This window comes from Lysinibacillus sp. NPDC097195, assembly GCF_044762075.1.
Lineage (GTDB): Bacteria > Bacillota > Bacilli > Bacillales_A > Planococcaceae > Lysinibacillus.
This window is the reverse complement of sequence record NZ_JBIWDP010000001.1, coordinates 1,440,669-1,556,011: the sequence shown is the minus strand read 5'-3', so window position 1 is coordinate 1,556,011 and position 115,343 is coordinate 1,440,669. Positions and strand designations below refer to the sequence as shown.

The 115,343-nt window shown below is 36.7% G+C and carries 119 protein-coding genes and 1 pseudogene (2 of these 120 cut by a window edge); 82 read left to right on the top strand and 38 right to left on the bottom strand.

Annotated elements, in window-relative coordinates; genetic code table 11:
• Positions 1–101: the 3' portion of a Dps family protein gene (locus tag ACIQXI_RS08050; protein ID WP_402923287.1), read on the top strand. It extends 349 nt beyond the left edge of the window; only the last 101 of its 450 coding nucleotides appear in the window; its start codon lies beyond the left edge, outside the window; it ends in the stop codon at positions 99–101.
• A gap of 198 nt (positions 102–299) precedes the next feature.
• A complete protein-coding gene (locus ACIQXI_RS08045) occupies positions 300–815 on the top strand; it encodes a YflT domain-containing protein (RefSeq protein ID WP_402923285.1) in 516 nt (171 codons plus the stop codon).
• Between the two features lie 93 nt (positions 816–908).
• On the opposite strand, the gene ACIQXI_RS08040 is transcribed toward ACIQXI_RS08045, so the two are convergent.
• Positions 909–1,808: a DMT family transporter gene (locus ACIQXI_RS08040; RefSeq protein ID WP_402923283.1), complete on the bottom strand. Its 900-nt coding sequence runs from the start codon at positions 1,806–1,808 to the stop codon at positions 909–911.
• A gap of 131 nt (positions 1,809–1,939) precedes the next feature.
• Here ACIQXI_RS08040 and ACIQXI_RS08035 point away from each other — a divergent pair, with 131 nt between their 5' ends.
• From ACIQXI_RS08035 to ACIQXI_RS08025, 3 genes are all read left to right on the top strand, one after another.
• Positions 1,940–2,815 (top strand): LysR family transcriptional regulator, encoded by an 876-nt coding sequence (locus ACIQXI_RS08035; protein WP_402923281.1) that lies wholly within the window; start codon positions 1,940–1,942, stop codon positions 2,813–2,815.
• 75 nt (positions 2,816–2,890) lie between these two features.
• Complete coding sequence (locus tag ACIQXI_RS08030; RefSeq protein WP_402923279.1) at positions 2,891–3,565, top strand: phosphopantothenoylcysteine decarboxylase domain-containing protein; 675 nt, start codon at positions 2,891–2,893, stop codon at positions 3,563–3,565.
• Between the two features lie 410 nt (positions 3,566–3,975).
• Positions 3,976–4,131 (top strand): YezD family protein, encoded by a 156-nt coding sequence (locus ACIQXI_RS08025; protein WP_080653350.1) that lies wholly within the window; start codon positions 3,976–3,978, stop codon positions 4,129–4,131.
• Between the two features lie 61 nt (positions 4,132–4,192).
• Here the strand turns inward: ACIQXI_RS08025 and ACIQXI_RS08020 are convergent, their stop codons facing one another.
• Together ACIQXI_RS08020 and ACIQXI_RS08015 are read right to left on the bottom strand one after the other, a co-directional pair.
• The gene (locus tag ACIQXI_RS08020) at positions 4,193–4,609 is read right to left on the bottom strand and encodes a YhfM domain-containing protein (RefSeq protein WP_402923277.1); all 417 of its coding nucleotides are present in this window, start codon (positions 4,607–4,609) and stop codon (positions 4,193–4,195) included.
• Between the two features lie 92 nt (positions 4,610–4,701).
• The gene (locus ACIQXI_RS08015; RefSeq protein WP_402923275.1) at positions 4,702–5,190 is read right to left on the bottom strand and encodes a flavin reductase family protein; all 489 of its coding nucleotides are present in this window, start codon (positions 5,188–5,190) and stop codon (positions 4,702–4,704) included.
• A gap of 307 nt (positions 5,191–5,497) precedes the next feature.
• On the opposite strand from ACIQXI_RS08015, the gene ACIQXI_RS08010 reads away from it, so the two are divergent.
• Positions 5,498–6,034 carry a hypothetical protein gene (locus tag ACIQXI_RS08010; RefSeq protein ID WP_402923273.1) on the top strand — a complete coding sequence of 179 codons (537 nt, stop codon included), beginning with the start codon at positions 5,498–5,500 and terminating at the stop codon, positions 6,032–6,034.
• 174 nt (positions 6,035–6,208) lie between these two features.
• Here the strand turns inward: ACIQXI_RS08010 and ACIQXI_RS08005 are convergent, their stop codons facing one another.
• Complete coding sequence (locus ACIQXI_RS08005) at positions 6,209–7,366, bottom strand: ABC transporter ATP-binding protein (RefSeq protein WP_402923272.1); 1,158 nt, start codon at positions 7,364–7,366, stop codon at positions 6,209–6,211.
• A gap of 111 nt (positions 7,367–7,477) precedes the next feature.
• Positions 7,478–8,377, bottom strand: a complete 900-nt coding sequence (locus ACIQXI_RS08000; protein WP_402923271.1) for a PucR family transcriptional regulator — start codon at positions 8,375–8,377, stop codon at positions 7,478–7,480.
• A 322-nt stretch (positions 8,378–8,699) separates the two neighbouring features.
• On the opposite strand from ACIQXI_RS08000, the gene ACIQXI_RS07995 reads away from it, so the two are divergent.
• From ACIQXI_RS07995 to ACIQXI_RS07955, 9 genes are all read left to right on the top strand, one after another.
• On the top strand, positions 8,700–9,620 hold the full coding sequence (locus tag ACIQXI_RS07995; RefSeq protein ID WP_402923269.1) for a dihydrodipicolinate synthase family protein: 921 nt from the start codon (positions 8,700–8,702) through the stop codon (positions 9,618–9,620).
• Between the two features lie 135 nt (positions 9,621–9,755).
• Positions 9,756–11,156 (top strand): ABC transporter substrate-binding protein, encoded by a 1,401-nt coding sequence (locus ACIQXI_RS07990; protein ID WP_402923267.1) that lies wholly within the window; start codon positions 9,756–9,758, stop codon positions 11,154–11,156.
• Positions 11,157–11,234: 78 nt separating this feature from the next.
• Entirely contained in the window at positions 11,235–12,107 is an 873-nt protein-coding gene (locus ACIQXI_RS07985) for a carbohydrate ABC transporter permease (protein ID WP_402923265.1), read from the top strand.
• Positions 12,108–12,118: 11 nt separating this feature from the next.
• The gene (locus ACIQXI_RS07980; protein ID WP_402923264.1) at positions 12,119–12,958 is read left to right on the top strand and encodes a carbohydrate ABC transporter permease; all 840 of its coding nucleotides are present in this window, start codon (positions 12,119–12,121) and stop codon (positions 12,956–12,958) included.
• Positions 12,959–12,985: 27 nt separating this feature from the next.
• Complete coding sequence (locus ACIQXI_RS07975) at positions 12,986–13,675, top strand: N-acetylmannosamine-6-phosphate 2-epimerase (protein ID WP_402923262.1); 690 nt, start codon at positions 12,986–12,988, stop codon at positions 13,673–13,675.
• A 40-nt stretch (positions 13,676–13,715) separates the two neighbouring features.
• On the top strand, positions 13,716–14,609 hold the full coding sequence (locus ACIQXI_RS07970; protein WP_402923261.1) for an ROK family protein: 894 nt from the start codon (positions 13,716–13,718) through the stop codon (positions 14,607–14,609).
• Between the two features lie 16 nt (positions 14,610–14,625).
• Positions 14,626–15,477, top strand: coding sequence for a MurR/RpiR family transcriptional regulator (locus ACIQXI_RS07965; RefSeq protein ID WP_402923259.1), 852 nt, complete (start codon positions 14,626–14,628; stop codon positions 15,475–15,477).
• Between the two features lie 41 nt (positions 15,478–15,518).
• A complete protein-coding gene (gene nagA, locus ACIQXI_RS07960; RefSeq protein ID WP_402923257.1) occupies positions 15,519–16,700 on the top strand; it encodes an N-acetylglucosamine-6-phosphate deacetylase in 1,182 nt (393 codons plus the stop codon).
• 359 nt (positions 16,701–17,059) lie between these two features.
• Positions 17,060–18,205, top strand: a complete 1,146-nt coding sequence (locus tag ACIQXI_RS07955) for a cyclically-permuted mutarotase family protein (RefSeq protein ID WP_402923256.1) — start codon at positions 17,060–17,062, stop codon at positions 18,203–18,205.
• A 185-nt stretch (positions 18,206–18,390) separates the two neighbouring features.
• Here the strand turns inward: ACIQXI_RS07955 and ACIQXI_RS07950 are convergent, their stop codons facing one another.
• On the bottom strand, positions 18,391–20,289 hold the full coding sequence (locus tag ACIQXI_RS07950) for an alkaline phosphatase family protein (RefSeq protein ID WP_402923254.1): 1,899 nt from the start codon (positions 20,287–20,289) through the stop codon (positions 18,391–18,393).
• Positions 20,290–20,593: 304 nt separating this feature from the next.
• Between ACIQXI_RS07950 and ACIQXI_RS07945 the strand changes: the two genes are divergently transcribed.
• A complete protein-coding gene (locus ACIQXI_RS07945) occupies positions 20,594–21,379 on the top strand; it encodes a VOC family protein (RefSeq protein WP_402923253.1) in 786 nt (261 codons plus the stop codon).
• A gap of 43 nt (positions 21,380–21,422) precedes the next feature.
• Here the strand turns inward: ACIQXI_RS07945 and ACIQXI_RS07940 are convergent, their stop codons facing one another.
• On the bottom strand, positions 21,423–21,623 hold the full coding sequence (locus ACIQXI_RS07940; RefSeq protein WP_004269397.1) for a cold-shock protein: 201 nt from the start codon (positions 21,621–21,623) through the stop codon (positions 21,423–21,425).
• A 211-nt stretch (positions 21,624–21,834) separates the two neighbouring features.
• Between ACIQXI_RS07940 and ACIQXI_RS07935 the strand changes: the two genes are divergently transcribed.
• Complete coding sequence (locus tag ACIQXI_RS07935; protein ID WP_402923251.1) at positions 21,835–23,514, top strand: formate--tetrahydrofolate ligase; 1,680 nt, start codon at positions 21,835–21,837, stop codon at positions 23,512–23,514.
• A gap of 152 nt (positions 23,515–23,666) precedes the next feature.
• On the opposite strand, the gene ACIQXI_RS07930 is transcribed toward ACIQXI_RS07935, so the two are convergent.
• Positions 23,667–24,572 carry a multicopper oxidase family protein gene (locus ACIQXI_RS07930; protein ID WP_402923249.1) on the bottom strand — a complete coding sequence of 302 codons (906 nt, stop codon included), beginning with the start codon at positions 24,570–24,572 and terminating at the stop codon, positions 23,667–23,669.
• 878 nt (positions 24,573–25,450) lie between these two features.
• Between ACIQXI_RS07930 and ACIQXI_RS07925 the strand changes: the two genes are divergently transcribed.
• From ACIQXI_RS07925 to ACIQXI_RS07915, 3 genes are read left to right on the top strand one after another with little or no spacing between them, the layout of a single operon-like run.
• Positions 25,451–26,071, top strand: a complete 621-nt coding sequence (locus ACIQXI_RS07925; protein WP_402923247.1) for an HD domain-containing protein — start codon at positions 25,451–25,453, stop codon at positions 26,069–26,071.
• Positions 26,071–27,957, top strand: a complete 1,887-nt coding sequence (locus ACIQXI_RS07920; protein WP_402923245.1) for an ABC-F family ATP-binding cassette domain-containing protein — start codon at positions 26,071–26,073, stop codon at positions 27,955–27,957. The genes ACIQXI_RS07925 and ACIQXI_RS07920 overlap by 1 nt, the downstream gene beginning before the upstream one ends.
• A gap of 12 nt (positions 27,958–27,969) precedes the next feature.
• A complete protein-coding gene (locus ACIQXI_RS07915) occupies positions 27,970–29,094 on the top strand; it encodes a conserved virulence factor C family protein (RefSeq protein WP_402923243.1) in 1,125 nt (374 codons plus the stop codon).
• 224 nt (positions 29,095–29,318) lie between these two features.
• Here ACIQXI_RS07915 and ACIQXI_RS07910 read toward each other — a convergent pair whose 3' ends face one another.
• Positions 29,319–30,278 (bottom strand): alpha/beta hydrolase, encoded by a 960-nt coding sequence (locus tag ACIQXI_RS07910; protein ID WP_402923241.1) that lies wholly within the window; start codon positions 30,276–30,278, stop codon positions 29,319–29,321.
• A 122-nt stretch (positions 30,279–30,400) separates the two neighbouring features.
• Here ACIQXI_RS07910 and ACIQXI_RS07905 point away from each other — a divergent pair, with 122 nt between their 5' ends.
• The 14 genes from ACIQXI_RS07905 to ACIQXI_RS07840 all read left to right on the top strand — a co-directional run bounded on the left by ACIQXI_RS07905 (position 30,401) and on the right by ACIQXI_RS07840 (position 44,102).
• Positions 30,401–30,814, top strand: a complete 414-nt coding sequence (locus ACIQXI_RS07905) for an RrF2 family transcriptional regulator (protein ID WP_402923239.1) — start codon at positions 30,401–30,403, stop codon at positions 30,812–30,814.
• A 160-nt stretch (positions 30,815–30,974) separates the two neighbouring features.
• Positions 30,975–31,622 (top strand): DUF3885 domain-containing protein, encoded by a 648-nt coding sequence (locus tag ACIQXI_RS07900; protein WP_402923237.1) that lies wholly within the window; start codon positions 30,975–30,977, stop codon positions 31,620–31,622.
• 27 nt (positions 31,623–31,649) lie between these two features.
• A complete protein-coding gene (locus tag ACIQXI_RS07895; protein ID WP_402923235.1) occupies positions 31,650–32,417 on the top strand; it encodes a DUF7683 domain-containing protein in 768 nt (255 codons plus the stop codon).
• Between the two features lie 273 nt (positions 32,418–32,690).
• Positions 32,691–33,920, top strand: coding sequence for a M20 family metallopeptidase (locus tag ACIQXI_RS07890; protein ID WP_402923233.1), 1,230 nt, complete (start codon positions 32,691–32,693; stop codon positions 33,918–33,920).
• Positions 33,920–34,984, top strand: coding sequence for a tartrate dehydrogenase (locus ACIQXI_RS07885; protein WP_402923231.1), 1,065 nt, complete (start codon positions 33,920–33,922; stop codon positions 34,982–34,984). The genes ACIQXI_RS07890 and ACIQXI_RS07885 overlap by 1 nt, the downstream gene beginning before the upstream one ends.
• 21 nt (positions 34,985–35,005) lie before the next feature.
• Positions 35,006–35,752: an SDR family NAD(P)-dependent oxidoreductase gene (locus ACIQXI_RS07880; RefSeq protein ID WP_402923229.1), complete on the top strand. Its 747-nt coding sequence runs from the start codon at positions 35,006–35,008 to the stop codon at positions 35,750–35,752.
• A 10-nt stretch (positions 35,753–35,762) separates the two neighbouring features.
• The gene (locus tag ACIQXI_RS07875) at positions 35,763–37,217 is read left to right on the top strand and encodes an aldehyde dehydrogenase family protein (RefSeq protein WP_402923227.1); all 1,455 of its coding nucleotides are present in this window, start codon (positions 35,763–35,765) and stop codon (positions 37,215–37,217) included.
• 14 nt (positions 37,218–37,231) lie between these two features.
• A complete protein-coding gene (locus tag ACIQXI_RS07870) occupies positions 37,232–38,260 on the top strand; it encodes an ABC transporter ATP-binding protein (protein ID WP_402923225.1) in 1,029 nt (342 codons plus the stop codon).
• Complete coding sequence (locus tag ACIQXI_RS07865) at positions 38,235–39,212, top strand: ABC transporter ATP-binding protein (protein WP_402923223.1); 978 nt, start codon at positions 38,235–38,237, stop codon at positions 39,210–39,212. Before ACIQXI_RS07870 ends, ACIQXI_RS07865 begins: the two co-directional genes overlap by 26 nt.
• 31 nt (positions 39,213–39,243) lie before the next feature.
• Entirely contained in the window at positions 39,244–40,215 is a 972-nt protein-coding gene (locus ACIQXI_RS07860; RefSeq protein WP_402923222.1) for a P1 family peptidase, read from the top strand.
• Positions 40,216–40,230: 15 nt separating this feature from the next.
• The gene (locus ACIQXI_RS07855; protein ID WP_402923220.1) at positions 40,231–41,790 is read left to right on the top strand and encodes an ABC transporter substrate-binding protein; all 1,560 of its coding nucleotides are present in this window, start codon (positions 40,231–40,233) and stop codon (positions 41,788–41,790) included.
• Between the two features lie 16 nt (positions 41,791–41,806).
• The gene (locus ACIQXI_RS07850; RefSeq protein ID WP_402923218.1) at positions 41,807–42,748 is read left to right on the top strand and encodes an ABC transporter permease; all 942 of its coding nucleotides are present in this window, start codon (positions 41,807–41,809) and stop codon (positions 42,746–42,748) included.
• A gap of 12 nt (positions 42,749–42,760) precedes the next feature.
• Positions 42,761–43,588 (top strand): ABC transporter permease, encoded by an 828-nt coding sequence (locus ACIQXI_RS07845; RefSeq protein WP_402923216.1) that lies wholly within the window; start codon positions 42,761–42,763, stop codon positions 43,586–43,588.
• A gap of 79 nt (positions 43,589–43,667) precedes the next feature.
• Positions 43,668–44,102: a GNAT family N-acetyltransferase gene (locus ACIQXI_RS07840; RefSeq protein WP_402923214.1), complete on the top strand. Its 435-nt coding sequence runs from the start codon at positions 43,668–43,670 to the stop codon at positions 44,100–44,102.
• A 78-nt stretch (positions 44,103–44,180) separates the two neighbouring features.
• Here ACIQXI_RS07840 and ACIQXI_RS07835 read toward each other — a convergent pair whose 3' ends face one another.
• Together ACIQXI_RS07835 and ACIQXI_RS07830 are read right to left on the bottom strand one after the other, a co-directional pair.
• Positions 44,181–45,341, bottom strand: a complete 1,161-nt coding sequence (locus ACIQXI_RS07835) for a hypothetical protein (RefSeq protein ID WP_402923212.1) — start codon at positions 45,339–45,341, stop codon at positions 44,181–44,183.
• Positions 45,334–45,831: a sigma-70 family RNA polymerase sigma factor gene (locus ACIQXI_RS07830; protein ID WP_402923210.1), complete on the bottom strand. Its 498-nt coding sequence runs from the start codon at positions 45,829–45,831 to the stop codon at positions 45,334–45,336. The genes ACIQXI_RS07835 and ACIQXI_RS07830 overlap by 8 nt, the downstream gene beginning before the upstream one ends.
• Positions 45,832–45,961: 130 nt before the next feature.
• Between ACIQXI_RS07830 and ACIQXI_RS07825 the strand changes: the two genes are divergently transcribed.
• Complete coding sequence (locus tag ACIQXI_RS07825; protein ID WP_402923208.1) at positions 45,962–46,264, top strand: Dabb family protein; 303 nt, start codon at positions 45,962–45,964, stop codon at positions 46,262–46,264.
• A gap of 536 nt (positions 46,265–46,800) precedes the next feature.
• Positions 46,801–47,094, top strand: a complete 294-nt coding sequence (locus ACIQXI_RS07820; RefSeq protein ID WP_402923206.1) for a hypothetical protein — start codon at positions 46,801–46,803, stop codon at positions 47,092–47,094.
• A gap of 192 nt (positions 47,095–47,286) precedes the next feature.
• Here the strand turns inward: ACIQXI_RS07820 and ACIQXI_RS07815 are convergent, their stop codons facing one another.
• Complete coding sequence (locus ACIQXI_RS07815) at positions 47,287–47,967, bottom strand: hypothetical protein (protein WP_402923204.1); 681 nt, start codon at positions 47,965–47,967, stop codon at positions 47,287–47,289.
• 598 nt (positions 47,968–48,565) lie between these two features.
• Between ACIQXI_RS07815 and ACIQXI_RS07810 the strand changes: the two are divergent.
• The 3 genes and pseudogenes from ACIQXI_RS07810 to ACIQXI_RS07800 all read left to right on the top strand — a co-directional run bounded on the left by ACIQXI_RS07810 (position 48,566) and on the right by ACIQXI_RS07800 (position 50,154).
• A pseudogene (locus ACIQXI_RS07810) lies at positions 48,566–48,882 on the top strand (DUF5412 family protein).
• The gene (locus ACIQXI_RS07805; protein WP_402925710.1) at positions 48,837–48,956 is read left to right on the top strand and encodes a DUF5412 family protein; all 120 of its coding nucleotides are present in this window, start codon (positions 48,837–48,839) and stop codon (positions 48,954–48,956) included. Before ACIQXI_RS07810 ends, ACIQXI_RS07805 begins: the two are co-directional and overlap by 46 nt.
• A 358-nt stretch (positions 48,957–49,314) precedes the next feature.
• On the top strand, positions 49,315–50,154 hold the full coding sequence (locus tag ACIQXI_RS07800; protein WP_402923202.1) for an RNA-binding protein: 840 nt from the start codon (positions 49,315–49,317) through the stop codon (positions 50,152–50,154).
• 416 nt (positions 50,155–50,570) lie between these two features.
• Here ACIQXI_RS07800 and ACIQXI_RS07795 read toward each other — a convergent pair whose 3' ends face one another.
• Positions 50,571–51,251, bottom strand: a complete 681-nt coding sequence (locus tag ACIQXI_RS07795) for a TetR/AcrR family transcriptional regulator (RefSeq protein WP_402923200.1) — start codon at positions 51,249–51,251, stop codon at positions 50,571–50,573.
• A 131-nt stretch (positions 51,252–51,382) separates the two neighbouring features.
• Between ACIQXI_RS07795 and ACIQXI_RS07790 the strand changes: the two genes are divergently transcribed.
• From ACIQXI_RS07790 to ACIQXI_RS07770, 5 genes are all read left to right on the top strand, one after another.
• Positions 51,383–52,735 (top strand): MATE family efflux transporter, encoded by a 1,353-nt coding sequence (locus tag ACIQXI_RS07790; RefSeq protein WP_402923199.1) that lies wholly within the window; start codon positions 51,383–51,385, stop codon positions 52,733–52,735.
• Positions 52,736–53,157: 422 nt separating this feature from the next.
• Entirely contained in the window at positions 53,158–53,496 is a 339-nt protein-coding gene (locus tag ACIQXI_RS07785; RefSeq protein ID WP_402923197.1) for a hypothetical protein, read from the top strand.
• A 29-nt stretch (positions 53,497–53,525) separates the two neighbouring features.
• Entirely contained in the window at positions 53,526–53,732 is a 207-nt protein-coding gene (locus ACIQXI_RS07780; protein ID WP_402923195.1) for a hypothetical protein, read from the top strand.
• 152 nt (positions 53,733–53,884) lie between these two features.
• Entirely contained in the window at positions 53,885–54,475 is a 591-nt protein-coding gene (locus tag ACIQXI_RS07775; protein WP_402923194.1) for a redoxin domain-containing protein, read from the top strand.
• Between the two features lie 457 nt (positions 54,476–54,932).
• Positions 54,933–55,166, top strand: coding sequence for a cold-shock protein (locus ACIQXI_RS07770; RefSeq protein WP_402923192.1), 234 nt, complete (start codon positions 54,933–54,935; stop codon positions 55,164–55,166).
• A 423-nt stretch (positions 55,167–55,589) separates the two neighbouring features.
• Here the strand turns inward: ACIQXI_RS07770 and ACIQXI_RS07765 are convergent, their stop codons facing one another.
• The 6 genes from ACIQXI_RS07765 to ACIQXI_RS07740 all read right to left on the bottom strand — a co-directional run bounded on the left by ACIQXI_RS07765 (position 55,590) and on the right by ACIQXI_RS07740 (position 61,282).
• Positions 55,590–55,976 carry a hypothetical protein gene (locus tag ACIQXI_RS07765; protein ID WP_402923191.1) on the bottom strand — a complete coding sequence of 129 codons (387 nt, stop codon included), beginning with the start codon at positions 55,974–55,976 and terminating at the stop codon, positions 55,590–55,592.
• 203 nt (positions 55,977–56,179) lie between these two features.
• The gene (locus ACIQXI_RS07760; RefSeq protein ID WP_402923189.1) at positions 56,180–57,142 is read right to left on the bottom strand and encodes a carbohydrate kinase family protein; all 963 of its coding nucleotides are present in this window, start codon (positions 57,140–57,142) and stop codon (positions 56,180–56,182) included.
• A gap of 1 nt (position 57,143) precedes the next feature.
• Entirely contained in the window at positions 57,144–58,019 is an 876-nt protein-coding gene (locus ACIQXI_RS07755) for a DMT family transporter (protein WP_402923187.1), read from the bottom strand.
• Positions 58,020–58,098: 79 nt separating this feature from the next.
• Entirely contained in the window at positions 58,099–59,349 is a 1,251-nt protein-coding gene (locus ACIQXI_RS07750) for a glutamate-5-semialdehyde dehydrogenase (protein WP_402923185.1), read from the bottom strand.
• Positions 59,350–59,361: 12 nt separating this feature from the next.
• Positions 59,362–60,456, bottom strand: a complete 1,095-nt coding sequence (gene proB, locus ACIQXI_RS07745) for a glutamate 5-kinase (RefSeq protein ID WP_402923183.1) — start codon at positions 60,454–60,456, stop codon at positions 59,362–59,364.
• Positions 60,457–60,898: 442 nt separating this feature from the next.
• A complete protein-coding gene (locus tag ACIQXI_RS07740) occupies positions 60,899–61,282 on the bottom strand; it encodes a sodium:proton antiporter (protein ID WP_402923181.1) in 384 nt (127 codons plus the stop codon).
• 238 nt (positions 61,283–61,520) lie between these two features.
• On the opposite strand from ACIQXI_RS07740, the gene ACIQXI_RS07735 reads away from it, so the two are divergent.
• Both ACIQXI_RS07735 and ACIQXI_RS07730 read left to right on the top strand, forming a co-directional pair.
• Positions 61,521–62,144: a LysE family translocator gene (locus ACIQXI_RS07735; protein ID WP_402923179.1), complete on the top strand. Its 624-nt coding sequence runs from the start codon at positions 61,521–61,523 to the stop codon at positions 62,142–62,144.
• A 13-nt stretch (positions 62,145–62,157) separates the two neighbouring features.
• A complete protein-coding gene (locus tag ACIQXI_RS07730; RefSeq protein ID WP_402923177.1) occupies positions 62,158–62,955 on the top strand; it encodes a DUF1835 domain-containing protein in 798 nt (265 codons plus the stop codon).
• Between the two features lie 113 nt (positions 62,956–63,068).
• Here the strand turns inward: ACIQXI_RS07730 and ACIQXI_RS07725 are convergent, their stop codons facing one another.
• On the bottom strand, positions 63,069–63,950 hold the full coding sequence (locus tag ACIQXI_RS07725; RefSeq protein ID WP_402923175.1) for a LysR family transcriptional regulator: 882 nt from the start codon (positions 63,948–63,950) through the stop codon (positions 63,069–63,071).
• 300 nt (positions 63,951–64,250) lie between these two features.
• Here ACIQXI_RS07725 and ACIQXI_RS07720 point away from each other — a divergent pair, with 300 nt between their 5' ends.
• From ACIQXI_RS07720 to ACIQXI_RS07710, 3 genes are all read left to right on the top strand, one after another.
• Positions 64,251–65,003, top strand: coding sequence for an alpha/beta hydrolase (locus tag ACIQXI_RS07720; protein WP_402923173.1), 753 nt, complete (start codon positions 64,251–64,253; stop codon positions 65,001–65,003).
• Positions 65,004–65,381: 378 nt separating this feature from the next.
• On the top strand, positions 65,382–66,731 hold the full coding sequence (gene brnQ / locus ACIQXI_RS07715) for a branched-chain amino acid transport system II carrier protein (RefSeq protein WP_402923171.1): 1,350 nt from the start codon (positions 65,382–65,384) through the stop codon (positions 66,729–66,731).
• A 159-nt stretch (positions 66,732–66,890) separates the two neighbouring features.
• Positions 66,891–67,523 carry a LysE family translocator gene (locus ACIQXI_RS07710; RefSeq protein WP_402923169.1) on the top strand — a complete coding sequence of 211 codons (633 nt, stop codon included), beginning with the start codon at positions 66,891–66,893 and terminating at the stop codon, positions 67,521–67,523.
• A gap of 57 nt (positions 67,524–67,580) precedes the next feature.
• On the opposite strand, the gene ACIQXI_RS07705 is transcribed toward ACIQXI_RS07710, so the two are convergent.
• Positions 67,581–68,339 (bottom strand): SDR family oxidoreductase, encoded by a 759-nt coding sequence (locus ACIQXI_RS07705; protein WP_402923167.1) that lies wholly within the window; start codon positions 68,337–68,339, stop codon positions 67,581–67,583.
• Positions 68,340–68,551: 212 nt separating this feature from the next.
• On the opposite strand from ACIQXI_RS07705, the gene ACIQXI_RS07700 reads away from it, so the two are divergent.
• Positions 68,552–69,130: a TetR/AcrR family transcriptional regulator gene (locus tag ACIQXI_RS07700; protein ID WP_402923165.1), complete on the top strand. Its 579-nt coding sequence runs from the start codon at positions 68,552–68,554 to the stop codon at positions 69,128–69,130.
• A gap of 151 nt (positions 69,131–69,281) precedes the next feature.
• Here the strand turns inward: ACIQXI_RS07700 and ACIQXI_RS07695 are convergent, their stop codons facing one another.
• Together ACIQXI_RS07695 and ACIQXI_RS07690 are read right to left on the bottom strand one after the other, a co-directional pair.
• A complete protein-coding gene (locus tag ACIQXI_RS07695; protein WP_402923163.1) occupies positions 69,282–70,481 on the bottom strand; it encodes a YhgE/Pip domain-containing protein in 1,200 nt (399 codons plus the stop codon).
• A 51-nt stretch (positions 70,482–70,532) separates the two neighbouring features.
• Positions 70,533–71,120, bottom strand: a complete 588-nt coding sequence (locus ACIQXI_RS07690) for a TetR/AcrR family transcriptional regulator (RefSeq protein WP_402923161.1) — start codon at positions 71,118–71,120, stop codon at positions 70,533–70,535.
• A gap of 169 nt (positions 71,121–71,289) precedes the next feature.
• Between ACIQXI_RS07690 and ACIQXI_RS07685 the strand changes: the two genes are divergently transcribed.
• The 5 genes from ACIQXI_RS07685 (at position 71,290) to ACIQXI_RS07665 (ending at position 75,786) form a co-directional block, all read left to right on the top strand.
• Positions 71,290–71,604, top strand: a complete 315-nt coding sequence (locus ACIQXI_RS07685; RefSeq protein ID WP_402923159.1) for a PadR family transcriptional regulator — start codon at positions 71,290–71,292, stop codon at positions 71,602–71,604.
• A gap of 25 nt (positions 71,605–71,629) precedes the next feature.
• On the top strand, positions 71,630–72,160 hold the full coding sequence (locus tag ACIQXI_RS07680) for a DUF2812 domain-containing protein (RefSeq protein WP_402923157.1): 531 nt from the start codon (positions 71,630–71,632) through the stop codon (positions 72,158–72,160).
• Positions 72,161–72,172: 12 nt separating this feature from the next.
• Entirely contained in the window at positions 72,173–73,078 is a 906-nt protein-coding gene (locus ACIQXI_RS07675) for an ABC transporter ATP-binding protein (RefSeq protein ID WP_402923156.1), read from the top strand.
• On the top strand, positions 73,065–74,306 hold the full coding sequence (locus ACIQXI_RS07670; protein WP_402923154.1) for an ABC transporter permease: 1,242 nt from the start codon (positions 73,065–73,067) through the stop codon (positions 74,304–74,306). Before ACIQXI_RS07675 ends, ACIQXI_RS07670 begins: the two co-directional genes overlap by 14 nt.
• Before the next feature lie 310 nt (positions 74,307–74,616).
• On the top strand, positions 74,617–75,786 hold the full coding sequence (locus ACIQXI_RS07665) for a toxic anion resistance protein (protein WP_402923152.1): 1,170 nt from the start codon (positions 74,617–74,619) through the stop codon (positions 75,784–75,786).
• Between the two features lie 120 nt (positions 75,787–75,906).
• Here the strand turns inward: ACIQXI_RS07665 and ACIQXI_RS07660 are convergent, their stop codons facing one another.
• Positions 75,907–76,317: a PH domain-containing protein gene (locus ACIQXI_RS07660; protein ID WP_402923150.1), complete on the bottom strand. Its 411-nt coding sequence runs from the start codon at positions 76,315–76,317 to the stop codon at positions 75,907–75,909.
• Between the two features lie 697 nt (positions 76,318–77,014).
• On the opposite strand from ACIQXI_RS07660, the gene ACIQXI_RS07655 reads away from it, so the two are divergent.
• The gene (locus tag ACIQXI_RS07655) at positions 77,015–77,278 is read left to right on the top strand and encodes a hypothetical protein (protein ID WP_402923148.1); all 264 of its coding nucleotides are present in this window, start codon (positions 77,015–77,017) and stop codon (positions 77,276–77,278) included.
• A gap of 248 nt (positions 77,279–77,526) precedes the next feature.
• Here ACIQXI_RS07655 and ACIQXI_RS07650 read toward each other — a convergent pair whose 3' ends face one another.
• Complete coding sequence (locus tag ACIQXI_RS07650) at positions 77,527–77,865, bottom strand: DUF3139 domain-containing protein (protein ID WP_402923146.1); 339 nt, start codon at positions 77,863–77,865, stop codon at positions 77,527–77,529.
• Between the two features lie 14 nt (positions 77,866–77,879).
• The gene (locus ACIQXI_RS07645) at positions 77,880–78,488 is read right to left on the bottom strand and encodes a hypothetical protein (protein ID WP_402923144.1); all 609 of its coding nucleotides are present in this window, start codon (positions 78,486–78,488) and stop codon (positions 77,880–77,882) included.
• Between the two features lie 494 nt (positions 78,489–78,982).
• On the opposite strand from ACIQXI_RS07645, the gene ACIQXI_RS07640 reads away from it, so the two are divergent.
• From ACIQXI_RS07640 to ACIQXI_RS07600, 9 genes are all read left to right on the top strand, one after another.
• On the top strand, positions 78,983–80,605 hold the full coding sequence (locus ACIQXI_RS07640; RefSeq protein WP_402923142.1) for a PucR family transcriptional regulator: 1,623 nt from the start codon (positions 78,983–78,985) through the stop codon (positions 80,603–80,605).
• A 254-nt stretch (positions 80,606–80,859) separates the two neighbouring features.
• On the top strand, positions 80,860–81,045 hold the full coding sequence (locus ACIQXI_RS07635; RefSeq protein WP_401011829.1) for a XapX domain-containing protein: 186 nt from the start codon (positions 80,860–80,862) through the stop codon (positions 81,043–81,045).
• Positions 81,046–81,116: 71 nt separating this feature from the next.
• Entirely contained in the window at positions 81,117–81,278 is a 162-nt protein-coding gene (locus ACIQXI_RS07630) for a XapX domain-containing protein (protein ID WP_402923141.1), read from the top strand.
• Positions 81,279–81,421: 143 nt separating this feature from the next.
• Positions 81,422–82,099: a cysteine hydrolase family protein gene (locus tag ACIQXI_RS07625; RefSeq protein WP_402923139.1), complete on the top strand. Its 678-nt coding sequence runs from the start codon at positions 81,422–81,424 to the stop codon at positions 82,097–82,099.
• Between the two features lie 210 nt (positions 82,100–82,309).
• On the top strand, positions 82,310–83,263 hold the full coding sequence (locus tag ACIQXI_RS07620) for an oxamate carbamoyltransferase subunit AllH family protein (RefSeq protein WP_402923138.1): 954 nt from the start codon (positions 82,310–82,312) through the stop codon (positions 83,261–83,263).
• Positions 83,241–84,803 carry an acyl-CoA synthetase FdrA gene (gene fdrA, locus ACIQXI_RS07615; RefSeq protein WP_402923136.1) on the top strand — a complete coding sequence of 521 codons (1,563 nt, stop codon included), beginning with the start codon at positions 83,241–83,243 and terminating at the stop codon, positions 84,801–84,803. Before ACIQXI_RS07620 ends, fdrA begins: the two co-directional genes overlap by 23 nt.
• Entirely contained in the window at positions 84,796–86,229 is a 1,434-nt protein-coding gene (locus ACIQXI_RS07610; RefSeq protein ID WP_402923134.1) for a YlbE family protein, read from the top strand. Before fdrA ends, ACIQXI_RS07610 begins: the two co-directional genes overlap by 8 nt.
• Positions 86,222–87,157, top strand: coding sequence for a carbamate kinase (arcC, locus tag ACIQXI_RS07605; protein ID WP_402923132.1), 936 nt, complete (start codon positions 86,222–86,224; stop codon positions 87,155–87,157). Before ACIQXI_RS07610 ends, arcC begins: the two co-directional genes overlap by 8 nt.
• Before the next feature lie 47 nt (positions 87,158–87,204).
• A complete protein-coding gene (locus ACIQXI_RS07600) occupies positions 87,205–87,618 on the top strand; it encodes a cupin domain-containing protein (RefSeq protein WP_402923131.1) in 414 nt (137 codons plus the stop codon).
• Positions 87,619–87,785: 167 nt separating this feature from the next.
• On the opposite strand, the gene ACIQXI_RS07595 is transcribed toward ACIQXI_RS07600, so the two are convergent.
• The 3 genes from ACIQXI_RS07595 to ACIQXI_RS07585 all read right to left on the bottom strand — a co-directional run bounded on the left by ACIQXI_RS07595 (position 87,786) and on the right by ACIQXI_RS07585 (position 89,579).
• Positions 87,786–88,313: a hypothetical protein gene (locus ACIQXI_RS07595; protein WP_402923129.1), complete on the bottom strand. Its 528-nt coding sequence runs from the start codon at positions 88,311–88,313 to the stop codon at positions 87,786–87,788.
• Positions 88,314–88,605: 292 nt separating this feature from the next.
• On the bottom strand, positions 88,606–89,277 hold the full coding sequence (locus ACIQXI_RS07590) for a hypothetical protein (protein ID WP_402923128.1): 672 nt from the start codon (positions 89,275–89,277) through the stop codon (positions 88,606–88,608).
• Positions 89,271–89,579, bottom strand: coding sequence for a hypothetical protein (locus ACIQXI_RS07585; RefSeq protein WP_402923126.1), 309 nt, complete (start codon positions 89,577–89,579; stop codon positions 89,271–89,273). Before ACIQXI_RS07585 ends, ACIQXI_RS07590 begins: the two co-directional genes overlap by 7 nt.
• Positions 89,580–90,359: 780 nt before the next feature.
• Here ACIQXI_RS07585 and ACIQXI_RS07580 point away from each other — a divergent pair.
• On the top strand, positions 90,360–90,716 hold the full coding sequence (locus ACIQXI_RS07580; protein ID WP_402923124.1) for a hypothetical protein: 357 nt from the start codon (positions 90,360–90,362) through the stop codon (positions 90,714–90,716).
• Between the two features lie 250 nt (positions 90,717–90,966).
• On the opposite strand, the gene ACIQXI_RS07575 is transcribed toward ACIQXI_RS07580, so the two are convergent.
• Positions 90,967–91,875, bottom strand: coding sequence for a LysR family transcriptional regulator (locus ACIQXI_RS07575; RefSeq protein WP_402923122.1), 909 nt, complete (start codon positions 91,873–91,875; stop codon positions 90,967–90,969).
• Between the two features lie 343 nt (positions 91,876–92,218).
• Here ACIQXI_RS07575 and ACIQXI_RS07570 point away from each other — a divergent pair, with 343 nt between their 5' ends.
• The 4 genes from ACIQXI_RS07570 (at position 92,219) to ACIQXI_RS07555 (ending at position 96,747) form a co-directional block, all read left to right on the top strand.
• Complete coding sequence (locus tag ACIQXI_RS07570) at positions 92,219–93,505, top strand: GntP family permease (protein WP_402923120.1); 1,287 nt, start codon at positions 92,219–92,221, stop codon at positions 93,503–93,505.
• Positions 93,506–93,546: 41 nt separating this feature from the next.
• A complete protein-coding gene (locus ACIQXI_RS07565) occupies positions 93,547–94,338 on the top strand; it encodes a 3-hydroxybutyrate dehydrogenase (RefSeq protein ID WP_402923118.1) in 792 nt (263 codons plus the stop codon).
• A gap of 376 nt (positions 94,339–94,714) precedes the next feature.
• The gene (locus ACIQXI_RS07560; protein WP_402923116.1) at positions 94,715–95,422 is read left to right on the top strand and encodes a class I SAM-dependent methyltransferase; all 708 of its coding nucleotides are present in this window, start codon (positions 94,715–94,717) and stop codon (positions 95,420–95,422) included.
• A gap of 290 nt (positions 95,423–95,712) precedes the next feature.
• A complete protein-coding gene (locus ACIQXI_RS07555) occupies positions 95,713–96,747 on the top strand; it encodes an Rpn family recombination-promoting nuclease/putative transposase (RefSeq protein ID WP_402923114.1) in 1,035 nt (344 codons plus the stop codon).
• A gap of 87 nt (positions 96,748–96,834) precedes the next feature.
• On the opposite strand, the gene ACIQXI_RS07550 is transcribed toward ACIQXI_RS07555, so the two are convergent.
• Positions 96,835–98,253: an aminotransferase-like domain-containing protein gene (locus ACIQXI_RS07550; protein ID WP_402923112.1), complete on the bottom strand. Its 1,419-nt coding sequence runs from the start codon at positions 98,251–98,253 to the stop codon at positions 96,835–96,837.
• Between the two features lie 113 nt (positions 98,254–98,366).
• On the opposite strand from ACIQXI_RS07550, the gene ACIQXI_RS07545 reads away from it, so the two are divergent.
• From ACIQXI_RS07545 to rarD, 5 genes are all read left to right on the top strand, one after another.
• Positions 98,367–99,347 carry a DMT family transporter gene (locus ACIQXI_RS07545; protein WP_402923110.1) on the top strand — a complete coding sequence of 327 codons (981 nt, stop codon included), beginning with the start codon at positions 98,367–98,369 and terminating at the stop codon, positions 99,345–99,347.
• Complete coding sequence (locus tag ACIQXI_RS07540; protein ID WP_402923108.1) at positions 99,310–99,966, top strand: MBL fold metallo-hydrolase; 657 nt, start codon at positions 99,310–99,312, stop codon at positions 99,964–99,966. The genes ACIQXI_RS07545 and ACIQXI_RS07540 overlap by 38 nt, the downstream gene beginning before the upstream one ends.
• 144 nt (positions 99,967–100,110) lie before the next feature.
• Positions 100,111–100,635, top strand: coding sequence for a GrpB family protein (locus ACIQXI_RS07535; RefSeq protein ID WP_402923106.1), 525 nt, complete (start codon positions 100,111–100,113; stop codon positions 100,633–100,635).
• 260 nt (positions 100,636–100,895) lie between these two features.
• On the top strand, positions 100,896–101,429 hold the full coding sequence (locus ACIQXI_RS07530; RefSeq protein WP_402923104.1) for a hypothetical protein: 534 nt from the start codon (positions 100,896–100,898) through the stop codon (positions 101,427–101,429).
• A gap of 171 nt (positions 101,430–101,600) precedes the next feature.
• Complete coding sequence (gene rarD / locus ACIQXI_RS07525; RefSeq protein WP_402923103.1) at positions 101,601–102,506, top strand: EamA family transporter RarD; 906 nt, start codon at positions 101,601–101,603, stop codon at positions 102,504–102,506.
• Between the two features lie 48 nt (positions 102,507–102,554).
• On the opposite strand, the gene ACIQXI_RS07520 is transcribed toward rarD, so the two are convergent.
• Entirely contained in the window at positions 102,555–103,802 is a 1,248-nt protein-coding gene (locus ACIQXI_RS07520) for a helix-turn-helix domain-containing protein (RefSeq protein WP_402923102.1), read from the bottom strand.
• 194 nt (positions 103,803–103,996) lie between these two features.
• Between ACIQXI_RS07520 and ACIQXI_RS07515 the strand changes: the two genes are divergently transcribed.
• On the top strand, positions 103,997–105,295 hold the full coding sequence (locus tag ACIQXI_RS07515) for an MFS transporter (protein ID WP_402923100.1): 1,299 nt from the start codon (positions 103,997–103,999) through the stop codon (positions 105,293–105,295).
• A gap of 120 nt (positions 105,296–105,415) precedes the next feature.
• Here the strand turns inward: ACIQXI_RS07515 and ACIQXI_RS07510 are convergent, their stop codons facing one another.
• The 4 genes from ACIQXI_RS07510 to ACIQXI_RS07495 all read right to left on the bottom strand — a co-directional run bounded on the left by ACIQXI_RS07510 (position 105,416) and on the right by ACIQXI_RS07495 (position 109,195).
• Complete coding sequence (locus ACIQXI_RS07510; RefSeq protein ID WP_402923098.1) at positions 105,416–106,132, bottom strand: LutC/YkgG family protein; 717 nt, start codon at positions 106,130–106,132, stop codon at positions 105,416–105,418.
• Positions 106,132–107,559 carry a LutB/LldF family L-lactate oxidation iron-sulfur protein gene (locus tag ACIQXI_RS07505; RefSeq protein WP_402923096.1) on the bottom strand — a complete coding sequence of 476 codons (1,428 nt, stop codon included), beginning with the start codon at positions 107,557–107,559 and terminating at the stop codon, positions 106,132–106,134. Before ACIQXI_RS07505 ends, ACIQXI_RS07510 begins: the two co-directional genes overlap by 1 nt.
• A gap of 24 nt (positions 107,560–107,583) precedes the next feature.
• Positions 107,584–108,300 carry a (Fe-S)-binding protein gene (locus tag ACIQXI_RS07500; RefSeq protein WP_402923094.1) on the bottom strand — a complete coding sequence of 239 codons (717 nt, stop codon included), beginning with the start codon at positions 108,298–108,300 and terminating at the stop codon, positions 107,584–107,586.
• Positions 108,301–108,472: 172 nt separating this feature from the next.
• On the bottom strand, positions 108,473–109,195 hold the full coding sequence (locus tag ACIQXI_RS07495; RefSeq protein WP_402923092.1) for a FadR/GntR family transcriptional regulator: 723 nt from the start codon (positions 109,193–109,195) through the stop codon (positions 108,473–108,475).
• Positions 109,196–109,662: 467 nt separating this feature from the next.
• Between ACIQXI_RS07495 and ACIQXI_RS07490 the strand changes: the two genes are divergently transcribed.
• From ACIQXI_RS07490 to ACIQXI_RS07470, 5 genes are all read left to right on the top strand, one after another.
• Positions 109,663–111,342, top strand: a complete 1,680-nt coding sequence (locus ACIQXI_RS07490; protein WP_402923090.1) for an L-lactate permease — start codon at positions 109,663–109,665, stop codon at positions 111,340–111,342.
• Between the two features lie 274 nt (positions 111,343–111,616).
• Positions 111,617–112,327 (top strand): cytochrome c biogenesis CcdA family protein, encoded by a 711-nt coding sequence (locus ACIQXI_RS07485; RefSeq protein WP_402923089.1) that lies wholly within the window; start codon positions 111,617–111,619, stop codon positions 112,325–112,327.
• Between the two features lie 33 nt (positions 112,328–112,360).
• Positions 112,361–112,747 carry a response regulator gene (locus ACIQXI_RS07480; RefSeq protein ID WP_402923087.1) on the top strand — a complete coding sequence of 129 codons (387 nt, stop codon included), beginning with the start codon at positions 112,361–112,363 and terminating at the stop codon, positions 112,745–112,747.
• A 24-nt stretch (positions 112,748–112,771) separates the two neighbouring features.
• Positions 112,772–113,269: a CcdC family protein gene (locus ACIQXI_RS07475; RefSeq protein ID WP_402923085.1), complete on the top strand. Its 498-nt coding sequence runs from the start codon at positions 112,772–112,774 to the stop codon at positions 113,267–113,269.
• A gap of 150 nt (positions 113,270–113,419) precedes the next feature.
• A complete protein-coding gene (locus ACIQXI_RS07470; RefSeq protein WP_402923084.1) occupies positions 113,420–113,611 on the top strand; it encodes a hypothetical protein in 192 nt (63 codons plus the stop codon).
• 216 nt (positions 113,612–113,827) lie between these two features.
• Here ACIQXI_RS07470 and ACIQXI_RS07465 read toward each other — a convergent pair whose 3' ends face one another.
• Together ACIQXI_RS07465 and ACIQXI_RS07460 are read right to left on the bottom strand one after the other, a co-directional pair.
• Positions 113,828–114,256, bottom strand: coding sequence for a DUF2621 domain-containing protein (locus ACIQXI_RS07465; protein WP_402925707.1), 429 nt, complete (start codon positions 114,254–114,256; stop codon positions 113,828–113,830).
• A gap of 275 nt (positions 114,257–114,531) precedes the next feature.
• On the bottom strand, positions 114,532–115,152 hold the full coding sequence (locus tag ACIQXI_RS07460) for a YczE/YyaS/YitT family protein (RefSeq protein WP_402923082.1): 621 nt from the start codon (positions 115,150–115,152) through the stop codon (positions 114,532–114,534).
• 114 nt (positions 115,153–115,266) lie between these two features.
• Between ACIQXI_RS07460 and ACIQXI_RS07455 the strand changes: the two genes are divergently transcribed.
• Positions 115,267–115,343: the 5' portion of a MarR family winged helix-turn-helix transcriptional regulator gene (locus tag ACIQXI_RS07455; RefSeq protein ID WP_402923080.1), read on the top strand. Its footprint extends 376 nt past the window's final position; 77 of the gene's 453 nt are visible here — the first part of the coding sequence; its start codon is at positions 115,267–115,269; its stop codon lies off the right edge, out of view.

The following is a 115,343-nucleotide window of genomic DNA, read 5'->3' as shown; positions in this document are numbered from 1 at the left end:
AAGGGGATGACCGTACAGAAGATTTACTGAATGCGATGTATCAATCTCTTGAAAAACATACTTGGATGTTAAAAGCGTTTCTTGATAAAAAATCAGCTTAATGAATATAAGCACTTGGCATTTACTAGACGATGCCAAGTGCTTTTTTTATGGCCAAACAAGCAATATGACAAAAAGACAACAGAAGGCAAAATGATGTAACGATTATTACAGTTTTATAAAGGATGCTTAAAAAAGGTTTTTTGCGAAAGTGTCGGGGTACATACATAGTAAGCCTTACAAATTAGGAGGAATTGAACATGATGAATGAACAAAACCCAAAAATTGAAGTTGCCCATACGAGAGAAGAGATGTTTCATATTTTAAAATGTATGCGCATGGAAGGTTATGACACAGATGAAATTCATATTATTTCGAAAGAAGCTCATGAAATTGACGATGTGAAATCGAATGTTGATGTAAAAACGCATGAGGCAGGTAATTGGTTTGACCAAATTAAATCATGGTTTACAGGTGAAACTGCTGTTACAGAAGGTCTAAAACGCTTTGATCTTACAGAAGGACAAACCGCTTATTATGCTCAACTGGTGGAGGAAGGTGCTATTGTCTTATATGCTGAGCATAATGACGACAACACTGTCAATCCTAATACGTCGACACTTATCTCTGAATCAAAACTGGCACAACTAGATCCGTTCGATACACGAGTAACGCCACCCAAATCGACTGTCCATGAGACACCGGCACAACGTGAGGAACGTTTAAAAGCGGAAGAACGCTTGAATGATGCTGAGCAAATGAGACGTTATCTATAATTATAATGGGCAGGATAGCCTGCAAATAAGAAAAAGTGAAATGGTCATTTAGCCATTTCACTTTTTCTTTTATTTAAAATGTCATGTGCAAACTTAATGCATAATTTTTTCATGCTCATGTTTTCTCATAAATCGTAAAATATGTAAATGCTCCAATTGTGCAACAAGATTCCCAATCAATATAAAGCTTCCGCCAATAAGTAGTTTTACTGATAGTCCTTCACCGATAAACATCATAGCAAACATAGCCGCGAAAATAGGCTCTAACGAGAAAATTAGCCCTGTATGTGTAGCAGATGTATACTGTTGTGCAACAGTTTGCCCAACAAAGCAAAATGCGCTACAAATAATACCTAACCCTAAAATTGCAATCCAAGAAGTAGTAGAGTTTGGCAGTGTTGGTGTTTCAAACAACAGTGTTAAAACTAGGGCGTATAAGCCAGCAAAACCGAGTTGATAGATGCCATAGGAAATCGATTCTACACTACGTGTAAAATGACCGTTTAACAGTAAATAAATTGAATAACATAGTGCTGCAATGGCAACTAATATATCGCCAGTTTGGAATGTAAAAGAGTGTTGAAGCGTCAATACAGCAATACCAATCATCGTGCTTACGATTGCAAAACTTACTGCTTTTGACGGTAATTTTTTGTCGATAAAGCTACTGAATATAGGCACTAAGACGACTGTAAGACTTAAAATAAAGCCTGCGTTGGCAACGGAAGTTGTCTCTAAACCCAATAAGCTAAGTGCAAACACAATGAATAACAGCAAACCTTGAATAGCTGCGTATTTTAATGTTTTAAAATCGACTTTTATCATTCGTTTGTAAAAGACTAAACCTGCAACTAAAAATGCGATGAGACAGCGTAAAGCTACCACATTATAAACAGCTAATGTTTCAAGTCCCATTACCATAAACGTATAAGACAATCCCCAAAACATTGTTACAATGATCATTAATAAATTTGCTTTTCCTTGATTACTCACTTTGCACCTTCTATCTGTGTACTAAAACAGTTTTATACTAAAAATTACTATATATCTTGGATTGAGATTAGTAAAACGAATGTTTATAATGAATAATATTAAAAAAATTCATGTACAAAGTGGGAATGGGAATGAGCTTAGTCAAATATGAGATTTTGAATAAAGTGGCTGAAGTTTCGAGCTTTACAAAAGCAGCCGATGCTCTTGGATTAACGCAATCGGCAGTGAGTCATGCTGTCTCAAGTTTAGAGAAAGAATGTGGATTTGCCCTTATTCATCGAAGTCGAACAGGTGTAACATTAACAAGTGAGGGGCAAACAATGCTGCGGGCGATGCGCCAAGTGCTTGATGCAGATGAATTATTACAACAAGAAGCGGCGCATATTCTTGGTGTCACTCGGGGGAAATTACGTATCGGCGTTATTTCTAGTATTTCGTCCAACTGGATGCCCGAAATTATCGGTATTATGGACAATCAATTTCCTGGTATAAAAGTAGAGTTACGCGAGGGCGATTATTATGAAATCGAACAGTGGCTCCAAAGTGGCGAAGTGGATGCAGGCTTTTTAAATGGTCAAAAATCGTTGCAATTTCAATTTATTGAGTTAGTACAAGATCCACTTTTATGCATCGTTTCTAACCAAAGTGAGCTCTATCATCGTACAGAAATTGATATTACGGAACTAGAAGATATGCCTTTTATTATGACATCCTATCGAGGTACCAATGATGTCAAAGTCATTTTAGAGCAATACCATGTCAAACCGAATATACGATTTGAACTATCGGAGGAGGTTGGGATTATTTCGATGATTTCTCACCACCTAGGTATTTCGATTTTACCTCGTTTAGTTATTAACCGATTGCCATCTTCATTAAAGGCTATACCGCTAAAGCAAGGTGGTTATCGTACAATTGGACTTGCAATGAAACATCAAGCGTCCCCAGTGACGAAGAAGTTTGCGGAAATTTTAAGTACATGGCTAAAAGAACAAAATAAGAAATAGGTTATTTTAGTTTTTTACGTTAAAATAGAATAAGTAGAAATTTCATGATAGCTTGAACAGAAAAGGTGAGTGTGCGTGGGGACATTACAAGGAAAAACCGTACTCATTACAAGTGGGGGAACACTTGAAAAATGGGATCGTGTGCGTGGGCATACGAATTTATCGAAGGGCTCAATGGGCTGTTATTTAGCAGAAGAAGCACTAGCCGCAGGTGCAAATGTTATTTATATGCATGGCTATTTTGCACAGCTGCCAGTAAATCAAGACAAAATGCGTACAATTCGCTTTGAAGGGATTGAAGACTTAGGTGACAAGGTTCGCCATGCAGTCCAAAATGAACAAGTAGATATTGTCATTATGGCAGCGGCAGGTTCTGATTGGGTCATCGATAAGGTCTATGATCAGTCTGGAAATCTTATGGAAGAAACAGGGAAGATGCCGTCGGACGAGCCGCCTGTTATTCACTTTAAAAAAGCACCAAAAGTATTAGGTCAAATTAAAGGTTGGCAACCGAATTTGACGTTAGTAGGATTTAAATTAGAAGCCACAGATGATGAGCAATTTCTGCTATCTAGGGCACGGCTTCGTATGGAAACAGCGAACGCGCAATTGATGGTTGCTAATAGCTCGCAATCACTTTATGGTGGACAAGAGCCACATTGGATTGTACCTGCCCATGGTGAACCGATACAAGTGATTGGTAAACAAGAAACGGCAAAAATGTTGATAAAATACTTACAAAACGTATAACGACAAGCTGTGTAGAAGATAATATTCTGCACAGCTTTTTTTAGTTGTTATTCATAATTCGTGCTTTGTAAAAGTATGTATAAAAGTAAAGATAGTAAGCGGTTTATATGTGTTGGACAGATGTGTCGATAGAAGGAATTTTCATAAAATAATGGCGTAAAAATAAAGCTTTTTTCTTAATTTCAAAGTATTCAACTCGGTTTTGTAATATTTATATTGACAATAGGTTTTCTGAATTATAGAATTATTTGCAAGAAACGTATTGGGTTTATCGTGAGGGTAGAGAGACTAGGGACGATGAAGCCTAGGCAACCTAGTTATTCGGTGCTAGTTTTCTGACAGATAAGGGGCCATTAATGCATGGATCTCTTTTCTACACAAAAAGTATGCCAAAAGAAGGGGTGTATCGTATGTCTCAATTATCAAAGATTGATGATAAGAAATTAGAAGTAATTGCGAAGGCCATTCAAAATTTGGAGTTTGGTGAAGTACAAATTACCATTCAAGATGGTGTCATTGTCCAAATTAATCGACTTGAGAAGCAAAGATTTCCACAGAAAAAGTAAAGCCCTATTGGCAGCGGGAAAAGTTTAGACCACCTTCTATACTTTAAGGTGGTCTAAAGCTTTATTTTACATCGGCTAGACTACTGTCAGTTAATATTTTAAATAAAATACTAGCATCTTTTTCGTTTAAATGAACGTATAACTGGTCGCCTTGTACTAGTTCTAGTGTGTTGTTGTTTGGACTTGTCCAAACAGAATAAGGTATCGCTTTAGCTTGGATTTTAGGATCAATAAATTGAAAAATAAATTGATAGTCAGGGGGGCGCTTCATATCAACTTTTACTTGCTCCCAGTCGGCATTATGCAATGTTTTTTTTACCTTCTTCACGTTTTTCGAACTGGTGATTTCTTTAAAATCCTCATAAATTCCTTCTGCGTTTGTTTTTTCAACTTCGATTTTTTGTCGTTCAAAAGTAGTGCAACCTGCTATGATGAAAACGCACAATGCAAGGACAAGCATATTTCTACAATAACGCATTACAGTCGTTTCCCTCCTTTTCCAGCTACGTAAGGATTGCATACTAAAAAAGTAGGTATCTCAAAAGTGATTTTTGAAATACCTAGAGCTTTCTATTCGTAAAAACTTGTTGGAATTTGCCCGATATGTCTACGATGATAGAGCAATGGTTCCTTTTGGGCATTGTCGATTGCTAACACATGACCGATGAAGATCGTATGGTCACCTGCATCAATTTTGTTATATGTTTCGCACTGCAGGGTAGCTAATGTATCATGCAAGATTGGTAACCCATGTGCAGAAGGAGACCAATGGACTTGGGCAAATCGGTCCGCAATTTTACTTGAAAATAACGTACATAAATGCGATTGTTCATTTGCTAAAATATTAACGGCAAATTTTCCGGCATTATTGAAAAGCGGATGCAGCTGCGATTTTTTGTCCAGCGACCATAGGATAAGGAGCGGATCAATCGACACCGATGCAAAAGAATTAACCGTTAAGCCAATCGGTTCATGCGCGTCATTGTAAGCTGTAACAACTGTGACACCTGTTGGATAATTACCTAAAGCCTGTTTAAAAGCAGTTACTTTGTCTGTCATACATATCACCTCTTATTATGTTATGGAAAAATCGGGTTGTTTGTTCTTGTATCATTTTTTTCTAGTGCTATTATGGATAGCCTACAAAATAATCCAGTAACTGTAAAGTAGATTAAGATTAATTAATTTGAAAAATCAATGAAAAAGTTTATTAATACTGACCATTACTTGGGTACCATGGCGAGATTTTAGCTAAAGAAGGAACAAATAGTATGTTCTAAGTAGATGAGGTTAAATACGTATTAGGGATTAAAGATGGGCATAGTAAACAACTATATCCAAAAAACTAATATGAGGTGAAGATATAATGGAAATAGTAACAATTAACGAATTTATTGTAAAAAGAACTATAACCGATTTGGAAGATGCAGTTAATAATCCTGATAAGTACACGATAAGCATAAACAACAATTGGGATGAATTTGTTACTTTTATCAATAACAATCGAAGCAAATATATAGAAGAAGACGGTCTTTTTACACTTGATGGAGGGTTATCGATAAAAAAATATAATAAAGAAATCATAGGTGTTCGATATTGGGACTATCTCCCTGAGTTATGGGGATATATTTTAAATGTTATAGAAGAATACTTAGAGGACGGAATTGGGAAATGTTATTTTCCCGATCAACCAGTTAGAATTCAGTTAAAGCAATTAAAAAATAATAAAGTACAATTTTTATTTGATAATGATGATCATGTGGTGGAATTTGAACAGAAAATGTTATTAGGAATTTTTTTAAATCGTGCTGAAGTCTTTTTTAATGTTCTTGTAAAAGATCTTGATTTGCCTGAATACAGCTACCAAATTGAAAAAATTCGAAAATTAAAAACCCGTATATAATCAAAAAGTGTTAGATTGATTGAATCAATCTAACACTTTTTCTATACCGATAATATCCACCGTGGCGATGTTTTCTGCTCAGCACAGTAAGCCGTAACCCTCGCTAATATGCAGAGTGCCACCGTCTTTCATTGTGTGCTGTTATGAGCAGGAGTCACCAACTTCGTTACCATCTTAGCCAACAACAACTGACTTTTCAGTGCCTTCGTTGCCTTTGTTTTGTCCACTATTACCTGGAATAATACGATTCTCCGTGTCTTTATCGAAGAAGTGGACTTTGTTCATATCTAATGCCAGTGGCAATACTTGACCTGGCTTAGCAGTGGCATTGGAATCTACACGTGCAATAAATTGATGACCTTCGATTTGTGAATACAGCATAATTTCTGCGCCCATTAATTCAGCTACTTCAATTGTTACATCGACTTTTGAACCTGGAGTTGATTCGATAAATGCCTGTTCATCGTGGAAATCTTCAGGACGAATACCCATAATAATTTCTTTATTGTTATAGCCTTGTGCAAGTAAGTCTTTCATTCTTTCTTGTGGCACTGTGATGGACGTATTCCCAATGTGGAATTTGCCATCTGTAAGTGTACCTGTAAAGAAGTTCATAGCAGGGGAGCCGATAAATCCGCCGACAAATACATTGTTCGGTTGCTCATATACTTCTTTTGGTGCACCTACTTGTTGAATAATGCCATCTTTCATAACAACGAGGCGAGTAGCCATTGTCATGGCTTCTGTTTGGTCATGTGTTACGTAAATTGTCGTTGTTTGTAAACGTTGATGAAGTTTTGTAATTTCAGCACGCATTTGCACGCGAAGTTTAGCATCTAAATTCGATAAAGGTTCATCCATTAAAAAGACTTTTGCATCACGCACAATGGCACGTCCTAATGCAACACGTTGACGTTGACCACCTGAAAGTGCTTTCGGTTTACGATTCAAGTATTCCTCAAGACCTAAGATGCGTGCAGCTTCGTTAACACGGCGATTGATTTCATCTTTTGGTAATTTACGAAGTTTTAAGCCAAATGCCATATTTTCAAATACGCTCATATGCGGGTATAGTGCATAGTTTTGGAATACCATGGCGATATCACGATCTTTTGGGGCAACATCATTCATGCGTTTGCCATCAATAATTAAATCACCTTGTGAGATTTCTTCTAATCCAGCTACCATACGTAATGTTGTAGATTTACCACAACCAGAAGGTCCTACAAAAACAATAAATTCTTTATCCTCAATATCAAGATTGAAATCTTTTACTGCTGTTACATTCTTATCGTAGATTTTAAAAATATGTTGTAATTTTAATTCAGCCATTCTCGTCATCTCCCTTAAATATGTATATGTTTTTTTCGAGTATAAGAGAAAAATATGTAAATTGTATACGTATACATTACACAAAACATGATTGGGCACATTGAACAACTATTAATAATTTTCAGATTTTAGTAATAACATAGCAAGAGAAACAAAGGCAGCATTTGTAAAGGAACGAATGTCTATCCCAGTGTTTTCAATAAACTTGTCCAACCGGTACTGCAGGCTATTGCGATGAATATAAAGCTTTTTAGCAGTTAAAGAAGCGTTTAAATTACATTGTAAAAAAACTTGAATCGTTTGAAGCATTTCTTGTGCTTGCAAACTTTCTGCTAACAGATTAGACAATATGTCTTTCTGTACGTATGACGGCGAATCAATAAGTAATAATGGGAATGCTTCGTAAAACGTCATGGATTGCTCACGATTCGCATAGCGATGGATCGCTTTAAAACATTTGTATTCATAATGGAATTTATCTTTTACACCTTGATCAGCTGTATGTAGTTGACCGATATAACTATAAATTTGAACAAAAAAATCACTCATTAATGTATCACTTAGTTGATTGAATGACTCTTTATCAAACATTACTTGTGGCTTTTCATCTATTATGATGCCTTGTCTTTCGTCAATCATTAAAAGGATAGGTTGCCCAATCACACCTGTTATTGCTTCTTTAAAGTTATTAATATCGTCAATTGGTTGTTTTAAATAGAAATAAAAAAAGCGTAAGTTTTTTATATCTTGTAAAAAGGGTAGCTCTTTTGCATCATTAAATAAAAACTCAAACCATTTTTGCTGAATAGTAGATTGATGTTGGCTGTTTGTATGATTTTCAATTAGTTGAAATAAAGTCGTTAGTAGGTTGAGTTCCACATCAGAAAGAGCGGATTTCATTATGCCAAATGTTGTTCCGTCTTCGGTTGTAAACCAATATCGTGTATGATCCTTAGCATTATATGTAGTAGTAAAAGCTGTGTGAAAAAATTTTTCTAGTTTGTCGAGCATGTGTTTCCTCCTTTTAGTACTGATTGTAAACAATTATATTACTTACTGTAAAACGATTGCTACACAGCAACTTTTAAATTGTTATTATCAGCAGCACTTCCTAGTTACTATAGCAAGGAATTTTTCACTATGCGGCAATTCTTTTTTTTATGCATACTTAAGGTGAAATTTTTCTCCACAAATTTAAAAAATAAAGAAAATTATTTACATTTGCTTGTGACTTGTTATAATATTACTTGTAAGCGTTAACACTTAATAGTTCTTGACGCAAGACAAAGGTAGTAAATTAAGTTTTCATCAAATTAATTAGGTGGTGTTCATAGTGAATGTAGAAAAGTATAAAGGTATCATTCCTGCATTTTATGCTTGTTATGATGAGCTAGGAGAAGTATCAGAGAGCAGAACAAAAGAATTGTGTAACTATTTCCTTAATAAAGGTGTTAAAGGTCTATACGTTGGTGGAAGTTCAGGTGAATGTATTTATCACAACCTTGAAGAAAGAAAAGCAACATTAAAATATGTGGCAGAACAGGTAAAAGGAAAGCTTACGTTAATTGCTCATGTCGGTGCTCCTTCAACAAGAGATAGTGTCATTTTAGCAAAATATGCTGAGGAATTAGGCTATGATGCTGTATCGGCAATTCCACCTATTTACTTTAAATTTTCTGAAAGTTCAGTTTATAAATATTGGACAGAAATTATGGATGCAACAAACATGCCATTCATTATTTACAATATTCCGCAAACAACTGGTTTTGACCTTTCTATCAATCTATTCAAGAAATTGTTAGAGAATAAGAAAGTCATCGGGGTGAAAAATTCTTCGATGCCGGTGATGGATATTGAAAGATTTAAGTCTACTGCTGGTGAAGATTTTATTGTATTTAATGGCCCGGATGAACAATATGTTGCAGGCAGAGTCATTGGTGCAGATAGTGGCATCGGTGGAACGTATGGAGCGATGCCAGAACTTTTCTTAATGGCAGAAGAATTCATTACAGCGGGAGATCTCGCAAGTGCAAGAAAAATTCAACATGATATTAACGATATTATCGTTGCGTTATGTTCATTAAATGGTTCGATGTATTCGACAATAAAAGAAGTTTTAAAATTAAACGGGGTCAATATTGGCAGTGTCAGAGGCCCACTAGAGCCTGTATCAGGTGAAGATTTAACGAAAATTGCAGACATTAAAGCGTTAATTGACAATGCAACAAGTAAATACAAAGGTTTGCTAATTTAAACTGTAACGCTTCAGACAAAGGGAAATGTTGAAATGAATGTAGCTTTACAATAGAAGGTCACAAGCCAGTAACCTGGCTTGTCTTTCATAAAGGTCATTTCATTATTAGTTTATATTATTAAGGGGGAGTAGTTTATGTTGAAAAGACGTTATCTAGCAACAGCAATGGCCATTTTGTTTGTTATTTCTGTGCTAGCAGGATGTACGAGTAAATCGGATGATAGTGCAAGTTCAAGTACAAGTTCATCTGATGATACGGTAGAACTAAAAGTTTGGTTAACACCACAGTGGAAAGGCGTACTTGACGCTTCTGAAGATGGTGCCGATTTTGATAGTTTCTTCAAACATGCAGGGGAGCGGTTCGCTGCTGAGTATAAGGATCACAAAGTAAAGGTCAATGTTGAAGTGATTGCAGCGGATCAACGAGATGAGTTACTAAACGTAAGCCTAAATGGTGGTACGCCTCCAGATGTATTTTTTGAAAGCGTATTCGCTATGGGGGACTATGCGCATCGCGGTGCTTTAGTACCGTTAAATGATATTGTCGATGATGCATCGAAAAAAGATATCGCTCAAGGATATTGGGATACTGTGACATTTGGTGATGATGTTTATTTCTTCCCGTTCTCACACAACCCAGGTACTTTAACGTATAACGCAGATATGTTTAAAGCAGCAGGACTTGATGAGTATATTGGTGGAGAGTATGAAATCAAAACTTGGACACTAGCAGATTATGAAAAAATTCTTAATAAGTTAAAAACAGATTTGCCTAAAGATAAGTATTCGAATGCTTATCCAATGGGATTATATGCTCTAAACAACCAAGGAGATACTTGGAATCTTGCATATTTAAGAATGTTTGGTAATCAATTCTTTGATAACAATGGCAATATCATTATTGATGATGCGAATGGTGTGAAAGCAGCAAATTGGTTAAAGAAAATTTATGATGATGGCTTAACAAACCCAGGTGTAGAATCTGTTTCTTCAAACGATGTCAACGCGATGTTCCAAAATCAACAACTTGCTATTAGTTTTACAAATGCAATTTTATTCAATAATGCAAAGGCTGATATGGAAAGTGGTAAAGCACCAAAATTTGATATTCGATTAGCAAACATTCCATCTGAAAGTGGAGATCCACTATCATTTACGTATGTAACTGGTGCAACAGTCTTTGATACAAAAGATGAAACAAGAATTCAAGTTAGTAAAGATTTTGTGAAATTCATTTCAACGGATCCAGAACTTGTTAAGGCTTCTAAAAATGGTGTGCCAGTAAGAACTTCTGTTGCTGATGAGTTTAAATCAGAAAAACCATACTTCGAAGCATATTCAGCGAACGATCCATATATGTTTAACTTCACAGGAAATGTACCTGGCTACAGCCAATTAAGACAAGTGCTATATCCAGAATTACAAGCATTATATACAGGTGGTAAAAAAGCAGAAGAAGCTGTGAAAGATTACCAAACAAACGGTAATAAAGTGATTGAAGAATCGAAGGCAGACTCTGTTATCTATAATAAATAGCTTTACGCGTATATAACTTTACAACAATTTAAGCCCCTTGTTTTTGGGGCTTAAATTGTAGAAAGGTAAATGATACCGATGAAAATCAATAAAAAGTCTTTAAAAGAAAATATGACCGGCTACTTGTTTATTGGGCCTCAAATCATACTATTTTTAGTGTTTTTAGTTTACCCAATCATCGAAGGCATTCGTTTAAGTTTATTTAAAATTAACTATCAAAATGAAATATTTGTTGGCTTTGAGAACTATCGAAAATTATTTAGCGATCCTGTATTCGTACAGTCTACGATTAACACAATTATTTTCGTTGTATTCATTGTGGCGTTAACGGTAATTTTCGCTATGTTTGTTGCCTCAGCTGTATTTGATAAAAATGCGAAATATGTGTCCTTCATACAAGGTGCCTATTATATTCCTGTAATGGTTTCGATGGTTGTAATGAGTATGATTTGGAGCTTCCTACTAAACCCAGCAAATGGGCTTATCCCGTTTATCGCGAGAAAGATGGAAACATCAGTGAATTTTTTAGGGGATACACATTGGGTACTTCCAGTCATAATTTTCGTAACATTTGCGACGAATGTGGGGCAAGCAATTATTTTATATATTGCTTCTATGATTGGTGTTCAAAAGGAACTTTTTGAAGCAGCAGAAGTGGATGGCGCAAGCCGAATGAAAATTATTTTTAAAATCATTATTCCGATGGTTAAACCAACTACGGTTTACATTATTATTATGAACATTATTGCGGTACTAAAAATATTTGTTGTTATACAGCTATTAACAGGTGGGGGACCAAACAATGCCTCTACAACCCTTATGTACTACTTATATAATAATGCCTTTAAGTATAATCAGCTTGGTATTGCTTCTGCAGTAGGTGTAATTATGTTCCTTATTACTTTAGTGTTATCTACTCCACAGCTAAGAACTATGCTTAAGAAGGATTAGAGGTGACGGAGATGTTAAGAAATAAGAACAAGAGGAAAAGAGAGAAATTAGATATTATTACAAATTGCATTGTCCTATTCTTTGCTGTTTTAAGTCTTTTCCCTCTCTATTGGCTAGTGACAAGTTCCTTAAAGAACAGTTCAGACGTTGTCAAAATGCCACCAGATTGGTTTCCTAAAAGCTTTAACTTTAGTAATTATGTAGATGTATTTAATAGTCAGCCTGCGCTAACATGGACATATAATAGTTTATTTGTGGCGTTGATGTCGACATTTGCTTTAATCGTAGTTAGTTCGCTTGCAGCGTATGCCTTTTCACAGCTGAAATTTAAAGGGAAAAATATCATTTTCATTATTTTTATTTCAAGCTTGATGATCCCAAAAGAGGTTATGATTGTGCCGCTGTTTAGAATTATTCAAGATTTAAATATGGTAAATACATTAAGCGGTATGATTTGGCCTAACGTGGCAACTGCTTTTGGTGTATTTTTACTTAAAGGATTTTTTGATACAATCCCAGATTCATTAAGAGAAGCAGCCAAAATCGATGGTGCCAGCGAATTTCGTATCTTTTACAAAATCATGCTGCCATTAGTAAAACCAGGTATTGGTGCTTTATTTATTCTTAATTTTGTGCAAGTTTGGAATGACTACTTATGGCAACTTGTTGTTGGGCAAGATAAGGACACTAAAACATTAATGGTAGGTATTGCAACCTTAATGCAAGACTTAAATCCAAACTTTGCTTATAAGATGGCGGGCGCTACAGTAGCGGCAATTCCAATGCTATTAATATTTATTTTCTTCCAGAAGTATTTTACAAAAGGAATTACGATTGGGGCAGATAAGTAATATGTTTATCTATGGAGATGTATGCAAATGAATAAAAAACAAAAAATATTTGATGGTATTAAACGACAACTAATTGTTTCGTGTCAGGCACTCCCAGAGGAACCACTTCACAGCCCTTATATCATGGGTAAAATGGCTTACGCTGCGATGCTTGGTGGCGCTAAAGGAATTAGAGCAAATAGTATTGAAGATATTAGAGAAATTAAAGAAATGGTGGAACTTCCGATTATCGGAATTATTAAGAAGACATGCGATGGCTCCGACGTTTTTATCACACCGACGTGTCAAGAGGTTGAGTTGCTTTATCAGGAGGGGGTCGATATTATTGCGCTGGATGCAACGAAAAGGATACGACCAGATGGCAAGACAATAAGTGAACAATTTCCTGAAATTAGAGCAAAGTATAAAGATCAGATTTTTATGGCAGATTGCTCGACATTTGAAGAGGCCAAAGTAGCTTATGAGTTAGGGTTTGATTGCTTAGGTACGACTTTGAGTGGTTACACAGCGTATACAAATGGCAAATCTTTGCCGGATTTAGAGTTGATCCAACGATTAGTCGAGAGTTTTCCTATTCCTGTTATTGCTGAAGGGGGTATTTGGACTCCGGAAGAATTAAAACGTGTTTTTGATTTGGGTGTCCATACAGCAGTTGTTGGTACGGCAATTACAAGACCGATGGAAATTACGAAAAGATTTGTAAGTGCGATTCAATAGTTAATGAGTTTGTCAGTCTAAGATAATAGAGTTTTAAAGGATGATTGAAGTGAAAATATTAGCAGCTGATATTGGTGGCACATCGATAAAAGTCGGTATCGTTAATGAAGATGGGCACATCGAAGTATTTAAAGAATATGATACGGAAAGTAAAAAAGGCGGAAAGTATTTAGTTGAAAAACTAATTAAAATAATAAATGAATTTCAAGGGTTTGACGCAATAGGCATAAGCACTGCAGGACAAGTTAATAGTTCAGATGGCTCTATTCTTTATGCCAATGACAACATTCCAAACTATACGGGAACGAAATTAAAGACGATTCTTGAGAATCAATTTAATGTTCCTGTCAAAGTTGAAAATGACGTGAATGCAGCAGCTTTAGGAGAAAAGTATTTTGGTGCGGCAAAGCACTTTAATGATTTTCTTTGTATAACTTATGGTACGGGAATTGGTGGTGCCATTATTATCGACTCTAAAATTTATAAAGGGCATAATGGATTAGCGGCAGAATTTGGGCATGTTATAACCCATCCTTTCGGTGAGAAGTGTAACTGTGGTAGTAGAGGGTGCTATGAAACATATGCCTCTACTAGCGCTTTCATTAAAAAAGCACAAGAAATTAACACTGACTTTATAAATGGTAGAGTCATTTTCGAAAGAATGCATCAAGGAGATCAAAGTTTAGAAAAAGCTTTTCAAGATTGGATTTTAGAAATTGCATTAGGATTAGCTTCCTTCATTCACATTTTTAATCCACAAGCGATTATAATAGGGGGTGGAGTAATGGAGCAAGACAACCTCGTCAACAATATAGCAGAGCAAGTTAAAGCGTTAACGATGAAGAGTTTCTCAGATGTAAAAATTATGAAAGCCTCTCTTGGAAATAAAGCCGGCGTTCTTGGTGCAGTATCACTTCATTTAAGAGGCGATTAATAGAAGGAGTACTATAATGGGAAATCAAGATATATTTTCACTCATTCATTCAAGATACAATTCATTTACTAACACGGAAAAAAAGGTAGCTGATTATATTCTCGAGAATATAAAAGATGTCATTTATATGTCGATTACTGATTTGGCAGATGCCTGTGGGGTTGGAGAATCAAGTGTATTTCGATTTTGTAAAACGATGGATCTTAAAGGCTATCAGGAGTTTAAAATTGTTTTAGCACATAGCATTTCACTTGATAATGAGACACCGCAACTAGGTGCGATTACAATGCAAGATACGATTGCGGAACTATCGTCAAAAGTTTTATCTTCAAATGTACATGCATTAACTGAAACGTTTAATTTACTATCAGAGAATGATATTGCGCGTGCTGTCGAGTGCATGGTTAAGGCACAAAGAATCCACTTTTTTGGTGTCGGTTCATCATTGATGACAGCAATGGAAGCAAAAAATAAGTTTATGAGGATTACCAATAAAACGGAGTGTTCAATTGATTCGCATCTTCAAATTATGTCTGCGGCTTTAATGACCGACCAAGACGTAGCGGTTCTCATCTCTTATTCGGGTTCAACAAAAGATACGATTGAAGTAGCAAAAGTAGCAAAAGAACGCGGGGCAAAAATTATTTCAATCACGAGATTCGCAAAATCTCCTTTGACAAGTTTTGCAGATATTACATTGCTGTGCGGTGCAAATGAAGGACCTCTTCAAGGGGGGAGTTTATCGGCCAAAATATCACAGCTCTATCTGTTAGATTTGCTTTACCTTGAATATTTTAAACAAACGAACAAGGAATCCGTTCATAACAAAGAACTAACGGCCGAAGCGGTTATTGAAAAGATGTTATAAGTATCAATGAAGAAGATGTGGGAATTGTGGGGTACGATAGAATGAATCAAGCAATTGTGTTAATCAATGCAAAAATTTACGCAGAAAATCAGTTTATTCCCAATGGATTTATTAAGATTGATGGAATGGAAATTGTAGCACTAGGATACATGACTGATTTTAATATGGAAGATCAATCCGATATTATCGATTTAGATGGACAAATCGTAATACCCGGCATGATTGATATTCATATCCACGGGACTTCTGGTGCTGATGTTATGGATGGGGATATTGCAGCACTTGAAACGATGGTCCAAGCATTACCGCAAGAAGGTACAACAAGCTTTTTAGCAACAACGATGACTCAATCGGATGATAATATTTCAAAGGCATTAAAAAATGCTGCTGATTTTATAAAAAATTATCAAAACCCTGGAAAATCAGAAGTCCTTGGTGTTCATTTGGAAGGTCCATTTGTAAATCCTAGCATGGCTGGTGCCCAGCCAGTTGAGTTTATCATCAATCCGGAAATCGCGGTATTTGAAAAATGGCAACAATTAGCTGAAGGTACGATTAAATTGGTGACGATGGCACCAGAGCAACAGGGTGGTTTGGAACTCGTTTCGTTCCTCAAACAACATGGTGTTGTCGTCTCAATCGGCCATTCGGATGCGAAATTTGCTGATGTCAAGAAGGCAATTACCGCAGGGGCAACACAGGTAACCCATTTGTATAATCAAATGAAAGGTTTGCATCATCGAGAGCCTGGCGTAGTTGGTGCTGCTTTACTTCTTGACGAATTATATGCCGAATTAATTGTCGATGGCATCCATGTATGTCCAGAAATGATTCAGCTGGCCTATCGAAACAAAAAAAGTGAGAAGCTGATATTAATTACAGATTCCATGCGGGCAAAATGCTTGAAAAATGGCAACTATGAGTTAGGTGGCCAAGTCGTCATCGTGAAAGATGGTACGGCTGTATTACAAAATGGTACTTTAGCGGGCAGTGTTTTAAAGTTAAAGGATGCCATGAAAAATATGCTTCATTATTGTGACTGTACGCTGGAAGATATCATTAAAATGACATCAACAAATCCTGCAAAACAGTTAAATATTACTCATCGTAAGGGTAGTATTGCAGTAGGTAAAGATGCAGATTTAGTTGTGTTAAGCAACGATTATGGTGTACAGATGACATTTTGTCGAGGGATTTTAGCTTATCAACAAGAAAGCCGTTGAAAGGCTAGTAACACTATTCATTCTATCTCCTAATTGATTCTAGCAATTGAATTTCAAAAGCGATTGCTAGAAAGGAGATATTTTTTTAAAAGAAAAACCGTGTGTTTTTCATAGATGTATATAATTATTCACTTTACGACATCCATCGCAGATTATAGTCCACTAAGGTTGTCGATGCTACCTCTTTTCTCTGTAAGTGATCCTTTCAATTTTTTAACTATTAAATATTCGGAATATTAAGATTTTTATTAAGGTGATTTAGAAATAAATGCAATCCCCAAAGGAGGTGATTGGAGATATTTTGTCATTATCTATAATAAGAAATTTCATGTAATTTCCATATGAAGAGGAGGAGAAATATGAAAAAAGTTTTGGCAGCAGCTTTGACATCAATGTTGGTTTTAAGCGTAGGAATTGGAAGTAAAGTAGAAGCTTCAAAAGGCGGAGATTCAGTGGAACGAATAACATGGGAATATGCAGGAGAGCTTGAAGCTCAAAAAGGTTTTGAACAGAATAAGGGGACTGCCGGCGTATTATCTGGCTCTTATAAAGATTATGTAATTGTAGGCGGAGGAGCAAATTTCCCTTATGAAACGGTATTAAATGGTGGGGCTAAGCAACATTATTCAGATATTTATGTTTATAAAAAAGATAAAAATAAGTTAACGCTGGTTGAACATACTAATCTTAATCATGAGATTGGCTATGGGTCTTCCATTACGACTGATAAAGGGATTTATTATATTGGTGGAAGCCCTAACAAAGAATATGCAGATGATATTACGCTGTTAACAGTTGATAAAAATAAAAAATTAAAAGTAGAAAAAATAGGCGATCTACCATTTACTTTTAGTGATGGCGTTGCTGTAGAGAAAGACGGCAAGTTATACATTGGGCTCGGTAAGCAAAATGGGAAAGACAGCAATAAATTATATGAATATGATTTAAAAACTTTGAAAACGAAAGAGTTAGCTCCTATTCCAGGAGAAAACGTTCGAAATCAAAGTGTAGCGCAAATGTTAAATGGCGAGCTTTATGTATTTAGTGGCGGAGGGTCTATCGCTTATACAGATGGTTATAAATATAACCCTAAGAAAAATGAATGGACAAAAGTTTCTTCGGTGAAAGTAAATGGGAAAGAAATATCTTTACTAGGTGCTAACTCTGTTAAATTAAATAATAATGAAATGATGGTAATTGGTGGCTTTAATAAAGCTGTATATGATGATGCGGTGAAAAATTTAGGTTCTTTAAAAGATGACGAGCTATTGGCATTTAGAACGAAATACTTTACTGCAGATCCATATGAGTTTAATTGGAATAAGGATGTACTAATCTATAATGCAGCAAAAGATTCTTGGCGCACGGTAGGTAAGATTCCGTTTGATGCACCTTGTGGCGAAGGCTTAGTATTAATGGATAAAAATATTTATTCGATTAATGGCGAAATTAAACCAGGCGTTAGAACGAACGCAATTTATGCTGGTACGATTATTTTCGATTAAATAAACATATATGTTTTGAAATGACTTGCCAAATTGGTGAGTCATTTTTGCTAGTGGACATAATCAATCGCCAGTAAAACCTTCGGAAACGCCACTAAACTCTTGAAATCGCCACTAACACAGCAGGGAACGCCACTAAAATTTTTAGGGCATTTGTTCACAACAGTTTAAAGGGAATGATTTGTTTAATCATTCCCTTTGTTTAATGTAGCTTTATTTTTAAAAATTTCTTTTATTATTTCTCCTTCTACAAATGGTGGGATATCTAAATCTAGTACATGGTAAATAGTGGGGGCTATATCTAAATTAGATGTGGCATTAATTTTTTTTCCTCTGTAAAAGTCCTTGCCAGTTGCCATAAATACAGGTCTTAGCATACTTCTACTAGCATCACCACCATGTGTCCCTAATTGAATAGGAGGCGTTATATTTTTTTCGACATCGCTTCCCATAACGTAGCCAGGCGCACCAATTAATACGACATCGCCTGCATTTTGATGTTCTAAAAGGGTTATATTGTCATTTTTTAATACGCTCTCATATGGATGAACTCGAGGTTCTAGCAGTTGGTTCCAAATATCCTTCATATAATGTTGAACAGTAGCCATAGAGAAATTGGACTTTATTTTTTCAAGATCATGTTGAATAATTGCGCCTTTGTTATATGTAACTTCCACCTCTTTAAAAGCTTTGATAATTTCATTGCGGACATTGTCATATTCTTCGGAAGGAACAATACCACCTTTTTCACGGTTTTCTAAATTAATATAGACGTGAGCTGCTGAGCCGCTAGGAATGGCATATGCTTTTGTTTTTGCATAGTTAATATTGTTTTTTTCATCTACCGTTAATAAGCCGGCATCTTGTAATACTTTGTTTGGAGAAAGCGTAGAATGGGCAGGTTCCATTCCATGATCCGACACGACAAATAAATCGTCATCTTCTTTTAGGACGTTCAACACTTTACCAACTACTTGGTCTGCTAGCAGATAGGACCATTCGATATAACGCATATATTTTTTAGACTTTTCTTCTGAATAATCTGGTTGCCGCGGATCGATTAATAAATATTTATGTTGCTCATGATCGATATGTGGTGCATAAAACATAAGCAAATCTGGGTTGTAATGCTGTTTAATGTAGAGTGATACGTTTGTAACCCACATGACGGATCGCGTACTTATGTCTTCATATTCCTTTCTTGTAATCCATCCTTTTTCAAGTGCCTTGTCATCATCTTGTACTGGATAAAAACCAAATCTCTTATCAATCTCCTCGGCAAAACCTTTAGGACCACTAATTAAGCTAGAAGTTACGGCTGTGCGATACAGCTTGACAGGGTGGTTAAGTTCCTGGCTGGCTCCTTTCATTTTGAACCAAAAGCCAGCACTTTGCTGGTCTTTTAAATCAAGTGTAAGTGACCCCCATTCATTGCCTTTTACAATATAGTCATCAGAATCAACCTTTTTATCTTCAGAAAATACAAATGTGTCATAGTTTTGTTTCTGATCATTTGTTGTGTCAATCGCTAAAACATAGATGCGACGATTTTTTTCCTTTTTCATATTAATAGAAAATTCGGCTTCCTTTAAAGCACTGAAGCTTGTAGGAGACTGTTGCCAGTCAGTCGTTGTATTAAAAGTTAACGACTCAAGACGACTAGGAGACCATGTTTCGCCGAAATAAATAGAGTAATCACCTTGTTTGCCTTCCTTAGGATTAGCACCGGGAAAAGCTACAGTAGCAGTTGTTTTCCCTTGTTTTTTTGCTTCTACCCATAATGGGGGCACTTCTATTTCCGCTCGAAAGCCACTCTTTTCTTTTTCTAACGCTGTACTTGGCTCGTGAAAATGATTACTGACAATGCCTGTTTCTTTAGGTGTAGCCCCTGTAGCAATTGCTGCATGTGAAGGAGCAGTAAGAGAAGGGGTAATCGTAATTGGATTTTTCGACATAACGCCATTTTCTAGTAGTTGTTGAATATGGGGTAATTTATTTTCTTGCACATATTGATTCGTATAGTCATTTTTCATACCGTCAAAGGAAATGAGGATGACCTTTCTCTCTGCTTCGTGATTTTCCATCGCTTCGACCTCGTTCCTAAAGGTGAATAGGGAAAAAATAAGGATGACTAGACTGACGTATAAACATTTTTTCATATTTTTATCCTTTCTACTGCAACATTCTTCATAATTAAATACCCATTTTTACATTCATAAAACTTTAAAAGAATTACATAAAAAAAACGATTTCTGTTTTGAATAGCATCCTATAAAATAATTTCATAGGATGGATAGATATCACTATTTGAAAATTCTTATTTTTGACAAAAACCTACAAAACAAACAGGTAAAGTATATAATGAAAGGACAAAAAGGAGGATGAAATATGACTTTGTATTTTGATCATTTAGTTCATCAAGTGCCATCACCAGAAAATATGAAAGTCTTTTTAAATAAACGTCATATTCATACCGTAAATGGCGGTCAGCACACAATGTGGGGAACATATAATACGCTAAGTTATTTTGGTTTAAGTTATATTGAGCAAATAGCGGTTTACGATCGTGCGTTGTATGAGGAGGCGGCGAAATTACCGTATTCTCTGCATTATACCTTTAAGCAGAACAATGAGCGCTACGGTTTTTCAAGAATTGCTTTACGCACGACAAATATAGAAGCGGAGGCGCAACGTTTACGAGCGCTTGGTGTAGAAGTTTATGGGCCAGATGCTTGTAGTCGGACACGACCTGATGGCTCTGTTGTACAATGGAAATTATTACATTTCGGGCAACGAGGGCAAACAATTGATTTTCCCTTTTTTATTGAATGGGCTGATGGGGATGAAGAGCGCTATGCACATTTAGAGGCCAGTGGTGCGCTTAAAACTACGCAACATATTGCGATGGAATCTGTGCAATTTTATGTCCAAGATGCTAAGGCAACCGCAAAATTATGGCAGCAAGTCATGCAATTAGCAGAGCCAAAGGAACATGAAGCATTTATTTCGTTACAATTACCTAATATTCGATTAGATTTTTATGAAGAAGCTGCTGCAAGCAAAATGATGCTTGGCAATAAATGTGAAGGGCCGTTCGGTGTTACGTTGAGAGACAGTAATCGGTCGAAGGAAACGTTAATTTTTCCTGATGCGTTTTATTGGCTTAACCCATAAATAACAAAAATAAGGAGCCGTTCGCTTTGAACAGCTCCTTTCCTTATAATTTTACAACATTTGATGCTTGGGGTCCGCGATTGCCTTCCACTACATCAAATGAAACTTTTTGCCCTTCTTCAAGTGTACGGAAGCCTTCCTCTTGTATGCCCGTAAAATGTACAAATACATCTTCTCCATCATCACATTCAATAAAGCCATAACCTTTTTCGTTATTGAACCACTTTACGATTCCTTGTTGCATAAAGCATTCGCCTCCAATGCGCTTGAATGTAAAATAATAACAATTAATTCATGGGACAATTGATAAAAAAAGAAAAATTGCATTTTCTCTTAGAACATACATGAATTAACTACAGATGTCAATTGATTGTCGAAATATTGCATAACTAACTGTGTTTTCTTTCACAATAAAGTCTATAATGGAGTTGAATAGTATAGAAAGTAGGTGCCGTATGACAACGAAAAATCAACCTTTATCAGACTTAGAAATCGCTAGCCAAGCGGTTATGAAACCTATTATAGACATTGCACAAGCAGCAGGCATTCCAGAAGATGCACTTGAACAATATGGCCGCTACAAAGCAAAAATCGATCCATTAAAAATCACTGCCAATGGTCAGGATGCCAAAGTCGTTTTAGTGACTGCGATTAGTCCAACTCCCGCTGGTGAAGGAAAATCAACAGTAACAGTTGGTTTGGCAGATGCCTTGCATCAATTAAAGAAAAATGTAGTTGTTGCCCTGCGTGAGCCTTCCCTTGGCCCAGTAATGGGTGTAAAAGGTGGTGCTACAGGCGGTGGATATGCACAGGTTGTACCGATGGAAGATATAAACCTACATTTCACGGGAGACTTACATGCCATCACAACGGCCAACAATGCGTTATCAGCCTTTATAGATAATCATATCCATCAAGGCAATGCCTTAAACATTGATCCTCGCCGCATTATTTGGAAACGCGTAATGGACCTCAATGACCGTGCGCTTCGCAAAGTAGTCATTGGTTTGGGTGGTCCCGTTCAAGGCATGCCACGTGAGGACGGCTTTGATATTACGGTAGCTTCTGAAATTATGGCGGTATTCTGTTTAGCAACAAGCATCGACGATTTACGTGAGCGTTTAGCAAGCATCGTCATCGGTTATACGTATGAGCGTGAACCGGTATTTGTGCGTGATTTACAAGTAGAAGGCGCACTCACATTGCTATTAAAAGATGCCTTTAAACCAAACTTAGTGCAAACATTAGAAGGAACACCGGCTATTATTCACGGCGGCCCATTTGCCAATATTGCACACGGCTGTAACTCGATTATGGCAACCCAAACAGCACGTAAGCTAGCGGATATCGTCGTAACAGAAGCGGGCTTCGGTTCCGATTTAGGTGCTGAGAAGTTTATGAACATTAAAGCCCGAAAAGCAGGCTTCAAACCAAGTGCCGTAGTCATTGTGGCAACGATTCGTGCATTGAAAATGCATGGTGGTGTCGCAAAAACAGCACTTGTTGGAGAAAATGTGCCTGCGCTGTTACAAGGTATTGAAAACTTAGCCAAACATGTGGAGACGATTCGCACATTTGGTGTAGAGCCAATTATCGCGTTAAACCGTTTTATTACAGATACAGAAGCAGAACTACAAGCAGTGCTAAACTGGTGTCAAGACAATGATGTGCGTATTGCCCGTACGAATGTCTGGGAAGAGGGCGGCAAAGGTGGTTTAGCTTTAGCTGAGCAAGTTCTTTCAGTCCTAGACGAAGAAAATAACTTCTCGCCGTTATATGATGTAACAGAATCGATTGAAGAAAAAGTGCGTACCATCGTCCAAAAGGTTTATGGCGGTAAAGATGTCCAATTTACAGACCAAGCAAAAAAACAAATTGCGCAAATCGAAAAATTTGGTTGGGATGTGCTACCGATTTGTATGGCGAAAACACAATACTCATTATCTGACCAACCGAGTTTACTTGGACGTCCTGAAGGCTTTACAGTCACAATTCGTGAAGTCATTCCAAAACTAGGTGCAGGCTTCTTAGTTTGTCTAACAGGTGATATTATGACAATGCCAGGTTTACCAAAGCAACCAGCTGCCTTACGTATGGATGTCAATAGTGAAGGACACGCGGTAGGATTGTTCTAGTTGGAAATTGACTTATGACCATCTCTCCTTCTATCCGAGCGGTAATTAAGTAGGAGGAGAGGGAAGGAAATTTCATAGTAGTTTTGGCAAACTGCCATAAATAAGAGGAGGCATATAAAATATAGACATTTTATATGCCTTTTTCTTTACACTTAATGCATCTCATCATATTTTACAGTAGTAAACATTCCTCCTAAGCCCACGACACCGTTATTTGTAACGTGATGGGGCATATGACAGTGCATTGGCCAAATACCTGGATTATTGGCTAAAAAGCTAATATCCCAAGTTTCACCTGATGCGACGAGGATTGTATTTTTATAAATTTGTGTTTGTGGGGCAATTGGAAAACCATCTGCACCGACTACTTTAAATTGATGTCCATGTAAATGGATAGGATGGTGGTTCATTTGAATATTGCCGAAACGTACTTTAACAGTATCGCCATAGCTGACTTTTAAAGGTTCAGTTAACGGGTAACAGCGTCCATTGATGGTAAAGAAATTAAAATCCGGTTTTACAAAAGTTAAATCATACGTTCCTTTTGTTAAATCTCCCCAAGGTAGAGCATTAATTGCCCATTCTTGCAATAAACAAAGATAATCTTTGTGATTGGGTGCGCACTCATTTGCAGGGTCCTCAACAATAAAGCCGCCCAATAAGCCAGCATTGTCCTGTATCGAAACTTCAACATGGGAATGATACATATAGGTACCTGGAGGGTTGACGATTGTAAAATGATAATCAAAATAATACCCAGGTTCAATAAATGGGGAGGGCTCGATTGGAGGGACACCATCCATCACATTAGGTACGATTAATCCATGCCAATGTACACTTGTATGCACTGGTAGGTGATTTATGACTCTTATACATACTTTATCCCCAGGATAAACGCGAATTGTTGGCCCAGGTGTTGAGCCATTGTATCCCCATGCCCTAATAAAAATATCATCAACTAACTCCCATGTTATTTCTTCTGCAACTAAAGTAAAAAGCTTCACCCCATTTTTTTGAAGGTCATAAGGTAAATCTTCAATACCAGGTGTGATTACCACAAACAAACCTCCTATAAATAGACTTCTTACAAACTATATGATGCGAAGGGGAACTTATTCTTTGGTATGCTTGAAAGCAGCAGTAGGAAAGGGTGGAAACCTTTTTCTTTATGTATGGGAGCCCATTCACATCTAGGATAGCATTGTTCTAATAATAATGATTGTTAAAAAAGCATAAAAAATATAAAAGCTGCCAACATCTCATCGAAGATGGGCAGCTTTTATTGTTCCTTCAGCGGGTGGGTATTACATACGATCAATTTATTTCCTACTTCCTTCATTACGTATTACTTACTTTTGGCTTAAATGAATTATCATTTTTTGTTAACACAACTCAAAAGATGCGGCATTTCGCAACATGATTGCATAATTGGTTATACATTAATCACTAAAGGCAAAATTACGTTCACCATACTTACTACTAAGAAGGTAACTTTATTTTAATGAAAAATCCATTATACCTTGCAATAGTTGGTCAAAGCCTTTACGGTTGTGAAAACAAAGCTTACTTGTTGTTCACATTTTTTGTATTGTACGTCTACTATGCGGGTTAACAAACTTGAAATTTAAGGGAAAGTGTTCACTTTTATTGAAGATGATCGGTTACACTATAAGCATTTCATGATTGTATTGCACAATATTCAATTGTAAGCCCGCTGAAGTTTTTTTAAAATGTAAAACACATAGTTTCCTGTACGCTACGCAAATTGTGAGAATACAGAACAATAAAGATTGTTCTGTACATTCATCCTACAATATTCTGAAAAATTAGTCAATTGATATGCATGATTTATTTGTTTTTCTGTTATTAATGGCGACATCGTTACCAACTTTTTATAGCAATACAGTATAATAGGCAAAGGGAAGGGACTGATAATATGATTAATTTAAAGAACAAAGTACGTAGTATATATGAGCAATTTGATGCAAGTCACGATTTTCAACATATTGAGCGCGTTTATCAAAATGCGTTAGCGATTTTACATACAGAGCCTGAAGCAGATGCAGACGTTGTAAAAATGGCGGTGCTTTTGCATGATGTAAGTGATAAAAAGTATACAGATAGTAAGGAACAAGAAGACCAGTTAATTAATGAACTGCCTATAAGCGATGCCAAGAAACAGCATATTCGAGACTGTATCGCACAAGTGTCATTTAATGGTGGTAATGAGCTAGAGGCGACATCACTGGAGGCGAAAATTGTTCGTGATGCGGATCGTTTAGATGCAATTGGCGCTGTGGGCATTGCGCGGACATTTGCATATGGTGGAGCAAAAGGCCGGAAATTGTATGATGACACAGAACAAGCGCGTACAACGATGACGGAGGAAGATTATCGGAGTAAAAATACATCTTCTGTCACACATTTTTATGAGAAGCTTTTATTGTTGAAAGATTTAATGACGACTGATAAAGGGAAGCAAATGGCTAATGAACGCCATCAATTTATGGTATGCTTTTTAGAGCAATTACAAAATGAAAGAGATGGACAAGCATAATGAGTCATTTAATCGTACAAAATTTAACAAAGACAGTGGGCGATAAAACGCTCTTTCAAAATATTGAATTTACATTATACGAAGGGGAGCGTGCAGGTCTGATTGGCATTAATGGTACAGGGAAGTCTACGTTGCTATCTATTTTAGCCGGCCAAATCGAAGCAGATGCCATTGATATTGACCGTCCCAATAAATATCGTATTGCTTATTTACCGCAAGAACCTACATTTAATAGTGGCGAAACGGTACTACAGGCAGTGTTTGCTGGTGATTCACCTGTTTTACAACTGAACCGTCAATATGAAGAGACAGTTGCAGCGCTCGCTCTCAATCCAACATCAGAAAGTTTACAAAAAACTTTGTTTAGCTTACAGCAGCGCATGGATGAAGAACAAGCTTGGGATGTCAATGCACTTGCAAAAACAGCGCTGACAAAGCTTGGTATTGAAATGTTTGATAAGGAAGTTTTAACGCTGTCAGGTGGTCAACAAAAACGAGTTGCGTTAGCGAAAGTGTTAATAGAACCGGCAGACCTTTACTTACTGGACGAACCAACCAACCATTTAGACGTACAGTCAACAGAATGGCTACAGGAAATGGTGTTGCGCTTAAAAGGTGCCGTTATTTTCATTACCCATGATCGCTATTTCTTAGATGAATTGTCGACACATATTTATGAAATTGCTGACCAAACGTTGTATCGTCATACAGGTAATTATGGCGACTTTTTAGAAGCTCGTGCTATTCGAGAAGAAATGGCTGCGGCTTCAGCTCAAAAAGATCGCAATCGTTATCGTTCGGAGTTAAAATGGATTCGCCGCGGTGCTAAAGCACGCTCGACAAAGCAAAAGGCTCGTATTCAACGTTTCGAACAGCTTGAAGATAACTTAGAACGCAAGTCAGATGATGTTTCATTGGAATTGGGCTTAGCGACAACACGTCTAGGGCGTAAAGTATTAGAGGCTGAAAATATTTCAAAAGCTTTTGGTTCGCAAAAAATTGTCGAGGACTTTACATTTTTACTGCAACAAGGCGATCGTATCGGAATTATTGGGGCCAATGGCGTTGGAAAATCAACGTTACTCAACATGCTAGCTGGCGAACTGACACCAGATAAAGGGGAAATTCATGTTGGTTCAACCGTGAAACTTGCCCATTTTAAACAAACATTACCGAAAATGAATGAAAATGAACGCATGATTGAATATATTCGTGAAGCGTCAAATGATATTACGGATGCTGAAGGTGTACGCTATTCCGCTGCCCAAATGTTAGAGCGCTTTTTATTTCCACTACATGCACATGGTACGCCAATCGGTAAATTATCCGGTGGGGAACGCAAGCGTCTACACTTATTAAGACTACTAATGGAGCAACCGAATGTGCTCTTGCTGGATGAGCCGACCAATGATTTGGATATTGAAACACTAGGGGTATTAGAGGACTTTATCGAACATTTCCCAGGTGTCGTAATTACCATTTCCCATGATCGCTTCTTCTTAGATCGAATCGCCAAAAAACTTTGGGTGTTAGATGGACAAGGGCATGTGAATGAATCACTGGATATTTATAGTGATTACTTACAAAAGCGAGAGCAGGAAACGACTGTAAAGGCTGAAGCACCAAAAGTCGAAAAGCACAAGGTTGAGAAACCAAAATCAGATAAGAAAAAACTATCATTTAAAGAACAAAAAGAATGGGAAACCATTGCAGATGATATAGAAAAAACAGAGACAGCGATTATGGAAGCCGAAGAAGGAATTGCGAACGCTGGCGCTGATTTTACAAAACTGCAAGAGTTAACAGCTAAACTTGATGAGCTGAATGCCCATTATGAGCATCTGATTGAAAGATGGTCGTACTTAGATGAAATCGTAAACGGATAAGGAGTGTATTATATGAAAATACTTACAATTGAACCGACACCAAGTCCTAATTCAATGAAGATTATCGTCGATACGGAGTTACCGTTTGGCAAAAGCTTTAACTTTACAAAGGACAACAAGGAGCAAGCTACTGGAGAAGCGGCAGCTATTTTAGCCATTGAAGGGGTTAAAGGAGTCTATCATGTAGCAGACTTCTTTGCCGTCGAACGTAATGCAAAATACGGCTGGGAAAGTATTTTATCGAGCATTCGACAAGTATTGGGCGAAGATGTTACGGAAGCGAGTGACATCCAAATTGCCAATGAATTTTACGGTGAAGTATACGTCCATGTACAGTTTTACAAGCAAGTACCATTGCAAGTAAAGGTATTTGATAACCAACGTGAATACCGTGTGAGCTGTGGTGAGCGTTTTGTTGAGGCGTTCAATAAAATTATTGCTACAGATGTTGATGAAAACTATATCTTCCAACGCAAATGGATTGATTATGGTGTACGTTATGGCGAGCTTGAAGAAATTGCCGAAGCAGTTAAACAAGAAATCAATGTCACTTATTCAGCACAACGTTTGGAAGACATTGTGGCATCGATAAATGATGCGGAGCAAGTGAACCAAAAACCTGCAAAGCTGAAAATAACAGTGGAGCAGTTCCAACAGCCAGAATGGGAAAAACGTTTCCAATTACTTGACCAAATGGCGGATCCAGAGCTAGATGACCTGCCACTTTTAGATTTAGCGCTGCAAGATGAACAAATGTCTATTCGCCGTCTTGCAACCGTCTACTTGGGCATGATTGAGGATGTGGCGGTTGTACCATATTTAGAAAAAGCATTGCACGATAAAAGTGCCGCGGTGCGTCGTACGGCGGGAGATTGTATGAGTGACTTAGGATTTGTGGAATTTGAAGAGGCGATGCAACAAGCATTACAAGATAAAAATAAACTTGTTCGCTGGCGTGCTGCGATGTACTTATATGAAGTAGGGACAGAGCAATCGTTACAAGCGTTAAAAGCTGCAGAAGAGGATAAAGAGTTTGAAGTGAAGCTGCAAGTAAAAATGGCCATTGCTCGTATTGAACAAGGTGAAGAAGCAAAAGGCTCTGTTTGGAAGCAAATGACAGAATCCCGTCAACAATAATTGCATAAAAAATATTCGCAAGAGCATCTAAAATTAGATGCTCTTTTTGTTTTCTTAATATAGAAAGAAAAGGGATTTTCTGTAATCGCCGTTAGAACCAAGAAAAACGCCGATAAAACTTCAAGAATCACCGATAGAACTCAGGAAATCGCTGATAAAATCTCCAGAATCGCTGATAAAACTCGGGAAATCGCCGATAAATCCACCCCAGAGTCGCTGATTAGTTAAGTAGTAGGCGAAGCCGCTTTGTCAAAAGCCTTTTTAAAAGCATACAGATAATTTTCAATCGCGCGTTGGCTGATTTCTGCTTGAGGAACCATATGCTCGAAGCCATGGAAGCAACCCGGGTATAAATGGAATTCGGTCGGTACACCTGCTTTTGTCAGTTTCGCAATATATTCGATAGTTTCATCACGGAATGGATCTAAATCGCCAATAAATGTATAGGTAGGAGGAAGGTCGCTATAATCTTCTGCATGCAAAGGAGCCGCATAACTAGGCGTATCATCAGCATAGAGAGGCCCTAAATACATTTCCCATGCACGATGATTTTGAGGACCATTCCACACTCTAGCATCTATAATTTCATCATTTGATGGTAAAATACAACGATTATCAATCATCGGATAAAGGGGCATTTGAAACGCAATTTTCGGCCCTTTTCGATCCCGAGCCAATAAGGAAACAGCAGCCGTTAGACCACCTCCGGCACTTGCACCATGAACAGCAAGACGATTAACATCAATACCTAAATTAGCTGCATTAGCGGCTAGCCATTCAAGAGCTGTATAGCAATCTTCCACGCCAGCAGGGTAAGGATGCTCTGGAGCTAAGCGATAGCCAACAGAAACGACTACACAATTTAATTGTGAAACAAGCATCTGACAACTTGCATCAAACATGTCGATAGAGCCAATAATAAAACCGCCACCATGAATATACAAAATAGCAGGTAACGTGTCGCATTTCTCTGTTGGTTCATAAATACGGATACGAACGTCTGGTGCCCCGTTTGAACTAGCGATAAAGCGCTCAGATGTCGTGACATTTTCTATCGATACTTCTTCCTTGCCGAGCATTTCATGCATAACGCTACGTGATTCTACAATGTTTTCTCTAGTTAAGTGTGATTCTGGCATGGCCGATAAGAACGTTTTTAAATCAGGGTGTACTCGGTTTTCCAATTGCATGCCCTCCTTAATTTTGTGTTTTAATTGTGAATAAACTATCACAATTAAAACATAGTACAATGATTAAGAGATGTCAATTAAAATAATAGAGTATTTAGAAAATTGGAGGAATGACCATGCAGCTACTTATCCAATCGGGTGATTTAGGGCCGAAATGGTTCCATGTTGCATTGCGAGCAATCGTTTTACTAGCGGCATCGAACGAGCTCTTAAAAAGTAATGTGATTGCGGAGACGCTAGGGGAAGATGCCACGTTCGTTAGAAAAATACTTGCAAAGCTTGCTGAACACGGCTATGTACAAACAAATAGTGGCCGCTATGGGGGCTATCGTCTTAATAAAGCCCCTGCGCAAATTACAATGCTAGAGATCTATAGTGTGCTAGGCAATGACAATGAAACACCGTATTGGTCTGTGCCATCTACTGGCTCTGAACGTTTTATCTCCATGGTGATCGCCAAAGCGGAAAAAACGTTTCAATCTGTGCTAGCAGACTATACGATTCAAGATATTTTGGATAATAGAAGTTAGTAGGTGGTAGGTTCTTGGAGGAATTGAAAATAAGTTTTTGATAAAATATATGTACTATTTTTAAAATGGAGGTGTGAATTAAATGAAACCATTTTTGAAATGATTTGTGTTTGTCCATGTTTCGAATCTACTGAAGCGATAATAGACTTGAGGTGATAAAATGCAGTTAAATGACTTTATGCACGAAAATTACCCCAATTTACAATTGAGACCACCTTTATTTTATAGTTGGGATATAGGGATTCGCTTTGAACTGGGTGTCGATTGGAAAAATGAGTATCATTATCTAAATAGCCCTTATGTGTTAGGGTGTTATAAAAGAGCCATTACTTTATTTGAAGCACTACATGCGCCAAATGAGGAGATTTTTGTAGTGATGGACATTCATGATTTAAAAAATAATAGAAACTTAAAACGTAAGTTAAGAAATTTTCCGCGCTATGTGAATAAATCTTTATTATTGAAATTAAAGCATGAGGCGTTACCATTTATATTCCCTGAAGACGATGAAGATGGGAAATTAATAACACATCGATTTACTTTACAATGTAAAACTTCCGATTTTAACTATATTCCATTGTTAAAAGCCATTTGCAATCAAGACTTAGGATTGAAACCGCGGATTTACTATGCCGTATACTTCATTAATTGTAATCGGAAAACTATTTTTCATGTCTATGATGACAGAGGTTGTGATTTGTTGGCAACTTCACCTGCTACAATCCGTAATATTTATGACAAGTATAATGACTGGATTTTGGACTATGACAGAGCAGAAATTGATAAGGTTTTTAACACAACACTATAGTTAATCTCTAAGGAGGTGCATCTATCAGTGCATAAAGAAATCGACTATCAATGGCGGATAACAAAATACAATCCTGCTTATCGAAATGCAGAAGGGCATTATTTGAGAGATGAGTGGACAAGTGTTTCAGAAATCGGGAAATCTTTTCTTGGAGAAATAGTAACGTTAGACGATTATTTACAGGTCGAGAAAGCATATGTGGATACGGTAATGAAATTTCTAGAGGTTTATCAAATAGAGAATGTACGACTCATTCATCTTGAGACATATGGTTTAAGTAACGTGGATAAGACTTCTCCATTGTACGACCCATTGTTTGATACAATTCCATTGGCAGAAGATATGCTAGTAACGATTGATGAAATTCCTATTGTCTGTAAAATGGCTTTGCGAGAGTATATTTATTGTCAACTGATTACTGAGGATTTTTTCGTCCAGTTCGGAGATGACTATTATCTGTTTATTGGGGCAAATGATATACAACAAGAAGCGCTTCACTTTGCGAGCGAACAGCGTCTATTTGTAGAGCAAACGATATCGCCCTATTATCTTTCTGAAGAGAATGTTATTCGCGAAGTGGCATGGAGCTTTCCTGGAGAAAGAATAATCGAAGATAGTGAAATATTGACTGATATTTCTTTAGAGGAATTGCAAAATATTTTTCAACTATCATCTATCCATCCAGTAACAGGCTCTTACAAAATTACAAAGGATAATGCGAAGTTTTTCCAAAAGAAAATCAAACATAAAATGGACTTTACTACGTATGAATACTATTTATTAGCTGGGAGTTAAACAAATCACCGGTTTTCAAAAACCGAAACTAATGATGAACGAACAAAAAACTCGCCCAAAACGTTGAACACACAGCGTTTTGGGCGAGTTTTTTCTATTTGTGACGATTTTTCATATAGATTGCCATTGATGAACCTTAATTTTCCATATGATTAACAGCAAAAAACTTCATACGATTCTATGAATGATTATCAATTTAACCAATATATTAGTAAATATACAATAAGAAAATATGAATTGTAAATATTTTCTGATATAAAGGAGGCTTCATAAATGCTTGAACCAACTATAAAGACATCGGCAACGTATCAACGAGATCGGGAAACCGTTATTGCTTTAACACAAAAGCTTGTGCGAATCGAAAGTGTTTATCGTGAACATGACCCACAGGGCAATGAACAGGAAGTAGCCAATTACGTGGCGCAATATTTGCGAGCTATCGGTATTGAAACATTTGTGGAAGAAGTTGTACCGGGGCGTCCGAATGTTATTGGCATTATTGATTCGGGGAAGCCAGGGAAAACGTTATTATTTGAAGGGCATACAGATGTTGTCACAGAAGGCAATCGAGAAGCGTGGACATATGATCCGTTCGGTGCGGAAATTATTGATGGACGTATGTATGGTCGGGGCACAAATGATACAAAAGGCAATCTTGCATGTATGATTACCGCCTGTCAGTCATTGCTACTAGATGGCGAGGCATTTACAGGCAAAATCATTTTATGTATTCCATGTGATGAAGAGGGCCTTATGCTAGGCATTAAACATTTTATCCGCAATGGCTGGGCAGATGGGGTAGACGGAGCCATTATTTGTGAGCCGCAAGAAAATAATGTTTGCATTGCACAACGTGGCGCTATTCGCTTACAGGTCGATATTTTCGGCAAAATGGCGCATGGTGCGATCTCTTGGAGTGGCATTAATCCGAATTGGCGGATGGCACGTTTAATCGTAGAACTGGAAAAATTAGAAAAAGAGGAACAGGCACGTTTAGGGCGTGATCCAATGTTGAACTGGCCATCGATTACTCCAACGATTTTACGAGCACCTGTGAAAGGGGATGCGCAAATTAATGTGATTCCTGATCATTGTATGACGACGCTCGATATTCGAACTGTGCCAGCACAGGACCATGATGAATTATTGGGCAAAATCGATGCCATTATTGAACGACTCCAAGCAGATGATCCAGACTTTAAAGTAGAGCTGACCGTGCTTGATAATCGCCCTGCTACCGCTACTGCAAAAGAACAGCCGGTTGTACAGGCTATTTACGAAGCAGTGGCAGAAGTGACGCAAAAAGAGCCGATTTATAATGGTGTGCCAGGTGCAACAGATGGGACCTTCCTTCATGTCCATGGTGTCCCTATTGTCACAGTTGGGGCGGGTGATCGTGAAATTCCGCATCAAATTAATGAATATGTCGATATTGAAGAACTGGCAGAAACGACGGCCATTTACCGTTTAGCGGCATTAAAGTTTTTAGCAGGTGATGCGTAATGGTGAAAATCGCTGTGATTCCTGGAGACGGTATAGGCAAGGAAGTAATGACAGAAGCATTAAAAGTACTCGCACAACTACAACGAGACGATCCATCATTACAAATTGATACGACCATTTTTCCATGGAGCTCGGATTATTATGTGCAACATGGCTTCATGATGCCACAGGATGCACTTGCTACATTAAGAAACTATGATGCCATATTATTCGGTGCGATTGGTGATGCACGCGTACCCGATGATGTGACAGTATGGGAGTTTATTATGCCTATTCGCAAGCAATTTCAGCAATATGTGAACTTCAGACCAGTCAAATCGCTACAAGGTATTGTCTCACCACTGGCAAAGAATATGGATATTGATTTTGTTATTTTTCGTGAAAATACGGAAGGTGAATATTCCAATAGCGGTGGCCATATTTATCAAAATCAACCACAGGAAATGGCGATTCAAAATACGATTATGACACGGCTCGGTATTGAAAAGATCGTACAAGCAGCCTGTAATTATGCCAATCAATACGGCAAATCAAAAATTACGAGTGCCACGAAATCAAATGCTATTATCCATTCCATGAAATTTTGGGATGAACATACGAAACAGATTGTGGCGCGAACTGCACCAACATTAACACTGGAATCGATTTATATCGATGCATTAGTCGCTTATTTTGTAGAGCGACCTCAAGATTTTGAAGTAATTGTGGCATCGAATTTATTTGGCGATATTTTATCAGATTTAGGGTCTGCGATTGTGGGAGGGCTCGGTTTGTCTCCTTCGGCAAATATAAATCCCGAAAAGGAATATCCGTCGATGTTTGAGCCCGTGCATGGTTCAGCACCCGATATTGCAGGTAAAGGCATTGCCAATCCAATTGCTCAAATATGGTCACTTGCTTTATTGCTTGGCCATATTGGAAGACCCGATGCTGAAAAGCGTGTTGTTTGGGCTATAGAAGCTGTATTACAAGCAGGAGCAGTTAAAACAGCTGATATTGGGGGAGAAGCATCGACCTCACAAATGGGAGATGCCATTTGTCAGGCGCTTGCCAACAGTAAATAAATAGTAAGGGATGTGTAAAATATGGCAGTTGCTCAGCAAGTAATTATCGTGACTGGTGCTGGCGGTGGTATGGGAAAGGCGATTATTGAAAATCAGCTAGTGCAAGGAAATATTGTGATTGCACTTGATTTAACAGTGGCATCTCTCGCTGATTTAGCACAAGATTCGTTACAAACTTATGAGGTCAATATTTTGCAGGAAGAAAGTATTCAGGAGATTTTTCATGAAGTTTACACTAAGTATGGACGGATTGATGGGCTCGTCAATGCGCTAGGCATTGCGCAGGCAGCGACGCCAATTGAGGAAGTGACGATGGCTGACTGGAATCGGCTGATGGACGTCAATGTCAAAAGCTTATTTATTTCGACCAAGGCTATAGTTCCTTATATGAAGGAGCGGAAGAAAGGCTCGATTATCACCATTGCATCCGTTTCAGCGGTGCGCCCTCGTCCTGGTTTGCAAGCATATATTGCTTCAAAAGGGGCGGCCGAAAGCTTTAGTCGTGGGCTGGCGATTGAACTTGCTACGCATCAAATTCGTGTTAATACAATTCATCCAGGACCAGCAGATACGCAGATGTTATCACAGTTTACCGCAGATGGTGCTGACGCAGAGCAAACAAAGCACAATGTATTTATCCAATCAGTGCCACTAGGGCGTTTAGTTGATCCAACTGATATTGCTGGTGCAGTAAATTACTTACTATCAGATGCAGCGAGCATCGTGACAGGCACAACATTACATGTTGACGGTGGTCGTGGCTTATAGGAGGGGTTCGATGCAAATTATTCCAATGCTCATCAATGGTAAGTGGGTACATGGTGACACTACGAGCTTTATCGATGTCATCAATCCATCGACAGGTCAAGTACTCGCGCAAATAAAGAGTTCAAGTCAGGCACAGGTAGATGAAGCAGTGCAAGCAGCTCATAATGCTTTTGAAAGTGAACAATGGCGCCAAGTGAAAGCATTTGAACGTGGTCAGCTACTAATAGAATTAGCTAACTATATTCGCATGCACGCCGAAGAATGGAGTTTGCTAGAATGTCGGGATGTCGGAAAGCCATTAACACAAGCACGGGCAGATGTGGAGGCAGCCGCTCGTTACTTTGAGTTTTATGGTGGGGCGGCGGACAAAATAATGGGTGACACGATTCCTATTGAGGACGGTCTATTAAATGCGGTCGTTTTAGAACCTGTAGGGGTGACACTTCATATTGTGCCCTGGAATTATCCACTGCAAATTACGGCCCGCAGCGTTGCCGCAGCCATAGCAACGGGTAACGCTGTCATTGTGAAAAGTGCTGAAGACACACCGTTGACGACACATGCGATGGCAAAATGGTTTGCTGAGAAAGTGCCAAAGGGGATTTTCCAACATATTACAGGCTTAGGGCGAGAGGTAGGGCCGTATTTAACAAGCCATCCGGATATTGATCATATTACGTTTACAGGCTCTGTTGCTACAGGGATTGATGTCATGAAAGCGGCAGCTCAAAACATCGTACCAGTTACATTAGAACTTGGTGGTAAGTCTCCAAATATTGTGTTTGCAGATGCGCCAATGGAACAGGCTTTAGAAGGGGTAGTGCGCGCCATTATTCAAAATGCTGGGCAAACCTGTTCGGCTGGAGCGCGCTTACTAATTGAAGAGCATGCGAAAGAAGCTTTTGTCGCACAACTTGTTGACAAATTTCAAAAGTTGAAAGTCGGTCCTGGTGAAGCGGATGTCGATATGGGCCCTCTATTAAATGAACGACAATATTTAAAGATTTCGACATTACTGCAACAGGCGAAAAAACAGGGCTTTGTTATTACTGGCGGCGAAACACTGAAGATTAAAGGCTATGAAAAAGGCTATTATATCCAACCAACCATTGTCGATGGCGTTGATGCGAACGCTGCCATCGCACAAGAGGAAATTTTCGGGCCGGTGTTAACAATATTGACTTTCACAACAATAGAGGAAGCAATTGAATTAGCAAATGGAACTAACTATGGATTAGTAGCAGGGGTTTGGTCGAAAGATTTAGATACGGCGCATTATGTGGCAAGTCGTGTGAAGGCAGGACAAGTGTTTATTAATAATTACGGTGCAGCTGGTGGCATTCAAATGCCGTTTGGTGGTTATAAAAAAAGTGGTATTGGTCGTGAAAAAGGCTTTGTTGCATTAAGGAATTATACGCAAATGAAAAATATTGCGATACGCTATGCGACACCAGAAAGAACGTGAACAGGGGGGAGCATATGGAACAAGCACTAGACAAACAAGTGTTGTTGGAGGTTAATCATTTAAACGTCCAGTTTCAATTAAAAAATGGGAAACAAGCAAAAGTCGTGGATGATGTCAGTTTTGTCATTCATAAGGGTGAAACTGTTGCGCTAGTAGGGGAGTCGGGCAGTGGTAAAAGTATTACATCACTATCGATTATGCGCTTGCTCCCGATGCCTCCTGGTCAAATAGCTGCGGGTACGATTGCATTGAATGGCAAAAATCTATTGGAATTAAAAAATAAAGACATGAGTAGTATCCGAGGCAATGATGTAAGCATGATTTTTCAGGAGCCTATGACATCACTGGATCCTGTTTTTACAATAGGCAATCAAATGATAGAAGCGATTCGACGGCATCAAAAAGTGTCCAAAGGGCAAGCAAGAGAAATGGCATTACAACATTTAAAAGATGTGGGTATTGCACATGCAGAAAAGGTTATCACGGAATATCCACATCAGTTATCTGGTGGCATGCGTCAGCGTGTCATGATTGCTATCGCGATGTGCAATAAGCCCCAACTATTAATCGCAGATGAACCGACAACCGCATTAGATGTTACCGTACAAGCGCAAATATTAAAGTTAATGATGAAAATGAAAAAAGAACAACAGTCTGCCATTTTGTTTATTACACATGATATGAGTGTGGTTGCACAAACGGCGGACCGTGTGATGGTTATGTATGCTGGACAAATTATCGAGGATGCACCTGTTCGAGAGCTTTTTCTTCAGCCCAAACACCCATATACGGCAGCCTTACTAAAAACAATGCCCAGTCTGGAAACAGAGATGACTCGCTTGCCTTCTATCCCAGGCACTGTACCGCCTGCCTATGCATTACCCGAAGGCTGTCGCTTTGCACCACGCTGTCCATTTGTCATGGCACACTGTCATAAAAGAACACCGGAGCCTCGGTTTATCCAGCCTAATCATAGCGTAAGGTGTCATTTATTCGCGGAGGAGGGAGCTTTGGCATATGAAGGACAAAGAAGTGCTACTTAAAATCCATCATTTAAAAACCTATTTTCCTGTAAAACGCAAATCGATGAAGGAAGAGAAGAAAGTCGTCAAGGCTGTTGATGATATTTCAATTGACATCTATCGTGGTGAGACACTTGGCATTGTAGGAGAATCTGGCTCAGGAAAGTCTACATTTGGGCGCACAATTTTAAAGCTAATTGAACCGACAGCGGGAGAAATTTTATATAAAGGCCAAGCGATTCATCAGTTAAAGGGTCGCTATTTACAAAACTTTCGCAACGACATGCAAATGATTTTTCAAGACCCATTTGCATCATTAAATCCACGCAAACGTATAGGGTCCATTATTGAAGAACCGATGGCGTTACAATTGACGTTATCAAAAGAGCAGCGAAAAAAACGGGTCATAGAATTATTACAAAAGGTTGGTTTACCGGAAGATGCCATACACAAATTCCCCCATGAATTTTCAGGTGGGCAACGACAACGAATTGGCATTGCTAGAGCACTTGCCATCCATCCAGAGTTTATTATTGCGGATGAACCAGTATCTGCTTTGGATGTGTCGATACAATCGCAAGTATTAAATTTAATGATGGATTTGCAAGATGAATTTCATTTGACGTATTTATTTATTTCGCATGATTTAAGTGTTGTAAAACATATTAGTGATCGTGTTGCAGTGCTCTATTTAGGAAGGATTGTGGAAATAGGTACAAAAACAGAGTTATATACCAACCCCCTCCATCCTTATACACAAGCATTACTATCTGCAATACCTGTGGTCAATTTTGATACGCCAAAGCAAGTAGTACCATTACAAGGAGAGCTACCAAGTCCAATGAATCCACCGCTTGGCTGTGTGTTCCATACTCGCTGTCCGTTTGTAATGGAGAAATGTCGTGGAGAACGACCTGCACTGCAACAACAAAATGCTGAGCAGCAAGTCGCATGCTTTTTATATGAAAAATAAACTGAATTTTTAATCTACTGGAGGTGTGCCTATGTATGGCAATATTACCGACGTACCGGGGGTAAAAGTGGGGCATGCGGAAAATAAAGATGGAATAACGGGATGCACCGTTATTTTAGTTGAAAATGGTGCAGTATGTGGTGTCGATGTGCGCGGCTCAGCACCGGGCACTCGTGAAACAGATGCACTTGATCCCATCAATGAAATTCAGCAAGTACATGGCATTTGTTTAGCAGGAGGCAGTGCATTTGGCTTGGATGCTGCAACAGGAGTGATGCATTACTTAGAAGAGCAAGGTATAGGAGTAGATGCGGGTATAGCCAAAATACCAATTGTCCCGAGTGCGGTGTTATTTGATTTATTTATCGGGGATGCACATGCAAGACCGACTGCTCAGATGGGGTATGAGGCAGCGGCGAAAGCAACAAGTGGTGTATTTGCAAACGGCAATACTGGGGCAGGCTATGGTGCAACAGTAGGGAAATTAGCTGGCCCACAATTTTGCATGAAAGGTGGATTAGGCACAAGTTCGCTTCAAGGCAAAGAAGGACTTGTAGCAGGTGCAATTGTTGCAATCAATGCAGTAGGCGATATTAAAGATCCAGCAACAAGAACTATTATAGCTGGAGCACGGAATGGACAAACAGGACAATGGTTAGATAGCTGTGCATATTTAGAAGAGCATGGTCATTCACAGGCACTGGCTGGCACCAATACGACAATTGGCGTTGTCGCTATAAATGCCATGCTCACAAAGGCAGAAGCAAAAAAAATCGCACAACTAACACAAAATGCATTAGCACGTACGATTTATCCTGTCCATACAATGCTTGATGGCGATACGATTTTTGTATTAGGCACTGGTCATCAAACGTATCCAGTAGATTATCTTGGGCACTTAGCAACGAAAGTCGTAGAGGAAGCTATTATTACCGGCGTGAAAGCCGCTGCTACATTAGATGGTGTAGAAAGCTATACAAGTATTCAACAAATGAAAGCATAAAGGGGGAGAAACACTGTGAAGCCGAATAGACATTGGTTTTTATTCTTGTTGCTATTGCTTGTAGTATTGATTATTAGTGCGTGCTCTAATGATAACGATAACAAAGATACAAATAAAGTTACTACAGTTGCGCCGGTCACAACGGAAACGCCGCAAGAAATTGTGGTTCGAATTAATGATGACCCGGATTTTTTAGATCCACATAAAGCGACAGCGTCCATTTCGTATCAGATGATTCTTAATATTTTTGAAGGCTTGATGGCACCAGAAACAGATGGTTCTTTAAAAGAGGGGCTTGCGGAAAGCTATGAAATTTCGCAGGATGGTCTAACCTATACATTTAAAATCCGACAGGGTGTGAAGTTTCATAATGGTGAAGAGTTAACTGTAGCAGACATACAATATTCATTTGATCGTTTAATGGGTAAAAATGGTGGAGAAAAAATGACCAATAATTTTGATAATGTAGCATCAACGGAAGCACCAGATGCGTCGACTTTCGTTATTACGTTAAAAGAACCCAATTCGAATTTCTTATATTCACTTACTGCTCGCCAATCAGCGATTGTCCCGAAAAGTAATGATGGTAAGCACAATGAATATCCAATAGGGACTGGCCCCTTCGCGTATGTAAAATATGCTCCTGGTTTAAATTTAGTATTACAAAAGAATGATAGCTATTGGAAAGAAGGCTTACCTTACTTGGATAAAGTGACCTTTACGTTCCAATCGGATGACCAAGCAGCTATTATGAGTTTAATGGCTAATGAAGTGGATTTAACAAGTGTCCCTTGGCAACGTGTCAATGAGGTCGAGGATAGTCATCAATTATCACATCAAAACAATAATTCTTCTTTAATTGTAACGTTTAATGAAACGAAAGCGCCATTTGATAATGTCAAAGTACGTCAAGCAATGAACTATGCAATTAGTAAAGCAGATATTATTGATTCTGTTTTTGACGGCTACGCTGTACCACTTGGCTCAAACATGAGTCCAGCAATGGGGGATTATCAAAAGAAAGGTTTAGAAGAGATGTACAAGCAAGATATTGAAAAGGCGAAAGCATTATTAGCAGAAGCGGGTTACCCTGATGGCTTTAAAACAAAAATAACAGTATCTTCCCATAACGAAATCTATTCTAATATAGCGCAAATCGTTGCAGCTAATCTTAAGGAAATAGGTGTGGATGTAGAAATAGAAGTGGTGGAATGGGGTATTTGGCTTGATCGTGTGTACTTCGGGCGCGATTATAATATGACAACGATTGATTTAACAGGTCGTGCCTCTGCCTATGAAATACTAAATGACTATATTTCGACAAATGACGGTGAAAACTTCTTCTTATTTAAGAATGAGGAATACGACAAAATCATGACTGACGTGTTAAAAGAAACAGATAAAGACAAGCAAATTGCCTACTACCAGCGTGCACAAGAAATTTTAGCTGAGCAGGCAGTATCTGTTTATGTGGCAGATTATCAAATTGTGTGGGGATCTGATAAGCAAGTAACAGGTCTGAAAAGCTATCCATTCTGGTTCCACGATATGTCAGAGGTAAAATTCTCAAACTAGAAAGAGCTGAGTGCACATGATGTATATTTTACGTCGATTCATCCTGTTAATCACCACGATTTTGCTAGTGTCGATTATTACATTTGCCGTTTTTCAAATATTACCTGGGGATCCTGTCAGAACAATGTTAGGCACAGAAGCAGACCCAACACAAATTGAAAATTTACGCTCAGAGCTAGGTTTGGATCGCCCGCTTTATGAACAATACGTTGATTGGATGAAAGGATTACTAACTGGGGAATTAGGCAATTCAATACGTTTTTCCATGCCTGTAAAAGATTTATTACTTGCTAGATTGCCTGTCACGATGTCGTTGGCTGCTATTACACTAACCATTGTCTTAGTTGTTTCCTTGCCCCTCGGTATGTTTGCAGCTAGACGCCAAAATAAACTGAGTGATGTGTCGCTTTCGACATTCACACAAATCGGTATGGCCATTCCTTCATTTTGGCTCGGGATGATGCTGATTTTATATGTGGGCATGCAGTTTAGTTTTTTTAAAATTAGTGGCTATATTCCATGGACACAAAGTGTAGCAGGAGCGTTAAGTACCCTTATTCTACCGGCATTAACTATTGCTATACCGCAAATCGCTGTTAATTTCCGTTACGTGCGAACGGCTATTTTAGAGCAAATGCAGCTAGATTATGTCAGAACAATACGCAGTAAAGGCATGTCTGAGGGAAATGTGATGTATAAGCACGTATTAAAAAATGCCATGATACCAATTTTGACGGTTTTTGGATTGATTATGGCAGAAGTAGTGGCAGGGACAATTATCGTAGAACAAGTATTTTCTTTACCGGGTGTAGGGCAACTATTAATTACAGCAATTAGTAATCGTGACTTTCCTTTAGTTCAAGGCATCGTGATGTATATTACGGTTGTCGTTGTTATTATAAATTTTATCGTCGATATTTTATATTCTGTGTTAGATCCAAGAATCCGATTACGATAAGAGGTGAAGGCAATGAATAGTGTACAACGCTACATGAAAAATTTAAATTTAATCATTGGTCTACTCGTCATCGTCGGATTTTTACTCGTCATGGTCATCAGCTTCTTTTATACGCCACATGATGTCAATGCAATGAATATACCAGAAAAATTGCAGAGTCCTAGCAGTAAGTATCTTTTTGGCACAGATGAGTTTGGACGAGATATTTTTAGTCGGCTAATGAAAGGTACACAAACAGCATTTGCAGTCGGTTTATTAACAGTATTGATCGGCACAGCATTTGGCATATTAATTGGAGGTATAGCAGGTTACATTGGTGGTTGGATAGATGAAATTTTTATGCGCCTCATGGATGCATTAATGGCATTTCCGGGTATTATTTTAGCGTTAATGTTAGTAGCTGTTTTCGGTCCAGGGGTAGTCAATACGGCTATAGCGCTAGGGGTCATTGCGATACCAGCTATCGCTCGGATTGCCCGCAGTGGTTTTGTCCAACAGCGTGATGCAGAATACGTACTAGCTGCTAAACTAATTGGGGTAAAACCATATAACATTATGTTTCGCCATATTTTGCCGAATATAGCATCACAAATCATTGTTGCAGCAACAATTACTTTCGCCACTGCCATGCTCGCGGAAGCAGCCCTTAGTTACTTAGGGCTTGGTGTTCAACCGCCGAATCCTAGTTGGGGGCGCATGCTCAAAGATTCTCAGGCTTATTTAGTAAAAGCATCTTGGTATACATTTGCACCTGGAGGAGCGATTACGATGTTAGTACTAGGATTGTATATGTTGAGCAATGCTTTACGAGATTATTTGGATCCTCGTTCAAAATCGTAAAAAACGGCTATTGTCATGGCAATAAAAAACGTTCTATACTATATAGATTACGCATGCGAAATACGAGGAGGTAATAACTATGAACACAACACTTATTACAACAGACCAAGACTTGCAAATAGCATTTGCTATTCGTAAAGCTGTATTTATAGAAGAGCAACAAATTCCTGCTTCAGAAGAATACGATGACTATGATACACTGGATGCGGCATGTGACCATATTCTTGTCAATTACAACGAGCAGCCTGTTGGCACAGGTCGCTTACGTGTTGTCGATGGCTATGGTAAGCTAGAGCGAATTTGTATTTTAAAAGAATTTCGGAACTATGGACTAGGAAAAGTGATTATTCAAAAGTTAGAGGAGTTAGCACAAGAAAAGGGCTTAACGAAATCGAAATTAAGTGCACAAGTCTATGCTGAGGGCTTTTATGAAAAGCTTGGCTATACACGGACAGGTGAAGAATATATGGATGCAGGTATTCCGCATATTTTAATGAAAAAGCAATTTAACTAATAGATAATCCTACTCACCATTTTAATAAAAAGAGGTCTTCTCAAATGATTTTTGAGAAGACCTTTCTTATTATTAAAATTACTTAGTTGTAGGATGCCATACACCTTGTTCGTTTTTAACAAAGTTAATACTAGAGGTAAAATCCTTAATTGGGATAATTATCGTTCCTTGCGTTTCATTTAGTTGTTCAAACTTTGCTTTTTCAATGCCATTATAATTATAAGCACTAATTAGCATTTGAATTTCGTTTGTAAAGTAATAATTTTTTATTTTTTGTTTGGCTATATACTGTTCAATTTCCAATCGGGTATGCTCGGCCAAAAAAGAATAATGTGTTAAGTAATCCCCTTGAGCTTCTGAAATGGCATACATTTTCGCAATAGACAGTGGTTTAACGCCTTTAAGAACAGATAAATCATAATTTTCTTTAAACTTATTATATAGTGTTTGTTCCTTGGCGGTTAATGTAAAGGTTGGTTCAAGTTTTTTTACTCCAATAACCTTACCAATAAAAGCTTCGTCATTTACTACTTCAACTGTACCACCCTTTTTATTCATATAAACGGCATATTCATGTTCCTGTAATGGTGCAAGATTTACATCAATCGTTTGCATTTTAGCACCATCCATATGGAAGCGACTGTTAAAATAATATTTATATATATCCTGTTGTTCAGATTGTGCGAAATGTACAGGAGCGACTGCACCTGGCAAGGCAAGGTACTCACCATTTAACGTTACTTGTCCATTTGATGTTTGTACTTTGTCACCTTCGATACCAAAGACAGGCGAAACTATAGTATCCACTTTATCGGAATAAGCAATGTAATCACCAACTTCGATTTTTGCATCTGGATCAACGACCATTGGTAAATGTGACAATACGTACTGCTTACCCATAATAAAAGAAATGCTAGGGTCAATTACCAGTTTACCTTTAGATTCAATAATCGGTAGTACCGTTTCATTTTTTTGCATTAATTTGACAAGGTCATAAGGGTCTGTTGGTAATGTTGCGACCGCTTTTGCCGAAATGGTCTCTTGTGGAGTAAATTGCAACTTTAATACAAAGCCTAAAATTAAAATAAAAGTCAATGCAATTAACGGTACTTGCCAATGCTGTTTTTTATTGTGTATTTTAATAGGTCGGTTCGGCATGAGCATACGTTGTTTCATGTCTTCGGTAAATGGGACGTCTGTACGAAGCTCTTGCTTTAATTGCTGTTTTAAATTATTCATGAATAAACACCTCCGTATGTAAAGATAACTTTGATTTTAGTAATTCTTTTCCTCTCCGTAATCTAGTGCGAACTGTGTTTTGGGAAAGATTGAGAAAATCGGCTATTTCAGATGCCTCAAATTCCTCGTAATAAAACAAGATAATGACTTCCCGATAGTGAATCGGTAACCTTAACACTTCCTGCTTTAACGAAAGAAATTGTTGCTGGCGTATAACTTCATGCTCAGCTGATTTTTCGTTCGTCCAAAAGGGTGTTAAAAATTGCATTACGTTTCTGCGCTTTATTTTCCGTAATTCGTCATGACAGCGATTAATTAAAATTCTTGTTAAATATGTTTTTAGTGCGGCATCTTTTCGAAAGGCATCACCTTTTGTAGCAAATGTCAAAAAAACATCTTGCGTAATTTCCTCTGCGATTTGTTTGTCTTTTACATATAAATAACTTAGATGGAATAGGTATTCACCGTATTCCTCCACTAGTTGCTCCATTAAACTACCACCTTACATGTCTTTTACTACTTAGACGTAAATATTTACAAATATTGTTCAAAAATAAAAAATTGTCAAAAGAAATAGTATTCTATATGATTATTATAAAAGGTCTATGGGGGATATGGGCATGATTAGACATATTGTAATGTGGAATCATAAAGAGGAATTTAACGTTGAGCAACAAATACTGAATGCACAAATCGTTAAAATGGAATTAGAAAGTTTAACAAAAAAAATCAAGGGGATTATCTCCCTACAAGTTATCACCAGTCCATTAGCATCAAGTAATCGACAAGTACTGTTAAATAGCCTATTTGAAAGCCAAGAACATTTACTCCAATATCAAATTCATCCGGAACATGTTCGTGTTAGCCAATTAGTAGGTACATTACTAAAAGATCGAATATGTATGGATGTTGAAGAAGTTTAATCAAACGTCTTTATGATTCTATTAAAATCGATTTTTTAATTGGCATTTTCATATAGATTGTTGCTCTGTCTTGAAAAATTCTGACTATCATTAGTTTTGAGGATACATTCAATGGTCGTGAACAAGATCAATGTCCACAATAAAGTAGTAAAAGTAGAAAAATAAATCACTGAATATATTTAGAAAGAGGAACTTATATAATGGGGAGGTAATCAGCATAAGAAAGTTTTTTATAATGTTTTTAGTTATTTCGTCAATAGTGTTTTCTGCTTGTTCAAACAACACAGATATGCCGAAATCGCACAGTAAGGAAGGTGTTGCACCCTATGAGTTAACAGAAAGCGATACATATCTGTTGGAGTCGTTAGGACTTGAAAAGGATATAAATATCGTATCTTTCAAAGCGCCTAAAACTGCAAAAAGCCTTAAAGTTAATGTTTATACTTTGAAAGAAGACGAGGAATGTCATAGGCGAGGGACAGATATTTTTAGGGGCGGATGCTAATCCTGATGATATTTTAGAAGGTACATTTGCAATGAAACTTAAAGACAACTATGCAATAGATTTCAACATCAACACAACGGCGATGGTTTCATATAAAACCGATATACAGGATGTCGATTATGAAATCCTAGCTTCTTCAAAAGTTTATCTGACAGAATTTCAAAAGATAGAAATCAATCAAGAAATACCTGTTGCGATTATGATTTACAACAGCCGTTCAAGTATGAAAAGTTTTGCAATGGAAGATTTCTTTTCTCCTTCCAGATTTGAAGATATGGATTTAGTCCAGGCAGTCACACTGACTTTTACTGATGAAAACACTTAGGATGAACTGACAAACAGCTTCGCCAAATAAGACTGTAAATAAAAATTAATCTTAAACAGCGCCATTTAATAAAACAATCTTCTTAATTTCCTTTGTTTTGTTGTGGATGTAAGAAAAGAAAAAGAGCAGCATAGATGGCTACTCTTTTTATTCGTTAGATGTCTCATAAAGTAATATACTTTTTGATTGATGTTATAACACTACTCCATTTGGCAAACATATAAAGTTTGTATTTAATGTATGGTTAGTTGTAAAACCAAGATAATTTAAATTTCCACCAATCGTGAATTCGTAATTACTGCCTAGACGAGTAATACGAGCATTTACTCCTGTTCGGTTAAAATGACCCTCTGAAGCTGTGTTGCGTAAATTAGAATAGCTAGCAAATATTTGACGATTACCAGCTAGTTGTGTTGTGAAATTTGCAGATACTGTTATATCAACAGGAGTTGAATCATGTCTAACTCTCGAAGTTGAAGAGAATGGCGTTATGCTATTTGAAAGAGTGGTAATGGCGTTAGTTTGTGACGCTGCACTTGCTTTGTGATTAAATACTTCTTCTGAACCCCAATCTTCTTCGAATTCAATAAAAGTAATGTCCACCACGCTAGATTGTGTCGTCTCAATTGCTCGTTGTCTAAATACTTCTAATGAAACCCAAGCTTCTTCTTCAAAATCCTCAATTGGAGAAACTTCAATGCTTACAAGACCTTCTCCCCATGTAACGGTAGATTTTACTTCTTCTAAAATTTCGATATATTGTTGATGTAGTTGTTCTTTTTCTTGTTGGCTTAACGTAGTTGCTGAAGCACTACTATTGGAAATAAAGAGAATACAAGCGAAAGCAAAAAGGGCCGTGAAAACTTTGTACATTTTTAGCGACGATTTTTTTCCATTTTATCCTTCTCCTTACCTTTTAGAATACTTCACTACTGTCGCATCAATAGACTCTGGATTTAAATGTAGTAGTGATAAGCATCCATTTTTTCTATAACTGCAGATTGGCGCAATAGAGAGTAACTTTATGAGACATTTTTTTTAATATGGTGGGCAAGCAAATCTCTCGATCATTTATGGTCACCGTTAAAGTAAACGAAGAATATTAAGTTATAGTGTTGAATAATGTTTATACGACGATAGTGAAGATAATTAAATTTTATAATTATTTTATATTTTTTGTCTAGAGAAAATATAGAATCCATTTCTAAAAAATGACTATGTATTGATGTTAAAGAATGCTGTCAAAATGGAGTCTTTTATATAGGCTGTTTTCGTATATATTTTTGAAGCTGATACAGGAAACAGTCTTGCTCACAGGATGTTGTTATTCAACTAAAGGGGCAGATTAGTTGAATACAATACTTTGTAATGAAATGTTACATAAAAAAGTTTTGGGAACAATATTTTTTTAAAAAAGTCTACAATAAAAGGGATTATTTAACTTTTTTAAAAGTGCAAAAGGGGGTATTGTATGACTGCCGAATCAACCATAATTGGGGCAAAGCGAAATAAGATAGTGAAAATAATTCTGATTATTAGTTTTTTATTTATGGGGTTTATTGGATATGGAGTTTATTGGGCATTTTTTGATATGAACAGGTTGCTAACGGAGAATATCATATTGAAGAAACCTCACCTGATGGTATCTATACTTTAAAGGCTTATTTATCGAGTCCAAGCTTAAGCTCTGATGCTGTAAGAGGTGAATTAGTATTTAATGAACGTAATGGAAAACAAAGAATATCTACTGGAATTATCGAGAATCAACAGCCAAAAATAATTGGTTAGATAATGAAACAGTAGTAAATAATGGTCGTAATCTTGAAGGTACTAATGAAAAATTCGATTTCCGTAATCAATAATTCAGATTTCACAGTTTAGTTATGCAAAGGAAATCTAAAGAACATGTTCTTCGACTATAAATGGGTATTGGCAATGGGGTTATCATATACAGCACTAACACTTGTTGCAGAACACAGTTTGGTGTCCGATAGGATAAAGGTGGAGGAATGGGCTCTTTATTAGATGGAGTCCCTACGATGGAAGCAGCGTTATAGATTTTGACGATAATATTGATTTTATTAAATATACACGGATTTACAACGGTTAGAGCAAAATGTACCCAAACCACGTTTAGGGTATTTCAACTTAATGGCAAACAAGGATTTATAAAAATTGAGTTAAAGGAAATATAATCTAAATTGATGAGAGGTTATGGTTATGTATTTTAAATTGTTTAAAAAACATCTTGTTATTATAATTGCTTTTTTGCTCCTTTTGTTAACGGGTTGCGAAATCCCCAAAAAATTTGTAGAAGAAAATGTTGAAAGTCATTTGGAAAACTACGGAATAAAGGACTATAACATACTAAGTGCTAAAAATGATGGGGAGCTTGGTGAAAGTAAGTATGGTTATGTAGAAATCAATAAACCTTATCATGTAAATCTCAGATTAGCCTTTAGTCGAGAAACAAATCAATTTATTCCTAAGTATAGTGACGATGTTTATTTACAACTATTTAAAGAAGCATATATACAACAACATCCCGAACTTATCAAGGTGTCTAATCAGATTATCAAAAAATACCATTTAATGGATGAAGCTTCGGGTGAACTTTCAAAAAATTATTATCTTGCTTTTAATATTGAAAAAGGTCAAAAAGAAAGGCTAATTGAAGACCTTAGAAAGAATGAAAAAATAGACACCCATTCATTATTACCATCACTAACAAGCGAAGAAAATGAATCGTTGAATCCTTTGAAAAAGGAGTCAGTTATTAATTTTCATTATAAGTTTAATATTTACGAAAATAACAATACAATCCCGAAAGCTAGTGATATTTTAAACGATTTTAAAGAAAGTAAAGTGTTGGGTGAAGGGAAGTATTTAATAAATGTACAGGTGGTATCTTACGAACAAAATTCAGTGTCTTTTTTAAATGAAGATTATCCAGAAAACAATATTCTTTTTGAAGTCGAAAAAGATGGAGAATTTAGAGATATAAGAACATTAAAACGTACAGGATGGCTTGAGTATACCGTAGTTCCATTCCCCGAGTAAATTAATGTAATAAAGTAAGTAAGAAGATTTTTATAGCTACAACAATTCTATTTAGTAAACAGTATTTTAAATTTTAGTTGTAGTACAAAGTTTAGTTTTTATGTCTCTAAAAAAGATAGTCCGATACTTTTTTAGGAAGGAATTTGATATATTACAGTTTGATCTTTCTTTAATCCCATTCCATTCAGCCCAATCTTTAAGATGCTCTTTCGCTTGTGTATCTCTTAATATGCTTCTAGGAGGACCTTGCGGAAAACCGTGTTCAATTGATTGGGGATGTTTTTTTACCTGTATCGTTATTAGTCATTGTAATGGCTCTTTTTAGTTTTTAATTAAATCAACTTTCTAAGGATACAACACTAGGTGAATTAGAAGCACTATAAGCCCATCCGATAACAGATGGGCTTTTTATATATTTACTCCACTTGTTCTTTTATCACTTGCTCTATTCCGAACAGAATCAGCTTCAAACCGAATTCAAATGCTCTATCTGACCCCATCAGCTCAAACAGCCCATTCGTGAACATTCTCCGGAATAGTCCCGCATCCTTTTCATTCATAGAGTCCAGAACGCGAATCATCTCCTCACCAGGAGGATTATCTTTGTCCACAAGGATAGTGGAGACATTACGCTCATGTTGATAATTGTCTAGAACAAAGTAGTAGACATAGTTCACAAGCGTAGTCACCACTTGTATTTTCTCCTCTTGCTCAAGCGGTGTTGATTCCACACATTGTAGCATACGGTTGGTGAACCGAATGATATCTGGTTCATGGGGCAATGTCATCATCATGATCTGAGTAGAGCATGGATAGCGGCAGAGTACGCTTCGTACCGTTATCGCAAGCTCGGTCAGTTGTTCTTTCCAATCTCCCTCTGAGTGGAATTCCTCCAAAATTATTTTCGATATCTGGTTGGCAAGACGCTGGTAGAGATTTTGTTTGCTCTTGAAATACCAATATAAAGAAGGAGCCTGAATCCCTAGTCTGTCGGCCAATCGTCTCATACTGAATTTCTCGATGCCACTCTCTCCAAGAAGCTCCCACGAGGTTTTTAAAATCCTATCCTCCGAAATCTGAGGCTGTTGTTTTTTCATCCGTATCCTCCATTTCATCTAACACCGTAAGTTTTTTTCTTTACAGATCCATAAGTTCATGATAACATCTAACACTGTAAGATTCAAACTAACACTGTTAGTTAAATATTTTAAAGAAAGAAGTGATCCACATGGATGCAGAAAACCTCTATTACTTTGAAAAAGCACCAGTCACAAAGGCTGTAGCTCACTTTGCTGTACCAATGATGCTAGGTACGTCAATGAGTGTCATATATTCCATCTTGAATGCCTATTTCCTTGGCACACTACACAATACAGCTATGTTAACTGCGCTTGCATTAACCTTGCCGTTATTCGCAATCATTATGGCGCTAGGAAATTTGATTGGCATGGGTAGTGGTACATTCATCTCACGTTTGCTAGGCGAGAAAAAATATGATGATGTAAAGCATGTTTCTTCATTTGCTCTATATAGTAGCTTAGTGCTTGGTCTTATCGTAATAGCTGTAGGGCTTCCGTTAATCAATCAAATCGTTAATGGTCTAGGAGCAACATCTGACTCCTTCGAATTCACAAAGGACTATGTCACAATTATGATTATAGGCTCACCATTCGTCATATTGTTCTTCACACTGGAGAATATCGTGCGCTCAGAAGGTGCAGCAATCACATCTATGATTGGTATGATAATCAGCGTTGTCGTGAATATTATTTTAGATGCACTATTCATTTTTGGCTTCCATTGGAGCGTAACTGGGGTTGCGACCGCTACAGTAATTTCAAACGTTGTTGCCAGTGGATTTTACGCTTTTTATATAAGATATAAAAGCCAATTCTTAACTGTCTCAGTCAAATGGTTTAAGGCTTCTAAAGAGATTATGAGTAATGTATTTAAAATTGGAGTACCCGTTTTTATTATGAGTATTTTTTTGGGTGCAATGTCGCTCATCTTAAACCAATTTCTAGTAGATTATGGGGATCAGGCAGTAGCTGCTTACGGGATATCATCACGTTTATTGCAATTTCCTGAGTTTATTATGATGGGTTTATGCGAAGGAGTAGTGCCCCTTATCGCCTTTTCTTTTACAGCGAATAAAATGCGTATGAAGCAGACTATCGGATTTACAATTAAAATGATTGTGGCGTTAGCCTTCGTATTCGGCGTTACCGTTTATCTGATATCTGATAACTTAATAGGTTTATTTACAAATGATCCATATTTAATTGAAATGGGAAGTTACATTTTGCATGTAACATTCTTATCCTTATTTATTACAGGAATAACTACGTTGTTTACAGGTATATTCCAAGCCACAGCACAAGGAACTGCTGCGTTTATTATGTCAATTATCCAGGGGATTACCCTGATTCCTGTGTTATTTATCGCCAATCATATGTATGGCTTCCACGGAGTAGTCTGGTCGCTTGTTATTGCGGATGCCGTTTCATTCCTTGTAGGGGCTATTATGCTGTATGTTTTACGGAATAAATTACAGCCGGATTTGGATAGTTTAGTACACTAGAAAAAATAAAATTCACAACAAAGAGTTGAGAAGACCCCCTGAAGTATCTTACTCTTTAAAACATATTTTATGGAGTGAGATGCAAACGATGGGGCATTAATTATAATTGTTCATCAATATAGGCTGTTTTAAAAATTTCTAGATAATTTTCCATAACGATATTCAACAATCGGGCGCAATTCTTGAAAAAGAATTGTGCCTTCTTTAGTTAAAGAGCCATATTGTTGAATAACATACTTTTAAGAAGTGTTGCTAAACAAAAGATTGATAACTATCTAAATTGAATGTTACATTATTTGGTATAATATTTATAAAATAGTTAGAAGGAGAGCCATTATCGTTATTTTGCTTCAAAAAGCCCCTTACCTACTGTTCAAAGAAAATCCCTAGAGGAAGATTACTTATCATATAAAAGTGTCCAGTTGAAGCGAATTTTAAAAAAATTAAATATAACTTTCGAAGAATATCATTTTTCTTTACGGGGCCATTTTGAAATTCTTCCTTGTAGAAAAAATCCGCCTATAGCAGCAGGAGGACAAATTCAAAAGCCTTATATTTATAAGGTGAGAGGGACTGTAAATGAAACAACTTTTATACAACTCGTTGACTATATTAAGAGACATGTTGCAGAAGAAAATCGCGTGGAGTTTTGGTCAATATGGCACAGTGATAAAATGCCTTCTAAAAATATACTTCGCATAAATCCACAGCAAATAACAATTGAAGATTTACATTTCTTAAATGAAAATGAAAATAGCTAACAAATTATTTTTTGGGAGGTGTTGTGAGTGTGGAGATAATATTGCCAATCCTTATAGTATATGGGGTTTTATTTTGGACCTATTTCAATCCGGAAAAAAGTTTATTACTGGGAAGGCGAGGGATGTACAAAGAAGAACCTCAATTAACTGAAAGTGTAATTCGTAAAACAAAAGCGAAAGCTTTAATAAGTATTATCGTGATAACGCTGATTATTATTATTTTTATAATTACATAAATTTTAAATACCTTATCCAACAATCGGACCTGATTGTAGGATAACAACTTTTTATAAAAAGCAAACGAGGGTTTGGAAAGGTTATACTTCAATTAACGCAGTAGGTTTGCTGAAAAAAGGGAATTGCTTTTAATGTTCAAGGAGGTGAATTAATGAAAGCAAAGACTATTATTGGAATGATTATTTCAATTTTAATTATTACTTACATGGTTGTTGTACTTATTAAAACCAATCTAGTAGTAGAAGAGTATCCAAGCGGTATGATAGAAGATCAGTCTAATCAATTGTCGAGTAATGATTTTGATATTGGCCTTGAAAAAAATAATTTAGCTCCTGATTTTGAATTACAAGGTTTATCGGGGGAATTATTTAGGTTGTCTGATTATAAAGGGAAAAAAGTATTTCTTAACTTTTGGGCGTCGTGGTGCGGACCTTGTAAAGTTGAGATGCCTTACATGGAGAATTATTATAAAAAACACAAGGACTTAGAGAATGTAGAGATTATTGCAGTAAACATGACTAAAAGAGAAATAAATGGTAACAAAGTGCAAGGTTTTGTGGATTCCTATGGATTAACTTACCCTGTGTTGTTAGACAGTGAAGGCGAAGTAGAGAAGTTATATAAGGTTCTTAGCTATCCAACAACCTATTTAATTAACGAGGATGGAATAATCGTAAATGGATTTACAGGTTCGGTCAATAATGAGGAAGAGATTAAAAAATTGATTGACAGTATAAAATAAGATTATCTATTTTGCTCTTGTTAAACAAATGTTTTAGTGCAACAAAGATTTATAGCGTATACATAAATGAACTTAATAACGTTCCCAAATTGAAGTTTGGAAAGAAACGGAAATCCAAGAAATGCTGTTAAACCAATTTTCCTTGGATTTTCCTTTGAATATTGTCTATACAGATTTTTATGCAAATATTAAACAGGGCTACGATAATACTTTTCAAGATTATGCAAATAGTGATAATTGAATAAAAACCTGTATATTTAATTGAAATAACGATCTTCAACAATCGGGCGCGATTGTGTAACAAGAACCATCGCTCGTTGCTCGTTTTTATTAAAGGGCCCTATTAATGAATAACGTTTTTTAAGCTATGTAACTAAACGACCGTTTAGGAATATTTTCAACTCTACTAACTGGTAGTTATATAATGACTTTACCTTATGAAAATGGAGGTTTTATAATGAGACATAACATTAAAGGTGTCTGTAAAATTTATTACGAAGACGAGGGTTGGGGATGGATTTCAATTGAAGGTGAGGATGACATATGGGTACACTTTAGTGGTATTCAAATGGATGGTTTTAGATCACTTACTAAAGGTGACATAGTATCGTTTGACCTTGAAGAAAATCCACATTTAAAAGAACAATCACGTCGAGCTGTAAATGTTAAGAAACTCGTAAAATTCAACTAGCATGTGCTTTCGTGCAATCAGTATTCCAATATCCTTTCCAAATAAAAGTTTAAGACACTGAAAAACGATTTTCAACAACCGGGCGCGATTCTCTAATAAGAATCAGCGATTATTTGCATTAAAAGGCCAGATTGTTGAATAAGAAAAGGTACTGATTAATTCGATAAGAGACTTGCTATACAAGTTTTTATACAAATAAAGAACAAGCTCAGCAAGGATGAACACCGTTCCATCCAGGGTGTGCATCATCTGTATTAAATGCTGCATAACCTAATATTCATACAAAAGGGCACGAAACGTTGATTTAACAACGTTCGTGCATTTTTAATGTGTCTCCAACTTGCATTTGGGAACGTTAATTAATTTTTTAATTTATATCATATTCAATTGAAGATATGCGTAATGCTTGAATTGACCTTGTTGTTAACGTACAGCTTTTACTATTTTTAATGTTTTCAAAAATGCTATACATAAAGCAAGTACAACTGTGTACAGAAACACACCAATCATAGAATAGAGAGCGTTTAACTCTAAACTAATTGAAGGATACCCATTGTGAGCATTAAAATGATATTCTGTATCTGCGTATGCTGACCAAACGTAAAATAGCGTAAAAATTAGTAGAATTACGGCAAGTATTGCTTTCTTATGAAAAATAATTCCAATAAAATTCTCCTTAAAAATTTGAGTGAACTTTATCTGACCTTTTCGTTGTTTGATTACGTTCATTCCACTTCGAAATGGAAGCAAAAAAAACGTAATCAATCCACTATAAACTATAAGAAATACTATGATTTCTGAATACTCCATTATACCCTCCCATTTTTTTCTTTTCCTTTTAAGACTTCCTAGCAAAGAAATAAGTTTCATATTATTGGAAAATAACTTTATTTAAGCATTAATTGAAATATAAAAGATCCACAAAGCGGGATTTAGGTGCATTTTTGTATCGATGTTAAAGAAAACTCTAAAAACAAACTCCATTTTGATGCTGTCAAAATGGAGTCTTTTATTTAAAATGAAAAGGGTACTTCCTGTAGAGTTGGAAAGGAAGGGATGGCACCATGTTTTGTTATGGATGCACTAGCGTATAGATTGGCAAAGGAAAGAAGGGGCGTAGCAAATGTTTCGCAAAAGGCTTTGATGTCATCTATCGTAATATTCTTTTGCAACAACATACTTAAAATAGCACCGATAAAGGCATCACCTGCACCTGTTGTATCGATGGCCTGTACGTTATTAGCCGCTACTTTTACATGTTGATCCTTCGTATATAAACTAGCTCCTTGTGCACCATGGGTCACGAAAAGCACTTGGATTTTCCCTTGGAATAATGATTCAACCGCTAACTTTTCATCTTTAATTTGCGTTAAAAACTTTAGCTCCTCATCAGAAAGTTTCACAATATGCGCTTTTGGTAGAAAATGAAAAATGGTTTGTCGACAAGCTTCTGCGTCATGCCACAAAGGGAGGCGTACATTCGGATCAAATGATACAAGACAACCCGCCTGATGTGCTTGGGCAATCATCGCCTCATGCGTTTGCTTCATGGGGCTGTCCACCAAGTTCACCGAGCAAAAGTGGAGGATGTCATTGGCTGTTAGTAAATTGGCGGGCAATTGTTCTGGACGATAAAGTAAATCTGCTGCATTTTTTCGGTAAAATAAAAAATCACGCTCTCCATCGGCTGTTAAAGAAACGAAGGCGAGACTTGTTTCACCTTCCGTAGTTTGTGCGATATAACGAGTGTCTACGCCGGCTTGTTTGACTGTCTTGATTAAAAAATCACCAAATGCATCTTGACCTACCTGGGTAAGTAATGCGGCAAGTTGCCCTAATTTTGCACAGACAGCGGCAACATTGGCAGGGGCACCACCAGCATTTTTCGTGAATTGTTCGACTGTAAGAAGCGAACCACCTTGACCAGAAGGGGTGAAATCAATTAACAACTCGCCAATAGCATACAGTTTCCGCATATTAAACCTCCTTTTTAGATTGTTTTGGAATGTAAATCGTATAAAAAATCCCGCCGAAAATTAATAGAATGCCCACAGTTTGCATAATGCTAGGCATAAAATCCAGTAATAACATATCTAATAAAATCGCAACGACAGGATCAACAAATACTAAAACAGACACTAGAATCGTAGATAAATTGCGAATACTATCGAAAAATAAATAATAGACAAATCCAGTATGAATAAAGCCTGTACCTAAAATATAGAGCCAATTCGTCGTTGTTAATCCTTCAAATAGGGAAAAATCCACAAAAGGTAAAAGTATAATGATACCAACTGTCGTTTGGATAAATGTTAAAGCATAGGAACTTAACTGTGTTATTATGCGGCTCGTTAACATTGTCAAAGCATAGAACAAAGCAGAGAGTAATGCCCAAATAAAGCCTGACTGCAAAAATTCAGACAAAGTAATAAAATTATGTAAACCGATAATGAAAATACTACCAATAAAACAAGTCAATGTGGCGACAAGAGCTTGAATAGTCATTTTCTCTTTTAAAAACAGTGCGCCTAAAATAAGGACAAAAATCGGAGCTAGATTATAAATGGAGATGGCTATTGAAATCGACATCTCTTCAAATGCTTTAAATAAAAAAACCCAATTTAGGACGATAAAGACGCCGCATAAAAGTGTACGTACAATTTCTTTTTTGTGCCAAACTTCAGTTTTATGGCCTCCTGTTATAAGCCACAAGGCACTAAGAAAGAGAGTGGCACATATACAACGAATAAAGACAAGCTCGAGAGCAGGTACGCCCGTATGGATCGTGAAAAAGCCAATGGAACCAAAAATGGCCATTGATATCGTCAATTTTATAATGGCTGAAGCTTGCATATCAAACCTTCTTTCTAAAAAGTTTTGAGGAAACCGACAGCGTAGAGGACTGTCGGTTTTAGCTATTGGTAAAAAGTCGTTATTCGCGGATTTGCCCATTGCCATGAATAAAATATTTTGTAGAGGTTAATGCAGGTAAGCCCATTGGCCCTCGTGCATGTAATTTTTGTGTACTAATGCCGATTTCAGCGCCATAGCCGAACTCAAAGCCATCAGTAAAACGAGTAGAGGCATTATGGTAAACGGCTGCCGCATCGACATTATTTAAAAATGTCTCCGCTACAAGTTGGTCTTCTGAAATAATAGCTTCGGAATGGTTTGTTCCATAATGATTAATATGTTCGATGGCCTCAAATACATTTTCAACAATTTTAACGCTTATTTTTAAATCTAAATATTCTGTTGCAAAGTCCTCCGCTGTAGCGAGCTGTGCAAAATCGAACGCTTGGCAAACTGCTGCATCACCGATAATTGTTACACCCGCATTGTGTAAAGCATTTAGCAACTTTGGTCCATATTCACTAAACCAGTGGGGATGAATCAGTAAGCTTTCAGCGGCATTACAAACAGAAGGGCGTTGTGTTTTAGCGTTTAAACAGATTCTTTCTGCTTTTACATAATCAGCAGTTTGGTCCACGTAAATATGACAATTACCTGCCCCTGTTTCCAACACAGGTACAGAAGCTTCGCGCACGACTAAATCAATAAGTGCTTTCCCACCACGTGGAATTAATACATCAAGGTATTCTTTTAGATGGAATAATTCCTTTGCCGTTTCACGACTTGTATCTTCGATGAGTTGTACTGCATCAACAGGGATAGAGGTTTTTTCAAGTGCTCGATGAATACTTGCAACAAGTGCTATATTTGAATACTTTGCAGAAGAGCTTCCTCGTAAAATAACTGCATTCCCGGTTTTTAACGATAAAGTAGCCGCATCTACTGTCACATTTGGTCTTGCTTCGTAAATCATGCCGATGACACCAATAGGTACCATGCGTTTTTCAATCTGTAAGCCGTTATCTTTCTCAATACGTTCAAGGATTGTGCCAACAGGGTCATTTAATGTTACTAATAAATGAATGGCATCGGCCATTGCTGCAATACGGTCTTCATTTAACATAATGCGATCAAGTGTCGAAGCGGGCATGCCCATTTCTTTGCCGGCTGCTAAATCCTTACCATTTTCTGCAATTATCGTCTCTTGATCGATCAATAATTGCTCAGCTATTTTTGTTAAAGCCTCATTTTTCTCACATGTGGTTTTAATATTTAATATATAACTCGCGGCTTTTGCGCGTTGTCCTTTTAGGTAAACCTCGCTTGTCATTTTTAGTCCTCCTTAATGTGTCTGTCCTTTTAACCATTTATCACGATGAATAACTTCGATTGGATAGTTCGTTAACTCATCAGTCCGTTTACCCATTGCATGTGCTAGTTCAAGAGAAGAATATAAAACTTCGCCCCGTCCAAGTAGTCTACTATCACTATAAACCTCTACAACATCTCCTTGTGCAAAATCACCTTCAACCCGATAGACGCCAGCAGGTAGTAAACTTTTTCCATTCTCTAATAAGGCATGTTCAGCACCGTTGTCTACAAAAATTTTACCAGAAATTTCTGTGAGTGCTATCCATTGTTTATTGTTAGTTAAGACAGCAAGCGCCTCATGTTCAACATACGTGCCATCTCCATGACCATTCATAATATCGATGAGTTTATGTGCGCCATAGCCAGTGCCGATAAAAACTTTTACACCAGCATTTAAAGCTGCACGGGCTGCCAATAGTTTAGACTCCATGCCACCAGTGCCAACTTTAGAGCCTGCACCATCAGCGAAGCCTAGCATTTCATCTGTCACTTGAGTTAATCGATCAATGCGCTTTGCTTGCGGATTTTTATTGGGATTAGCATCATATAAACCATTTATGTCTGTGAGAATAATGAGCTGATCTGCATGCACGAGTCCACTGACAAGAGCTGACAGCATATCATTATCGCCAAAAGTTAACTCACTAACGGATACAGTATCGTTTTCGTTAATAATTGGTAGCATGGCACGCTCTAACAATTCCTCAAATGTAGCATAGGCATTTTTATAGCGCTCTTTTTTCGAAAAATCAGTACGTGTAAGTAAAATTTGGGCAGGCGTTATATCATAAATGCTAAATAATGCATGATACGTTTGGATAAGTAAACTCTGGCCGACTGCGGCAGCTGCTTGTTTTCCTTTTACTGTTACTGGACGAGAAGGGTAGCCTAGTTGTTTAAAGCCTGCTGCTACTGCACCTGAAGATACAAGTAGCACTTCATGACCGCATTTTTTTAATTCCGCAATGGCTTGCACATGGTCCATTAAGCGTACTTTGTCAATTTCGCCTTTCGCATTCGTTAAGGAACTACTGCCAATTTTTACGACGATTCTTTTTCTTTCCATCACAATTCCTCCAGTTCACCATTTGTGATCGCCACTTTATTACAAATAAAAATAAAAAAACCTTCTCGTCCTAAATAAATTAGGACGAAAAGGTTGCTTTCCGTGGTACCACCTACATTGAATATCTTGAGATATTCCACTTTGCTCATAACGCTAGAGACTGCGCCTAGTTTGGCTAGGACGTTTCACGAAGTAGGTTCTGTAGTCTTTTTTGTACAATACCTTGCAGCCGGTGGGTATCGCTCTCTTATCAATTAGTTTCTACGTACTAGTCTTCGTTCGTTTTCATTGTATGAGGAGATCGAGGTCGAGATTTGACCGAGATGCTCTTTTCGAACAAGTAATTGAATAAAGAATGCACTACTTCTTAGTGTCTGTCAAGCTGAATTGAAAAAATCTATAAAATTTAAGGATAAACTATATTTAGTGCAAAACATATGCACTATTTAAACCACCAAATGGCAATGAATAATGGTAACATCGCCAAAATCATAACAAAGAAACTCCATAATAGTTGTTTTCCTGTTGTCATGTTTTTTGGCTTAATGCTCATTCTTTCATAGAGTTGATTGATGGCGCGCTGCTCTTTTGCGTAGAGCATAGATTGAAATTCATCGTAATCTTGAATATAACTTGATGGGGGTCTTGGGCTAAAACGTAAACTACGAATATCTTCGGTTATCTCCTTGTCACCAATCCAATAGGTAATAACGGGTGCGAGGCCAGAGGATTGCGTAGCTTGAACGTCGATATTATGTGTTTTCATTTTATATAGGACATGCCCTTGCTCGTCCTCAAATTCTTGAACTATATCACTGACTGCCATCGGCAAATCACCTCTTTCTGGATGCAATACGTAATATAACCATTATATATGGTTAATTATAAAGCATAAGCGAAAAGAAATGTTGAATGAACGAGCCATCAATGATAAAAAAATTTTAAGAAAAATTCTATATATAGTCATAAACTCGCAACTAAAGTAGTGCAAAACGTGTAGTATAATGAAAATAAAGCCAAAAAATTATATTTTTTTCTAATAGCAGTAGGAAGAAGGGGAAGAATTGGAAATTTCAACGTTACTAACATTTTTAGGAGCGGCCATCATTTTAACATTAATGCCAGGACCGGATAATTTATTTGTTCTTGCGCAAAGCATTACGCAAGATAAGAAGGCAGGTATTGCCACATCACTAGGTCTTTGTACAGGATTGCTTGTGCATATTGGTGCTGCAGTTTTAGGTATCTCTGCAATTGTTTATCAATCGACTGTTATTTTTTCAATTGTGAAATTTGCAGGGGCTGCTTATTTATTATATTTGGCTTGGCAGTCATTTCGAGCAAAGGATGATCCATTTACTTTGGAACAGCAGAATCGACAATCTTTCATGTTGTTATATCGTAAAGGGATTTTGATGAATATTTTAAATCCAAAAGTTTCTTTATTTTTCTTAGCACTATTGCCACAGTTTGTAAATCCATTGCAAGGACAAGTGGCGTTACAGATGCTTATTTTGGGTATGGTATTTTTAGTGCAGGCACTAATACTGTTTTCACTATTTAGTATTTTTGCGGGAAAAGTTAGAAATATGATTATAGGAAAACCAGCTATTGCTAAACGTTTGAATCTGGTGCAAGGTGTACTATTTACAATTATCGGCATAAAAATCGCACTAAGTAAACAATAAAAGGAGGGGTTTTATGGCTATCCTACATATTACCTTTAGCTTGTCTACACAAGGGTCTATTAAGCATGCGATACGACAACATCATTTACAGCGAGAAGAGGCAGTGATTTGTGTCAATGATATTTTTACGATTGGACCACTGACGAGTTTGGAAAATCGAAAAAAATGGCTAGATACCAATATATTTAGAGATATAGAGGAACGAGAATTATACGAGGATTACCATAATATATGGAAGAAATCAATTGCCGGCATCCCTTGTGATACGGATGTTTGGATATGGTATAGCCAAAATTCACACGAAGAAATTGCTTTACGCTATGTGATGAGTGAATTTATAAATAAATGTAGTATGGTTTTTGGAATTGATGCTACGGAAGGATTAAAACGAATTCAACCAGATATGTCCATTCGCTATACGGGAGAACTATCGTCCGATATGCTGATGAAGCTGCGACCAGATGCGAAGCGCTTTACAATTGAGGAGTGCCGCCGACTTGCTAAAGAATGGGAAGTGCTGAAGCAAAATTCTAGTACATTGCGCGTCTGGGAACATACGATTGTGCATACAGAGGAATCCGAATATGATGCAGTAATCATTGAATGTGCAAAGGATTTACAAGCTAACAACAAGGAGTTATGGCTTTCACCAGGAACTGTTGTTGGGCAAACTATTAATAAAATTAATGACTATATAAGCGAAGCATTTATTGAATATAGACTTTTCACCTTGGCTGAACAGGGGCTATTTGAACTTAGTGGGGACACGACAGATATGTTTTCTTACGAAATAAAATATATAGGGAATTAACGTAGTAAAGAATACATTGGCTACAATAAAGATATAGCAAAAAGTGTTAGATTGATGGCGATCAATCTAACACTTTTTGTCTTTTGCTCCAGGCTTTCAATATGATGCCGAGATTATTCTTTATCATAATAGTCAAAGACAAATTTTTGAAACTGGCGTGCGGATGGTGGAAGATAACGATTTTCAATCCAAGCCATGCCAATAATACGTTCACAAACCATATCTTCAACATGAATTTTCACGACTTTTTTGGGGTTTAAATCTTCATCATCAGGTAAAAGTGAAACACCAAGACCGGCACCTACAAACCCTGCAACAGTCGAGACTTCATCGCCTTCATACGTAATTTTAGGCTTAATGCCCGCAGCATTTAATAATCGATCAGCCGTACGACGCAATGCATAGCCTTTTTTCATTAGCACAAAGTTTTCATTCTCTAGTTCTTTCATTTTAATGCTTTTCCGATTGGCAAGATGGTGATCAATAGGCACCATTATGTAAAGCTCGTCGCGCCACAATTCTTTCCAACAAACAGGTGGTTCAGTGTTGATAGCTGCAAGTAAGCAAAGGTCCAACTCACCTGCAATGAGCTGCTTTAACTGTGAATGTGAATAGTTTTGTGTGAAATGAAAGCGAATATGCGGATGATGCTGGCGAAATGCGCGGATCAAATCAGGGACAATACTTGTTCCGAGTGTATGTAAAAAGCCGAGTGATACATCTCCAAGCTCGGGATTATTAAGTTCTTGTAATTCTAACACTGCCTTTTCATATTCTTTGCGCATACGTTGCACACGATATAGAAATAGTTCACCATAACGATTTAGCATGATAGAGCGTCCTTGGCGGTCAAATAAAGGTACTCCTAACTCTTCCTCAAGCTTTGAAATCGATCGACTAAGTGCAGGCTGTGAGATAGCTAATACTTCAGCAGCGCGTGTCATATGCTCAAGCTTTGCGACTGTAGCAAAATATTCCAATTGTTGCCACTCCATAGGATCACCTCTCCAAAAATAGTATTACTATTAGTTACCTGCATTATAACGGGAAAAAGATAGGAAGTATAGGAAACGAGGAAAATTTTTAAAAGGCTATACAATGGATTTTTTATAAAGTAAATTTTAAAATTTTTTAGTACTAACAAAGAGCGGTTTACAGGGCTTCAACCTTACATCATTCATGCATAAAACGTATCGAAACGATAAAAACTATAAATTGTACATTATGAATAAAGGGTGTTAAGATAGACACATAAAATACACATACACAAATTTCCGTGAAGGGGATATTATAAAATGAAGTTAACAAAGCCACAACCTCTAACAATTGAGGGAGGCAAAAAAGCCGTACTATTACTGCATGGGTTTACAGGTAGCACAAAAGACGTGAAAAAGCTAGGGGAATTTTTATCCAAACGTGGTTATACTGTGCATGCACCTATTTATAGTGGGCATGGGGTAGAACCGGAAGCCCTGCTTGAAACAAAGCCAGAAGATTGGTGGAATGATGTAGTAGAAGGCTACAACTTCCTAAAAAATAAAGGCTATGAAGAAATTGCAGTAGTAGGCATTTCACTTGGCGGAGTCTTTTCTTTAAAAGTAGCTGAACAATTCCCTGTAAAAGGTGTTGTTGCCATGTGTGCGCCGATAACACGCGCTAGTTCGAATGGCTTGTTTACACGTTTATACAATTACGCAAGACTTTATAAACACTTTGAAAACAAATCAAAAGACCAAATTATTTCAGAATTACACGAATTACGCATTACGCCAAAAGATTCTTTAGATGGCGTTACTCGTTTAACTGAAGAAACACGCGAAGATTTATCAACAATTAAAGCTCCAACTTTAGTATTGCAAGGTTTATTAGACGATGAGCTCTATCAACAAAGTGCTCCGTTTATTATAGATACAGTTAAAACAGATGATAAAGAAATCATTTGGTATGAAAATTCAGGGCATATCATTACGTTAGATAAAGAACGTGAGAAAGTATATGAAGATGTCTACAAATTTTTAGACCATATTGAATGGTCTGTTGCAAACTAAGAGCTGTCGCCAGACAGCTTTTTTTATTTGATAATTTTTACTTGATTTGCTAGGAACTGTACATTAAACATTATTCTAAGAAAAAACTATTGTTTTTATAATAAATGCCTGTTACCATAATGAAATTATAGTGAAAATTCATGCGATTTAACTTATTTCAGTATAATGCCTCTACGTACTGTTATGGCGGAATAAATACAAATCATTACTGAAGTAAGTTGTAGTTCAATTTAGCTGAATCAAGTTAAATCCCTAGCGGATGTCACAGATTTGAAAGGGGTGCTTTTCGAGCCTGCTCGAAAAAATCTGGACGTAATGACGCCAAGGCGTCTTTGATAAATTTGCTATAGTCAAACACATCTAAGGAGTACATCAATTATGCAAAAGAAAGTATCTTTTTCTACCTATGCAGTCATTGGAACGATGCTATTTGGACTGTATTTTGGAGCAGGAAATCTTATTTTTCCAATTCAACTTGGACAACTAGCAGGAACGAATTTTTGGTTTGCCCTTGTCGGTTTTTTAGTAACGGCGATTGGCTTACCATTTTTAGGTATTTTAGCAATCGGTTTATCGGGCAGTAATGGACTGCGTGATTTAGCGAGTCGTATCCATCCTTTATTCGGCGTTATTTTTTCACTAGCGTTATATTTAACAATTGGACCCTTTTTCGCTATTCCACGAACGGCTACAGTGCCATTTGTAGTTGGTTTTGAACCATATATCAATGCAGATCATGCGACAATGTTACTTGCACTATTTAGCTTCGTATTTTTTGCAATTGTCTATTATTTCTCATTAAATCCAGCCAAGATTATGGATTATATCGGTAAGGTCTTAACACCAGCCTTTTTAGTTGTATTATTTATTTTAATTATTATTAGTATTGTAAAGCCGATGGGTCATTTCCAACAGCCGATGGGTGATTATATTCATTCTTCCTTTATGACTGGCTTTAAAGAAGGATACAATACGATGGACGCACTGGCATCACTAGCATTTGGTATCGTTGTTATTAATGCCATCAAGAGTGCAGGTATTACAGATAGAAAAGACATTGCGAAGGCAACATGGACATCAGGCATCTTTGCTATGGCATTAATGACGCTTATTTACGGGCTCATTACGTACATGGGTGCATCTAGTATTGATGCGGTCGGAACATTTGATAATGGTGGTTTAATTTTTGCCGCAGTGGCAGATCATTATTTCGGCTCATTTGGCGCAATTTTATTAGCTGTTATTATTGTGCTAGCTTGTTTAAAAACAAGTATTGGCTTAATCACTTCTTGTAGTGAATTTTTCCATGAAGTGTTTCCGAAAGTAAGCTATAAATGGTTTGTTTTCATTTTGTGCGTTGTGTCATTTTCAATTGCTAACTTTGGTTTAAATAATATTATCAAATTTGCTATTCCAGTATTAATGTTCTTATATCCATTAGCTATTGTCCTCATTCTACTAGCATTAAGCTCTTCGTTATTCAACAATAAGCAAACAGTTTATGCATCCGCTATGTTTTTAACGTTTTTCGTTAGCTTAATCGACGGCTATAAAGCACTCGTTGACAGCATGCCAGGAGCTAAATTGACGCTGTTGGACACAGTAGAGCGATTTTATTCCAATGTTTTACCGTTATATGATATCGGACTAGGGTGGATATTACCGGCTATCATTGGCGTAATAATTGGATTACTTTTACCGTCAAAAAAAAAACTACTATTTAACTAATACATGCAAAAAGCATACACATTCTGTATTGAACTGCCCCGTAAAAGTTAGACACCAATCTAACTTTTACAGGGGTTTTCTTATACAAAAATAATATATGCAGAAAATTAATTCAATTTAATTTATAATGTAATGTATATTGTTTTAAGGAGTGGGCGTATGCATGAAATTTGGATGTTTACAGCAGTAGCTTTGATGATTGTAATGGTTCCTGGGGTGGATTCTCTTCTAGTACTAAAAAATACAATTATACATGGCAAGAAAGCAGGCTTTTTTACAATGGTAGGCATTATACTTGCTCTTGTTGTTTGGACAACACTCGCTGTTCTCGGACTCGCTACAATTATTTCAAAATCAATGATCGTATTTTTAGCTATAAAATATGCAGGTGCTGCATATTTAATCTATTTAGGTATTCAATCGTGGCGTGCACGGGCTCAAAATATGATGCTACAAGAAGAGGTTATGTTCAAACAAGGTACAGGAAAAAATGTATCGTTTAACTGTATGACACAGGGCATTACGACAGATCTTTTGAATCCAAAAACATTGCTTTTATATGTAACATTAATGCCTCAATTTATTGAGCCCAATGTTAATATTAACGTACAATTAATCATATTGGCAGCCATTTTAATCGGACTATCGATTATTTGGTTAGGAATTGTTATTTTGGTGATGAATGTTATTCGCAAATGGTTTATGAAACAGACTGTACAAGCAATTTTTAATAAAATTACCGGTGTCATGTTAGTGGGGATTGGTATTCGGATTGCGACTGAAAAAGGATAACGTTACTTTAAAAATGCACGCGTTGGGCAGTTCCCAAGGCATGCATTTTTTAATTTCTTAGTAAGCAGTCCAACCGCCATCAACAGCAATAATTTGCCCATTCACAAAGCTTGCTTCATCTGAGCCTAAGAAAATTGCAAGCTGTGCTATTTCTTCAGGCTGTCCAGCACGTGGATTAATTGCTAATCCTAGTGATTGACGGGCTGCCCCAACTTCGCTCATATTTGTCATAGATGAGGCAATATTTGTCATAACAGCGCCTGGGGCAATGCCATTACAACGAATATTTTGGTTTGCATACATAAATGCTGTATTTTTTGTTAGACCTACTACGGCATGTTTAGATGCCGTATAGGCAGCACCTGCTCGAGCACCGTACAGTCCACCAGCAGAAATATTATTAACAAAGACCCCATGACCTTGTTCAAGGAAAATTTTTGTGGCCATGCGCATTGATTGCATGACAGCAGTAGTGTTGACAGCAAATACTTTATCCCAACGCTCATCCGAAATCTCACCGACAGGCTCCATACCATCCATAATACCTGCATTGTTTACTAAAATATCTAAACGACCATAGTGACTTATTGTTTCTTTAAATAAGCGTTGTAAGTCATCTGTTGAAGCGACATTTGTTTGGAGTGCAATGGCTGTACCACCAGCTGCTTGTATGCCATCCGCAACGGCTTGTGCACCATCTAAATTCAAATCAGACACAACAACTTTTGCGCCTTCTTTAGCATAACCTTCTGCTATTGCTTTGCCCATTCCTGATGCTGCACCCGTAATGATTGCTACTTTTTCTTGTAATCTCATATTTAAATCCTCCTAATGTAATTGAATTTGTCATTGTCGTGAAGCAAAACCGGAAAAACGATGCTTGCGCATAGAGATTGTCGGCTTTGTATTGAACATGTGTTCATTAAAATAATATAATAACGATGTAAGCGATTTCAATATGCAGAAATCGAAGAACTGTTTAGTAATCAACACTTTTAAAAATTTTGTTTAATAAGGGGTTGAAAAAATTGTCGGTTAACGATTTAAGAGTAGTTAAAACAAAGCAAGCTTTACATAATGCCTTGCTCACGTTATTAAGTGATAAACCTTTAGAAAATATATCGATTGCGGAAATATGCCGTGTGGCAAAAGTGAATAGGGGCACATTTTATTTGCATTACGAACAAAAAGAGAAATTGTTTGAGGAATACTTTCAGGAAATTGTAGAGGATTTATATAATTCCTATGAGGAGCCATATCGTACAGCAAGGACTATTATGAAAAATCAACTAGATCCAAATACGATCCGCATATTTCATCATATAGAACGCTTTAAACTATTTTATCGAATTGTTTTTTCGAAAAATGTACCGCTAACTTATTATTATATGTTATTTGATGAAATTCAATTGCTATTAAAAAGAGATTTAGCCCAAAATAAAATTGGCGATATAACGACTGATTATTATAGTGCTTATCAAGCAAATGCAATTATCGGTTTGATTATTGAGTGGTATCGACATGATTTTGCGGATAGTGCTAATGTACTCAATCAACAACTTGCAGCCATCTTACGTTTTGATGAAAAGCGTGTAAATCACCACTAAAGCTCGCGGAATCGCCACTAAACAAAATGCAACATCCACTAAACCATGAGAAATCGCCATTAAAGCTCGTGGAATCACCACTAAAGCTCGAAGCTACCGTTAACCATCGTAAAAAAGTGTTAGATTGGCTATCAATCTAACACTCATTCTATTATTGAGGTATTGTCATCTCGACCTGTTGTGCCATTTTAGGCCTTTTTAAGGCTACTGCTAAAGTTGCAATGGCTAGTGTAACAGTGATAATAATGCCTAATGAACTACTATTATTCTTCAAATTTTCAGCACTACCACCAAAAATAATTGTATAATACCCATCTGCCCCGTATGTTGCTGGTAAAAGGGAAGCGAGACGATGGTAAAAATCAGAAAGCATCGCATTCGGTACGAGGACGCCAGATGTTACCAGTTGTAAGGATAATGCACAAATATTAAAGACCATGCCACCATTGCCGAAGATGATGACAAAAACTTGTGCTAAACATAAAAATGCCCAAAACATCAACGCTTGGAATAGATAAATAGTGAAAAAACTTTCATCGCTGGAAATGCTAAAGAGTTGCATTAAGCCTATAGTCAGTAAAGGTAAAATAAAAGCAACAGCAATATTGACAAGCTGTCTAGCAAAAAATAAGGACCATTTTGATACAGTATGCTGTACCATTTCTGCTGCCTGTTGATGTTGCATAATCATGACCATTGCACCAACAAATGATGAAATAATCACCATTAACGGCACGAAATTTGCAGCAAAGCCTTTAACATCATTTGTTTTAATAATGGTAGATGTAACTGTTTGATCTTTTAGTTCCTTAATCGTTGTAGCGACGGTGTCTTGCACTTTAATGGCTATATTTTGTTCCAGTGGTAATTGTGATATTTGTTGTGAAAAGGCCTTTATCACCTCGCCTTGCTGTACGGGGAATAGCGTATGATTGACTTCCTCTGTCACCTGTTTTGCTACGCCTTCCATCATTGATTTGACGAGACTTGCATTTGCTTGATTAATAGAATAAATAATATTTGCTTCTTTTCCTGACTGTAATTGAGCAGTGAAATTAGCAGGTATATGAATCATCATCGTAATACGACGTTGATTTAAAGCCTTTTCTGCCTTGTCAATGGAGGTGAAATCTTGTGTTTTAAAAGGCAATGACTGTTGTAAACCATTAATCACTTCTTTGCCAATGGCTGTATCTTCACTAATAAAGCCAATTGCTAAGTTTTCTGTCCTATCATTTATGCCTTCATAAGCAGTCATCCAAAACGTAAAGAATATTAATTGAAAAGCAATGGTAGCGGCAATGCCGATATACGTTTCACGAATTTTAAATAATGCTTGTAAACCTATCATGACGAGCCTCCTTAAAGTAAGTACTTACTTGCATTGGATGTAAAATTTTTTCTAGGAAATTAATCCCCTAGAAAAAATTTGAACACTTGTTTGTATTAGTTCTTCTGTTGGTAAGGTAGAGACTGCTGTACCTAATCGAGCACGTGATATAAAGTGACCGAAGTTAATAGCAATCAAGGATAGTGCTGCTGCTTCAAAGTTAATGTCACGTATTTTTCCTTTATGATGCATCTCTTTAAAATAGTGAATTAACTCATTTTTAAAGAGTAGGGGTACATTCGCTATTTCACTACTTATTTCTGGAAATTGCATCGATTCCTTAAAGCCAATCATCACGAGGTCCTTGATAGACATCATATATTCAAAATATTTCATTGAAAAATGAGTTAAATCTGTCGCTAAATCCCATGTTACATCTTCACGCATCATTTTCTGCAACATAGGGTTATACGAAAATCTATCCACAATCGATTTTAAAATTCCTTGTTTATTACCGAAATGACGGAAAATCGTTACTTCATTGACCTGTGCTAATTCGGCAATTGCTTTCGTGGTTGCTGCCGTATAGCCTTTTTCGCTTATTAACTGTATAGCTGCTTCGATGATTCGTTCTGCTGTTTCTTTCGTTGCCAATAACATACATCCTCCAATGCAAGTGACTACTTACATGCTACCATGGAAAAAATCCATTAGCAATAAAAATAACCAATTTATGCAATTTTCCCATTGACACCTATATCGGACGCTGATATATTTTAATTATATCGTCAGTCGATATATTGTTTGGCGATATAGAGGAGGGTTTTTTATGACACAGGAACATCCGCCATTAACAGAAGGTGTTTACTATATTTTATTGGCACTGTTTGAAGCGCGTCATGGCTATGGCATTATGCAATTAGTGGAAGAAATGAGCAAAGGTCGTGTGCGCCTTGGGGCAGGTACAATATATGGAGCGATTAAAACCTTGCTAGAACGACAGTGGATTGAAGCATTAGATGGCGATGGTCGTAAAAAAGAATATATAATAACGGAAAATGGAAAAAAAGTAATTGAATATGAAATTTTGCGATTAAGGGAACTTTTTGACAATGGTATCCGTATAACGAATGGAAAAGTATAAAAACGCATTTATAGGAGGTGTGGGAATGAAAAAAATGAAATTCCGCTTTTTTCTGGACTATGAAAAAGAAGAGCGATGGGTCAATGAAATGGCTGCACAAGGTTGGCATTTGACTAAAAATATTATTAGCTTCTTTGTATTTGAACAAGGTGAGCCTGGTAAGTACATTTATCGCAATGAGTTAGTTGTAGGAGAGAAGAAGGATTATAAAGAATTTTTGGAATCAATAAATATTGAATGCGTTTCTAAATTTGGTGTTTGGGCATATTATCGTAAAGAAGCAGCGGATGGAGAATTTGAATTATTTTCCGATGCAACTTCTAAAATAAACTATTTAAAATCCATTAGCAGATTATTTATTCCAATCGCTATATTCAGTATTTTAATCGGATTACTCAATATATACACGGGGCTGTCAGCATCTCCAGCCACGTTTATCTCTATTAATCTAGGTTTATTAAATGTATTTTTAGGGCTTTTAATGTTTGTCCCAATAAAAAAAATTCAAAAGCGAAAAAAGAATCTAGAACATGATTTACATATATTTGAAGGATAAGGAGGATGAAAGATGACATTACAATTGCAGCATGTCACAAAAAAATACAAAGATTTTACCGCGGTTGATAATTTAAATTTCACGATTGAAAAAGGTGAGATTTTTGGACTGATTGGCCAGAATGGTGCAGGGAAAACAACGACATTCCGAATGATTTTAGATTTGCAAGAAACAACGGCAGGAACAATTTCATGGAATGGCAAGCCTGTAAATTCCATAAACCGTGATGTTCTTGGCTATTTACCAGAGGAACGTGGTATTTTTCCTACGATGAAAGTAGAGGAGCAACTATACTTTTTCGGAGAGCTACGAGGCATGAAAAAAGCAGAACTGAAAAAGGATATTGATTTTTGGATTAGCCGTTTTGACTTAGAAGAAAAACGGAAGGAAAAAGCGGAGACGTTATCAAAGGGAAATCAGCAAAAGGTGCAGTTAATTGCGAGCTTTATTCATAAACCACAATTTTTAATTTTAGATGAGCCTTTTAGCGGTCTTGACCCAGTGAATAAAGATTTATTAAAAGATGCCATTCTACTACTAAAAGAACAAGGCACAACAATTTTATTCTCTAGCCATCAAATGGATAATGTCGAAGAGCTGTGTGATCATTTATGCTTATTAAAGCGAGGCGTCTCATTATTTTCCGGTAGTTTATTAGATTTAAAGAAACAATATGGCAAAACAAAATTGTCAGTACGGACGGACTATTCGACGACGGAATTACTTCAGCTAGAAGGCGTAAAAGACGTACGTGTAGAAAAAGAGCAAACGGTGTTAATGCTTGAAGATGAGCATTATGCAGAAAGTATTTTCCAAAAATTATCTGCTGGTAAATATATTGAAAAGTTTAGTTTAGATTATTTAACATTGGATGAAATATTTAAAGATAAGGTAGGTGGCAGCGTTGTCGAAGTTTAGTTTGTTAATGAAGCAATTATACAAATCCAAAATAAAGTCCAAATCTTTTATTTTAATGACGCTTTTATATGTGCTAGCAATGTCCGTAGCAATTTTTTGGTCGGATATTAAGGAGCTCTTCACAGGCAATAATGAAGCGCAACAAATTGCCATTGTTAATGAAACCACTGCTGATTTAAGCGCAATTTTTGTGTCAAATAATGATATGGAGTTTATTCAAGATGAAACAAATGTAGAAAAGTTGGAGCAAAAAGTGAAAGATGGGGAACTGGATGCCCTTGTAGAAGTAAGTGATCAAAACGGTCAGTTACATGCAGAAATTGCCACATTTAAACCTTTAAAATTAAATGATCAATCGACAATTTCTTCATTATTGCAATATGCTGGTCAGCATTACGCGGTACAAAAACTATCATTATCATCCGAACAAGCAGCGCAAATTATGGCTGCCCAAACGGTTATTACGAATAAAAACTTAAATGAAGAAAGTACTGGCGGAAAAAGTGAAGAAGAAAAGCAATCTGGGCTTTGGGTTTCTTATGCTGTCGGGATATTAATTTACTTCTTTATTTCTACATTCTTATCGATGATTACGACTGAAATTGCCTCTGAAAAGGGCTCACGCGCGATGGAAATGCTATTAGTAAGTGTTAAGCCTGCCACACATTTTAAGGCAAAAATTGCAGGCGTCTTGCTACTAGCCATGACACAGATGGGCATTATAGCGGCTGTCTTCCTCCTTTACGCAAAATTTGCAAAAGACGGTGTTGTGTGGGATATGGCCGCAAGTATAGTGAGGGAATTATCGTTAGGCTATGTACTGTATGCCATTCTATTTTTACTGTTAACGATTATTTTATACTTAATTGTGGGTGCTTTATTCGGTTCCTTAGTGTCAAAAGTAGAAGAAGCGGGTCAAGTATTAATGCCTGCAATGATGATTACTTTAATTGGATTTTATGTCATGCTTTCAGGGATTGGCAATCCAGATACGATTTTTATTAAAGTATTCTCGTATATTCCGTTCACATCGGGTATGGTTATGCCAATGCGTATCGGTGCGACTGATATAGGAATCATTGAGCCACTTCTTTCGCTCGGTATTTTAATTGCAACGATTATTGTGGCATATTTATTTAGCTTATCATTCTATAAACGCAGTGTGCTAACATATAGTACAGGTGGCGTAATTCAAAAATTCAAAACCGTATTAAAAGTAACAACGTAATGAAGAACAGCAGCTATGAAAATGTAGCTGCTTTTTTAATGCTAATGTGTCATACTTCCACTGTTTCACTACTGGAATGTGGTTGTTTTTGACATAGATTTTCTAATTTTTAGAAAAAGTGTAAGGCGATTTGACGATTCAGTCGAATTTTTAGTGTAAAAAGGCTATAATTTAATGAGAAGGAATATTGAACTACTTTCTAAATTACCGCAAATTTATATTAATCGAACGTTGAATTGCCTGAACAGATGAAACTTTTTCATCTATTATTCGTAAATAATTAAAGAGATTATCGCAGGGGGTATTACTTATGTCTGAAATGAACAATGACTTATTCAAATCAAAAGATCCATTCGCAACTGAAAATCCACTATTACAAGCTAACCCGTTAACACAAGCTGAACCAGTGCAAACGCCGACGCTTATTTCTGAGCAAGAGCTATCTCAAATTGCACAAAATCAACTTGCCTTAAAGAAAGATCCAGAAGTGCATGCGCTCGCACAAAAAATTGATGTGAAAGACCAAATCGCAATGCTTGAATTAGGAAAAGAAACGGCGAATGGCATTTCTACATTTTCAGATAAAATGCTAGCAACGATGAGAGCTAGCAAGCTTGAAGAATCCAGTGTATTATTAAATAATTTAAATAAAGTAATGGATAAATTCGACCCACAAGATTTTGCGCAAGAAAAAAAGGGTGGCTTTTTAACAAAGCTATTTAGCAAAGGCAAAGAGCAGTTAGAAAGATTTTTATCAAAATATGACAGCATGAATAAAGAAGTGGATGTCATTTACCGTGAGATTCAAAAGTATGAAGTTGAAATGAAACGCAATACGGTGGACTTAGAAAATTTGTACGATCAAAACTTAAACTATTTCCAAACATTAAGTAAATTTATTGCAGCAATCGAAGTAAAGGCTGATGAAGTACGTACCGCATTACCAATGCTAGAGCAAAAAGCGCAAACGGGTGACCAGCTAGCTGCAATGGAATATGAAACGATGCAACGAGCGGTTGAATTACTTGAGCAGCGTCGCTATGATTTAGAAATGGCACAGCAAGTATCATTTCAATCTGCACCGCAAATTCGCCTTATGCAACAAGGCAATAATCATTTAATCGGTAAAATAAACTCGGCCTTTGTTACGACTATTCCAATTTTTAAACAAGGACTAATTCACGCCGTAACCTTAAAACGTCAAAAGCTTATTTCGGATTCCATGAGTGAGCTGGATCGCCGTACAAATGAAATGCTTGTGCGTAATGCCGAAAATATTAGCAAAAACAGTGTCAACATTGCACGTGCTGCGGGCAGCCCAAGCATAAAAATTGAAACAATTGAAACGACATGGCAAACAATTATGGCGGGTATCCAGGAAACAAAACAAATTCAAGCAGAAACAGCAAGAAACCGCGAAGAAGGACGTAAACGTATCGAAAAGTTACAGCTTGAATATGAAAAACTGAAAAAAATGTAATAAAGAAGCATTGGACAGTAGACAACTTGAAATACACGAGTTTGTCTACTGTCTTTTCATTGGTTGAATTTTGGGTGGGGGAATGGAACATTTGATAAATGTGGTAAATGCTTATTTTTACTAGTTAACAAATTGAATGGACGGGTTCTTTTTCTGCAATACATCGACAAATGCCTGTAAATCTTTAGGGGAAATTTGAATCGTTTGATACGTTCCATAATTGATTTCAATGCGATGAACAGAGAGTGAAGGAGCCACAAAAGGATTCGTTGTATGACGAATTGATTGAATGTCTAGTATATCAATCGTTGTTTTTATAACCCCATAAGATATATTAAGAGTATGATTTTCGATTTTGTATCGAGTATTGAACCATATTGTTGCTAAAAAGCTAATCATCACAATCATCGTAACAATGGCCAATAAATTAATTTGAACAACAGTGGATTGATATAAAACCCAAATAAATGCAACAATCAAAGTCCAAATGATAATGCCCATCCAAAGGTCTTTTCTTGATGTAAAAACCATTTTATCACCTCATCACATTTATACGGTTTTTCTTTATAATGGTTTCAAAAAAATATAAAATAATCAATTTATTGTAAAAATGAGCATGAAAGCTAAAATGTGCTTTGTCAAAGGTAAATTTCCTGATTAATGGGGTTTGTTATATTAATAGTAATATTTTGGGGGGATTGATGTTGATATTTGAAGTTATCATTTTACCGATTATAGTTGTAACCGTATGCTTAATTTCTGCAAAGCTATATCAGCGGCAAGAGAAGGTGGATAAAGGTTTTGCCATAAATTATTTTAAATTATCTTACAGACGCAGGGTCATTCGTGATTTAATCAATCTTCCTTTACTGATTATTTGTTCGATTATACTTTATTATTTATCAGGTTGGAATATCAAAATATTTATAACATTATCGGTAATTTTACTGATCTGCTATTCCCTCCAATTACTTTACAACTATAGTATGTGGAAGAAAGGAATGTAATATGAAATTATCACTTTTAGGAATTTCCATCACAATCTTTGGTGTAGCTTTAATCCTAGTAGCTAGTGGTGCAGGAACAACTTTCGGACTGCTAGTTTCACTTTTTGGCGTAATGGTGTCATTTGCCTCATGCTTTATCAAAAGCAATTCAAATGTATAGATATGGAAAGATATGTGGTTGATTTACTTGATAAAGATAGTGGGAGTGGGGGAATGTCCATATGAAATTTATGTTATTTGCCTTTATTTTTGGATATACATCTTTAAGAGTTATGAGATTTGTGCCAGTTAAAGGAGCATGGCTTAACTATTCTTTATTTTGTATTGTGGCAAGTATTCTTTTAGCTGTCCTGCAACTGAATATAAATGGTCATTATGAAGATTTTAATCTTTACATAATAAGCGCTTCGGCAATCTTTGTAGGCTACTTAGTTCTATTTATTTTTTATCCAATTATTCGCAAAAAAATAAATAGCCTTAGTTGAGGATGTTACATTGCTGCTTAAAGAACGTTGCATGATTAGTAGAATGTTTGAAGGACTTATTATAAAACAATTAAAAGAAACGAGGATTTCTAGAAGTCTTGAAAGGGATTTTGTGTGATAAGTGTCTGGAAAATACGATTGCCACACCATAAATAAAGTAGCCAACTATCTGCTAAACTTTCGATAGTTGGCTATTCGTCGGGCTACCATAAAAAGTAACGATACTTTTATTTTGGGCTTATTTTGCTTTATGCTGGATCATAATTTTGTAAGTCTTTGGTAGGAATCGTTTTACCATCAATCTCGTAAAATTCAAACTGCCCGTTTAAATCATTAGCAAAATAAAGATAGACGATACTAGGCTCGTTTTTAAATATTACTTCCACATGATACTTGGGTATACCAAAAAACGTATACTTGCTTTCAAAAGTGAGTATTTCCGATTCCTTATAGCCCTTTACTTCTGTCAAATATTGCATCACTTTATCAGAAGCCAAATGTTTTTTAAATTGAACGATAGCAACAGAAGAGAAAATAATAAATGTAATAATAGTAAGAATAATTAAAAATTTTTTCGTTTTAACCACTCTCCTAAAAATTTTTAGCGACTGCTGAATGATGTTAAATAAGTGAGAGTACTAGAGTTTTTAATATGTCCGGGTGTTACCCAGGCCACACTTGAACCTGTCAAAGCTAGATGTGTAATATCAATTGAGCTACCATAGTAAAATGCTTGCCAAATAAATTTAGAGCAATAATTAGGACTAATTGAACTTAGAGCGTTAAGATTTACAATATCATAAGTAATTGCAGAAGAATAATTATTACTCGCCCAGTTTGCTGCTCCAGTCGCGCCTTTACTAGGTCTATAGGCATAAATCGTTTCCCCTGGATCATGACGGTTACGATATTCTGTTAAGGTATCTCTTTTGCCCGCTACGTCACCTTTAGGATTTACATGATATATGCGATAATCAGGGCCCACAATTGCTACATGCCCAACAATTTTTGTTGATGTTACAAAGGATTTACTTGAATACAAAACGTCCCCAATTGAAATAATTGTTGATGTGCCTGGATAGTAGTTTTCATTAGGAACAGCTAGGGGATCTATTTCATCAGATGCAGATTGATTTGATGGTTCTGAATCATTAATTTCAGCATCCAATTCATTATTTTCTGTTACTAATTCTTCGTTTTTATTTATCAAATCTTCTGTTGAAAGTTCATTTGCAAAAACAACTTCTGGTGTTGAATAAATAAAGAATAAGCTAATTATTAATAGTAAATAATAGAGTATTTTTTTCGTTTGTATTTCCCCCTATATTTTTTTATTAAGTATATTATCTTACTGATGCCCGTTGTGCTTGGCTTATGTTTATATTCCACTTCGGTTTAATAGTTCCTTAATAATTACGCACATCACACCCCCTTTTTTATAATTATACATTTTTTGTAATACATTTAATTTTTTCTTTATTTTAAAAATTAAAAATATATTACATATACGTAGAAAAAATATTATTGCGAGTATTTGCTGAAAGTAGCATTATAAGAGGGCTGACCAGTATACTTGTTATAATAAGAGCAACTTGTTACTTTTTTTATGTATAGGTATGGGGAGATTATTCTCCTTCATACTACCGCAACCATGCATAGCACTATATATGAAAAAATCATTCTTCCCTCGTCAGGAGTGATACTATGTTTATTACAATTCGTGATGTCTTGAACATGGAGGGCTTTGGGGATGTAGAAGTGATTGCTGGAAATTCTGGTTTAAGCCGTAGGGTGGAAAACGTCTATTTTATGGAGGTTCCCGACATTTACGCTTATATCGATCAAAACGGCTTACTGCTCACAACTTTGTATCCAATTGCAGATAAACCGGAGCATATACAAACATTGATTCCAAAATTGGCCGCAATGAATCTTGCAGGCATTGCCATCAAGCCAGGTAGATATGTCGCTGAAATTCCAGCAATTATGGTGGAACAAGCAAATGAGCTGGGCATTCCGATAATGAAACTCCCTGAGAGTGCAAACTTATCGACACTTACCAATCAGGTCCTTACAAAGTTTTTAGATGTAAAGACCTCGCTGTTGGAATTCCGCAATAAGATGCATCAGCAGTTGCTGGAGTTATTATTAGAAGGCAACGATGATATACACAAGTTCATTCATTCGATTGCCAATCTCATTCATTCGCCAATCCTGCTTCTTAACAATGACTTTGAATATATCGGGTCGTCTATACAAAACGAACATACTATTTCAATCCTTCATAAGCCATATCATTCGGACTCGAGCTTGTTTTCCGTACAAGTGGATGAGACCATTTATGATAAAGATGATATTTTTATTCAATGCATTTACGCTGGCGGCAATGAATATGGCTATTTAGTCATCTTGCTGGATAAAGAAAAAAATCTGACAGAGGACTTGATTATTGCCATCGAACAAGCATCCTTTATCATCGCTTTTTTATTCCAAACTGAGCAAACATTGCTGCAAAAAGAAAGAAATCATTTAAGCGGTTTTGTTAGGGACATTATTCATAATCAATATACTTCCCAAACCGAAATGATTGAAAAAGCGAAAGTGTTTAGATGGAACTTGCAATTTCCACTTGTGATGTTAAGCATTAAAACAAGTGAGAAAGATAGTGAAAAGAAACTAGCAATATTCCATAAAATGCTCGATTCAGGTTTGATGGAGAGTTTTGCTGCTGAGATTGTAGATATTCCGATAGAAAATTGCAAAGTGCTTTATCTTAATGACTCTTTAGTATGTTTTATTAGTCTTGTATCCGAAAATAATATTCGCCACAAACTTCAAAATCTAGGAGATGCGATTTTATCTTTGTTTGCAAAAAACGGTCACTTTGGCATTAGTATTTCTGATACAGTCCACCATTTTAAGCAAATTAAAGAGTATTACGACAATTCAACTTTAGTCTTTCAAGTTTATAAAGAACAATTACAAACTCAATCCTATGTTCATTTTTATAGTGATATCGGCTTATTCCGTCTTTTTCATTACGTCGATAATCTTTTTATCTTGGAAGAGTTCGTAAATGAGAAATTAGGGAGAGTGTTTGAATATGACAAAAAGAAAAATACCAATCTTTTAGAGACGCTGAAGTATTACATTAAAAATAATACAAATGTGCAAAAAACGGCACAGGATATGTATGTTCATTATAATACGATGCGCTACCGAATAAATAAGCTGAAAGAACTTGGAATCGATGGTGAGGACGGCTTTGAATTAACAGAAATTTCATTGGCCTACCAACTGTTTCAATATTTGCAGCTAAAAAAATAAGGAGGAAACTCCGAAACTTCCTTTGGACATTTTCTACTTGGCAATGTCTTTTTTTTGTAAAAAATATGCTTCACTTTGTAGGAAGTTGACAATTAAAAGAGAAATGAATATCAACTTCTTACAATGAATAAAACGCTTTCAAATGCTATGATTTAAGTGTGAAAGGAGGAGGGGAATTAATAAATAACAGTCATAGTAACACGATTCAAGTAAAAGGTTTCTGTATTACACTTTTGGTACAAGGAGTGTTTAAAATGCGTGATTATCTTTTGTCTTTAGCGGGTGGTTTGATTGTAGGTATACTATTTTCTTTAGTTAAATTACCGTTACCTGCCCCTCCTTTAGTTGGCATATTTGGAATGGTAGGTATATTTTTAGGGGGTGTATTAATGGATTCTCTTTTCAAATCGCTCAAAGAAAAGAGAAAGGTCAGTACATAAAAACTCGATGTTAAACGGTTGGTCAGTTCGTTTATTGATGAGTACATCCCACACAAAAAGGAGCATGTAATATGTTACAGATTGTCTTGTCTTTTATAGGAGGTTTACTTGTAGGCATATTATTTAAATTCATCAAACTGCCAGTTCCGGCTCCCCCTCTTATTGGTATAGTCGGAGTAATCGGAATTTTCCTTGGCGCAGAACTAGTTAAGGCTATTTTTCAACTTTTCTAATGCAACTCCAAATCCTCTTTCCTTTAATTAACTACTGTTATCCTCTATTTTATTAAGCATACGCAATAGATTTTTGTAAACATGCTTTTTGGTCCAATTCATAGGTCCATATGTTTTGAATACCATTTGAGAGGGAGATTTACATGACTAAAGTATATAAAATTGATGCGAAACCTTATAGTTTTGATTTCGACTTAGAAAAAACGGCGCTTATTATCATCGATATGCAACGAGATTTTTGTGCACCTGGCGGCTTTGGTGAAAAGCTTGGGAATGATGTTACGCTAACACGTGCCATTATTCCGACCACTCAAAGAGTTCTGAAAGCTGCACGTGAAAAAGGAATGATGGTAATTTATACTCGTGAAGGGCATCGTCAGGATCTTTCGGATTGCCCGCCAAGCAAATTAAAGCGTGGTAGCAAGCAAGGTGCAGGTATTGGTGATGAAGGGCCGATGGGAAGAATTCTTATCCGTGGTGAGTATGGTCATGATATTGTGGACGAACTTAAGCCTGTTGAAGGAGAAATTGTCATTGATAAACCTGGAAAAGGCTCTTTTTATCAAACAGATCTAGAAGTCATTTTAAAAAATAAAGGTATTACCCACTTGCTTGTCGCTGGTGTTACAACGCACGTCTGTGTGCAAACAACGATTCGTGAAGCGAATGACCGTGGTTTCGACTGCTTACTACTAGAAGATTGCTCAGCGGCATTTGATCCAAAAGATCATGAAAATTCTATTCATATGATTAACCAGCAAGGCGGCATCTTTGGTTGGACAGCACCTTCTCAGAATTTGCTTGCTTCACTCGGTGATTAAGGTAGAGGGTTTCCAGCCTAGTAAGACCAAGGATACTTTAAAAAGTTCATATAAAGGGCATGCGTCCTTTTCATGTCCACTGCATGTCCTTTTTACCCCCGAAACACATTATCCCAAAACCATTAGTAAAAAGCGTTCTGGTTGTGATGGTAGAGGGTATCCATTGTTATTGTGCTAAATTTACCTATTCTTTTAAAATTGGTGATATGAATGGTTACAACATCTGCTTATCAAATCAATCAAATAGACGGCTGTCTGCTTGAATGGTTGCACCATCAACCACTTGGTGAACCAATTGGAGTAGTCCACAGTGTTTTTGATAAGGTGGTCAATTTTATAATGGATGACGGCACATATTTCTTTTCTTTAGCAAAAAACGAGGTTATACAATCACCTGGCATGATGAAAACCTGTGAAAATGACATATTTTCTAAGATGTGTACAACTTTAAAGTCGACTAAACCTATTTATTTAATTGATAATAATTTATTGCAAATTAATGATTGGCAATGGGATTTTTCAAATGCGGTAGTTTGGAACAGTGGGATTAAGCCACGCTTCCAAGCTAAGCAAGAGCCGAGTGCTGTCCACTTGTCACAATTAAACGACTTCATCCTTCATAATGGCGCAACCGAAGGAATTTTTCCGGCATGGAAAAGCTTCACTTATCCAGATTGGGAAGTACCTGCTGCCATACAAAAGAATATTTACTTTCCTCTTTTCAAGAAGGGGTTAGAGCGATTAAATCAGGAAATAAAGGCAAATAAGCTCGATACGTTTTATTTAAAGTTTGCGGGGCTAGGCATCGGGCTGACGCCATCAGGGGATGATTTTTTGACAGGATTGTTGGCTACTTGGCAGTATTTTGATGCCCCGCTATCCAAGAAAATTGCAAGCTACAACACCGAATGGCTGCAGAAAGTAAAAAGAAGAACTACTACGATAAGCTATTTTATGCTGAAGCAATGTTTGGATGGCCAGGTCAATGAAGCTTTGCTAGATGTATTAGACAACATGGACGGCAATGCAATTCCTTATTTTCAGCGAGTGTTAGCAATTGGATCAACTTCTGGGACGGATATGCTAACTGGGGTCAGCGTGGCATACCAACAGCTTATCGACTATAAGGAGGAGAAACAACATGGCATCGAAAATATCGATTGAACATAATGCCTATTATGACTCGGTTACACTCATGTCACTGTCCAGTAAAATGAACAGTATTGACGGTGTAGAACAAGCCGTTGTCTCAATGGCTAGCGAAATGAATAAAGAATTACTAGCGAACATTGGACTGCTAACGGAAGAGGCCAAAGCGGCAACGGCAAATGATTTAATGATTGCCTTAATTACAGATACAGAAGAGCGTGCAGAGGAAGTGATGGCACTTGTCTATAGTGAATTAACATCCAAGAAGGCGAAAAAAGGAAAAGGAAATCACAATACAGCGAAAACTTTAAATTCTGCATTGAACCTTATGCCAGGTGCAAACATGGCAATTATTTCTATTCCAGGTCAATATGCTGCACGCGAAGCTAGTCAAGCTTTAAAAAAGGGCATGCATGTGATGCTGTTTAGTGACAATGTCAGTATCGAAGATGAAAAATTTTTAAAAGAAATGGCCAGAGACAATGGATTATTCGTCATGGGGCCAGACTGCGGAACAGCTATTATTAACAATATTGGACTTTGCTTTGCTAATAAAATAAGCGAGGGAGGCATTGGTTTAGTTGCAGCTTCCGGTACTGGTTTGCAAGAAGTGACCGTGCAAATTGATCGTCTTGGATACGGTATTTCACAGGCGATAGGCACAGGAGGCCGCGATCTTCATGAATCTATAGGTGGTATGATGATGCTTCAAGGGCTTAAAGCATTAGAGAACGATGACAAGACAAAGGTCATCACATTAATTTCCAAGCCGCCTGCTCGAACTGTTCAGGACAAAATTCTAGCAGAAGTGAAAAAATGCAAAAAACCAGTTGTCGTATGCTTCCTAGATGGAGATGCACAGGCAGTAGAGGAAGTAGGAGCCGCTTTTTCTCCCACATTAATTGATGCTGCTCGCAAGTGTGTTCAATTGCTTGATCCAGAAGCCATTATCGAAACGGAAATTGCTCAAGAAGCTGACAGATGGATTAAGAAAGAAAAAGTGAAATTAGCTGATTGTCAGCAAGATATCCGCGGATTATTTTGTGGCGGTACGCTCACTGCAGAATCACTGTCGATTATCCGGTCAACAGGTGAAAATGTTAGAAGTAATATTGCTAAAAAAGCGGCCGAGAAACTTAGCGACTTATCACAAAGTGTAGGTCACACGCTATTGGACATGGGTGATGATGAATTTACAAAAGGGAAACCTCATCCGATGATAGAGCCCTCCCTTAGAAACGAGCGTATTTTACAAGAAGCAAGAGACCCAAAAACAGCTGTTCTGTTATTAGACTTTGAATTAGGGTTTGGTTCCCATGAAGATCCGGTAGGCGTCACGCTGGATGCACTACAATTAGCAAAGGAAGAGGCAGCACAGGCGGGAAGGTACTTACCAATCGTTGCCTATATTTGCGGTACTTCTAAAGATAAGCAAGACTATCAAGAGCAGTACAAAAAACTTCAATCCGAAGGCGTTTTTGTCGCTGACAGCAATGAAATGGCAACAAGAATTGCCACTATGCTTGTGCAAAAGGAGGTTAATAAAAGTGAGTAAGCTTCATGAGCTTTTTAATCAGCCATTGCAAGTAATTAACATCGGTACGTCCAAATTTAAGGAAGACTTGGACATGCAGGGGATTAAGACAATACAAGTAGATTGGCAACCACCTGCAGGAGGCAATATCCAATTACTCCAAGCATTAGACTTCTTTCAGGACAATGAAAAGGTGGAAAAGGCGAACCAAGAAGCCGTTCAATGCATTAAGGATGCCCATCCTTTCTTAATTGATATTGGCTTGGCTGTCGATGTCATTCCAAGAATGCATAGTAAGAAAATACTGCATGCCGGCCCTTCTATTGCCTGGGAAAACATGGCCGGTCCAATGCAGGGTGCTATTATTGGGGCACTTATTTTCGAAGGGATGGCTGCGAACGAGGAAGAAGCAAGAGCATTGATTGATGCTGGAGAAATTGAATTTGCCCCATGTAATGAACATGCTGCAGTTGGGCCTATGGCTGGCATCATCTCGCCGTCTATGCCGGTACATATTATTGAAAATAGAACCCATGGAAATCGCGCCTATTGTTCAATTAATGAAGGCCTAGGCAAAGTACTACGCTTTGGTGCTTTTTCAAATGACGTCATTGAGCGGTTAAAGTGGCTGCGCGATGTTTTTGCACCTGCATTGAAAAAGGCACTTGTGTTAACAGATGGGATTGATCTAAAATCCCTCACTGCACAAGCTCTTCATATGGGGGATGAATGTCATAACCGCAATAAGGCGGCAACAAGCCTTTTCTATAAGGAGATTGCAGACTACTTTATGCAAACAGATATCGACACTGACACGTTGCGTGAGGTATTGCGTTTTATCCAAAACAATGAACATTATTACTTAAACTTATCTATGCCAGCATGTAAAGCTGCACTTGATGCAGGACATGGCGTTCCATATTCTACTGTTGTTACAACGATGGCGAGAAACGGCGTTGAATTTGGTATTCGTATTAGCGGGCTAGGTGAAAAAGATTGGTTTACAGCGCCAGCCAACTATATTCAAGGTCTATTTTTCCCTGGGTATTCGGAGGAGGATGCGACTCGTGATCTTGGAGATAGCGCGATTACGGAGACGATGGGCATCGGTGGATTTGCGATGGGCGGTTCCCCTGCGATTGTTCAATTCGTTGGAGGCGAGGTAGAAGATGCGATTCACTATAGCGAGCAAATGTATGACATTACGGTAAATGAAAATAGCAATTATTCCATTCCGACATTAAACTTTCGTGGAGCTGCCTTTGGCATTGATGTTCGAAAAGTCGTTGAAACAAACATACTTCCGGTGATTAATACAGGCATGGCACATAAAGAAGCTGGAATTGGGCAAATTGGCGCGGGCATTGTCCATCCACCAAAGGAATGTTTTGAAAAAGGACTCCTTCGTTTCTATAAAGTATATGGGGAGGGAGCTACATATGAGTAGAATATTAATAGCGCTTGGAGGCAATGCGCTTGGCTCTTCGCCTCAAGAGCAGCTGCAATTAGTACACGCTTCAGCAAAGCCGATTGTTGATTTAATTGAACAAGGTCATGATGTGGTGATCGCGCATGGCAACGGACCGCAAGTCGGAGCTATCAATCTTGCATTTGAAACAAGCTCGAAGGAACTTGCAAGCATTCCCAACATGCCATTTGCTGAATGTGGAGCAATGAGTCAAGGGTATATAGGGTATCATTTGCAAAATGCTATTCAAGAAGAATTATCAAAGCGTGCCATCCACAAATCAGTTGCCACAGTTGTTAGTCAGGTAGTCGTTGATAAGAACGACCGCGCCTTTCAACATCCTACAAAACCGATTGGTCCCTTTTATTCAAAAGAAGAGGCTGAAAAATTAATGGCTGAAACGGGTGACACCTATTTGGAGGATTCCGGTCGAGGTTATCGCCGTGCTATTCCATCACCTGCTCCTATCAAAGTCGTTGAAAAAGATGTTATCGAAGAATTAGTCAATGCAGGACATGTTGTCATCGCTGTCGGCGGCGGAGGTATACCGGTAGTCGAGGACAGTAAACATACTTTAGTCGGCGTGGAGGCGGTTATTGATAAAGATTTAGCAAGTCGATGCTTAGCCGATGAGCTAAATGCAGACTTTTTGTTTATTTTGACAGCTGTCGAAAAAATCGCCATCAACTTTGGTAAGCCGAATCAGCAAAACCTTGATCGATTATCTATAGACGAAGCACAAAAGTTGATTAAAGAAGGGCATTTTGCACCGGGAAGTATGCTACCAAAAGTCCAGGCAGCCATTGCATTTGTCAGTGGCAAGCAAGGTAGAAAGTCGATTATCACTTCGCTGGAGAAAGCTAAAGATGCAATCCTTGGAAGGACAGGCACCGTTATCTGCAATTAAAGGGGCTAATGTACGTACATGAAAATAGTATAGAAGGAGTGTCAGGAATGAGCGACAAAAAGACGAAGGTAAAAATAGGTGATGAGTTAAAGTGGAATGTATTTACCGAGCACCGAGAAGTTTATCACCGCGAGTTACTAAGTGCCAAAGAAGCGGATGAACTGGGTGTAAGTGTCAGCTCAGTTTTAAGAGAACGCATTGAGGTAGGTGGAGCCGTATTGCCGCACTATCACGACGTAGCTGAAGTCATTCATATTACAAAAGGAAAAGTAAAACTTCTGCAAAATGGCGAATGGAAATCTTACAAAGAAGGTGACACGTTTCTAGTACCAACAGGTGTCGTTCACTCTGTTGCCAATGATGATGTCGAACCTACCGAGCAGATAAGCATCTTTATCCCAGTTCATGAAGGAATCCAAAATGAAAACTTCGCGTCACATATGGTAGACACGGAAAAATAAGTTGATATACGAGAAAGAGCAATCCGTTTAAATTTCGGATTGCTCTTTTTATTTCAAAAGGTGAAAATGAACAGTAATCGCTAATTTGAATGTTTATGTAGGATTAATGACGAGTTTGTAGAACTTAATATGAAATTTTTTAGTAGTTGAAGATATTAGAAGATATTCTAATAAACTGGCTTATTATCCTTATTGTAAAGCGTAAAATCATTTAACATCGTGTCAGTTAACTTTCGAGGAATAGTTTCGAGTGTGATATATAAATTTCCAATGTTTTCGTTAAAAAGTGTAACCTCAAATAAATGATTCGTATTGCCTTCTTTTACAACTATATAATCGATTTTCCTATGATAGTTGCCACTTAAAAGAATATAGTTACCACGATTAGTATGAATGATATTGATATTCTTTTCTAAAATATTCTTTTTTACAAATATAATTTTTAATTTTTTATTAAAATAATTCTCTTTGAACACGGCATAGCCCCTTTTTTTACCATACTCAAAAATAGCAATCTTAGAAGTTGATTGTGAGATGTCATACTCTTTAATCGATGAAATCTCTTCCTCTAAATGTTGTTGAATACTAGCAGTTATTGCACTGACGTTTGATGGAATAGTATAAGTTCTTTGAATGATAAAAAATATAGTAAATACTAGAAGGATAGAAATAATTATTATGATGGTATCTTTCAAGTTACAACCTCCTTTTATTGTATTTTAATTAGAATTTTAGTTGATAAAGGGCCTTCTTGAATTGTTTTTTATATTATGCATTGCTATTATGTAGAGAATTTAACAATTGGAGCTATACAAGAAATTAGTAATATACTATTCGCGTTACCGCCTATGCAATTGAATTTTGTAAAATAGTACAATTTTGTTTGTGATGCTAAGCACAAATGGTTACGCGAATAGCATTTTATTTTATGTCATTACCATTTACTCTAAAATTTATTACCGCACTAGATACACAGAATAAATATTATTACCCTTTCTGGATATATGGATTTTTATAGGTCACACTGTGAATATAAAAAATAGATTGAAGGTTTAATATGTTATTAACAAGTATTCTTACAATCCATTTTCCTGTTTGCATTGTACTTGAATCAATTCTAAGTCCGTGCTTTATAGTAGATGAACCTTGAAAAAAATCTACAGGTAAAAATTTATCAGTAATATAATATGTTCCATCTGGTCCTATCCATTCGAAAGTTACGATAATACTATTCTTAATTGTATCAGTAATTGTTCTATTAATAGTAACTAAAAGACCAACTACCTCATCAGTTAAAAAGAAATTTTTAGTAAACAAATATGTGTCCAGATTAGAATTTTGAATTTTAAAAGATTTAACAGACGATATTAAATCCTCAAATACTTCTGTATTAATTAGGTGCTGATTATAAACCGAATATATCATTGTGTTTTTATCTATATAAATATTTTGATTTAAAGGATCCAAAAAATAGTTAGAATCATTTAAACAAAAGTAATACAAACAATTTTGAATTAATACTAAATTATCGATTTCCCACTGACAAGAAACGCTATTGTAATAAAATGGAACATTGGTTAATTTATCACCTTCTAAATATTTCATTTCTAGCTTTTTAACAAAAGGAGATAGATTAACTTGAAATTTTCTATTTACCATGCGCCTCTCTCTTGTCCTAAGCGATATACGAAATTTGTGCCAAAAGAAATTGCAGCACCTACCCCAGTTGTTTTAGCAGCAGTTGATATAGCAGCTTTTATAACAGATTGTTTTGCTTGTGAAGCGCCTACTCCGACAGCAACTTTATGTGCATTTCCTTTGTTCGTATTATAGGCTTCAACACCGACTTTATAGCCATCCTTAGCACCTTGTATAGCAGCACCTACAGTAAAAACTGGCCAAATTTGATCACTTACAGTTTTTTTAAAAGCATTACTGATACTAGTTGACCAACTTGCCATAAACATCACCCCTATTAAAATAATATCTAATATTTGTACTTATAATAAACAGGGAAAATTAAATTTCTTATAGATACCTGTAGATTTTTTAATTAGGAGATATTTCTTCTGAAGTCAAACAATTCCATATACCTTTCAACATAAAATTATTTGGATTTTATTATTATAAGTATTTCTTCAACATTAAAATTATATAATTTTCCCGATAATTATATGTACATATTTAATTATAAAAAAGAGTCTGAAAATTTAAAATTCAAAATATAAATTGTTCAAAAAAATTTAATAATTATGGGCTTTAAAAATTATTTATTATCTAATAATAGAAATACGATATGAAGAAGTTAGATTGAAATGCTTTTGAAATGATCTTTGTTGGATATATTAATCACGGACTTTAGAAAATACCTGGAATATATGCATTAATTGCAACGGCTTAAAAAATTGGACTGATTCGCCATAACTTTGGAAGAAGGGAAGTTTGATTTCTCTTTTTTAGCTGATGCAATTGAAGATAACAATAGTATTGGAGGAATTAGCGATGAAAGACATACACTTACATGAAGTATTTCAAGGGTGGAAGGACTTAATCAAGATACAGAATCTATTATTCTATACTAATCACGAGTTGAAATTTCACAATTGAGTAGCTTGCAAGTACTTTCAAATAAAATCAAACACTTTCAGTAGTAATCTTATAAGTAATGATTAGGCAAAAGTTTTGAATTAATTAATGTCTTAGAAAAATGCAATACATGATGTTAGTGAAGGAGTGAAAATATGTTAAACAGAAAATTGTTAGCAGCTTTTGTAACAGCGGTCGTATGTTACTTTATCGTACCTATTTTCTTTAACGATTTTACAAACTCTTATTTCGCAATCGGGCTTGGTGTAAGTATTATTTCAGTCCCAATACTATTCACTTTTGGCATTTTGGTTTCCATGGTGATTGAATTACGAACGAAACATATCTTCTTTGCTTATATCGAACATTTTGCTTGTGGATTAATTTGTGTTTGTGTGCTTTTACTGTTAACAGAGTGGGATATAGAATTATTTTTTATATACACAGTAATGGCATTAGTTTATGTTACCGTTTTCTTTATTAGTGATTATCTGATGAAACCTAATCTATGAAGGTATCTATATAGTATTAGAACATTTGATGCTTGGAAAAATGGAGTAACAATCCAGAATCTTTCATTCCTTACAATCAAGAGGTTAAAATAAAAATCGCTGAAGTTGAGACAGTTGAGAATGCCAAGTAACATGCCAAACAGTATGAAGAGATTATGGAGATAACAAACATAATTATAATAGTATAAAATAGTAAAAGCTCAAGTAACTAATTATTAGTTATTTGAGCTTTTACATTATATAGAAAACACTATTTTTCTTTAAATTTTTGAAGTGCACTAAATTTCAAAGTCGGCAATAAGTTAAGTAGTTCTCTTAATGCCAACGGTTTATGGGCATTTTTTTTCGTAATGACGCCTAGCCGCCAAAATAATTCAGGTTCTTCAATCGGTATAATTTTTACATTTTTATTCGTTTGTTTATTATAAATAGAATTAGGTAAAATCGTCACACCTAATTGTGATGCAACGACTTCAATCATTACATCCCACTGTGAGCTTTTTAGGGCAATATTTGGCGTAAATCCAGCGGCTTCACATACATGGATAATATAATCGTGCAAAGCAAAGTCTTCAGTAAAAACGATAAATTTTTCATCCTTCAAATCTCTGAGCTTAATACTTTTTTTGTGGGCAAGTCGATGGTCCTCATGGACAAATAATACAAAATTATCTTGGATAAATGGCGTGATATCAAATTTAGATTCATCTTCGGGTAAGACCACAATCGCTATATCAACCGTACCTTCCTCGACTAGTTGATTAATCACCTTAGCTCCACGTTCAATTAACACTAAAGATACTTCTGGATAGCGTTCTTCAAAATTACGAGCAATTTCAGAGAAAAATAATGTCCCGATAAGTGGGGGAATACCTAGCTTAATTTCACCTGTAGCGACGTCACGAAATTGATCTAATTGGACCTTTAACTCCTCAATAACCTCGAATACTTTTTGACTTTGTTTATACACAATTTTCCCAGCTTCCGTTAATTGCATATGTCTGGTGGACCGATCAAATAACTCTAATTGCAATTCTTCTTCCAACTTTTTAATCGCTTTACTTAAGGAGGATTGCGATAGGTAGGTATGCTCGGCAGCCTTTGTAAAACTATTATAATTCGTCACTTCTAAAAATAATTTCAATTCACGTAATTCCATAATTCCACCTATTTATTCTTTTTATTCATTAATGTTATTCCTATTATTCGTTTTACTAATAAATTAGCGAGAGTTATACTTTATTCGGATATAACATTAATGTTCAAACTTTTGTAACAAACTTTGTTTCGCATCTAGATAATTCATTTCGTTCTAATAAATCAGGACTTAGATAAATTTATTGGAATGATAGGGTGCGAGGTGTGAATGCATGACGGTTTGTGAAAGTTTACCCATCTGACCAAGGTATACATTGGTCGGATAAATTTAATACTTTTTGATAATTATATCTTATCGAATGGTTTATAAAAAGTATTAGCTGTATGAAAAGAGGTGAAACATATTGTTAAGTATTATTATTGGCCTAGTGCTATTAATGGCTTTAGCCTATCTTGGATGGTCTATAATTTGGGTTGCGCCGCTTGCAGCTGGTGTTGTTGCATTACTGAATGGATTGGATGTACTTGATACTTATACAGGTACGTATATGCAAGGCTTAGTTAATTTCGTAAAAAGTTGGTTCCCTATATTCTTATTAGGAGCGGTTTTCGGAAAACTAATGGAGGATACAGGAGCTGCAAAATCCGTAGCTCAAAAGGTTACACAACTGATTGGGAAAAAGAGGGCCATACTAGGTGTTTTAATTGCTGCGGCGTTATTAACCTATGGTGGCGTGAGTCTTTTTGTGGTAGTTTTCGCTATTTATCCAATTGCACTTCAATTATTTAGAGAAGCAAATGTTTCAAGAAAATTACTTGTCCCTACATTTGCACTTGGCGCCTTTACATTTACTATGACAGCTATACCAGGTACGCCACAAATCCAAAACTTGATTCCAATGGATTACTTTAAAACTTCTCCTACATCAGGATCAATCATCGGAATTGTTGCCGCACTAATAATGGCTGTTGGGGGATACCTTTGGTTAGCATTTAGAGCAAAAAGTTTTGCCGCTAAAGGTGAAGGGTATACAGAACCTGAGAATAGTTCGGACATTGCAACAGATGGAGAGCAAAAAGTTCCCCATTGGATTATTTCGTTAATTCCACTAGTTGTAGTAGTTGTTCTATTAAATATAATTAAGTTAGAAGCCGTTATTGCTTTATTGGTTGGGGCCTTATGTATCATGATTCTTAACATCAAGGATTATAAAAAGTTTATACCATCTATTAATGACGGTGGGAAAGGCTCTGTGATGGCCATTTTAAATACAAGTGCTGCGGTAGGATTTGGCTCAGTTATTGCCATCGTTCCTGCATTTGATAACATTACTGAATGGCTGCTAGGCATTTCAGATAATCCTTTAATCGCAGAAGGCTTAGCTGTTCAAATTATGGCGATCATCACGGGTTCGGCTTCTGGTGGTATGGGCATTGCTCTTTCCACTCTAGGCGAAACGTTTAATAACGTGGCTCAAACAACAGGGATTAATCCCGAAGCTTTACACAGAATAGCCTCTGTAGCATCAGGAGCGTCAATCTTCCCTAATAATGGCGCATTATTAACGTTACTAGCCGTTACGGGTCTATCACATAAGGACACTTATAAAGATGTCTTTGTTGTAGCATTTATAATTCCTACAATTGCCTTAATCGTTGGTATTATCTTAGCTGCAGTAGGTATTGTTTAATTAATCAAAGTTAGTTTGGAAAATTTAAGGAGGAATTTATTATGTCTGAATTTATTAATGTAGAAAATAAAGTAGTGATTATTACAGGTGCTGGTCGTGGAATTGGGTTTGAAATTGGTAAACGTTTCGCTCAATTTGGTGCAAAAGTAGTTCTTTCTGATATCAATGAAGAAATGGTAGTCGAATCTGCGGACTCTTTAAAAAAAGAAGGCTTAAATGCAATTGGCGTAAAAGCGGATGTTACAAGTGAAGTAGAACTTGAAAACTTAGTTAAAACGGCTAAGGACACATTTGGTTCAGTTGATATTGTTATTAATAATGCTGGTTTACAACATGTTTCTCCAATCGAAGAATTTCCAACTGCAAAATTTGAATTAATGCAAAAAATTATGTTAGTAGCACCATTTATTTTAATTAAAAACGTATTCCCTATTATGAAAGAACAAGGTTTTGGTCGTATAATCAACATTGCCTCTATTAATGGCTTAATTGGCTTTGCTGGTAAAGCTGCATACAACAGTGCTAAACACGGTGTCATCGGTTTAACAAAAGTTGCAGCTATTGAAGGTGCCAAACATGGTATTACTGTCAATGCCCTATGCCCTGGTTATGTAGATACACCATTAGTTCGTGGTCAAATTGCAGATTTAGCTAAAACACGTAATATTCCAGAAGATCGCGCATTAGAAGATATTATTTTAGCGCAAGTTCCTCAAAAAAAATTATTAGATGTTAGTGAAATTGCAGACTATGCTTTATACTTAGCAAGCGATCGAGCTAAGAGTGTGACAGGACAAGCGGTTGTTATTGATGGCGGTTATGTAGCGCAATAATATATTCAACTTAAATTAACTTTTAAAAAATCCATTTTGATGAAAAATCAAAATGGATTTTTTGTTTTCTCGTAAGGGAAGAAGCATGTTACGGTATTGTTACGATTGTTACGAAAGAAATATGTAATGAAATAAGTACCATACCCTCTAAGGGCTAAAGATGCTCTTACAATGTTTTCACTACTAGGTAATGGAATTGCTTAAATAGATAATTAACGTTCTAAATTAAGTGAAAATAAGCTATATACAAGCTAGTTAGAGCTGGTTTTTCACCATTGGAATTCTATAACTTAAAGTCAATTTAACGTTGCTGTAACAAGGTTTATCAAAGGAATTGGTAAAATAAAAGTAGAGATTATGTAGGAGGGGGATTAAGGTGGAGAAAAAAATATTAGATGATGAAAATTTATTAGCAATGTTAGATGATTTGTTAAGGGAACCAAAGGGGTTTTGGGAAAATTTTTATGAAGATAGAAATAAAGATATTCCTTTTTTTAAGGTTACGGGACCTGATGAAAACCTAGTTGAATATTTTAGTAAAGGGCTATCACCACAAAAGGTTTTAGAAGTAGGTTGTGGACCTGGAAGAAATTCTACTTATATGGCTCAGCAAGGCTGTCATGTAAGTGCTTTAGATATATCTGAAAAAGCAATTATTTGGGCTAAAGAAAGAGCAAATGAAGAAGCACTAAATATAGATTTTCATTGTGTTTCTCTTTTTGATTATGATTTTGAGACACATTCGTACGATTTTATTTATGATTGTGGGTTGTTTCATCATTTGCCGCCCCATCGCCGCTTAACATATTTAAAAATCATTAAAAAAGCACTCAAAAAGGATGGACATTATGGGCTTGTTTGCTTTAATACGGCTGGGGCTGCAAATACAAGTGATTGGGATATTTATAAAGAACAATCCTTAAAGGGCGGTATTGGTTATACGGAAGAACGATTAAAGGAAATCTTTGAAAAGGATTTTAACATAAAGGATTTTAGAAAAATGAGAAAAAGTAATAAACGACTGGATTTATTCGGTGAGAATTTTTTATGGACGAGCTTAATGCAGATTAAAAATGACTGTTAAATAAAAGTGATGAGCAGTAAGTGCAAATTCTACTAGAAATAAATTATAAAGTTTATGGTTCCTTTTAGGTGAGGATTGTCGACGTAGGAAAGTTAATTAAGATTTACTTGGACGTTTGACAACATTGAAGTTTCTTTCTAAAATTGGAGTAAGTGAGAATGATTATCATATAAAGGGAGCAGAAAAGTCAAAACAATTTTTCATGCTTCCTATTTATATACAAAGATTTGCCAATCCAAATATCTCTTTAGAAGAATATTATAATTCGATTCAATAGGGGGTGATAAAGTTTGAAGTATCAAGTGCTAAGTCGTATACCACTTAAAAATCTAATGGATTTAAAGATTGATTTTGCTTTTAAACATCTTTTTGGTAGTGAACGCAATAAATCGCTCACAATTGTATTGCTCAACGCAATATTAAAGCGTACCGGTAGAAATACAATTAAAGAAGTGACGTTTATGAAACACGAATTTGGTGGGGAATATAAGGAAGATAAACAATCGCGGTTAGATGTTGTTGTGAAAACTCAAAATGAAGACTATATTAATATCGAAATACAATTAGCAAATAGAAATGATATGTTTAAACGAACTTTATTTTATTGGTCAAGACTTTACAATTCGCAGTTACATAGGGGGAATGGTTATCATACATTAAACCCAACGATTACCATTAATATTTGTGATTTTACCTTATTTAAAGAGCATGCGCATTATCATAGTACATATCGTTTATATGAAGAAACGACTCTACAGCGTGTCCAACAATCAGATGATGTATTAGAAATTCATTTTATCGAAATGGATAAATTTTTAAAGGCGTGGCAAATGGGAGAGCTAAATCCAATTGAAGATATGCTTGCCAGATGGTTATTATTGCTTGGAATGGTAGATAGTAGTAAACAAAAAGTCTATGAAGATATCTATAAAGTATTGGGGGAATTAGCGATGAAAGACATCAAGTTACAACAAGCATTTGAAGCGTGGCAAGAACTAAGTCAAGACCCGGAATCTATTATTGCGTTCGAATCGCGAGTGAAATTTTTAATTGATCAAACGGCGTTTATCGACGATGCTAAATATCATGGTGAACAGGCCGGAATTGAAAAAGGAAGGAAAGAGGGCTTCCAAAAGGGGATGCAAGAAGGCATAGAGAGAGGTATTCAAAAAGGTATTCAAAAAGGAATCGAAGAAGGAATTCAGGAAGGAATAAAAGCCATTGTAAGAAAAATGATTGGTAAAGGAAATAGCGATGATGAGATTATGGAGTTAACAAACTTAACAGTTGAGGAAATTCAAGCATTAAGACAAGAGGAAGAATAAAAATAATGTAAGCTCACCTAACTTATTAGTTAGGTGAGCTTTTTCATTTTAGTCATAACGCTCAAAAACAAGAATATATTCATGTCCTCAATTTGTCAGTGACTGCGCTACTGCAACCAATCCTTGCATTCCTTCTTTTATTTGTTTTTCATTTGCATAAGAATAACTTAAACGAATCCACGACGATGATTGCTTTAATGGATCACAAACTGGGCCTGGTACAAAGGAGATAGACTGTTCAATACATTTTGTGAAAAATAATTCAAGTGGCAGATTTTCAGGGAGCTGCACCCATAAATTTAAACCACCATTTGGACTTGTCCAGTGCCAACCTGTTGTTGCTAGCTCTGCCTCCATTATTTCCTTTCGTATTTGTAGGGCAATACGAATTTTTTCTAAATGTTGCTGTAACCTTAAAGAAGAAAAGTAATGGAGGAAAATTTTTTGGTTTAGTAGTGGGGAACCATTATCAGCTAGTGACTTTTTGGTTAACAGTAAAGTCATTAAGGGAGATTGGCAAATAACGGCCGCAATTCGTAAACCTGGTGAAATATATTTACAAAAGCTTCGAATATAAATTACTGTTCCAGCAGTGTCGTATGTGTAAATTGGTGGTGGTGGAGCACAGTCAAAATAGATATCGTGGTATGCATCGTCTTCAATAATTAGGCAACGATACTGTTCAGCCAATTCCACTAATTTTTTGCGCTGCTCGCTAGGTACAGTAAAACCTGTCGGATTGTGAAATGTTGGATTGACATAAAATAATCGTGGTTTGTATTGTTTCATATAGTATTCAACCTGCTGTAAATCATACCCGTATGGATGAATATCGACCGTGATAATGTGAGCTCCTTGTGCTTTAAAAATATCAATGGCAGCACTATAACTGGGGCGTTCAAATAAAACGACGTCTCTTGGCTTTATAAAAGTTTGAGCAACTAAGTGAATCGCTTGCTGAGAGCCAGATGTAATGAATAGCTCATTTGCAGTGAGATGCGTTTTATATTGATTGATAAAATATTGACTAAGTGCTTCACGTAGCTCTAAATCACCTTGCACCGTTGAGTAGGTTGCAAGTACTTTTGGATAGAGGTCAAACACTTTTTTTACGTAATCTGAAAAGTAATGATTAGGTAAAAGATTTGGATCAATCAATGCCTGTGAAAAATGATAGGAAACAGCTGACTGATGAATTTCGGATAAACGATTTTCAGGGACATAAGCCGCAATCATTAGGTTTTCTTGGTCTTTAAAATTGTAATTTTCGGACATTTTCGTTTGCACAAAATAACCTACTTTATCTTTTACATAAATCTTATTGTGTTGTTTGAGTAATCGATAAGCCTTTAATACGGTTAATCGATGTATATTCATTTCAGTTGCTAATTGTCGGACGGAAGGAATCTTTTCATGCTCTTTCCATTCGTACCGTTCGATTCGGTGAAGTACATAATCATATACTTTTTCAAAAAGAAAATCTCCATGTTGAAACGCTTTGCTCACATCGATCCCTCCTATTCAACATGATTGTACCATGACTTATTGTAAACTGTTCTATCTTTTTTAATCTGTTCTATCTCCTTCCTCTTATGATAGAAAAAGAGGAGGCATCTTATATGATTGTGTTGAATTACTTTTTTATGTGTTTAATTTTTGGTACGACATTTTTAGCGATTAAAATTGGTGTGGATGCAGGTGTACCGCCATTTTTTTCAGCTGGACTGCGCTTTTGCATTGCTGGTTTGCTGCTTTTTAGTTTTATGGTCTGGAAAGAAAAAGCGACAATAAGCTTATTCTTTCGAAAGGAGATATTTTTTACAGGACTTGGTTTAACCTTTGGAACGTTTGCCGCATTATATTGGGCAGAACAATATGTAACATCTGGTATTGCAGCTGTTTTATCTGCTACCGGTCCAATGCTAATTATCATTATTCAAACCTTTATACTAAAGCACAAAGGACATCGAAACGCCTTTATAGGTTGTGTTATTGGCATCATAGGTGTCACATTTTTGATTTTACCTAGCTTTTCAATCGAGATTAGTCCTTTATGGATGGTCGGTTGTTTCGCTATTATCATTGGCGAAATTTTTTATGCTTCTGGCACGATTTATACGAAGCATGTGGTCAAAAAATACGGAACGACATCGCCGATTGCTTTGAATGCAGCCCAGATGTTGCATGGTGGAATTTTATTGCTTTTTTTATCTTTTTTAACCGAGAATATTCAGCTTGACTATCTATTGAGCACAGCTTCAATTGGCTCATTTCTTTATTTAACGATAGTGGGTTCAATGATTGGTCATAGCATTTATTATTGGCTAGTGTCACGGACAAATCCAATCTTCCCATCTACATGGCTTTATATCTCACCATTAATTGCGGTTATTCTAGGCGTCCTTTTTTATCAAGAATACATTTCTTGGTTGACAGGCATAGGAACAGTGACGATTATTGCAGGAACCATTTTAGTGAATTTTGAAACGTTGCGCGTATTATTAAGGCGGAAGCAATCTGTTTTACAAGATATTAAAACGATGGATAAAGGAGATCAAAAATATGGAAGTTTTAAAGGGAGTAGCGATTCTAGAACTTGAATGTAATGGAATTTTTATTTACCCAACTCTTTTATGGGATCAAGAAATGGCTGTTTTAATTGATACTGGATTTCCAGGGCAAAAGGAAGATTTGCTCGTAGCAATGGATAAGGTAGGGGTGTCATCCGATAAACTACAAGCAGTGATTTTAACACATCAGGATATTGATCATATTGGTAGTCTTCCTGAACTATTGCAGCATTATGGCGAAAACATTAAAGTTTATGCGCATGAATTAGATAAGCCTTATATCGAGGGCGAATTACCTTTATTGAAGGACGGTCATATTGGAAATCCACCGAAGGGAAAAGTGGATGAACTTTTGAGTGACGGCCAAGAATTGCCTTATTGTGGGGGTATTTGTGTAATCCATACGCCAGGTCATATCAGTTTATATTTAAAGCAAAGTAAAACGCTTGTTGCGGGTGATTCGTTGTATAGTGAGAATGGAACATTACAAGGAATTCATTTGCCAACAACTTTGGATATCAAGCTTGCACAACAAGCTATAAGGAAATATATCAATTTAGATATTGCGTCTGTCATTTGTTATCATGGTGGTGTTAGTAACGAAAATATAAATGAGCAAATTAATACAATAATATTAGCAAATGAGTAGCTATAAAAAAATTCAGCGTGACACCTACTTTAGCACGCAAGGTACGCCAATCCCAGAGTTGCATATGCAGCTCTTTTTCTTTAAGCCAAGTAAAATGAAAATAAACTGTGCTAAAATAAATAAAACCATTTGGAGGGGATCTTGTTGCGAAAGGTAGAAGTACATTCATACAGTGAGAAATGGATGCACATATATATGGAAGAGGCTGAAAAACTGAAAGTAATTTTTGGAAATGAAATTCTAGCAATCTATCATATAGGTAGTACTGCAGTTCCAGGATTAAAAGCTAAACCTATAATCGATATAATGCCAGTTGTCAACGATTTGAATAATGTCGATAATTACAATTTGGCAATGCAAGCAATTGGATATGTCCCTAAAGGTGAAAATGGAATTGTGCAACGTAGATACTTTCAAAAAGGTGGTGACAATCGCACACATCATGTGCACATTTATCAGGTGGGGAGTAGTGAAATAACAAGACACTTAGCTTTTCGAGACTATTTAATTGCCCACCCAGATGAAATGAGAAGTTATGGAACATTAAAACAAAAATTAGCCCACCAATTTCCATATGACATAAATTCCTATATAAATGGCAAAGAATCTTGTGTGAAAGATATAGAAAGAAAAGCACTTGAATGGTATAAGGAAGCGGAGGTAAGATAGGAAACTGAGGAAAGACAAAAAAAGAATCTCTACTAGGTTTCTTAAACATATTTTTGTGGGGAATGACTTGCAACCTTGTAGGTGAAATTTTGTTATTGGCTCCTTGTATTTTGCGAAGGAGCTTTTTTATTTTGACAAAATGTCCTTTTCTCATTATGATAAGATAAATGAGAATGATTATCATATAAAAGGAAGCTGAAAGATGTTAAACAAAGCAATCCCATTACACGAACAATATAGTAATGGAGTGAGAAAAATTGATGAATAAAATGAATCTATCAGCATTGTCATGTGAAAAAATGCAAGATGGTACATTGGCTGTGAAAGCGACTGAGACGATGATGCTGTTAACACAAAGTCGCTATAAGGAATTAGTGCACATTGAAGAATTGTTCAATGCGATGCATATCGATTTAGATGAAAAACAAGTTGTCTTGGAGCAAGAGCGAAAAAATTTAAAAAAACTAAACGTCAAGCTTACTGAAGACATGCAAAAGATGCAACAACAAAATGCGGTGTTACAAAAAAAGCTTACAGAATATAATTGTGTTGTCGACGAATTAAAGGAACTTCGTCGCCAAAATACAGACTTGTTAATTGAGCTTAGTAAGTATACAGCGCTGTCTAGAGAATCCTTATCAGGTCCGTTAAAATCGATGATTCGAGATTTACGAGAGCAGGGGGTAGGCATAAAAGAAATTCATATTCGTATTAAACGTCAGATTAATCCAGATATTAGTTATAGTATGGTACGCAAATATATTTCTGAGCTTGAGAGTGAAAATAAAGTGTAATATCAAGGTTTTTTAGCAGAAAACAATACGCACATAGTAAAATTGTGCATTTACAGTTGCCAGTCAAAGTCCTATAATTAGTCTATTCTTTCACATTATGATTGAATGTTATAGTTGTGACATTGCGAGAGTGTCGCAATTGATTTAAGAAGAGTAGGAGAATTTAAGACAATGTCAAATGAGAAAAAAGGGGTATGGGCAGCGTTTATAGCCTATGCTATTTGGGGAGCATTCCCACTTTATTGGAAACTGCTTGAGCATGTGCCAAGTATGGAAATTTTATTAGGACGTGTTATTTGGTCCTTCGTCTTTACAGTGCTAGCAGTCATACTTTTTGGAATGCGGAAAGATTTACTAGCAGATTTAAAATATTTATGGACACATCAGAAAAACTTTTGGCAGTTAGCTTGTGCTTCTTTTGTTATTTCAATGAACTGGTATTTATATATTTGGGCTGTAACGCACGAACATTTAATTGAGACAAGTCTTGGCTATTATATTAATCCATTATTGTCCGTTATTTTTGGGGTTGTCTTCTTTAAAGAGACGTTAAGTCGTGCTCAATGGGTTGCCACAGCTATTGCATTTATTGCGGTTATTATATTAACGGTCAACTATGGTACGGTGCCTTGGGTCGCTATTCTTATTGCCCTGTCGTTCGCTATTTACGGGGTATTGAAAAAGAAAATTACATTAGATGCAACAAGAGGATTAGCGATTGAAACCATGTTTATTCTACCGTTTGCACTAGGTTATTATGTTTATTTATTTTCAACAAACCAAGCATCATTTTTACATGTCAACATCCATACAGATGTGTTAATGATTGTTAGCGGTATCGTTACGGCTGTGCCATTAGTTTTATTTGCTAAAGGTGCTCAGAATATTCCGCTGTACCTATTGGGCTTTATCCAATATGTCGCGCCGACAATCGTATTAATATTGGGTGTGGTGCTTTATAAGGAACCTTTCAGTCAAGTGGAGTTACTGGCATTCAGTATTATTTGGGTAGCCTTATTATTGTTCTCCGGTTCAAAAATTATAGAAATTAGAAAAGCGCATCATAAATCTGCGTAATGAAAAGGACTTGTAGAATTTTCTACAAGTCCTTTCTGATTATTATCTTCAATAGTGTCTAGTGTCAATTTGATCTTTAATCGCATAATACGTTTCTTCAATTTTTTGTTTATAAGGTAGGTCAATTAAATCAATGGAATCCATATAGGCTTGTTTAGCAATTTCATAGGCAGATGTAAGTTCACCAAAATGGGCATAGCAAAGCGCTTTATAGGATAAGCATTCATTCATACTCAGCAAATCATAAGGGTGCGTAACTAAAATTGGAATCTCTGTAAATTGCTTAAATACCTTATGTGCATCCGTATAACGACCGAGTAGATATAGAGCTTTTCCCTTTTCAGCGTAATAAAAGTTCTTATCAAGCTTCGCTGAATCAGTAAGGGTATTGAAATGTTCAATTGCAATTAATGCTTGTTCATAATTTTTTTTATAATTGTTATAATAATGGGCTTTTAAGACGTATATAAAGGCATCTACATTAGCCTGTTCAACAAAAATACGATACTGCTCTAGCTTCATCATCATATGGTCAGCCTGCTGGAAATCACCATCTATCATGGCGCAGTAGGCACCAATTCGGTATAAATCATCAATATGAGAAAATAGTTGATTTTGATGGGCATATGCAATCGTTTCGTTAATTAATTGTTTACCTGCTTCATGCTCACCAATGGCTAGCTGAAAGATGCTGATGTAATAAGCCACTTTCCCTTTGTCACGAGAATCCAACTGATAGTTCTCTCGCTCAATTTCTTCTTTCACTTGTAAAATACAGTGATAGGCGTCATTATAGCGACGATTTTCTGAAAAAATGCCAAGCTGGAGTATAAAAGTTTTAAACCAATGGCTCCACAAATTGATTTCTTTAAAAATTTGCCGCGCTTGTTGAAGCGGTTGTTCCCATGTTGTGCAACCAACCACATACTGCGCATAAGCATAAATATATAACAAACGCCCCGCTTCATAGCTAAGAGGTAAATCGTCTATGTATGGGTGAATAACATCAACGATTTGCTGGTGGTTGTCCACGTCTCCATATGTTACCCCGGCAAACATGTTTTCTGCTTGTTCTAACAGATGCCGTATATCAGATGATGCTACTTGTTCAAGTAATTCACTTGTTTTCACACCTAGGCGTTCCGCAATATAATCAAGGCTTTCCATTGAGGGTTTCGCTTTATCATTTTCTATTTGACTGAGCATGCCTTTTGTTAGACGATCGGCAGCAAGTGCCTCTAATGTTAATTTTCGTTCTTTTCGTAGTTTACGTATCCGTGCACCTAAAGAATCCACTGCCTCGCATCCTTTCTTTCATTATTAACAATAATAACTAAACTTCATAAAGTCTATACATTTTCGCAAAACAACGACACATCTCTTTGTTTAATTATATTAAACTTTTTCTTGCATGGAAAGTGGAAGTTGTGGTATATTTTGTTTAATAAAATTAAACTTTTAAATTTAATTAAAAAGCGAGGGGTTTTTTGATGAATGAAGCGTCAAAATATAAAAAGGCAACCTATCATTTATGGACTTTTACAGCCAGTAAAATGATTGCTATGTTAGGGACCCAAGTGTTGTCTTTTGGAATTAGCTTGTATATTTTAGCGATGACAGGATCTGCAACAAGCTTTGCTACAAATATGATTTGTTCGATATTACCTAGGGCACTCGTTGCACCATTAGCAGGTTATGTAGCTGATAATTATCCAAAGAAGCGCACAATATTATTGGCGCAAGCTGGAACTATCTTGACGATGGCAGGTCTATTGTTGTATACAGAGACCGTTGGTATGTCAGTCAATGCAATTTATGTGACAACAGTATTTTATACGCTTTGTTCAGCATTTTCGGGGGTAACGTTTACATCAGCCATTGCAACACTGGTAAATCCCGAACGTTTACAACGTGCGATGTCGTTTAATCAAATGTCAATGTCTGTTGCGGCGGTAGGTGGACCAGTTATTGGGGGAATGATGTATGGCTTTTTCTCAATGGAAGTATTTCTAATTGTCCATATGGTAGCTTATACCATTGCCTTTGGCTTAGAAGCAACGATGAATTTTAACCTATACAGTACGCGGGTGGAAAATGCTAAAAAGGAGAAGATGTGGCAAGGGCTTGTTGGGGGTTTTCACTATATTAAAAAACACAAGGTAATCAAAGTGGTCATGTGGCTGTCTTTGTGGATTAATTTATTTTTCTCAGCAATAGTAGTTGGTGGAACGTTTATCATCATTGAAGTACTAAAGGTCAAGGCCAATCATTTTGGATTTATTGAAGCGTCAGGTGCACTTGGCATGCTAGTAGCTTCCATCTATTTTGCCACTCGAGCTGAAATTAAAGTGCCACTTCGTTTTTCAAAAATAAGCTTATTATTGCTATCTAGTAGCCTAGTATTTGCGGTTGTACCTTTAGTGACAAATCTTTCATATTCCATGATTGTTGCCTTTTATATTGGCTTATTTTTCATATTTGCCATTTTTGAGATTGGCGTCAATATGCCTCTAGGTGTTTTTATGCAAAAGCTTATTACTGAGGAATATCGAGGAAGGGTATTTGGACTAATGGAAACGATGGCGATGTCCATGATGCCAATTGGCATGCTTGTGTATGGCGTGCTTTATGATATGTTACCAGCAACAGGTATTTTACTTGTAACGAGTGCCATTATCGTCGTTATAACGCTGGTCTTACTGCGCACAGCGGTCCTAAAAGAAGCTCATCCAGAACATTACGATGCTAAGCAGACAGCACAGAGTAGCGAACTTATTACAGAAAGGTAGTATGCTAACCATACAGGGAGGGCTAAAAGCATCAACGAGAGATTTCGTGGCGTTTTCTAGATTTTGAACAGCAAAAAAACAGGCATGCATCGGTTCTTTAAGCATGCCTGTTATTTGATTTTATTGATCTTCGATGACAATATAGGTTGCTTTGATTGGACCATGTACACCAACGATAAGAATCATTTCAATATCTGCAGAGTTACTCGGGCCCGTAATAAAATTAATACAGGAAGCAATATGTTCACCATTTTGAACTTTTTGGCTAATCCATCGAGCTGCTTGAGTGATGCGTGGAACAATCGTACTTTTAGGAATTAAAATAATCGATTTTTCGGGTAAAAAGCTCACTGATCTTCCTTTATGTTTGTCGCTAAATAAAACGGCCGTACCCGATTCAGCTAATGTCATTTCACTAATAGTAATACCAATATTGGCTTTTTCCGCTTGTCGAATATTTTCTGCTGGCTGTGTTTCATCCCATACATAAAGTTCGATATCAGCTTGTGGCCATTGTGTTTGCATTAATTGATCTAAACCATATTGTGCAAAGCGTTCATCTTGCCAAGTAATGACGGAGCGACCACCATACTGATCTACGACTTTTTGTAAATCGGTTGCAAGATTGGCTGTTGTCGTAACAATCATGTTTGTATTAATATTTTTACATTGCTGTTCAAGGACAGCAACGAGTTCATCTTTTGTAGCATCTTTTAACACACGGTCCTGTGGTTGGAATTGCCAATCCGGTTTTGTCAGTTGTGTAATGGGCGCTCGACCGAGTTGCTTGGCAATATTCGATAAAAATGAATCTCTATTAACAATGCTTCCTGCCATTATTCAGAACCTCCTTTTGTACGGTTGTTAAACCAGCTACGGAAATTTTCTCTATTCGGAGCCGGGAAATCTCTAGCTTCTGTCCACGCTTTTAAAGGACCTGGCCCTTTTGAAATTTTATTATCTTTCGTAAAAGGCGACATGGCTGGTGATGCCATTTTCGATGCCATTTTGTATAAAGTAGGGGAGGAAGCACCTAAGCCGAATGCCTTCATCAGTAGTTTTTCAGACACTGGAGCTTTCCCTTCATTTTCCACTATAACTTGACGATGTCGATGAATCAGTTGATGCAATGGAATTTTGACAGGACAAGCATCTGTACAAGCTCCACACAAAGTAGAAGCATATGGCAACTCCTTGAAATCATCATATCCTCCTAACAAAGGCGACAACACAACTCCGACAGGGCCTGAGTAAATTGAACCGTAAGTATGACCACCTACATGACGGTAAACAGGGCAGGCGTTTACACATGCTGCACAGCGAATGCATTGCAAAATAGGTTGGAATTCGCCACCTAAAATATCTGAGCGCCCGTTGTCGACAATGACTAAATGGAATTCTTCCGGTCCATCTGTATCACCTTCATCTTTTACCCCAGTTAACGTTGTAATATAACTTGTCAATTTTTGCCCAACGGCACTTCTTGTTAATAAGCTAACAAGTACTTCCATTTCTTCGAACGTAGGAACAATGCGCTCCATACCCATTACGGTAATTTGTGTTTTAGGTAATGCAGTTACTAAATCTGCATTACCTTCATTTGTCACTAGTGTGATGGAGCCGCTTTCAGCAATAGCGAAATTACAACCGGTAATGCCAATATCCGCTGTTAAATACTCATTGCGCAATTTTTCACGAACGTAAAGGGCTAGTTCTTCCGGTTTTTCGGTTTTGTCATAGCCCTGTTTTTCTTTAAAAACATCGCGAATTTGCTCTTTATTTTTATGCAATGCAGGTACGACGATGTGGGAAGGTGGTTCATGATCACCAACTTGCAATATATATTCACCAAGGTCAGTCTCAATTACCTCACAACCAAGTTGTTCAAGGGCTGGGTTTAAATTGATTTCTTCTGTTACCATCGATTTGGATTTGACAATTTTTTTAGCTTGCTTTTCTTGTGCAATTTGTTGAATATAGCTCGTCGCTTCTTGAGCAGTTTTGGCGAAATACACATGACCGCCACGCTTAGCCACATTTTCACTAAGTTGATATAAGTAATAATCTAAATTGGCTAAGACATGCTGTCGAATTTCCTCACCATGGGAACGCCATTCTTCCCAATTGCCAAGCTCATCCGCTTGTTGTAAGCGACGCGTTTGAAAGCGCTCTTGGGCACTTGATACCGCACCGCGCATAAAGGTATTTTCTAGCTCTTTCGTTACTCGCTTATTAAACCTATCATCGCTTGTTTTCATTGCCATTTGATTATCCTCCTCTGAAGCAAATTAGCGGCAGTTTAGTACTTCCGCAATATGCATAACTTTAATTGGTTTTCCTTGTCGCTCAATTCGACCACCGATATTGATTAGACACCCAGCATCCGCACCAATTAAAATATCAGCTTCTGTTTCTTCCACATTTTGTACTTTTTCATTAACCATTTCTCCAGAAATATTGCCCATTTTTACTGAGAAAGTGCCGCCAAATCCACAACAGCGGTCTTTCCCGGGCAGTTCTACATATTGTAAGCCTTTTACATGACTTAATAATTTGATAGGGGCTTCTTTCACTCCTAGTAATCGCGTCATATGGCAAGAAGTGTGAAATGTTGCTGTCCCTTGTAAATGAGCCCCGACATCTTCTACTTGTAAAACTTCTACAATAAATTCAGTGAATTCATAAGTTTTATCAGCTAGTGCTTGGGCTTTCGGCTCCCAAATAGCATCTCCTTTAAATACTTCAGGGTATTCTTTAAACATATAGGCGCATGAGCCAGAAGGGGAGACAACATACTCCGCATGTTCAAATGCAGTAATCATTTTTTTCATCGCATTTTTCGATTCTTGTACGTAACCACTATTATAGGCAGGTTGGCCACAGCATATTTGATTTTCTGGGAAGTCGATATCGCAGCCAAGTCTCTCTAATACTTCGACAACCGCTTTTCCTACATCACCTTGAAACATATCGACTAAACAAGTCGCAAACAGTGTAACTTTCACGCTCATCGCTCCTTTTGTGATTATTCCTATTCTTAATCAACTGGTCATCTGATGACTTTGTATGTAAATAGATTGCTTTAATAATACTACAACCTTTTAGAATGTTGAAAGTATTAATTTATAATTTTCAAAAAAATAGTAGCTGCCCATCATCTAGACAGCTACATTATCTTTATCGTTCAGTTGTCTCAAAATATTGCATTAAAACGTCCTCTACGTTACTTAAATGAGAGGCCATTGCGTGTTTCGCTAATTCTTCATTTTGTTGTTTAATTGCCAGAAAGATTTGCATATGTTCATCATATAACTTTTCACTTGTTGTTTTTTTCGAATATAACCAAATGCGGCGTGTTTCTTTCATTGTTTCAATCATTAGACCAGATACTTGATCTAAAATTGACGCTAGTAGGGGGTTTTGAGAAGCTGCTGAGATTGCTGCGTGAAATTGATAATCGGCTTTTTCACCTAATTCTTCATCACCTTGTGCAAGCTTCATGTCATCGAGAATGCGCAGCATCACTTGTATATCTTCTTCAGTCCGATGAATAGCAGCGCTAGCAGCAGCCCCGACCTCAATAATTTTTCGTACTTTTAATAAGTCTGAAACATCGTTTTTGTTTGTTAACGATAGGGTTGACAGAGGGAAATCCAGTTGTTTGGCTGGCATGTTCTTTACAAATGTTCCAGACCCTTGTTTGATTTCAATTAAACCCATCGCTTTTAGAGCGGATAAGGCTTCTCTGATGGCAGACCTGCTAACTTGTAATTGTTCAGCAAGTTGCTCTACCGAATCAAGACGATCCCCAGGCTTTAGGTCGCCTGCACGTATTTTTTCATAGAGCATTTCTGATACTTCTTCATATATTTTTTTCTGTTTTATTTTCTTTAATTCCAAGATGCTACACCTCATTCATCTCAATCGATGGCTCTACAATATAATTTTATTATACATGATGAATGAAAATATACCTCACTGAATAAAGGGATACTTAAAATTTTCCATCACGGGAAGCAATGTCTATTAGGTATTAGTGAAAGCAAAAATAATTTTGTAAACAAAAAATATTGAATTTTTAAATTATAGTTCATATAATTTTAACATATAGTCATCAGATGACCTAATCTTTTTGCGGGGAGGTGTTATAGAATATTAAATGGGTGTAATAATTGGTAGGTGTTAGTTAGTGGATAACTTCATTTGTAGTTTCTACAATAGTTTGACAAAGGTTAATGGTGAGTGATAGGCGAACAGCTTGGCTGCTGAGTAGACTGCATGCTTATCACTTAAAACAACAGAGAATCATGAGTTGCTGATACCTACTGTCATGTATTTGCGAGAAATAATAATTGGGGGTATGTAATTTGACATTTACACAAAATTTTACAGCTGTTGGGGGTAGTTTAACTTGGTCTGCAATTGTCGCAGTTATCCCTATTCTTTATTTTTTCTGGGCTTTAGCAATTAAAAAAATGAAGGGCTATATGGCGGGCTTAACGACTTTACTTGTTTCCTTAATTTTAGCGACTATTGCATTTAAAGTGCCAGTTGGGACGGCCATAATGTCCGCAACACAGGGGGCTGTTTACGGTTTATTACCTATAGGGTGGATTATTATCACTTCTGTTTTTTTATACAATATCACTGTAAAAACAGGGAATTTTCATATAATTCGTCATTCAGTGTTATCAATTACTGAAGACCGACGGATTCAAGCATTATTGGTAGCGTTTTCATTCGGGGCGTTTTTAGAAGGGGCTGCTGGATTTGGGGCACCGGTTGCCATTTCTGCCGCGCTATTAGTAGGGCTTGGTTTTAACCCGCTGTATGCAGCAGGTCTTTGTTTAATTGCGAATACGGCGCCCGTTGCATTTGGTGCTATTGGGGTTCCGATAACGGCAATGGAAGGGCCAACAGGTATTGCCGCATTTGAAATTTCAAAAATGGTTGGGCGACAATTACCGTTTTTAGCAGTATTTATTCCATTCTTTTTAGTTTTAATAATGACTGGGTTTAAAAAAGCTTGGGAAGTAATGCCAGCTATTTTAGTGTCGGGTATTTCATTTGCTGCTACACAATATTTGAGTTCAAATTTTTTAGGCCCTGAATTACCGGATGTTTTATCTGCATTAGTTTCACTCTTTGCACTAGCTGTTTTTATGAGATTTTGGCAACCAAAAACGATTTATCGTTTTGCTTCAGAACGTGAAGTAACAATTGAGGCAGGGGCAAAAAAAGAATCCTATAGCGGGGCTACAATCGTCAAGGCTTGGTCACCATTCATCATTTTAACAGCCTTTATTTCGTGTTGGGGCATACCGGCTATTAAAAGTGCTTTAATCGGAAATTATGAAGGCGCAAATTTTATTTTAAAAGCTGTAAACTTTATAGGACAAGCAGTGACTTTTACAGCAGAAGTACCACTTTTACATAATCAAGTGTTAAGTGGCGCAACAGGGGAGCCAATCGCGGCGTTTTATAAACTGGAACTGTTAGGCGCTGCCGGAACAGCCATATTATTGGCTGCAGTCGTATCTAAATTTATTTTTAACGTGTCGTGGAACGAATGGGGCAAAACATTCTTTGAAACATTGAATGAGATTAAATTTCCGCTCATTACGATTTGTAGTGTAGTGGGGTATGCCTATGTCACAAATACAGCAGGGATGATGACAACACTTGCATTGGTTTTAGCGAAAACAGGCGTGTTATTCCCGTTCTTCTCTCCTGTACTAGGTTGGCTCGGTGTATTCATTACAGGATCAGACACATCTTCAAATGTATTGTTTGCTAAGCTACAGCAAGTTACAGCTGAATCTGTTGGTATGGAACCAGTGTTAGCACTTGCTGCAAATGCTTCAGGTGGCGTAACTGGGAAAATGATTTCCCCACAGTCTATCGCCGTGGCAGCAGCAGCGGTTGGTCTTGTTGGGAGAGAATCAGAACTGCTACGCTTTGCTTTAAAATATAGTGTGATGCTGCTGTTATTTATTTGTATTTTAACGTTCTTACAAAGTACGGTCCTTGCTTGGATGATTCCATAAAACCCTTGAAAAACATAAGGAGTCTTACACGTTTTAGTAAAAGGTATTTGGACTTCGATAGCGTAACACAAAGTGTTAGGTTGATGTCAGCCAATCTAACACTTTTCTCTATTGACCTGGGCATTTCGTTGACAGAAAAAAGATGTGGGCGCATAATTCAGAAGTACTTTTCACAACATAGCGATTTTCATGAAACGTTCACAAGCTTAAATGGCGCAATTTCCATTATTTTTTGGTACGATGGAGGCAGTAACTTAAGGAGAGAATGTAAAATATGGAAACTGACATTAACGTATTTTTAGCGTTTGGAGCAGGTTTTTTAAGCTTCATTTCACCATGTACACTCCCACTGTATCCTGCCTTTTTATCATACATAACGGGGATGACTTTAGATGAGCTAAAATCTGAACGCGGCATGCTGCAAAAACGTGCGATTTTGCATACGCTATTCTTTTTACTAGGATTTTCGATTATTTTTATCATGATTGGTCTTGGTGCATCGTTAGCTAGAGAGTTTTTCCTCAATTATCAAACATTATTGCGTCAAGTGGGCGCTATATTAATTGTTATTTTTGGTTTAATGATTGTGGGATTACTACAAATTGATTTCTTAATGAAAGATCGTAAATTTCAATTTAAAAATCGACCGTCCGGCTATGTAGGGTCGGTTTTAATCGGTATTGCATTTGCAGCGGGGTGGACACCGTGTACCGGTCCGATTTTAATGTCCATTATTACGTTAGCCGGAGCAAATCCTTCTTCCGGTTTTAGCTATATGTTTGCTTACTATTTAGGTTTTGCGATTCCATTCTTTGTATTATCTTTCTTCATTTCCCGTATGAATTGGATTCGCAAACATAGCCAAAAAATCGTAAAAGTCGGCGGCTATATTATGATTGCCGTAGGGATATTGTTATTCTTTGATGGTTTAACATATATCACGCGACTATTACAGCCTATTTTCGGTGGATTTATTGGCTTCTAATCTGCTAAACTATAGGGCATACCGTACTTTAACGTGGAGGGAGATGAACACGTGCCTACAGTTTTAGTAGTGGATGATACGCTATTTATGCGTGTTACAATCAGTAATATGTTTAATGAGTGGGGTTATGAAGTAATCGGCAATGCAGTGAATGGTAAAGAAGCTGTAGAAATGTATCGAGCGTTACAACCAGATCTTGTAACGATGGATGTAACAATGCCTGTTATGACAGGAATAGCCGCTGTAAAACGAATCATCCCAGAATTCCCTAATGCAAAAATTGTCATGATTACAGCTTTAGGGCAACAAAAATTAATTGTAGAAGCGCTTGAAAGTGGTGCGAAAGATTTTATAACGAAGCCTTTCGAACCGGAAAGATTAAGGGCTATTGCTGACCAATTAGTTGGTCAAAATTGCTAATTTAACATCAGAGGAGGATTTTTTATGTTAAGCAATATCCCTTCTCACTACTATGTTATAGGTTCGACTATAATGGCCATTATAATGGGTAGCTTCGTTATGGTAGTACGTATGCGAGCTTCCAAAAAACCTACAAATGAGAAGAAAATTATTATTCCGCCGATTGCAATGTCTTCAGGTGCCTTAATGTTTTTATTTGCACAATTTCGAGTACCACCTATGCAAATTTTAGAAGCAGCTGCTGTAGGCGTAGTGTTCTCGACAATTTTAATTGCTACTTCTAAATTTGAAGTAAAAGGTCAGGATATTTATTTAAAACGTTCAAAAGCGTTTGTATTTATTTTAGTTGGACTGTTAATATTCCGTATTGTTGCAAAAATGATATTAAGTAGCACAATAGATGTCGGTGAGTTAGCAGGCATGTTTTGGATTTTAGCATTTGCTATGTTAGTACCATGGCGCATTGCAATGCTGGTTCAATTTAAAAAAATCAAAAAAACGATTCCACTAAAAAGTATGTAAGGAAAAGAAACTACAATAGCATTTATGCTGTTGTAGTTTTTTTATAGTCACAAAGACGAAGATATCCTGCAATTTCGCCCTACAACAAGCACAATTAATCACGAATCGTGGTATACTAGGAAGCACGTTAAAAATTGAGGAGTTTACGACATGAAATATTTTAAACCACAGATGCAACAGCTAGTAAAGGAAAACCGTGAATTACATGATCGACTAAAAGAGCTGATGGCAGATATGGATTTGCAAAAAAATTATGCATTAAAGGCACTGTACCATGCAGAAGTGGCAGACGGTGGGCGCTACCAGCAAGATTATCAAGCACTAGATTATTTATTTAAATAATATTAAAAGCCGCACTTTTTACAGAGTGCGGCTTTCTTAAATAAGAATAGTTGCTATGGCCATTGATTTCCGTTGCAGGTGGATGCATTCCTCAGCCACATCATAAGCCACAACCCTCGCCAACGCGCGGTTAGTTGCGTCTTACTATGCGTGCGTTCCCGCTGGAGTCGCCGCCTTCCACTATAATCAGTTTATGTGCAGCTTTAATGCATACAATTATTCAAAAAGATGTTCGTACGGAGAGACATCTATTTGCAGTTGATCTAATTTTTTGCGTAAAAATTTATGATCACGTTTGGGCGTAGCTTGTATATAGCCACGAATAATTAAATCATGGTCGATAGCTTTAGCTTTCTCTTCTAAAGCAAGTTCCCCAATTTTACCCGCAATTTTTTCTTTCGCGACTTGTCTAAATAACTCAGGAACTGGGCTTACTAGCTCATATAGAAGTTCTTTCTCAGGTTGTCCCCAAAGATGAATCGTTTTATCTAAGTAAAATTCCTGCCAATCTAAATCTGATTTACCATCTTGTTTTGGTAAAGCCTTTAAAAATTTGCGGAACATAAAAAATCCGCCAATTGCCATTAATGATATAAGGACAACTACCCAAAATAAAATAAACCATAAAAACCAACCATCTAACAAATCGTTCACCTCTTTGTCTTCTCTCCTTCTATTATAAAAGCTAGTTTAAAAAAATTCATCCTTATTGTGGTTATTTTTACAATAAGTTTGAGATGTTTCATCATATTGTTACGGTTTTTGCTAAATTAATTGGAGAACAAAGAAAAAGAGTTTTAATAAAGTCCAATTTTCATGGTATAAGTTATTATTGCTTCTTAAATTAACAAAACTTCAGACAAAATGCTCGCCATAATAAAGTTGATAAGGGCGAGCATTTTCTTTGTAATGAATGGCAACTATTCTTCGCTAAATGTAGTAGTATCCTGTAAAGCGCCATCTATAAATCTTTTTGTAATGGGCATAAAGAAATTAAGAATTATGCCACCGAAACTTACTGTTAACAATGTGCCAACTCCGATTGGCCCTTTAAATAGCATTGCTAATAGTAAAAACAACAGGTAAATAGATGTTCGCGCAAAAAATAAATTTCTTTTCGTTAATTGTTGTATGATCAAGGTTAATCGATCAACTGGAATCGGTGCAAAATTTGTTTGCAAATAGGTTGCAGTACCTAAGCCGATAATAACTAAACCAATAGCAAAACAAATTGTTTTGCTATACCATAGATCAGGGGTTAACAAATTATGTAATAAAAATAACCATATATCAATACCTAAGCCTGTAATAAAGGCTGTAATTAATCCTAAAAACTCTGGTCTTTGTTTTGCTAATATGGCGTTACAGCATATTAATAGTACAGCAATAATTATTTCCCAACTCCCGACAGTAAGTCCTACATGTATTGATAATCCTACTAGCAGTGCATCGAAAGGGGACGTACCAAGATTAGATTGAATAGTGAATGCAATACCAAGTGTTAAAAGTAATATTCCAAATACATAAAAGCTATATTTCACACTTTTTGACCTCCTTCTCAGCGTTATTTTTGTTGTATTTGCAACAAAAATAGATTACATTTAATATATATACTTTTTGTTGCATTTGCAATAAAAAACCGGAGGAGATAATTTATGGAAGATATTCTTCGTGAAATTGGTATGATTGCAAGAGCGTTAGATTCTATTAGTAATATTGAATTTAAAGAATA

Coding starts and splice junctions, on each gene's coding strand:
- ACIQXI_RS07630 (WP_402923141.1), top strand. CDS start 81,117: ATGTTACAGATTGTCTTGTCTTTTATAGGAGGTTTACTTGTAGGCATA.
- ACIQXI_RS07925 (WP_402923247.1), top strand. CDS start 25,451: ATGATTAATTTAAAGAACAAAGTACGTAGTATATATGAGCAATTTGAT.
- ACIQXI_RS07920 (WP_402923245.1), top strand. CDS start 26,071: ATGAGTCATTTAATCGTACAAAATTTAACAAAGACAGTGGGCGATAAA.
- ACIQXI_RS07815 (WP_402923204.1), bottom strand. CDS start 47,967: ATGTACAAAGTTTTCACGGCCCTTTTTGCTTTCGCTTGTATTCTCTTT.
- ACIQXI_RS07470 (WP_402923084.1), top strand. CDS start 113,420: ATGAAATATTTTAAACCACAGATGCAACAGCTAGTAAAGGAAAACCGT.
- ACIQXI_RS07590 (WP_402923128.1), bottom strand. CDS start 89,277: ATGGTAAATAGAAAATTTCAAGTTAATCTATCTCCTTTTGTTAAAAAG.
- ACIQXI_RS08005 (WP_402923272.1), bottom strand. CDS start 7,366: ATGGCTGAATTAAAATTACAACATATTTTTAAAATCTACGATAAGAAT.
- ACIQXI_RS07740 (WP_402923181.1), bottom strand. CDS start 61,282: ATGGCAGTCAGTGATATAGTTCAAGAATTTGAGGACGAGCAAGGGCAT.
- ACIQXI_RS07695 (WP_402923163.1), bottom strand. CDS start 70,481: ATGATAGGTTTACAAGCATTATTTAAAATTCGTGAAACGTATATCGGC.
- ACIQXI_RS07800 (WP_402923202.1), top strand. CDS start 49,315: ATGTATTTTAAATTGTTTAAAAAACATCTTGTTATTATAATTGCTTTT.
- ACIQXI_RS07725 (WP_402923175.1), bottom strand. CDS start 63,950: ATGGAGTGGCAACAATTGGAATATTTTGCTACAGTCGCAAAGCTTGAG.
- ACIQXI_RS07565 (WP_402923118.1), top strand. CDS start 93,547: ATGTCTGAATTTATTAATGTAGAAAATAAAGTAGTGATTATTACAGGT.
- ACIQXI_RS07905 (WP_402923239.1), top strand. CDS start 30,401: ATGCAGCTACTTATCCAATCGGGTGATTTAGGGCCGAAATGGTTCCAT.
- ACIQXI_RS07485 (WP_402923089.1), top strand. CDS start 111,617: ATGGAAACTGACATTAACGTATTTTTAGCGTTTGGAGCAGGTTTTTTA.
- ACIQXI_RS07600 (WP_402923131.1), top strand. CDS start 87,205: ATGAGCGACAAAAAGACGAAGGTAAAAATAGGTGATGAGTTAAAGTGG.
- ACIQXI_RS07540 (WP_402923108.1), top strand. CDS start 99,310: ATGGAAGTTTTAAAGGGAGTAGCGATTCTAGAACTTGAATGTAATGGA.
- fdrA (WP_402923136.1), top strand. CDS start 83,241: ATGGCATCGAAAATATCGATTGAACATAATGCCTATTATGACTCGGTT.
- ACIQXI_RS07980 (WP_402923264.1), top strand. CDS start 12,119: ATGTTAAGAAATAAGAACAAGAGGAAAAGAGAGAAATTAGATATTATT.
- ACIQXI_RS07510 (WP_402923098.1), bottom strand. CDS start 106,132: ATGGCAGGAAGCATTGTTAATAGAGATTCATTTTTATCGAATATTGCC.
- rarD (WP_402923103.1), top strand. CDS start 101,601: ATGTCAAATGAGAAAAAAGGGGTATGGGCAGCGTTTATAGCCTATGCT.
- ACIQXI_RS07625 (WP_402923139.1), top strand. CDS start 81,422: ATGACTAAAGTATATAAAATTGATGCGAAACCTTATAGTTTTGATTTC.
- ACIQXI_RS07945 (WP_402923253.1), top strand. CDS start 20,594: ATGACTTTGTATTTTGATCATTTAGTTCATCAAGTGCCATCACCAGAA.
- ACIQXI_RS07870 (WP_402923225.1), top strand. CDS start 37,232: ATGGAACAAGCACTAGACAAACAAGTGTTGTTGGAGGTTAATCATTTA.
- ACIQXI_RS07680 (WP_402923157.1), top strand. CDS start 71,630: ATGAAAAAAATGAAATTCCGCTTTTTTCTGGACTATGAAAAAGAAGAG.
- ACIQXI_RS07665 (WP_402923152.1), top strand. CDS start 74,617: ATGTCTGAAATGAACAATGACTTATTCAAATCAAAAGATCCATTCGCA.
- ACIQXI_RS07750 (WP_402923185.1), bottom strand. CDS start 59,349: ATGACAAGCGAGGTTTACCTAAAAGGACAACGCGCAAAAGCCGCGAGT.
- ACIQXI_RS07640 (WP_402923142.1), top strand. CDS start 78,983: ATGTTTATTACAATTCGTGATGTCTTGAACATGGAGGGCTTTGGGGAT.
- ACIQXI_RS07690 (WP_402923161.1), bottom strand. CDS start 71,120: ATGTTATTGGCAACGAAAGAAACAGCAGAACGAATCATCGAAGCAGCT.
- ACIQXI_RS07705 (WP_402923167.1), bottom strand. CDS start 68,339: ATGAGATTACAAGAAAAAGTAGCAATCATTACGGGTGCAGCATCAGGA.
- ACIQXI_RS07790 (WP_402923199.1), top strand. CDS start 51,383: ATGGATGCAGAAAACCTCTATTACTTTGAAAAAGCACCAGTCACAAAG.
- ACIQXI_RS07575 (WP_402923122.1), bottom strand. CDS start 91,875: ATGGAATTACGTGAATTGAAATTATTTTTAGAAGTGACGAATTATAAT.
- ACIQXI_RS07840 (WP_402923214.1), top strand. CDS start 43,668: ATGAACACAACACTTATTACAACAGACCAAGACTTGCAAATAGCATTT.
- ACIQXI_RS07955 (WP_402923256.1), top strand. CDS start 17,060: ATGAAAAAAGTTTTGGCAGCAGCTTTGACATCAATGTTGGTTTTAAGC.
- ACIQXI_RS07545 (WP_402923110.1), top strand. CDS start 98,367: ATGATTGTGTTGAATTACTTTTTTATGTGTTTAATTTTTGGTACGACA.
- ACIQXI_RS07845 (WP_402923216.1), top strand. CDS start 42,761: ATGAATAGTGTACAACGCTACATGAAAAATTTAAATTTAATCATTGGT.
- ACIQXI_RS07965 (WP_402923259.1), top strand. CDS start 14,626: ATGGGAAATCAAGATATATTTTCACTCATTCATTCAAGATACAATTCA.
- ACIQXI_RS08010 (WP_402923273.1), top strand. CDS start 5,498: ATGGAAATAGTAACAATTAACGAATTTATTGTAAAAAGAACTATAACC.
- ACIQXI_RS07990 (WP_402923267.1), top strand. CDS start 9,756: ATGTTGAAAAGACGTTATCTAGCAACAGCAATGGCCATTTTGTTTGTT.
- ACIQXI_RS07830 (WP_402923210.1), bottom strand. CDS start 45,831: ATGGAGCAACTAGTGGAGGAATACGGTGAATACCTATTCCATCTAAGT.
- ACIQXI_RS07655 (WP_402923148.1), top strand. CDS start 77,015: ATGAAATTTATGTTATTTGCCTTTATTTTTGGATATACATCTTTAAGA.
- ACIQXI_RS07660 (WP_402923150.1), bottom strand. CDS start 76,317: ATGGTTTTTACATCAAGAAAAGACCTTTGGATGGGCATTATCATTTGG.
- proB (WP_402923183.1), bottom strand. CDS start 60,456: ATGGAAAGAAAAAGAATCGTCGTAAAAATTGGCAGTAGTTCCTTAACG.
- ACIQXI_RS07675 (WP_402923156.1), top strand. CDS start 72,173: ATGACATTACAATTGCAGCATGTCACAAAAAAATACAAAGATTTTACC.
- ACIQXI_RS07515 (WP_402923100.1), top strand. CDS start 103,997: ATGAATGAAGCGTCAAAATATAAAAAGGCAACCTATCATTTATGGACT.
- ACIQXI_RS07860 (WP_402923222.1), top strand. CDS start 39,244: ATGTATGGCAATATTACCGACGTACCGGGGGTAAAAGTGGGGCATGCG.
- ACIQXI_RS07770 (WP_402923192.1), top strand. CDS start 54,933: ATGAGACATAACATTAAAGGTGTCTGTAAAATTTATTACGAAGACGAG.
- ACIQXI_RS07530 (WP_402923104.1), top strand. CDS start 100,896: ATGAATAAAATGAATCTATCAGCATTGTCATGTGAAAAAATGCAAGAT.
- ACIQXI_RS07720 (WP_402923173.1), top strand. CDS start 64,251: ATGAAGTTAACAAAGCCACAACCTCTAACAATTGAGGGAGGCAAAAAA.
- ACIQXI_RS07885 (WP_402923231.1), top strand. CDS start 33,920: ATGGTGAAAATCGCTGTGATTCCTGGAGACGGTATAGGCAAGGAAGTA.
- ACIQXI_RS08000 (WP_402923271.1), bottom strand. CDS start 8,377: ATGCTCGACAAACTAGAAAAATTTTTTCACACAGCTTTTACTACTACA.
- ACIQXI_RS07795 (WP_402923200.1), bottom strand. CDS start 51,251: ATGAAAAAACAACAGCCTCAGATTTCGGAGGATAGGATTTTAAAAACC.
- ACIQXI_RS07875 (WP_402923227.1), top strand. CDS start 35,763: ATGCAAATTATTCCAATGCTCATCAATGGTAAGTGGGTACATGGTGAC.
- ACIQXI_RS07835 (WP_402923212.1), bottom strand. CDS start 45,341: ATGAATAATTTAAAACAGCAATTAAAGCAAGAGCTTCGTACAGACGTC.
- ACIQXI_RS07940 (WP_004269397.1), bottom strand. CDS start 21,623: ATGCAACAAGGAATCGTAAAGTGGTTCAATAACGAAAAAGGTTATGGC.
- ACIQXI_RS07775 (WP_402923194.1), top strand. CDS start 53,885: ATGAAAGCAAAGACTATTATTGGAATGATTATTTCAATTTTAATTATT.
- ACIQXI_RS07475 (WP_402923085.1), top strand. CDS start 112,772: ATGTTAAGCAATATCCCTTCTCACTACTATGTTATAGGTTCGACTATA.
- ACIQXI_RS07950 (WP_402923254.1), bottom strand. CDS start 20,289: ATGGAAAATCACGAAGCAGAGAGAAAGGTCATCCTCATTTCCTTTGAC.
- ACIQXI_RS07825 (WP_402923208.1), top strand. CDS start 45,962: ATGATTAGACATATTGTAATGTGGAATCATAAAGAGGAATTTAACGTT.
- ACIQXI_RS07730 (WP_402923177.1), top strand. CDS start 62,158: ATGGCTATCCTACATATTACCTTTAGCTTGTCTACACAAGGGTCTATT.
- brnQ (WP_402923171.1), top strand. CDS start 65,382: ATGCAAAAGAAAGTATCTTTTTCTACCTATGCAGTCATTGGAACGATG.
- ACIQXI_RS08025 (WP_080653350.1), top strand. CDS start 3,976: ATGTCTCAATTATCAAAGATTGATGATAAGAAATTAGAAGTAATTGCG.
- ACIQXI_RS07760 (WP_402923189.1), bottom strand. CDS start 57,142: ATGCGGAAACTGTATGCTATTGGCGAGTTGTTAATTGATTTCACCCCT.
- ACIQXI_RS07970 (WP_402923261.1), top strand. CDS start 13,716: ATGATTGAAGTGAAAATATTAGCAGCTGATATTGGTGGCACATCGATA.
- arcC (WP_402923132.1), top strand. CDS start 86,222: ATGAGTAGAATATTAATAGCGCTTGGAGGCAATGCGCTTGGCTCTTCG.
- ACIQXI_RS08020 (WP_402923277.1), bottom strand. CDS start 4,609: ATGCGTTATTGTAGAAATATGCTTGTCCTTGCATTGTGCGTTTTCATC.
- ACIQXI_RS08035 (WP_402923281.1), top strand. CDS start 1,940: ATGAGCTTAGTCAAATATGAGATTTTGAATAAAGTGGCTGAAGTTTCG.
- ACIQXI_RS07505 (WP_402923096.1), bottom strand. CDS start 107,559: ATGGCAATGAAAACAAGCGATGATAGGTTTAATAAGCGAGTAACGAAA.
- ACIQXI_RS07585 (WP_402923126.1), bottom strand. CDS start 89,579: ATGGCAAGTTGGTCAACTAGTATCAGTAATGCTTTTAAAAAAACTGTA.
- ACIQXI_RS07880 (WP_402923229.1), top strand. CDS start 35,006: ATGGCAGTTGCTCAGCAAGTAATTATCGTGACTGGTGCTGGCGGTGGT.
- ACIQXI_RS07850 (WP_402923218.1), top strand. CDS start 41,807: ATGATGTATATTTTACGTCGATTCATCCTGTTAATCACCACGATTTTG.
- ACIQXI_RS07935 (WP_402923251.1), top strand. CDS start 21,835: ATGACAACGAAAAATCAACCTTTATCAGACTTAGAAATCGCTAGCCAA.
- ACIQXI_RS08045 (WP_402923285.1), top strand. CDS start 300: ATGATGAATGAACAAAACCCAAAAATTGAAGTTGCCCATACGAGAGAA.
- ACIQXI_RS07975 (WP_402923262.1), top strand. CDS start 12,986: ATGAATAAAAAACAAAAAATATTTGATGGTATTAAACGACAACTAATT.
- ACIQXI_RS07710 (WP_402923169.1), top strand. CDS start 66,891: ATGCATGAAATTTGGATGTTTACAGCAGTAGCTTTGATGATTGTAATG.
- ACIQXI_RS07865 (WP_402923223.1), top strand. CDS start 38,235: ATGAAGGACAAAGAAGTGCTACTTAAAATCCATCATTTAAAAACCTAT.
- ACIQXI_RS07620 (WP_402923138.1), top strand. CDS start 82,310: ATGGTTACAACATCTGCTTATCAAATCAATCAAATAGACGGCTGTCTG.
- ACIQXI_RS08015 (WP_402923275.1), bottom strand. CDS start 5,190: ATGACAGACAAAGTAACTGCTTTTAAACAGGCTTTAGGTAATTATCCA.
- ACIQXI_RS07685 (WP_402923159.1), top strand. CDS start 71,290: ATGACACAGGAACATCCGCCATTAACAGAAGGTGTTTACTATATTTTA.
- ACIQXI_RS07765 (WP_402923191.1), bottom strand. CDS start 55,976: ATGGAGTATTCAGAAATCATAGTATTTCTTATAGTTTATAGTGGATTG.
- ACIQXI_RS07820 (WP_402923206.1), top strand. CDS start 46,801: ATGAAACTTAAAGACAACTATGCAATAGATTTCAACATCAACACAACG.
- ACIQXI_RS07580 (WP_402923124.1), top strand. CDS start 90,360: ATGTTAAACAGAAAATTGTTAGCAGCTTTTGTAACAGCGGTCGTATGT.
- ACIQXI_RS07890 (WP_402923233.1), top strand. CDS start 32,691: ATGCTTGAACCAACTATAAAGACATCGGCAACGTATCAACGAGATCGG.
- ACIQXI_RS07755 (WP_402923187.1), bottom strand. CDS start 58,019: ATGCAAGCTTCAGCCATTATAAAATTGACGATATCAATGGCCATTTTT.
- ACIQXI_RS07985 (WP_402923265.1), top strand. CDS start 11,235: ATGAAAATCAATAAAAAGTCTTTAAAAGAAAATATGACCGGCTACTTG.
- ACIQXI_RS07915 (WP_402923243.1), top strand. CDS start 27,970: ATGAAAATACTTACAATTGAACCGACACCAAGTCCTAATTCAATGAAG.
- ACIQXI_RS07900 (WP_402923237.1), top strand. CDS start 30,975: ATGCAGTTAAATGACTTTATGCACGAAAATTACCCCAATTTACAATTG.
- nagA (WP_402923257.1), top strand. CDS start 15,519: ATGAATCAAGCAATTGTGTTAATCAATGCAAAAATTTACGCAGAAAAT.
- ACIQXI_RS07635 (WP_401011829.1), top strand. CDS start 80,860: ATGCGTGATTATCTTTTGTCTTTAGCGGGTGGTTTGATTGTAGGTATA.